The sequence below is a fragment of the Limnohabitans sp. T6-20 genome, assembly GCF_003063505.1.
Lineage (GTDB): Bacteria > Pseudomonadota > Gammaproteobacteria > Burkholderiales > Burkholderiaceae_C > Limnohabitans_A.
Window position 1 is genome coordinate 54,638 of record NZ_NERW01000001.1, and the last position, 111,644, is coordinate 166,281.

The following is a 111,644-nucleotide window of genomic DNA, read 5'->3' on the forward strand; positions in this document are numbered from 1 at the left end:
CGCCCACACCTGCACCAAGAATCACAATATGGGCCATGGCTTTCGCTCCTTTGATTGAACTTCTTTGAAATCAGTTCGCGAGCACCGCATTGACCGTTTGCAGCTGGATCTCACCCAGTTGCCCCGCCATGGCATGCAAACGCAATTGCGCGATCAGCGTGTCGATCTGTCCTTGCAGCAAAGCCAACTCGGCGGCACTGGCATCGTTTTGCGCATTGAGCAAATCCAGCGTGGTTCGGTCACCCACCTGGCGACCCAACTGGGTCGAAGCCAAACGGGCCAAGCTGGCCGTGCGAGCCGCATCGAGCGCTGCCAAACGGGCCTGCCCGCTTTGGACCGCTTGCCATGCGGCGCGGGTCATCTGGCTCACCTGCAGGCGGGCACTTGCCAGTTGGGCGCGTGCCTTGTCATGCCAATGCGTGGCCTCTTGCAGCTTGGCGCTGCGCCAGCCGCCGGTGTACAGCGGCACATTCAGCATCAAGCCAACCATCTGCTGGCTTTGCGTGTTGCTGGCTGAACCAAAGTCGCCAGTGCCACTGATGCGGTCACGCGAAGCCTGTGCCACCAAATCGAGTGTGGGCGATGCCGCGGCTCGGTGTTTTTCTATGTCTTGCTGAGCGGCTTCCGCCTGGGCAAGTTGGAGCTTGAGCATCGGGTTGTTTTGCTCGGCTCTTTGCAGCCAGTCGGCCAAGGGCTCGGTGGCCTTGGTCACCACCGAACGACTAGGTGCTTGCAGCTGCAAAGACTGAACAGGTAAGCCCGTCACATCGACCAGCACCTGAAGCGCCATGTCCAGCTCGTTCCTTGCAGCAATGGCTTGCGCCGCCAAAGCCTGGGCTCTCGCCTGCGCTTCGTGGGTGTCAGTCACCGGCACATCGCCCAGTGCAAAGCGGTCTTTCGCTTCGGTCAGGGCTTTGTCGACGGCTTGCTGCTGTTGCTGCACCAGCGCCAAACGGCGCTCGGCTTGCACCACATCAAAGTAACGCTGTGTGGTCTGCAGCATCCAGTCTTGTTGGGCCAGTTGCCATTCGTGCTCGCTGGCTTGGGCCGCGATGTCCAGCTGCGCACTTTGTGCGCGGCGTTCGGGGTTGTAAAGCGGCTGCTTGGCACTCAAGGTCCACCGAGAGACCGTCCCACCATTGACCGAAGTGCCAAACGATGCGCCACTGACTGGCGCAGCGCCAGGCATGGTGAACTGCGCACCGTTCATTTGAGTTTGAGCACTGCCCCAACCGCTTGTCGCACTCAATCCCACATGGGGCCGCCACAACGCAGAAGCCTGTTCGTGCCGCGTGACCCCTGCCGCACGGCTGGCCTCAGTGACTGCACCTTGCGGGTCGTGCTGGCGAGCAGCCTGCCAGACTTGCAACAGGTCTGTGGCACTGACGGCCGTGGCGCACAGCGCAAAAGCAGCGGTCGCGATCAGCGTGCGTGGGCTCATCTTCATGCTCCAAATGGGCTGACGTGCGATCAGCAACCCGACTCAACACCCAACTTGCGCAAGATGGTTTCCATCATGCACCACTTGGTCAGCGCGCTTTGCAGCAAGTTGGCCCCCACAAAGGCGGTGAAGGCCAGCCACCAAGGGCTCACAAAAATGGGACTGCCCTCAATGCCCAAGGCCAGAGACACGAGGATGAAGGTGCCAGCGACGAGGCGAACGATTTGCCAGGATTTCATGAGATTTCTCCAAAGGTTTCAGGTTAAAAAATCAGACCGCTTCGTACTGTCGGCGGTAAGCCGCGTAGTACAGCGTGGGGATGACGACCAGTGTCAGGATGGTCGAGACAAAGATGCCAAAGATCAGCGAGATGGCCAGACCGTTGAAGATCGGGTCATCGAGGATGAAAAACGCGCCCAGCATGGCCGCACCGCCCGTGAGCATGATGGGCTGGGCACGGGTGATGGCCGACTGCACGATGGCCTGCTTGAAAGGCATGCCCTGCTTGACTTGCAAGTTAATGAAGTCCACCAACAAGATGGAGTTGCGCACGATGATGCCGGCCAGCGCGATCATGCCGATCATGCTGGTGGCCGTGTACTGCGACTGCAGCAGCGCGTGCCCGGGCATCACGCCGATGATGGTGAGCGGAATGGGCGCCATGATGATCAACGGCGTGAGGTACGAACCAAACTGCGCCACCACCAACAAATAGATCAGCACCAGGCCCACCGCATAGGCCGCGCCCATGTCGCGGAAGGTCTCGTAGGTGATCTGCCATTCGCCGTCCCACTTGATGGCGTAGCCGCGCCAAGCGTCAGACGGTTGGCTGATGAAGTACTCATTCAGGGCCGCACCGTCGGGCGTCTTGATTTTCTGGATGGCACTGCGCATCTTGAACATGCCGTACAGCGGGCTGTCGAGTTGGCCCGCCATGTCGGCGGTCACAAAATTCACGGGCAACAGGTCTTTGTGGATCACGGGCTGCTCGCGCTCGCTGTCGCTCACCGTGACCAGCTCGCGGATCGGCACCAGCTTGCCCGAGGCACCGCGCACCGCGAGTTGCATCAGAGCCGACAAATCGCCATGCCGCTCGGCGGGCAACTGGATCAAAGCCGCAGCGGGGTACTTGCTGCCGTCGTGCAGGTAGGTCGTGGCCTCTCCGGCCAAGCCCGCACGCAAAGTGGTCACGATGGCCTGCTGTGGAATGCCCAAAGCCGCGGCTTTACGCCGATCCACCAGCAACAACTTGCGCGGTGCGGCGGCAATGCTGCTGTCGTCCACGTCCACCACGTTGTCGGTCTTCTCAAAGATGGCGCGCACCGCCTTGGCCACGCTGCGGCGACCTTCGGCATCAGGCCCGTAAATCTCGGTCACGATGGGGGCCATCACGGGCGGGCCGGGGGGCATCTCGACCACTTTGACATTCGCGCCAAAGCGCTGGCCAATGGCCTGCAGCTCAGGCCGCAAGCGTGTGGCAATCGCATGGCTCTTGTCTTTGCGCTCGTGTTTGTCCACCAGCTTGACCTGCATGTCGCCCACCTCGCCACCTGCACGCAGGTAGTACTGGCGCACCAGGCCGTTGAAGTTGATGGGCGACGAAGTGCCTGCATAGGCTTGGTAGTCGGTCACCTCGGGCTGCTGAGCCAAGTGCGCGCCCAGCTCGTGCATGACGGCGGCGGTTTCTTCCACGGGCGTGCCCGCAGGCATGTCGACCACCACCTGGAACTCCGACTTGTTGTCAAAGGGCAGCATCTTGAGCAGCACCAGACCCGTGGCGGGCAACACCAAAGACAAGGCGATCAAGCCTACGATGCCCAGGCCCAAGAGCTTGCGGTTGCGTGAGCCCTGCTCCTTGTGCAGCAAGGGCTCGAACACGCGCTCAAACAAGGGGCCCAGCTTGGCGGCCAAGCCCGCAGGCGCAGCGTGTGCACCGTCTGCATGCGATGGCTTCATCCAGATCCGCGCCAACCAGGGCGTGACCACAAAGGCAATGGCCAGCGACAGCACCATGCCCATGCTGGCGTTGATCGGGATCGGGCTCATGTAGGGGCCCATCAAGCCACTCACAAAGGCCATGGGCAAGAGCGCGGCGATCACCGTCAGCGTAGCCAAGATGGTCGGGCCACCGACTTCATCGACCGCACCGGGAATGATCTCGGCGAGCGTCTTGCCCGGGTAGAGCTGCTGGTGGCGGTGGATGTTTTCCACCACCACAATCGCATCGTCCACCAAAATGCCAATCGAAAAAATCAGCGCAAACAGCGACACGCGGTTGAGCGTGAAGCCCCAAGCCCACGAGGCGAACAGCGTCACCGTGAGCGTCAAGATCACGGCCGTGCCCACAATCGCCGCCTCGCGCTTGCCTAAAGCGATGAACACCAGCGCCACCACCGCTGCCGTGGCAAACAGCAGTTTTTGGATCAGCTTTTGTGCCTTGTCGTTGGCCGTGCTGCCGTAGTTGCGGGTTTCGGCCACTTCCACTTCTTCCGGAATCACCGTGCCGCGCAACGCCGCCACGCGGTCCATCACGGCGTTGGCCACGTCGATGGCGTTTTCACCGGGCTTTTTGGTGATGGTCAGCGTCACGGCGGGGTATTCACCACCACCGGCGGCCTTACCCAGGCCGTGCGTCACATAGCGCGTGGCGGGCAAAGGGCCTTCTTCGACCTTGGCCACGTCCTTCAAGAACACCGGGCGGCCGCCCTGCACACCCACCACCAGGTCGGCCACATCGCTGGTTTGTGAGAGGAATGGCCCGACCTCGATGCTCACACTCTTGTTGCCCGCAATCAGTTCACCCACAGGCAAGCCCGAGTTGGCCGACTGCAATGCCATGCGCAGGTCTTGGACAGTGACGCCAAAACCAGACATGCGCTGCGGGTCGATTTGCACCATCACAGCGCGGTCGGGGCCACCCAAGGTCTGCACATCTTGTGTGCCTTTGACGCGCTTGAGGTCGGCTTCCATGCTGTGCGCGACGCGCTCCAGGCTGTAAGCGCTGACATCTTCGCTCTTGCTGAACAAGGTCAGCGTCACGATGGGAACATCGTCCACGCCCTTGGGTTTGATCAACGGGTCCAACACACCCAGTCCCTTGGGCAGCCAATCGGCATTGGCGCGGATCGTGTCGTGCAAGCGCACCAGCGCTTCGGTGCGCGGCACACCCACCTTGAACTGCACCGTCAGCACCGCCACGCCTGGGCGTGAGACCGACATGACGTGTTCAACGCCCGCGATTTTGGACAACACCTGCTCGGCCGGAATGGCCACCATCTGCTCCACATCGCGCACCGCCGCGCCGGGGAAAGGCACCAGCACATTGGCCATGGTCACGTTGATCTGCGGCTCTTCTTCACGCGGCGTGACCAGCACCGCAAAAATGCCCAGCAGCAAAGCCACCAAGGCCAGCAGCGGCGTGATCTGCGCACTCTGGAACATGACCGCAATGCGGCCCGAAATGCTCAGCGCGGTGTCAGGCAAGGGATTCTGGGTTTGAGGCTCGTTCATGTCAGAGCCCTTTCAGCGCACAGCGCCTGCCAGCTGCGGTTCGGCGGCTACTTTGTCGTCCTTGCGCAAACCGCTCAACACCTCCACCCGGTCACCCGAGGTCTGGCCGAGTCGCACCTGGCGCAAGCTGGGCTTGCCTTGGGCGTTGATCACATACACCCCCGTCATTTCGGCGCGGCGCACCACGGCGCTGCTGGGCAGATACACGCGCTCAGCGCCCGCCTGGCCTGTGCTCACCCCTGGCAGCCACACGCGTGCAAACAAGCCCGGGGCCAAGCCCTCGATGCCAGCAGGCAAGCTCAGGCGAATCTGGCCGGTGTGCGTCACCGGGTCGACCGCGGGCAGCACCTGCACCTGTTGGGGGGTTTGCGGCGTGGCGTAACCCGTCACACCCGGCAGCTCATAACGAATTGATTTTTGCTGCGCGTTCACGCTGGCCAGCAAAGCTTGTGGCACCGCTGCACTCACGCGCAAGGCCGACGGGTCGTGCATCGTCACCAAGGCACGCCCGGGCATGGCCATGTCGCCCAGCGTGACCGACACATCGCTCACCACACCGGCATACGGCGCGTTGACGATGAAAAAGCCCGACTGTGTTTGTGCCACCTGCGTCTGCGCCTGCAGCGCTTTGACTTGTGCCTTGGCCGCATCCCACTGGGCTTGGGCACGGTCAAAAGCGGCTTGGCTGATGTATTGCTTTTGCAGCAACTGCTTTTGCCGCTCCAGCTCCTGACCAGCCACCACCAACTGCGACTGCGCCGCCTCGACCTGCGCGGTGGAGCCCACCACGCCCTGCTGTGCGGCACGGGCGTCGACGCGCAGCAGCTCTTGCCCAGCCCTTACCTTGTCGCCCGCCTTGACGTGCAAAGCCACCACCGCCCCTGCGACCTGGGTCGACAACGTGGTCTGGCGCACGGCCTCCACCACCCCGTCCAGGCTACCGGCCGCATGACCGGCGCTGCTTTCCACCGCGATCACTTTGAGCGCGACCGGCTCAGCCGCATGGGCCGCGCCTTGGACACACAGGCCCGCCAGAGCGGTCAAAGTCAGCAGGGTCAAGCGTTTCATCGGTTGGGTCTTTCGTAATTTACTTATTTAACTGATTAGCTAATTGGCAAATGATACAATAAAAAACAACATCAAGGCGAGCAACCCATGGAACAGTTACCCGAAGGCGCATTGACCGAAGTCGCGGCTTATTTCCAAGTACTGGCCGAGCCCACACGGCTGCAGATCCTCAACATACTGCGTTCAGGCGAGCGCAACGTGGGCGAGCTGGCCCAGATGTGCGGCTTCACCGCCGCCAACGTGTCACGCCACCTGGCCTTGATGACACAACAAGGTCTGGTCGAACGCGAAAGCCGAGGCACCAGCGCCTACTACCGCATCGCCGACCCTTCTGTCTTTGCCTTGTGTGACCTGGTCTGCGGCAACATCGCCCGCCAGATGGAAAAGTCCGCCGAGCGCCGGGCTGCGTTCACCTCCATACCCTGAGAAAAGAGGCTAAGCAAATAGGGCTCTGGTGTCGGTTGGCTAGCCCACGTTAAAGCTGCAGATGCCCTTGCTCGATCTCTTGTCAGAGAACACTCAACCCTAGATCATGAAGAGCCAAGAAAGACCCCCAAGCAATTGATCGCCTAAGAGCTTTCACTGGGCGATCAAGGATGAACTTGCTTCTTGAAGACAAATCATTTCTTGGTGTAAATCTGGTCAAAGCTACCGCCGTCGGCAAAGTGGGCTTTGTCGGCTTTTTCCCAGCCACCAAAGGCTTGCTCGATGGTGAACAGATTGAGCTTGGGGAACTGCTTGGCGTATTTGGCCTGGGCCTTGGGCGAGATGGGGCGGTAGAAGTTTTTGCCCGCAATGTCCTGGCCTTCGTCGGTGTAGAGGTATTCCAGATAGGCCTGTGCCACAGCGCGGGTGCCTTTGCGGTCCACATTTTTGTCAACCACGGTCACGGCTGGTTCGGCCAGGATGCTGATGGACGGGTAGACCACGTCGATCTTGCTGCCGAATTCTTTTTCCAGCAGGTTGGCTTCGTTTTCCCAGCTGATGAACACGTCACCCTGCGCACGCTGGGCAAAGGTGATCGACGAGCCACGGGCCCCGGTGTCGAGCACGGGCACGTTTTTGTAGAGTGCGGCCACAAAGTCTTTGGCTTTGGCTTCGTTGCCGTATTTGCGTTTGGCAAATTCCCAGGCAGCCAGGTAGTTCCAGCGCGCACCACCCGATGTTTTGGGGTTGGGCGTGATCACGCTGATGCCGGGCTTGACCAGGTCGTCCCAGTCGCGGATAGCCTTGGGGTTACCCGCACGCACCACCAGCACGATGGTCGAGGTGTAAGGCGAGCTGTTGTGCGGCAGGCGCTTTTGCCAGTCTTTGGGAATCAGGTTGCCGTTTTTGTGCAGGGCATCGGTGCCACCGGCCAGCGCCAGCGTGGCCACATCGGCGTCCAGCCCGTCAATGATGGAGCGGGCTTGCTTGCCCGAGCCGCCGTGCGATTGTTTGAAGGCCACGTCCTGGCCGGTTTTGGCTTTCCAGTGTTTGGCAAAGGCTTGGTTGAATTCGGCGTACAGCTCGCGGGTCGGGTCGTACGACACGTTGAGCAAGGACACGGGGGCTTGCGCTTGCGCACTCAGCGCGGTCAGGCCGATGGCGGCGAGGGCCAGGAAATGGAAGAAGCCGCGATAGATGAAATGGCGATGGGTTTTCATAAGGGTCCAGAAGATTCACATCAAAAGTTGATGGAATGGATTCTGGAAGCCAACCCTTAAAACTCAAACGACTGTTTTTTCATTTTCTAATGAGGCAAACATCTATCAGGTACCCACTCGCGCACCATTCAGCGGGACAACATCACTTCATTAAGGATTTCATAGCGTCGACCTTGCTTGTCACAGGGCTTGAGTGCGCCGTCGCGCACCAAGCTGCTGATCTCGCGGCTGACGGTTTCGAGTTTGATGTCGAGCATGGCGCCCATGTCGTCTCGCGCAAAGAACGAGGTGATGTGGGGCTGATCGGGGTCGCGCATTTTGAGGGCCAAGGCCGCCACACGTTGACGGGCCGATCCGAAGTTCAAATCGGCCAGCCAGTCATCGGCATCCCTGAGGGCCAGTTGCCACTTTTGCATCAAGCGCTTGTGCAAGCGTGGAGAGTTGGCCGACAGGTGGTGCAGCACCGTCAAGGGAATGCGACAGACACTGGCTTCGACCAGGGCGACGGCTTCGGTGTCGTAGCGCTCGGTGGCCAGCGCCTCCAAACCCACCACATCGCCTGGACGCAAGACACGCACAATGCGCTCACGACCATCGGCCGTCACGCGGACCAGTTTGACCATGCCTTTGCGCAAGGTGAACACGCCCAATGCCTTTTGTCCTTCGGTGTAGAGCTGCTCATCGGGTCCGAAAACCATGTCGTCGATGGGCGTGTGGATCTCACCAAAGTCTTGCTCGTTCAAGTCGGCAAACAACACCATGTCGCGAATGCCACAGTTGCGGCAGTCCGAGGTGCCTTGCCACGCCGAATCAATCTGGATGGGAATCATGGCTTTGAATTTAGCACGCCCATACTGCACACCACTGACAGGGGCCAAAGACACCGGCTCGTGGCCTGAGGGCTCAGATCAAACCAACAAAAGATCGTCAGTGCGCATGGCCCCTTTGTTGTCACGCCAGACGACCGAGAGTTTGTCGCCGGCTTTGGCTTTTTTGAGGGTGAACTGCAGATAAGGGTTGCGGGAGACGCCCGGCCCCCAATCGGCCGTGAGCAACGGTTTGCCATTGAGCTGGACAGCCACTTGGTCGATGTGCCAAGCGGGCACCTGTTTGCCTGCGGCATTTTTGCGCTGGCCAGACTCCATTTCGTGCGCCATGCGCATGCGGACCAAGGCCGAGTCACCCTGAATTTGTGCCCGTATGCGGGTGGGTTCGGTGGGGCGTTTGGCATCCACGTTGTCCGGCGTTTCAGAGACCGACCCGCAACTGCCCAACACCACCTTGACTTCTTTTTTGGCAAACAGGGCACGGCCATCGGCTGTGATCACCATCGCAAAGACCGCCGAGGTCTGGGCCATCTTGGTGTGCAAGGTCAGCGCGGCCTCCATCGCATCGCCAAGCTGAAAAACAGCGATCAAGGGCGTGGGATTCTTTTCAACGAACAAGACGATGCGCTCGACGCCGGGCAAAGAGGTGCTGATGTCCACCGGCACGGCTGCGCCGTTTTCGGCGTAGTCGAGGGTGTTCAGGCGCACATCGGCACTGGCTGCGACCGATTTGGCACCCAAGGCTTTGGCCACCTGCGCCAGGGTTTTACCCTCAAAAGCGGGCGATGTCGCCCACGCCAGCTGAGGCCATGCACCGCAGGCCAGCCACACGCCGCTGGCAGCGGCGCGCTCCAGCAGCCGGCGGCGCGTGGTGCTTGCAGGCATGGGCATGTCAGGCAAGGGTGTCGGCCCAGATGTTGCGCGCCCACGCCAGGGCATAGTGCGCTTCCAGCGCATTGGCCGCGCTCGACACACCGCCGGAGCCCGGCACCGTGAGCATGGTTTTCTGGGCGGCATCGTAGCGGTGAACGCTGGCCACGTGCACCACTTCTTCGGCACTCACAAAGCTGTAGCAAGTGTTGTTGTAGATCGGCAGCGTGTTGACCGCTTGGTCGGTGAGCAAAGCCACCACGGCCGCCGCGCAGGTCTTACCATGCTGGTTGGCCATGTGCCCCGACTTGGGCATGCCTGGCGCGATCTGGATCGAGTCGCCCAGCACGTGCACGTTTTTGGCGACTTTGGATTCAAAGGTCAGGAAGTCCACTTCGCACCAGCGTTTGTTGGCCGTGGCCAGACCTGCGTTGGCCGCCACATCACCGGCACGCATGCTGGGAATGACGTTGATCACGTCGGCCTTGATGTCGTCGTTGAACTCGAATTTCAAGGTGTTGGTGGCGGCATCGACATCGGTGACGTTGTGCTTGTTGCGGTATTCGACGATGCCTTTGTAACGCTCGGTCCAGGCCTTTTTGAACAGCGGGCCTTTGGACGTCACGTCGTCGTTGGCATCCAGAATCAGCACCTTGCTCTTGGGCTTGGCTTTGCTGAAGTAATCGGCCACCTGGCACGCACGCTCGTAAGGGCCAGGGGGGCAGCGGTAAGGCGCCAGCGGGATCGACATGGCGAACACACCACCGTCGGGCATGGCTTCGAGCTGCTTGCGCAGCGTCAGGGTCTGGGGCCCGGCCTTCCAGGCGTGCATGACCTTGTCTTTGGCACCGGGCTTGTTCATGCCGGGCAATGTTTCCCACATGAAGTCCACGCCGGGCGAGACGATCAGCCGGTCATAAGGCAACTCGACGCCGCCTGCGAGCTTGACGATGCGTTTGTCGGCATCGATGCTGCTGACACGGTCCTTGACGATCTGCACGCCATGGCGCTTGGTCAGGTTGTCATAGGGTGTGGTGATGTCGGCCATGGTCTTGCTGCCCCCGATGACCAGGTTGGAAATCGGGCAGGAAATGAAGGCGTCGTTGGGCTCGACCAAAGTGACCTGGATTTTTTGTTCAGACCACATGCGGATGTATTTGGCTGCCGTGGCACCCGAGTAACCGCCTCCGATGACCACCACTTTGGGGCCATGGCCCCCGCTTGCAGTGGCACAGCCCGAAACCAGGCCCATGGCCCCCAAAGCGGAGCCGGTTTGCAAAAAATGACGACGTTGCATGGCGGGGTGTCCTTATTTCTTTTGCGCTGCAAAGTAACCAGCGATGGCCGTGATCTGCTCGTCAGAGTAGCCCTTGGCCAACTGGTGCATGACGGTGGCTGCGGGCAAGCGGCCCGCTTTGAAATCGAGCATTTTCTGAACAATCACCTCTTGGGGTGTTCCGGCCAAGGCGATCATGCCCGGCTGGGCATGGCCCTGGGTACCGTGGCATGCGGCGCACGCAGCGGCCCAACTGCGCACTTGCAAGGGGTCGGCAGGCTGCGCTTGCGACAGGCCAGCGGCCGCCAGGGCGGTCACCGCCATCAGTATGTGTTGAAGTTTCATGGTTTCTCCTCGGGAAAAAATCACCGCTGGCAGCATTGTCATGCCAATTCGTCTGCCACCTGGCTGCACATGGCGCGACACAAAGTGACCACGCGCTCATTGACGATGCGGTAGTAGATTTGCACCCCTTCGCGGCGCTTGCCCAGTACACCCGCTTTGAACAGCGTGCTCAGGTGCTGCGACATGTTGGGCTGGGTGGTCTCGATTTCGGCCAGCAACTCGCCCACATTTTTCTCTCCATGGCACAAAGCGCTGATGATGCGCAGCCGCATGGGGGCCGACATGACGCGAAAAATCTCGGCCGTCTTTTCAAAGACCTGGCCAGATTCGGCCAATACGCCGCCTTGAATGGCTTGGGTTTTTTTGAACATGGGTCCTGTTTGAGTGGTTGTCGGTGGGCTGTTTGTTGACGGGGCAAATGGCGCTGGAAGCATTGGGCATGCCGGCGTGCGGGACGCCAATGCACAAAAACAGGGCCATTGGGTGCAGTCAACGCGGATTGTGGCGAGGTTCCCGCACCTTTCAAACCATTGATTTGTTGTTTGCATATGCACAAATCAAGATATGGACCGCCAAGCGGGACACGCCAGGCGAACACACCGAGGCCATTTTGAGGTGTATGTCTGTCCTGGCGCAAAGACACACCGGTGCCAGCGCTGCACACTTGCACGTTCTGTTGATCTGCTGAAACACCCATGCCACTTGCCGCCCGTATCCAGAATGCCGCCTTGCTTGCCAAAGTCATGACCGCCGAACAAGCGGCCGAATTGATCCCAGTCGGTGCCAATGTGGGCATGAGCGGCTTCACCGGCGCAGGCTACCCCAAGGCGGTGCCGCAAGCTTTGGCGGCACGGCTGGCGGCCTTGCATGCATCGGGGCAAACCGATGCCCGCATTGGCCTGTGGACCGGCGCCTCCACCGCCCCCGAGCTGGACGGCGCCTTGGCCAAAGCGCAAGGCATTGAGATGCGGCTGCCCTACCAGTCAGACCCGACTTGCCGCAAACTGATCAACGCCGGGCAAATGCTTTACACCGACATGCACCTCTCGCATGTGGCGCAAGCGGCATGGTTTGGCTTTCTGGGCAAGCTGGATGTGGCCGTGGTGGAGGTGGTGGGCATCTTGCCCGATGGGCGCTTGATCCCGTCCACCTCGGTGGGCAACAACAAGACCTGGCTGGACCAAGCGGACAAGGTCATTCTGGAAGTCAATCTGCACCAGGATCCGGCACTGGAGGGCATGCACGACATTTACTACGGCACGCAATTGCCGCCACACCGCTTGCCAATCCCCTTGGTCAAGGCCAGCGACCGGATAGGTCAAACCCATCTGCAGTGCGACCCCGCCAAAGTGATCGCGGTGGCGGTGACCGACCATGCCGACCGCAACGCTGCTTTTGACCCACCCAGCGAAGTGTCGTCACAGATCGCGGGGCACATCATTGACTTTCTGCAACACGAGGTGAAGTCGGGCCGCTTGCCCAAAGAACTGCTGCCGCTGCAGTCGGGTGTGGGCAACGTGGCCAATGCGGTGTTGGCCGGGCTGAACCAAGGCCCCTTTGAAAACCTGACCGCCTACACCGAGGTGCTGCAAGACGGCATGCTGGACATGCTGCGCTCGGGCAAGCTGGCCTTTGCATCGGCCACGGCCTTGTCGCTCAGCCCTGATGCTGCGGCCGAGTTCAAGGGCAACATCGATTTTTACCGCGAGCGCATCGTGCTGCGCTCACAAGAGATCAGCAACCATCCAGAACTGGTACGTCGCCTGGGCGTGATCGCCATGAACGCCATGATTGAAGCCGACATTTACGGCAACGTGAACTCCACCCACATCATGGGTTCGAGCATCATGAATGGCATTGGTGGCTCGGGCGACTTTGCACGCAATGCCTATTTGTCGATTTTCATGACGCCTTCCGTGGCCAAGGATGGCCAAATTTCGTGCATCGTGCCCATGGTTTCGCACCACGACCACACCGAACACGATGTGCAGGTGATCGTGAGCGAACAAGGCCTGGCCGACCTGCGCGGCCTGGCCCCCACACAACGCGCCCAACTGATCGTGGAGCGTTGCGCTCACCCTTCGTTTCGCCCGCAATTGCTGGACTACATGGCGCGCGCAAGGCACAGCGCTGCAGGGCTGCACACGCCCCACATGCTGGACGAAGCGCTGAGCTGGCACAGCCGTTACCTGAAGACAGGGCGCATGTGACATGGGGCCGGGATTTCTTGTCTAAGATCCCACCATGACCGCATCACACCCCCTCAGACACCGCTTGTTCCTGATTCTGGAACTCAAAGGCAACAAGGACAAAAAGACCGCCATGGTCTTTTCATGGCTGCTGACCTTGATGGTGCTGAGCAATGTGTTGGCCGTGATGCTGGAGTCGGTGCCCTCCATCGAAGCGCAGTACGCGCCTTTTCTAACGGTGTTTGATGCGATTTCTGTGGCCTTTTTCAGCACCGAATACCTGTTGCGAATCTGGACTGCCGCCGAAAAACGCCACCCCGGCAGGCCCACCGCTCTGCGCAGACGCATGGGCTACGTGCTGGGCTTTCATGGCCTGATCGACTTGATTGCCGTCTTGCCCTTTTTCTTGCAATCGTTTTTGCCTGGTCTGGATTTGCGGTTTTTGCGCGTGCTGCGGATCATGCGAATTTTGAAACTCTCGCATTACTCCACGGCGCTTGAAGACCTGATTGCATCGATTTACGCAGAAATCAGCTCCTTCATTTCGGCCCTGTACCTGCTGGCGTTGTCGATCCTGATCACGTCTTGCCTGATGTATTACGCCGAGCACCAGCTGCAACCAGACAAGTTTGGCACCATCCCCGATGCCATGTGGTGGTCGATCATCACCATCACCACGGTGGGCTATGGTGATGTCACGCCCATGTCGGGCTACGGCAAATTGATTGGGGCCTTGACCGCGCTTTCGGGGGTCTTCACGGTGGCTTTGCTGACCGGTATCGTCGCGTCGGCTTTCAGCACGCGGGTTCGCAGGCAAGAAATCGAGTTCACCACCGAGGTCGAAGAATTGATCAAGGATGGCCACATGAGCGCCAAAGAGCAACGGACCATCGAACACTTGCGTCAGGAATTCAGCATCACCGAAGACCATGCCCGGGCCATCATTCGGCAGATTCTGGAGGAACAGTCACTCTACGAGAAAAAGTCCCGCTGAAAACGGGCTTCAGGATTTGGGCTGTCGCAAGGTCCGGCTGAGCAGGATCACGGGAATCAGACCCACCAGCACCAGCGCCAGCGAAGGCAAGGCGGCCTCACCCAGGCGCTCGTCCCGGGCCAATTGGTAGGCCACGACGGCAAGGGTGTCGCTGTTGAAGGGGCGCAGCACCATGGTGGCGGGCAGCTCTTTCATCACGTCCACAAACACCAGCAGCATGGCGGCCAGGGTGGTTCGCTTGAGCAGCGGGGCATGCACACGGCGCATCAGGCCCCAACCGGTCACGCCCAGCATGCGGGCCGAATCGTCCAGGCTGGCCGGAATGCGCGCATAACCACTTTGCACCGACTGCAATGCCACGGCACAAAAGCGCACCAGATAAGCCCAGACCAAACCCAATGACGTGGCCGTGATCCAGGCTCCGGCCGACGATGCGGGCCAAGTCTGCTGAATCCAGCCCACGGGCAAAAGCAAGCCGACCACCACCACCGCACCGGGAATGGCATAACCCAAGCCAACCAGCTGAATGGCCCCCTGGCTGATGCGGTCGGCCCGGGTGCGCACGCTGAAAGCCAGCGCCATCGCCACACCCACCGCCAGCAAGGCGGTCACCGCGCCCAAACGCAAACTGGTCAGGGCCCATTGGGCAAAACGGTCCCAGGGCAAATCGGTCGTCTCAGCCACCAAGGCCCGCAACATGATGAGCACGGGCAACACAAAGCCCAGCAGCACCGGCAAGCTGCACACCCCCCAGGCCATGACGCGACGCGCGCCCTGCAGCGCCACCGGTTGTGCCTCGGCGGAGCCTTGGCGGGAACCACGCCCCTGGTTGAAGCGCATGCGTTTTTGAGCCCGCTGCTCCAGCTGAAGCAACACCACCACCACCGCCAACAGCACCGTGGCCAGTTGCGCTGCGGCAATGCGGTTGTCCATGGACAGCCAGGCTTTGTAGATACCGGCCGTGAAAGTCTGGATGCCGAAGTAACTGGACACGCCGAAGTCGGCCAGGGTTTCCATCAGCGCCAACGCCACCCCGGCCGCCACCGCAGGCCGAGCCAAAGGCAAAGCGATCTCGCGAATGCGACGCGACAAGGGAGCGCCCAGCAAGCGGGCAGCTTCCATCAGGCCCGAGGCGCGTTCCACCAGGGCGGTGCGGGCCAGCAAATACACGTAAGGGTAGAGCGCCAGAGTGAACACCAGCGCCGCCCCCCAGACACTGCGCACATCGGGCCACAGGCTGCCCTTGAGCCCCAACCAGGCCCGCAAGCCCATTTGAAGCGGGCCGCTGTATTGCAAAAAGTCGGTGTAGGCATAAGCCACCACATAAGCGGGCATGGCCAGTGGCAAGAGCAGCAGCCATTCAAAAACACCGCGCCCCGGAAAGTCAAACAGCGTGACCAGGGCCGCCGTGGCCAGGCCCAGGACCGTGACCCCCACGGCTACCATCAGGCAAAGGCCCAAGGTGGTGAGTGCGTAATCGGGCAGCACGGTGCGCCCCATCTCCAGCAAAATGTCGGTGCTTTGCGGGCTCCATTGCAACCAGGAGCCGAGCACGGCCAAAACCGGCAAGGCCAAAGCCAGCGCCAGCAAGGCATAAAGCAGCGAAGAAAGACCCGACAAACGTCGGGCCAGGGTGTGCAGCATCAAAACAGGCCCATCAGAGGAAGGGCTTATTGTAGGAGCCCATACCCAGCAACGAATGGGGGCCGCTGCCCGGACAGGCCAGCGCTTGCAGTCCCCCTCTCCGACAGGGCTCTGTGCAACCTGCCTACAATCAAGCCCATGTTTTTAGAGCTTCGCCAACTGGACATTCAATACCCAGGCAGCCCAACGCCCGCCGTGCGCGGGGTGAACCTGGGCCTGCGTGCGGGCGACATTGGCGTGCTGATCGGTCCCTCGGGCTGCGGAAAGACCACGCTGCTGCGTGCCGTGGCCGGACTGGAGCCCGTTTCGGGCGGCAAAATCCTGCTGTCTGGCCGCGTGGTCAGCGAGGCGGGGCACACCGAGCCTGCAGAAAGCCGCCGCATTGGCATGGTGTTTCAGGATTACGCCCTTTTCCCGCACATGGATGTGGGCCGCAATGTGGGCTTTGGCCTGAACCACCTGCCCAAAGCTCAACGCCAGCAACGCGTCACCGATGTGCTGGAGCTCGTTGGACTGGGCGGCTCAGAAAAACGCTTTCCGCACGAACTGTCGGGTGGCCAGCAGCAACGCGTGGCGCTGGCCCGCGCCCTGGCCCCCAAGCCCGACCTGCTGCTGCTGGACGAGCCGTTTTCCAACCTTGACATCGACCTGCGTGAGCGCCTGGCCCACGAGGTGCGCAACATTCTGAAAGCCGCCAACGCCACCGCCTTGCTGGTCACGCACGACCAGCTCGAAGCCTTTGCCATTGGCGATGTGATCGGTGTGATGAACGAAGGCCAGCTGCACCAGTGGGACGATGCCTACAGCCTCTACCACCGGCCAGCCACCCGCTTTGTGGCGGACTTCATTGGCCATGGTGTGTTCACGCCCGCCACGCTGCGTGAGGTGGACGGGCACATCCTGGTCAGCACCCCTGTGGGCGAGCTGCGCGATGTGGCCGAATGCCCTCTGCCCTGTGCGTTTGAAGGTGGCCTGTGCGATGTGCTGCTGCGCGCCGACGACATCGTGCACGATGACCACGCGCCAGTGAAAGCCGAGATCATCCGCAAGGCGTTCAGGGGTTCCGAATTTTTGTACACCCTGCGTCTGGCCAGCGGCGAGCTGCTGATGGCCCACGTCCCCAGCCACCACGACCACAAGCTGGGCGAGTGGATCGGCATCCGGGCCGAGGTGGACCATGTGGTCACATTCAACCGTGCGTGCCCGCTGCAAAACCGCGAGCTGTGCCAGATGCCCTGCGCACAAAGCGGCGGCAACAGTTGCGGGCAAGTCATGCAAGGCCCCACACCCAAGGCCAGCCACGCCAGCGATTGATCCCGCCGCCGGCTGACGGCTTTCGACTGCCGCATTTACAAACTGGCAAAGGCGGCTCATGATGCGTTTTCAAAAGAAAACAAAATCATTCAGGGGACGCCATGCTGGACAACGCCAACAACCGATCCAAGTTCGGTGCCGTCGATGACGCGCCCGTTGTCAGTTTGGTCCAGCAACTGCTGGAACAGGCCGTGGCGCTCAAAGCCTCTGACCTGCACTTTGAGCCCTACGAACACCACTACCGGGTGCGCATGCGCATTGACGGCGAGTTGCGCGAAATGGCCACCCCGGCCATGGCACTCAAAGACCGGTTATCGTCACGCATCAAGGTGCTTTCACGGCTCGACATCGCAGAAAAACGCCTGCCGCAAGACGGGCGCATGAAGCTGCTGCTGCAAAGCGGGCGCGAGCTGGATTTGCGGGTGAGCACCTTGCCGACCTTGTTTGGCGAAAAACTGGTGATTCGGGTGCTGGACTCGGCGCAGGCCCAACTCGACCTGAACCGGCTGGGTTATGAACCCGAAGACCTGGCACGCCTGGTCGAAGCGATTCATCGACCCCACGGCATGGTGTTGGTGACCGGGCCCACGGGCTCAGGCAAAACGCAATCGCTTTACGCTTGCCTGAACCTGCTCAACACGGCCGAAGTGAACATCGCCACGGTGGAAGACCCTTGCGAAATCCAGCTACAAGGCATCAACCAGGTGAATGTGCAGGACAAACCCGGCCTGACATTTGCCATCGCTTTGCGTGCCTTTTTGCGGCAAGACCCGGACATCCTGATGGTGGGTGAGGTGAGGGATCTGGAAACGGCCAACATCGCTATCCAGGCAGCTCAAACGGGCCATCTGGTGTTGTCCACCCTGCACACCAACGACGCGCCCAGCACCTTGGTTCGTTTGCGCAACATGGGCACGGCCTCCTACAACATTGCGGCCAGCGTGACGCTGATCACGGCCCAGCGGCTGGTGCGCTGTCTGTGCCCTTTGTGCAAAAAGAGCGTGTCTTTGTCGTCAGAGGTTTTGCTGAAAGCCGGACTGCCTGCCGCCTTGCTGACCGCCGACACGGCTCAGGCGTTCTCGCCCGTGGGTTGTGCACATTGCCACAAAGGGTTTGCAGGACGAACGGGCATTTTTCAGGTCATGCCTGTGAGCGCAGAAATGCAAGACCTGATCTTGCGCGATGCAGGCCAACAGGAATTGGCCCAACAGGCACAGCGAGAGGGGGTGGGCACTTTGCGGCTGGCGGGCCTGCGTAAAGTGCTGCAAGGCATCACCTCGCTCGATGAAGTCCTGGCCAACACACGGGTTGGCGCATGAGCCAGCCCCACACCCAGCGCCAGCGTCAGCCGATGGCCTTTGCATGGCAAGGGCGTGACGACCAAGGCCGCCCAGCGCAAGGCCGGCTGAGTGCCCACGATGTCGGCTTGGCTCGCGCCCAGCTGCGCAGGCAAGGCATACAGCAGGTGCGACTACAGCGCCTGTGGTGGGATCACTCAGCCCGTGTGCGACCACGCGATCTGTCGCTCATGACACGCCAGCTGGCGGCACTCCTGCGTGCAGGTGTACCCCTGTTGCAATCGCTGGACATGCTGTTGCGCAGTCTGCCTTCTGCAGCACTGGTGGACATCGTGCATCAGGTGCGAAACGATGTCGTTTCCGGCACGGCTTTGCATGAGGCCTTGGCCCGGCACCCCACCCTCTTCACAGGGCTGTACATCAGCATGGTGCAAGCCGGCGAGTCGGCAGGCATTCTGGACACCATGATGGAGCGCTTGGCACACACCCTTGAAAAAAACGAAACCTTGCGCTCGCGTGTGCGTTCTGCGCTGATCTACCCCTGCGCGGTGATGGCGGTGGCCACCGCGGTCCTGGTGCTGATTCTGGTGTTTGTTGTGCCGGTGTTCGAGGATGTGTTCAAGTCCTTCGGTGCCGATTTGCCCTGGGCCACACAGATGGTGGTGGCCCTGAGCGATGGCTTGAGCGCTTCAGGGCCCATGGCGGTGCTGGGGGTTTTGTTGTGCCTCTGGCTGTGGCAAAGACCTCCAAGTGCGCAAGCCCAACTCCAAGTCACCCGAGACCGCTGGTTGCTCAAGTTGCCCCTGCTGGGATCACTGATCGGCACGGCGGTGGTGGCGCGCTGGGCCCAAACCTTGTCGGCCTTGCTGGCAGCCGGCGTGCCCTTGGCAGAAGCCTTGGGGCCTGTGGCCCAGGCTTGCGATCACGCTGTTTTTGCGCGGGTGACTTTGCAACTGCAACGGCAAGTGGCACAAGGCAGCCGCTTGAGCGAGGCCATGGGCCAAACGGGCCGTTTCCCACCCATGATCGTGCAGCTGTGCGCCACGGGCGAGGAGACCGGTGCCATGGACAATTTGCTGGCACGGGCGGGAGGGCTGATGGAAACCGAGCTGGATGACCGGGTGAACGGTCTGTCGAGTTTGCTGGAACCTTTGATCATTGTGGTGCTGGGCGGCTTGATTGGCGGTATTCTTGTGGCCATGTATTTGCCAATTTTTCGCTTGGGTCAGGTTTTCTAAGATGTTCACCGATGCATTCGCTTGGGGCGGTGTCGCCCTGCTGGGTCTGGTGGTGGGCAGTTTCCTGAACGTGGTCATTCACCGCCTGCCCCGCATGCTGGAGGCCCAATGGGCCGAGGCGCTGCACGAACAAGTGCCCGACAGCCCACCCCACCAGCCAAAACCTCAGCCCTACAACATCGCCACGCCAGGCTCGCACTGCCCCCACTGTGACCATGCCCTGCCGTGGGCCGAAAAAATCCCCGTGCTCAGCTATCTGGTGCTCAAGGGGCGCTGCCGCCAATGCCATGCCCCGATTGGCTGGCGCTACCCGGCGATCGAACTGCTGACCGCCGCCCTTTTTGTCTGGAGTTTTTCAAGGTATGGCCTCAGCGTGCAAGCTTTGGCCTGGGCCGGTTTTGCGGCCGCCTTGGTGACCTTGGCCGCCATCGACGCCGACACCACGCTGCTGCCCGACGCCATCACCCAACCATTGGTGTGGTCGGGTTTGTTGGCGGCGAGCCTGGACCTCAGCGCCGTGGGCTTGTCCACGGCCTTGTGGGGGGCCGTGGTGGGTTACCTCTTTTTGTGGGCTGTTTATTGGTTGTTCAAATGGGTCACCGGCAAAGAGGGCATGGGCCAAGGCGACTTCAAACTGCTGGCGGCACTGGGTGCCTGGCTGGGCTGGCCCGCTTTGTTGTCGGTGGTGCTGATGGCATCCCTGACGGGTGTCGCTGGGGGGTTGTGGCTGCGTGTGCGCCAGCGCCTGGCCGAAGACGGCTATATTCCGTTTGGTCCCTTTTTGGCCTTGGCGGGTTTGTGGGTCATGGCCTTTGGCCCCCTGCCCGTCTTGCCTGTTTAAACCATGAACCATCAGCGTATTTGGCGCATCGGCTTGACCGGTGGCATTGGCAGCGGCAAAAGCACAGTGGCAGGCCTGTTGGCGGCCCGCGGCGCAGCCGTGATCGACGCTGACGCGATTTCGCGCAGCGTGACGGCACCGGGTGGACGCGCCATGGCCAGCATTGCCCAAGTCTTTGGGCCCCAAATGGTCGATGCCGATGGCGCCATGAACCGACAGGCCATGCGCGAGCGGGTCTTTCAAAATCCGGAGACCAAAAAGCAACTGGAGGCCATCATCCATCCCTTGGTGAGCCTCATCACGGCTGAACAGGCACAGGCCGCCTTGCAAAAAGGCCAGCGCTGCCTCGTGTTCGATGTGCCCCTGCTGGTGGAATCGGGCGAGCGCTGGCGTCGACAGGTCGACCGGGTGGTGGTGGTCGATTGCGATGCCGACACGCAGCGCCAACGGGTCATGGCCCGAAGTGGCTTGGCGGCCGAAGAAATTGACCGCATCATCGCCTTGCAAGCCTCCCGAGCGCAACGCCTGGCCTGTGCCGATGTGGTGATCTTCAATCAAGGCCTGAGTCTGGCCGAATTAGAGGGCCAGGTGGCCCAAGTGGCTGCTGACTTCGGGCTATGATGGCGGCACTGGAAGACGCCGCGTGATACTGTACGAATACCCTTTTAACGAACGCATCCGCACTTACCTGCGGCTGCAACAACTGTTCAACCGCCTGGGCCAATTGATGGCCCGCACGGAGGCCTTGGACCACCACTTTGCGCTGACCACTTTGTTTGAAATCATCGAAGTGGCATCGCGTTCAGAGCTCAAATCGGACGTCCTGAAAGATCTGGAACGCCAAAAGCAGCTCTACAACGGCTACCGTGGCAACCCCGCCATTTCGGAAAAAGCCCTCGATGGCCTGATCGCCCAGCTGGACGAGCACTTTGAATCGCTCAACCAGATCAGCGGAAAAATCGGCCAAAGCCTCAACGACAACGATTTCCTGATGGCCTTGCGCAGCCGCGTGGTCATCCCTGGCGGCACCTGCGAGTTCGACTTGCCGGCCTATTACGCATGGCAGCACCACGATGCGCCAAGCCGCACCAGCGATTTGGCGCAATGGGTGGCACCGTTTGCCCCCTTGGCCCAATCCATCCAGTTGCTGTTGCAAATGCTGCGTGAATCCGGCAGCAGCCAAAAAGTCATGGCCACAGCGGGCCAATTGCAGCAAAACCTGCCGCAAGGGCGCGCCTTTCAGTTGCTGCGCCTGAAGATCGATCCGGCGCTCGGCATCACCCCCGAAATCAGCTGCAACCGTTTGCTGGTGGTCATTCGCATGATGCGCCAGCAAAGCGACGGCAAATTGGTGGCCACCACCGATGACGTGCCTTTTGAAATGTCTTTGTGCGCATGAGCGACTCGAACCAGCCTCAACAAGATTTCGCGCCCCGCAAGGTGCGCTGCCCGGCCTGCGCAGGCGTGAGCCTTTACAGCACTGCCAACCCTTATCGCCCGTTTTGCAGCGCCCGCTGCAAGGGTGTCGATTTGGGGGCCTGGGCCAGTGAAGAATTCAAACTGCCCGACGACACGCCACCTGACGAGCCCTTTGGCGACCCGCGCTTGCAATGAGCTTGCAATGAGCTTGCAATGAGCCTCTGCCGCCCAGCTTCAGCCGTGCGTGGCACCCCTGAAGCTGCGCTCTTCGGCCAACCAGCCCAACACCGGCACGGTGCCGGGCAACACAGGCGCCACATCCACCGGCAGCGTTTGCCAGGCGTGTGATTGACCTTCACGCATTTGCAACGCCCCTTGCCACGCCCACACTTTGCAAAAATGCAAGCGCACCAAGGCGTGCGGGTAATCGACCATCTGGGTTTTCCAGGCCTGCGCTTGGCCGATCGTGATGCCCAACTCTTCTTGCAGCTCGCGCCGCAGGGCTTGTTCGACCGACTCACCCGCTTCCAGCTTGCCGCCCGGGAACTCCCAGTAGCCCGCGTACACCTTGCCTTCGGGGCGTGAGGTGAGCAAAAACTGGCCGTCGGCCTGCACCAACACGCCAACCGCCACATCGACCACCGCACGCGCTGACTGACCCGCCGTCAGGTCTTCGCGCGCACGCTCGCCATCGGCCACCAGCAGACCTGTGCTCATGCGCGGTCCGATTGGCGACCCATCATGTCGCGTGCAAACTGGTAGGCCACACGGCCGCTGCGTGAACCACGCTCCAAAGCCCACAGCAGCGCATCGGGGCGTGCTGCCGCGATTTGTGCGGGTGTGGCGCCCAAAGCGCTGAGCCACTGGCCTGCAATGGTCAGGTATTCGTCTTGCGAAAACGGGTAGAAGCTGATCCAGAGGCCAAAGCGCTCTGACAAAGAGATCTTCTCTTCCACACCCTCACCGGGATGGACTTCCCCGTCGTCGGTGTGCTTGTAGGTCAGGTTCTCGCTCATGTATTCGGGCAACAAATGACGCCGGTTGCTGGTGGCATACACCAGCACATTGGGGGTGGACGCTGCCACCGTGCCGTCAAGGATCGACTTGAGCGCCTTGTAACCTGGCTCGCCGTCTTCGAAACTCAGGTCGTCGCAATACACAATGAACTTTTCAGCGCGTCCCGCCACCACCTCGATGATGTCGGGCAAATCGGTCAGGTCTTCCTTGTCTACTTCGATCAGGCGCAAGCCTTGCGCGGCGTAGGTGTTGAGGCAGGCCTTGATGAGGGACGATTTGCCGGTGCCGCGTGCCCCGGTCAGCAACACGTTGTTGGCAGGATGCCCATGCACAAACTGCTCGGTGTTGCGCTGCAGTTTTTCTTTCTGGTCGTCGATTTCCTTGAGGTCATCCAGCGTCATGGCCGCCACATAGCGCACCGGCTCCAGCACGCCATGACCAGACGAGCGCTTGCGGTAGCGCCAGGCAATGGCCTGGCCCCAATCGGGTGCCGACAAAGGCTGGGGCAATACCGACTCGATGCGGTCGACCAGTTGGCTGACTTTGGCCAGCAGTTGCTCAAGGGCTGAATTGGGAGAGGCGTTCATGAACGGTAATCGGCGTTGATGGTGACGTATTCGTGGCTCAGGTCGCAGGTCCAGACGGTGTCGGAGGCTGTGCCGCGGCCCAGGCCCACACGCACGGTGATCTCGCTGCCTTTCATGACGCGCTGACCGTCTTCTTCGCGGTATTCGGCGCGGCGTCCACCCTTGGAGACCACATGCACATCGTCCAGGTGCAGCTCAATCAGGCCCTGGTCCAGATCGGTGATCCCGGCATAGCCCACGGCCGCCAGGATGCGGCCCAGGTTCGGGTCGCTCGCAAAGAAAGCCGTTTTAACCAAGGGCGAGTGCGCAATCGCATAAGCCACCTGGCGGCACTCTTCGCCTGTGCGGCCACCTTCGACCTGCACCGTGATGAACTTGGTGGCGCCTTCGCCATCGCGCACGATGGCATGGGCCAGCTGACGGGCCACTTGCATCAAACCCTGCACCAAGGCCTGGCCGTCGGTGCTGTCGAGCGAGGTGATCTGTGCATGACCGGCCTTGTGCGTGGCGATCAGCATGAACGAGTCGTTGGTTGATGTGTCGCCATCGATGGTGATGCGATTGAACGAGCCATCGGCCAGGCGCTTGGCCAGCGCTGGCAACAAGGCAGGGGCAATGCACGCATCGGTGGCCACAAAGCCCAGCATGGTGGCCATGTTGGGACGGATCATGCCCGCACCTTTGCTGATGCCGGTGATGCTGACGGTTTGCCCACCGACTTTGACCTGCACACTGGCCGCTTTGGGCACAGTGTCGGTGGTCATGATGCCTTCTGCAGCCTTGGCCCAGTGGGCGGCTTGCGCATCGGCCAATGCAGCAGGCAAGCCCGCCACGATGCGGTCCACAGGCAAGGGCTCCATGATCACGCCGGTCGAAAACGGCAAGATCTGCGCAGGCGCGCATTGCAGCAAACTGGCCAAGGCATCACAGGTTTGGCGCGCGTGCGCCAAGCCCGGTGCACCGGTCCCTGCATTGGCATTGCCGGTGTTGATGACCAAGGCACGCACGGCACTGCCAGCCGCCAGATGTTCACGGCAAACTTGCACAGGCGCTGCGCAAAAGCGGTTGCTGGTGAACACACCGGCCACGCTGGCTCCCTCGTCCAGCAAAAACACGGTCAGGTCTTTGCGGTTGGCTTTGCGCACACCGGCTTCGGCAATGCCGATGCGAACACCCGCAATCGGGCTCAGTTGTGCAGGGTCCAGTGGTGGCAAATTCACAGGCATGGTGATCTTTCAGGAAAACAGGAAATGATTTCGGCGGTCCATAAACAAAACGGGCCGAAGCCCGTTTGATCCGTGCGACAAACTCAAGCGAGTTTGCCGTGGCATTGTTTGAACTTCTTGCCACTGCCACAAGGGCAGGGCTCGTTGCGGCCCACAGGGCCCCACTCTTGCTGCAGACCGGCCAGATCAGCAGACACGGTTTGGGGCTGACCCGACTCGTCAGGTGCGCTGTAAGTCACATTGCTGATGTGCTCTGCACGTTCTTCGATGTCGTGGGCTGCTTGCTCAATCTGGTCACCCGAATCGATGCGCACGGTCATCAAGGTGCGGGTGACTTCGTTTTTGACAGCGTCCAGCAACTGGCCAAACAACTCAAACGCTTCGCGCTTGTATTCCTGCTTGGGTTGCTTTTGTGCGTAGCCGCGCAAATGAATGCCTTGGCGCAGATAGTCCAACGCGCTCAGGTGTTCGCGCCAGTGCGTGTCGATGCTTTGCAGCAAAACCATGCGCTCAAAAGAGATGAAGTTTTGAGCGCCCACGCTGTCAAGCTTGGTCTGGAAATGGGCGTTGGCTGCGGCCACCACCGTCTCCAAAATTTCTTCATCGGTGATCGCGTTGGAGGCCTGCACCTTGTCGCGCAAGGGGACTGCGAGCAACCACTCATCGGCCAGCGCTTTTTCGAGGCTGACCAGATCCCACTGTTCTTCGACAGATTCAGCGGGCACATATTGGCGAACCAGATCGCTGAAGCAGCCTTCACGCAACGAAGCGATCTGGCTGTTCAGGTCTTGTGCGTCCAGGATGTCGTTGCGCTGCTGGTAGATGACCTTGCGTTGGTCGTTCGAGACATCGTCGTATTCGAGCAATTGCTTGCGGATGTCGAAGTTGCGCGACTCAACTTTGCGCTGGGCGCTTTCGATGCTGCGCGTGACGATGCCCGCTTCGATGGCTTCGCCTTCAGGCATTTTCAAGCGGTCCATGATGGAGCGCACACGGTCACCCGCAAAAATGCGCATGAGCGGATCGTCCAGACTCAGGTAAAAACGCGAAGAACCTGGATCACCCTGGCGGCCCGAACGGCCACGCAACTGGTTGTCGATGCGGCGTGACTCGTGACGCTCGGTGGCGATGATGCGCAGACCGCCCAAAGCCTTGACCTGTTCGTGCACGATCTTCCACTGCTCGCGCAGTTCGGCCACACGGGCTTGACGGGCCTCTTCTGACAAGCTCTCGTCGGCTTCCACCGCCTGAATGTCTTTTTCGATGTTGCCGCCCAACACGATGTCGGTCCCCCGACCGGCCATGTTGGTGGCAATGGTGATCATGCCGGGGCGACCTGCTTGGGCCACGATGTCGGCCTCGCGTGCGTGCTGCTTGGCATTGAGCACCTGGTGCGGCAAATTGACCTGTGTGAGCAACTGGGCAATCAGCTCGGAGTTTTCAATCGAGGTGGTGCCCACCAGCACGGGTTGGCCGCGCTCGTGGCATTCACGAATGTCGGCAATGGCGGCGGTATAGCGCTCTTGCGATGTCTTGTAGACACGGTCAAGCTGGTCTTCACGCTGGCTCTTGCGGTGCGGCGGAATGACCACAGTCTCTAGACCGTAGATTTCCTGGAACTCATACGCTTCGGTGTCGGCCGTACCGGTCATGCCGCCGATCTTGTTGTACAGGCGGAAATAGTTCTGGAACGTGATGGAGGCCAGTGTCTGGTTCTCGGCCTGGATCTGCACGCCTTCTTTGGCCTCTACAGCTTGGTGCAGACCATCGCTCCAGCGGCGGCCTGTCATCAAGCGGCCGGTGAACTCGTCCACGATGACGATCTCGCCCTCTTGCACCACATAGTGTTGGTCACGGTGGTACAGGTGCTGCGCACGCAAAGCCGCGTTCAGGTGGTGCATCAAGGTGATGTTGGCCGGGTCGTACAGACTCGCGCCTTCAGGTATCAGCCCCATCTGGGCCAACACCGCTTCGGCTTTTTCGTGACCTTGCTCGGTCAGGAAAATCTGGTGCGATTTTTCATCCAGCGTGAAATCGCCGGGGGTGATGATGCCCTCGCCCGTGCGCGGATCGGCTTCGCCTTCCTGACGGGTCAGCAAAGGCACGACCTGCTTCATCGACAAATAAGTCGCTGTGTGGTCTTCGGCCTGACCGCTGATGATCAGTGGCGTGCGGGCCTCGTCGATCAGGATGGAGTCCACCTCGTCGATGATGGCGTAGTTCAGTGGACGCTGCACACGGTCATGGGCTTCATAGACCATGTTGTCGCGCAGGTAGTCAAAACCGTATTCGTTGTTGGTGCCGTAGGTGATGTCCGAGTTGTAAGCCGCTTGCTTTTCTTCACGCGACATCTGGGCAAGGTTGATACCGACCGACAAGCCCAGGAAGTTGAACAGCTTGCCCATCCACTTCGCATCACGGCTGGCGAGGTAATCGTTCACGGTCACCACATGCACGCCCTTGCCGGCCAATGCATTCAGGTAAGCGGGCAGTGTGGAGGTCAGGGTTTTGCCCTCGCCCGTGCGCATTTCAGCGATCTTGCCGTTGTGCAAGGCGATACCACCGGCCAGCTGCACATCGAAGTGGCGCATCTTCATGACGCGCTTGGAGCCTTCGCGTACCACGGCAAACGCTTCTGGCATCAAGGCATCCAGCGTTTCGCCTGCAGCAAAGCGCTCACGGAAGCTTTGGGTCTTGGCGCGCAGTTCATCGTCGCTCAAGGACTCCAGTCCGGTTTCCAGTGCGTTGATGCGCTCCACCGTTTTGCGGTATTGCTTGAGCAGGCGGTCGTTACGGCTGCCGAAAATTTTAGTGAGGAATGGGATGGCCATGTCTACAAGATCCACCTTCAGCCAATGGCTGAGAAACAGACCGTCTATCCTGTCAAGTTAAAGGGTTCAGAGAAACCGGGCCTGCGGGTTGCGAAACCCTGTGCCACCAGCCGGCCGCCACAAGCGCCAGCCTAACTGGATGATTTTAGCCTCTGGGCATGCCTGTTTTTACTGAGTTGGCCGAACCCTTGCCCGCTGCCGGATAATGGCGCATCCGACTGCCCAACATGCAAAGACGCCATCAAGCCATTCCGTTGCAACAAGCCGCGCAAGAGTCCCCCACTTTTGCGCGACTGGCGGGTTTAGTGCGCGAATCATCGGCCAGGCTCACCGCCATTCGAACCTTGTTGCCCGCCCCATTGCGGGCCAGCGTACAGGCCGGCCCCATTGAGGACGGTTGCTGGTGCCTGCTGGTCAGCTCGAACGCGGTGGCGGCCAAATTGCGCCAATTGGTGCCGGCTTTCCAAGCGCACCTGAACCAAAAAGACCTGAGCGTGAGCTCCATCCGAATCAAGGTGCAAAACCGCAACCTTTGAGCGCCGTGGGCGTGGGCGCGTCACGCCTGGCAATGACCTCGAAACCAAAAAAAAGGCCCTGATCGTGGATCAGGGCCTTTTCAGGTTTGTGGTGCCGCTTGTCGGATTCGAACTGACGACCTACCGCTTACAAGGCGGGTGCTCTACCAACTGAGCTAAAGCGGCACGGGCTAGATTCTAACTTGATCCTGAGCCATATCAGGGACTCGCCCCGTTAATTTTTTACTTGATCCGTTTGAGTGCAGGACGTGCAGGCGTTGTCGGTGGTGGCGTGGGCTCGTCGCCCTCATCCGAAGAGGCTTCTGACACACCCACAGCAGACAAGCCCACTGCAGGCGACTCGTCATCGCTCACAGGGAAAGCCATGCCTTGACCATTTTCACGGGCGTAAATGGCCATGACCCGATGGATCGGTACCATGATGTCGCGCGGCTTCCCGCCGAACCGGGCTTTGAATTCAATGAAATCATTGCCCAATTTGAGCGAACTGGTGGCGTCCATGCTGACATTCAGCACGATCTCGCCACCTTGCACGTATTCACGCGGCACCTGCACGGAGTTGTCCACCTTGACGGCCACGTAAGGCGTGAAACCGTTTTCGGAACACCAGTCGTACAGCGCGCGAATCAGGTAAGGGCGCGTAGAAGGCAGTTCGACAGCACTGATCATCGTAGGCTCCAGCCGAACTTACTTGCGCATGACCTTTTCGGACGGCGTCAGTGCCTCGATGTAGGCGGGACGCGAGAAAATGCGTTCAGCGTACTTGAGCAATGGCGCAGCGTTTTTGCTGAGTTCAATGCCGTAATAGTCCAGACGCCAGAGCAGCGGCGCGATCGCCACGTCGAGCATCGAGAAGTTGTCACCCAGCATGAATTTGTTTTTCAGAAACACCGGGGCCAACTGGGTCAAGCGATCGCGGATGTGCGAGCGGGCTTTTTCCAGGGCTTTGTCATTGCCTTTGAGCGCACGGTTTTCAAGCGTCAGCACATGGGCAAAGAGTTCTTTCTCGAAGTTGAGCAAGAACAAGCGCACGCGGGCACGGTCAACCGGGTCACCGGGCATCAGTTGGGGATGCGGAAAGCGCTCGTCGATGTACTCGTTGATGATGTTCGATTCGTACAGGATCAGGTCGCGCTCAACCAGAATCGGAACCTGGCCGTAGGGGTTCATCACATTGATGTCTTCGGGCTTGTTGTACAAGTCCACATCACGGATTTCGAAGTCCATGCCTTTTTCAAACAGCACAAAGCGGCAACGATGGGAAAAAGGACAAGTGGTTCCGGAATAAAGCACCATCATGGCAAGAGGCTCCTCAAAAAATCAAAAAGAGTGGGGGGTCTTTTGGACCCACCACTCCACAGAACCCGGCGCATGGCCGGGTGAAAGATCAATTACTTGATGTCTTTCCAGTACGCTGCATTCAGACGCCAAGCGATAAAGGTAAAGAACGACAAGAAAATCAGAACCCAGACGCCAATGCGAACTCGGGTGTTTTGGGCTGGCTCGGCCATCCACTGCATGTAGTTGACCAAATCACCCACGGCCTGGTCATATTGCAAAGGTGTCATCGTGCCTGGCTTGACTTGCTTCCAGCCCTTGAAGATTTGCACAGTGTGGCCATGCTCTTCTTTTTCTTCGAAGACGGGCTCACGCTCACCTTGCAATTCCCACAACACGTTGGGCATGCCCACGTTCGGGAAAGCCATGTTGTTCCAGCCTGTGGGCTTGGTGGCATCACGGTGGTAGCTGCGCAGATAGGTGTAGAGGTAGTCGGCACCTGTGCCGCCATGGCCCGAACGCGAACGCGTCATCAGGGTCAGGTCGGGTGGGTTCTTGCCGAACCACTCTTTGGCTTGCAGTGGATCAATGGCCGACTTCATGGTGTCACCGACTTTGGTCGTGGCAAACAAGAGGTTGTCCTTGATCTGCTGCTCGGTCAAACCGATGTCCTTCAGGCGGTTGTAACGCATGAAAGCAGCCGAGTGGCAATTCAGGCAATAGTTGACAAACAGCTTGGCACCGTTTTGCAAGGAGGCCAGGTCATTGGTTTTGACGGGCGCTTTGTCCCATGCAATGCCAGCGCCACCAGAGGCCTGGGCACCGGCCATCAGACCGAGGGCCATCACAAAGCCCAGCGCGAGTTTCTTGATGTTTTTCATGTTCTTGAATCTCCGTGATCTCAGTGAGGCGTGAAGGTCACGCGGTCAGGAACCTGCTTGGGCGTACCCAGCTTGCTCCACCAAGGCATCAACAAGAAGAAACCGAAGTAGAACAATGAACCGACTTGAGAGACGCGCTCACCGATAGGCGATGGCGGCTGCACACCGAGGTAGCCCAGGATCAGGAAGTTGATCACGAACACGCCGTAGAGGTACTTGTGCCAGTCAGGACGGTAACGGATCGACTTGACAGGGCTGTTGTCCAGCCATGGCAGGAAGAACAGGATCACAACTGCACCGCCCATGACCACCACACCCCAGAACTTGGCATCGATGGCCAACATCAGGGCAGAGATCACCACGGCTGCGCCGATCACAGCACCCTTGAGCAACTGAGGCAGTTTGCCTTTGGCCACAGCCAAGACAGCACCGATCACCACGCAAGCGATCAAGGCGTACATCATCTCGCTGGTGATGGCACGCAGCATCGAATAGAACGGTGTGAAGTACCACACGGGTGCGATGTGCAAAGGTGTGGTCAGCGGATCGGCCGGAATGAAGTTGTTGTATTCGAGGAAGTAACCACCGAATTCAGGCGCGAAGAACACGATCGCAGTGAAAGCCATCAAGAAGACGCTCACGCCCATGATGTCGTGCACCGAGTAGTAAGGGTGGAAAGGAATGCCGTCCAAAGGGTGCCCTTGAGCATCTTTGGGCGCGTTCGGGCCCTTGATTTCAACGCCGTCAGGGTTGTTGGAGCCGACTTCGTGCAGCGCAATGATGTGCGCCACAACCAGACCCAGCAAGACCAAAGGCACAGCGATCACGTGGAAGCTGAAGAAGCGGTTCAGGGTGGCGTCGCCGACCACGAAATCGCCACGGATCAGCAAAGCCAGATCAGGACCGATGAAAGGAATGGCCGAGAACAAGTTCACGATCACCTGAGCGCCCCAGTAGGACATCTGGCCCCAAGGCAACAGGTAACCCATGAAGGCTTCAGCCATCAGACACAAGAAGATCGCGCAACCGAAGATCCAGACCAGCTCGCGCGGCTTGCGGTAGCTGCCATAAATCAGGCCACGGAACATGTGCAGGTAAACCACTATGAAGAACGCCGAAGCGCCTGTGGAGTGCATGTAACGGATCAACCAGCCCCAAGGCACATCGCGCATGATGTACTCGACAGAGGCGAAAGCCACAGCCGCATCAGGCTTGTAGTGCATGACCAGGAAAATGCCGGTCACGATCTGGATGACCAGAACCAACATCGACAAAACGCCAAAGACGTACCAGATGTTGAAGTTTTTCGGTGCGTAGTACTCGCTCATGTGCTCTTTGTAGAGCTTGGACAGGGGGAAGCGGTTGTCCACCCAGTTGAGGAGTTTTTCGCCAACGGGGGCGTTGGGGGAGATTTCTTTGAATTCAGCCATGTTGTTCTCCATCAAGCCTTCTTGTCTTCACCAATGATCAATTTGGTGTCAGACAGGTACATGTGCGGAGGCACTTCGAGGTTGTCAGGCGCTGGTTTGTTCTTGAACACGCGGCCAGCCAGATCGAATGTCGAGCCATGGCAAGCGCACAAGAAACCACCTTGCCAGTCGTCTGGCAAAGAAGGCTGAGGACCGGCAGCGAATTTATCGCCGGGCGAGCAACCCAAATGGGTGCAAATGCCCACAGCCACCATGATTTCGGGCTTGATGGAACGGTGTCCGTTCTTGGCGTATTCGGGGATGGGGTAAGCGGTGCGAGCCGATGCAGGATCGGCCAGCTGGCCTTCGATCTTTTTGAGGGATTCGAGCTGCTCAGGCGAGCGCTTCATGATCCACACGGGCTTACCGCGCCATTCGACGGTCATTTTTTCGCCCGGGCTCAAAGCGGAAATATCCACTTCAACGGCAGCGCCGGCCGCTTTGGCGCGTTCGGAGGGTTGAAAGCTGCTGACGAAGGGGGTGGCCACAAAGCCAGCGCCTACGGCACCTGCGCAACCGGAGGCAATCAGCCAGGTCCGTTTGCTGCTGTCGACTGGGGTGTCACTCATGGGAATCCTCTAGCGAGTCGTTATCAGGGTCAACCGGGGATTGTAGCGGAGTGAAACAAACAACCGACTTACAAGACCGAACCATCGACCATTCTTGCGTCACAATGCACGGCGTTGCTTTATTTTTTGGAGTTATAGAGATGTCATTTGTTCAGGAATTCAAATCTTTTGCCGTAAAAGGGAACGTCATGGACTTGGCCGTCGGTGTGATCATTGGCGGTGCATTTGGCAAAATTGTCGACTCGGTGGTGGGCGACCTGATCATGCCGTTGGTCAGCAAGGCCTTTGGCGGACTGGATTTTTCCAATTACTACGTCGCCCTCGCCGGACAGGCTGCAGGCCTGTCGCTGATCGAAGCCAAAAAACTGGGGGCGGTGTTCGCTTACGGCAGCTTCATCACCGTGGCACTGAACTTCATCATCCTGGCCTTCATCATCTTCATGATGATCCGACAAATGAACCGCTTGACCGCCTCCAAGCCCGAACCCCTGGCTCCCGCTGCAGCCCCGATCACGCCGGAAGACGTTTTGTTGCTGCGTGAAATCCGCGACAGCCTCAAAAACAAGGGCTGAAGCCCCCCAAAGGTCAGTGCATGCCGCTGACCATTTGGCGAGCCATGCGGATGGCCTCGATCATGCTGCTCGCATGCGCCTGGCCTTTTCCAGCCAAATCCATGGCGGTGCCATGGTCCGGGCTGGTTCGCACCAAGGGCAAGCCCAGCGTGACGTTCACACCCTGCTCCACCCCCAGGTACTTGACCGGAATCAAGCCCTGGTCGTGGTACATCGCAATGACCACGTCAAATTCACGCCGCCCATCGGCCTGTTTGCGCGCCCGCATGAAAACGGTGTCCGGGGCGTAAGGGCCATGCACATCGAGCCCCTCCTGCCTGGCCACAGACAGGCAAGGCTGCAACACCTCAATTTCTTCGCGCCCAAACAAACCACCCTCGCCCGCATGCGGGTTGACGCCGGCCACCGCCATGCGCGGTCTGCGGCCCAAAATTTTCGCCAATGACGCATCGGTGATGCGCAAGGTTTGCAACACACGCTCGACCGTGATGGCCTCCAGCGCATCGCGCAAAGACACATGGATGCTCACCAGCACCGTGCGCAGCTCATCGTTGGCCAGCATCATGCGCACAGGCATCGCATCCAGCGCCACCCCCATGTGACGGGCGGCTTCGGCTTGCAGCAGTTCGGTGTGCCCCGGGTATTGGTTGTAGGGCGCCCCAGCAGCGTGCAAAGCCTCCTTGTGCAAAGGTGCCGTGACCAGGGCCGCAACCTCACCTTGCAAGGCTGCGCGCGTGGCCCACAACACCGCCTCGCCCGCCAATTGGCCTGCACAGGCATCGACCTGCCCCCAAGGCAGCACAGGCGCAACGGGCACCACTTGCAGCACGGGCAAGCATCGCGGTGGCACGAGTAAAGCCTCTGCAGGTGTCTGAATTTCGCAAATGGGATAAGTCGGCACCGCTTGCACCAAAGCCATGGCCCGGCGCATCAAGCCCACATCGCCCGCCACAAAACAAGCTTGGGTCGACTCGGGGGCAAGACACCAGGCACGGGCAATGATTTCAGGGCCAATGCCGCAGGGGTCACCCGGCGTGATGGCGATGGGTTGCCGGATGGGTGAGGCAAACAAGGCGGATTCGGATGTCATGCAGGTGCGCCTCAGGCCGGGTTGTCAATTTCAATGAAGCGGTGCTGCAAACCCAGGTCTTGTGCCACCCGCGCCGCAAGCGCTGGGGCACCATAGCGTTCGCTCGCATGGTGGCCGCAAGCCAAAAAGGCGACGCCGGTTTCTTTGGCCAAATGGGCTTGGGGTTCCGAAATTTCACCGGTGATGAAAGCGTCCACACCCTGGGCAATGGCCGCCTCAAAATAGCCTTGCGCACCGCCCGTGCACCAAGCCACGCGGCGCACGGGTCGGTCGGTGCCGCCAACGCAGGTCACGGGACGCGCAAGCACGGCTGCCACATGGTCGGCCAGGGCCTGAGGCCTTGGCCAGTTGGGTGTGCCAGCCCCTACAAACCCCAAGTCTTGCTCTCCGAATCGCCCCTCAACCTGCAAACCCAACACACGGGCCAATTGGGCGTTGTTGCCCAACTCGGGATGGGCATCGAGTGGCAAGTGGTACGCGAACAGGTGAATGCCGTGGGTCAACAACAAACGCAGCCGCTCCCGCATCCAGCCGGTGACGCGCCCGTCCTGGCCTCGCCAGAACAGCCCGTGGTGGACAAAAATCGCGTCGGCATCGGCTTCAATCGCAGCTTCGATCAAGGCGCGGCTGGCGGTGACACCGCTGACCAGCAGTTTCACGTCACGGTCACCTTCGACCTGCAGGCCATTGGGGCCGTAATCGCGGAACTTGTCTGGCTGGAGCAGGTCATCAAAGGCCTGGCCCAAGATTTTGGCGTTGGTCATTGGAAAGGGGCTTTCTGTCTTGGGTTTGTATTGTGGCGCAAGGCCCACTGGCCTGGCGCAGCAACGGTTGTTAGCGCACCTGACGACAGCACCTGAATCAAGGACAATTCAAACCATGAAACGTTATTGGCTCCTCTTTTCTCAATGGGTGACGGTCTTGCTGGCCGCCTGGTTTGTGGTCGCAACCCTTCAGCCTGAATGGCTGCGCAGCGCACAGCGCTCGGCCGATGGCATGACTTTGCTGCAGGCCCCTGCCAGCTCGCCACTCAGCCGCCCGGCAGGCAGCCTGAGCGCACCGGCCAGACAAGCATCCCCCGCCGTGGTCAGCATCAACACCAGCAAAGCCAACAGCCCGAATGCCCAGAGCCAGGACCCGTGGTTCAAGTTTTTCTACGGTGAACAGGAAGAACAAAATCCGACGGGCTTGGGCAGCGGCGTCATCGTCAGCCCCGAAGGGCACATCCTGACCAACAACCACGTCATCGAAGACGCAGACGACATCGAAGTCGTGCTGGCCGATGGCCGCAAGGCGGCCGCCAAAGTCATTGGCACCGACCCCGACACCGATCTGGCCTTGCTCAAAATCACCCTCGACAAATTGCCGGTGATCGTTTTGGGCCAAACCCAAGAGCTGCAAGTCGGCGATGTGGTGCTGGCCATAGGCAACCCCTTTGGCGTGGGCCAAACCGTGACCTCAGGCATCGTCAGCGCCCTGGGCCGCAGCCAGTTGGGCATCAACACCTTCGAAAACTTCATCCAGACCGATGCCGCCATCAACCCCGGCAACTCGGGTGGCGCATTGGTCGACGTGAACGGCAACCTGATGGGCATCAACACGGCCATTTACTCGCGCTCGGGGGGCAGCATGGGCATTGGCTTTGCCATCCCGATCTCTACGGCCAAGCAGGTCATGCAGGATTTGCTGAAGAACGGCAAGGTCATCCGGGGCTGGATCGGGGTCGAGCCCCAAGACATGTCGCCTGAATTGGCCGAAAGTTTTCAACTGCCCAAATCGGGCAAGACCTTGCCAGCGGGCGTGGTGATCACAGGTGTGCTCAAAAATGGCCCTGCAGCCACCGCCGGCATTCGGCCTGGCGACGTGATCGTCAAAGTGGCGGGGCAGCCCGTGGGCAATGTGGCCGAGTTGTTGACCCAGGTCGCCAGCTTGAAACCCGGCGTGCCCGCTGAAGTCAATGTCTGGCGCCGTCAAGGCGAGGTCAATCTGCGCTTGACCCCTGCCGAGCGGCCAGCGGCCAACAAGTCGCGCAAGTAAAACCCATCTGGGGGCGCTACCCCTCTTCCACGAAAAAGAGGCCTCGCGGCCTCTTTTTTGTGGGTGTTTCAGAAGGCTTCAAGCCGCGTCTTCAGGTTCCTGCGGCGCCTGCGTGTGCTTGATGAACACTTGTGCAGCCCAAATGCCCAACTCGTAGAGCAGACACATGGGAATGGCCAGCGCCAACTGCGACACCACATCAGGCGGCGTGACCACAGCCGCGATCACAAACGCCAGCACCACAAAGTAGCCTCGAAACTCCTTGAGTTTTTGCACGCTGACCACGCCCATGCGGGCCAACACCACCACGGCCACAGGCACCTCAAAAGCCAAACCGAAGGCCAGGAACATGGTCAACACGAAGCTCAAATACGCCTCAATGTCTGGCGCAGCCGTGATGCTTTTAGGGGCAAAGCTTTGAATGAAACTGAACACCTGCCCAAAAACAAAGAAGTAGCAAAACGCCACGCCAATGAAAAACAGCACCGTGCTGGACACGACCAGCGGCATGACCAATTTCTTTTCATGGGCATACAGACCGGGCGCAATGAACGCCCACACCTGGTAGAGCACCACGGGCAAGGCGATCAAAAATGCCGCCATCATCAAAATCTTGAGGGGCACCATGAAAGGTGAAATCACCGATGTGGCGATCAAGGTTGCCCCTTTGGGCAAATGAACGATCAGGGGTGCGGCCAAAATGTCGTACAGATCTCCAGGCCCCGGGTAAATGGCCAATGCCACGGCGGCAAGGCCCACAGCCGCCACGGCCCAAATCAGTCGGTCGCGCAATTCAATCAAATGCGCGACGAACGGTTGCTCTGAACCGGCAAGTTCGTCTTCAGGCTTGGGATGGGAGTCGGACATGGCGAAGTGGGTTGGAAAGCGCGCACCGAGGGTGCAAAGCCATCACAGAGAATTGAAGGACTTGGGACGATAACGTGCAACACGCGCCGCCCCGGAAAGGGCCTTGGTGCGAACACCTGCGCGGGCTTTGTACCACTGAGGCATTGCACCGCGCTTGAGGCGCCAATTCTTGTCCGGGTTTTTATAAGTCGGCGGCGGTGCCTCGTAGGCAGGCAAGTCATGGGTCAAGCCCGCCGTGGTGTCTGCCCAGTCTTTTTCAAACTCCGAGGCGGTCGTCTGGACAGACTGCTCAACATCGCGAGCAGCCGACTCCATCGACTCTTTCATCTTCTTGAGCTCTTCCAGGTCCATGGACCGGTTGACCTCGGCCTTGACATCGGCCACATAGCGCTGCGCTTTGCCCAGCAAAGTGCCCAGGGTTCGGGCCACTTTGGGCAGCTTTTCGGGGCCGATGACGATCAACGCCACGACGCCGATCAGCGCCATCTTGGAAATGCCTAAATCAAGCACAGTGCAGCGTTCGGTTGATCAAGACTTGGTCTTGGCTTCAACGTCGATGGTGGTTTTTTCAGACTGCGCCGAAGAAGCCACCTGACCGGCAGCAGGAGCAGCCTCGTCGGGCTTGCCGCCGTCTTTCATGCCGTCTTTGAAGCCCTTGACCGCGCCACCCAGGTCAGAACCCATGTTCTTGAGCTTTTTGGTGCCAAAAACCATGACCACAATCAACAGCACGATCAGCCAGTGCCAAATGGAAAAGGAACCCATGAATATCTCCTAACGTAGGTGTTGGATTCTAAGCGGAGACGTCCCCCCGAATCGATCTGCCTTGATACAGCAAGGAATTGAGGCTTGCTGTCTTGTTTTCAAGTCGGGTTAGCCCCGAAGCCAGGGGCGTGGACCGCCCATGACGTGCATGTGCAGGTGGTGCACTTCCTGCCCGCCCTCTGTGCCGTTGTTGACCACGATGCGGAAGCCCCCATCGGGATACGGGTTGCAGCCCTCTTGCAAGGCCAGTTTAGGGGCGAGGGTCATCATGTGCCCCATCAAACCTGCATGCTCCGGCGCAAGTTGCGCCATCGACGGGATGTGGAGTTTGGGAATGATCAGAAAGTGGATCGGGGCCCAGGGCGCAATGTCATGAAAGGCGAACACGTGCTCGTCTTCGTGCACTTTGCGCGAGGGAATCTGGCCCGCGATGATTTTGCAAAAAATACAGTTGGCGTCGGTCATGGCTTGCTTGAATTTAAAAAGGGTTCAGTCGGTCACCGGGCGCTGCCCGTTCAGGCGCACCATGCCCAGCACGATGCGGTACAAAAACCAGATGGAAATAGCGACCCAGGCCAACCAGCCGGGGAGCAAAAAGAAAAACCAGAGCGGCACCGTCACCAGATAGAGCAAGGCAGCCCAGATCACGGTGCGGATGCGGTAGCTGAAATGCGTGGCCTCCCAGCCGGCGGTGTCGCCCTTCTTGACCAGGTCGATGATCAGCGCCACCACCAGCAAAGCCGGCCCCATCTGGGCACCCGGAACCACGGCACTGACGGCCACGATCAGGTGCAGGATGTAGCTGACCCAGCTGATGGTGTGGGTGCTGTCATCGATGGGTTGGTCGTTCATGCTTTATTCGCCCAAACGCTCACGCTCTTGCACTTTGCGCAGGGCTTTTTCTTCCAGGCCGCTCAAACCCTCACGGCGGGCCAGCTCGTTGACCACGTCGGCAGGCGTCAATCCATAGTGCGCCAGCGCGATCATGCTGTGGAACCACAAATCGGCCACTTCATAAACCAGCTTAGACGCATCGCCGCCGTGGTCTACGTCTTTGGCAGCCATCACGGTTTCGGTGGCTTCTTCGCCAATCTTCTTCAAAAAGGCGTCTGGGCCTTTGTGCAGCAAGCGGGCCACATAGCTTTTTTCGGGGTCACCGCCGTTGGCTACTTTGCGGGTTTCGATGATGGCGGCCAAACGGGCCAGCGTATCGGATGAATTGAGTGCGCTCATGGGCTTACTTGTAAATGGTTTCAGGGTCCTTCAGGACCGGGTCCACAGCCTGCCAGCCGTCGGGCTGCAAGCTCTGGAAAAAGCAACTGTGACGGCCCGTGTGGCAGGCAATGCCGGGCTCGTGCCCAAGTTGGGTGATTTTGAGCAGCACCACATCGTTGTCGCAATCGATGCGAATATCGTGCACCGTCTGCGCATGGCCCGACTCCTCGCCCTTGAACCACAGCTTGTTGCGCGAACGGCTGAAATACACCGCCCGCTTAAGTTCGGCCGTCTTTTGCAGCGCCTCGCGGTTCATCCAGGCGAACATCATCACGTCGCCAGTGTCTTTTTCTTGGGCGATCACAGGCACCAAGCCTTTGTCGTCCCATTTGATTTGATCGAGCCAGTTCATATTCACAATCTGACGGGTATGCCACGTTCACGCATCCGCTCTTTGGCTTGTTGCACGGTGTACTCACCGTAATGGAAAATGCTGGCGGCCAGCACGGCGTCGGCGCCGCCGATGCTCACGCCGTCGGCTAGGTGGTCGAGGTTGCCCACGCCGCCCGATGCGATCACGGGCACGCTAACTGCGTCGCTCACGGCGCGGGTCAGTTGCAGGTCAAAGCCGCTTTTGGTGCCGTCGCGGTCCATGCTGGTGAGCAGGATTTCGCCCGCGCCGTACTCGGCCATTTGCGTGGCCCAGGCCACCGCGTCCAAGCCCACGTTTTTGCGTCCACCGTGGCTGTACACGTCCCAGCCAGGGCCCATGGGCAGACCGTGGGTGCCGATGCGCTGCTCGTCTTCGGCGCTGCGGCGTTTGGCGTCGATGGCCACCACGATGCATTGCGCACCGTATTTGGCAGACGCTTCGCGGATGACTTGCGGGTTGGCAATGGCGGCCGAGTTGAAGCTGGTTTTGTCAGCCCCGGCGTTGAGCAAGCGGCGCACGTCTTCAACAGTGCGCACACCGCCGCCCACAGTTAGCGGAATGAAGACTTGGCTGGCCACGGCTTCGATGATGTGCAGGATCACGTCGCGGCCGTCGCTGGTGGCGGTGATGTCGAGGAAGGTGAGTTCGTCTGCACCTTGCTCGTTGTAGCGGGCCGCGATTTCGACCGGGTCTCCGGCGTCGCGCAGTTCGACAAAGTTGACGCCCTTGACCACGCGACCGCCGGTCACGTCAAGGCAGGGAATGATGCGTTTGGCCAGCATGGGAAGCTATCTTTTCAAAAAATCAGAGCACGCGCAGGCGCTGTGCGCCCTGCCAGAAATCACCGGGCGCAATGCAAACCGGTTCATACACCTGCGCCGCTTCGACGCACAGCATGTGTTGCCAGCCATCGGCAGGCATGTCGGCCAGTGCGGCACATTTGGCGGCACCCGGGTTCCAGACTACGGTCTGGGACCAGTCCATGTCTTGCTCAATCGACAGGGAGTGTGGGCCATCTTGCAGTTCATAGCCTTGCGGGGCAGCGGAGTAGACACGGTCAAACTCGCCGACAAAGCGCAGCTCAGGCGCTGCGGTGGCATGGCGGTCTTTGACCGCATCCCATTCGGCTTGGCCGCCCAAACCCAACAATTTGGCTTGCGCCACATCGCTGACCGCGAAATAGGTGTGCAGCGCCCCGGTGAAACTGAGCGGCTTGCTGTCGGTGTTGCGCACCGCCAAGTCCACCTGCAGTGCACCGGGCGTCAATTCGATCAGCAACAGCGCTTCAAAGGCCTGGTCCCACCACTGGCGCGTGGCGGCGCTGTCGCTCAGCGCCAGCACCAGATGGGCTTTGTCGCCTTCCAGTCGTGCAGGCTTTGCGGTCCACGAGACATTGCGCGCAAAGCCATGTTTGGGCAGATCACCGCGTTGGTTGAATTGGGGAAAGCACACCGGCATGCCACCCCGGATGGCGGCATGGCCATCGTTGCGGCTTTGGGGACTCAGATAAAGGCGTTCGCGGCCATCGGCCACCCAGGACAGCACATGGGCACCATGGTGCGCGACCACCACACGGTCGCCACCCGGCAGCTGCAATTCGGTGGCAGGCCAACCTGCAAAAACAAGTTCGCGGCAGGTGGCCCCGGTGGTCATGTTCAGCCGTTCAGTTCGTCGGCGCGTTGCTGGGCCAGAGCGAAGTCGAGGTCGCCGGAATACACCGCACGGCCACAGATCACGCCTTCAACGCCTTCGTCTTCGACAGCGCACAACTGCTCGATGTCGGCCATGTTCGACAGGCCGCCCGAGGCGATGACGGGGATGGTGAGGGCTTGGGCCAGTTTGACGGTGGCGTCGATGTTGATGCCGCTCAGCATGCCGTCACGGCCGATGTCGGTGTAGATGATGGACTCAACGCCCCAGTCTTCGAACTTTTTGGCCAGGTCCACCACCTCGTGGCCCGTGAGCTTGCTCCAGCCGTCGGTGGCCACTTTGCCGTCTTTGGCGTCCAGGCCCACGATGATGTGGCCACCAAACGCGGTGCAGGCGTCTTTCAAGAAGCCGGGGTTCTTGACGGCTGCGGTGCCGATGATGACGTAGCGCAGGCCGCTGTCGATGTATTTTTCAATCGTGTCCAGATCGCGGATGCCGCCGCCCAGCTGCACCGGAATGTCGTCGCCCACGGCCTTGAGGATGGACTTGATGGCGTTGAAGTTTTGCGGCTTGCCTGCAAAAGCACCATTCAGATCCACCAGGTGCAGACGGCGTGCGCCTTTTTCGAGCCAGGTGCGGGCCATGGCGGCCGGGTCTTCACCGAAGGTCGTGGCTTGGTCCATATCGCCTTGCTTGAGGCGAACGCAGTGGCCGTCTTTGAGGTCAATGGCGGGGATCAGAATCATGGCGAATTAAAAAGCTGTTGAAAGAACAAACGGCAGTGAAAACCACTCAAGGCTGCCAGTGGAGGAAATTGCGGAACAAGGCCAAGCCCTGGGCCGCGCTTTTTTCAGGGTGAAACTGGGTGGCAAAAATGTTGTCACGGGCAATGGCGCAGGCAAAGCGGCCGCCGTAATCGGTTTCGGCCGCGCTGTGCGCCGGGTTGGCGACCTGCGCATAAAAGCTGTGTACAAAATAATACCAGCTGCCATCGTCAATGCCCTGCCACAGGGCGTGTGCAGGCCGGGCTTGCCAGACTTGGTTCCAGCCCATTTGCGGCACTTTGTAGCGGGTGCCGTCGGGCTGAATTTGCCCAGCCAGCTCGAACTTGACGACACGGCCGGGGATCAAGCCCAAGCCGGGCGTGTCGCCTTCGTCGCTGTGGTCCAGCAGCATTTGCATGCCCACACACACGCCAAACAGAGGCTTGCTGGCGGCGGCTTCGAGCACGGCGTCCATCAGGCCCGACTCGCGCAGCTCGCGCATGCAATCGGGCATGGCGCCCTGCCCTGGCAAGACCACGCGGTGCGCATCGCGCACGACTTGCGGGTCGGATGTGACCGTCACTTCGGCATGGTCCACGCTGGAGGCCGCATGGATCACCGCCTGCGCCACCGAGCGCAGGTTGCCCATGCCGTAGTCCACCACTGCAACGCGATTGACGCTCATGTCAGAGGCTGCCTTTGGTGGAAGGGATCACACCGATCGAGCGAGGATCGAGTTCGAGCGCCGCACGAACAGCCCGTGCAAACGCCTTGAAGATGGTCTCACACTGGTGGTGCGCATTCACGCCCTTGAGGTTGTCGATGTGCAGCGTGCACAGCGCGTGGTTCACAAAGCCTTGGAAGAACTCGTACACCAGCTGGGTGTCGAGCGCGCCCAGCGAGCCCGAAGTGAAGTTCACGTCCATGTGCAGGCCGGGGCGACCCGAAAAGTCCACCACCACGCGGCTCAAGGCTTCGTCGAGCGGTACATAGGCGTGGCCATAACGGCGGATGCCTTTTTTGTCGCCCATGGCCTGCGCAAAGGCCTGGCCCAAGGTGATGCCAATGTCTTCGACCGTGTGGTGGCCGTCGATGTGCAGGTCGCCTTCGCAAGCGATGTCCAGATCGATCAGGCCGTGGCGCGCGATCTGGTCGAGCATGTGGTCCAGAAAACCGATGCCGCTGGCCAGCTTGGCCTGGCCTGTGCCGTCCAGGTTGATGGCGACGCGGATGTTCGTCTCGGCCGTCTTGCGGGTGACGTTTGCTGAGCGGTTCATAAAGAGACTTTCAAAGCGGCGAGGAGTTGGTCGTTTTCTGCGGCGGTGCCCACCGTTAAGCGCAAGCAGTTGGCAAGCAGTGGGTGCATTTTAGAAACGTTCTTAATCAGCACTTTGTGGGCCTTCAGACCGTCAAAGGTTTTGGCCGCATCGGGCACGCGGGCCAGGATCATGTTGGCTTCGCTGGGGAAAGGCTGCACGCCGGGCAAGGCGGCCAGCTCTTTCAAGAGGCGGGCACGCTGCTCGCGCAGGTCTTTTGCTTGCGCGGCAAACACTTCGGCATGCTCCAGCGCGAACAGGGCGCACTCGTAATTGAGCACGCTGATGTTGTAGGGCGGGCGCACTTTGTCGATCTCGGCCACCAAGGCCTTGGGGCCCACCATGTAGCCCAGGCGCACACCGGCCAGGCCAAACTTGCTGAGCGTGCGCATGAGCAAAACGTGCGCATGGCGCGTGATGCGGTCCATGTAGGTCTTGCTGGCAAAGGGCTGGTAGGCCTCGTCCATGACCACCAAACCACCTTGCGCGCCTTGGGCCAGCACGATCTTCTCAATCGTGTCGTCGTTCCAGAGGTTGCCGGTGGGGTTGTTGGGGTAAGCCAGATAGACGATGGACGGCTTGTGCTCGGCAATGGTGGCCAGCATGGCGGCTTCGTCAAGTTCAAAGTCGGCCGTGAGCGGGACGCCGTGAAAGGCCAAGCCTTGCAGTTGGGCGCTCATGGCGTACATCACAAAGCCGGGCAGCGGGGCCAGGATGGACGCACCGGGCACGTCGCAGGCCATGGCCAACAGCGAGATCAACTCGTCTGAGCCATTGCCCAGCATGATGTCGAAGCCTTCGGGCATGCCCGCATGCTCGGCCAGGGCTGTGCGCAGGTCGTTCACGCGGCCATCGGGGTAGCGGTTGAGCGCCAATGCGCCCAGGCGCTCGCCCAAAGCCTTTTGCAAATCGGCGGGCAGACGGTGTGGGTTCTCCATCGCGTCGAGCTTGACCATGCCCACCGAGTCCTGGATGGCGTAGGCGTGCATGGACTGCACGTCTTGGCGGATGCGTTGCATGAGTTGGGGACTGACGTGGCTCATTTCGGGTCTCGCATCGGGGGCACAGGGTTCAAACGGAGTTCAGCGGCGCGGGCGTGGGCTTGCAGGCCTTCGCCATAGGCCAGCTCGGCGGCGATGCGGCCCAAGGGCTGCGCACCTGCTTCGCTCACCTCGATCAGGCTGCTGCGTTTTTGAAAGTCATACACGCCCAGCGGCGACGAAAAGCGCGCTGTGCCGCTGGTGGGCAGCACGTGGTTGGGGCCAGCGCAGTAGTCGCCCAGCGATTCGCTGGTGAACGCGCCCAAAAAGATCGCACCCGCGTGGCGCAGCAGCGGCTCCCAGCGGTGCGGGTCGCGGCTCGACACCTCCAGGTGCTCAGGCGCGATGCGGTTGCTGATGGCGCAGGCTTCTTCCATGTTGCGCGTCAGAATCAAAGCGCCCCGGTCATTCAGGCTCTTGGCGATGATGTCGCGCCGCGGCATCTCGGGCAGCAAGCGGTCAATGGCAGCTTGCACCTCTGCGATGTAAGCCGCATCGGGGCACAGCAAAATGCTTTGCGCCAGTTCGTCGTGTTCGGCCTGGCTGAACAGATCCATCGCCACCCATTCGGCGGGCGTGCTGCCATCGGCCAAGACCAAAATTTCTGAGGGGCCCGCGATCATGTCGATGCCCACGGTGCCGAACACACGCTTTTTGGCGCTGGCTACATAGGCGTTGCCGGGGCCGGTGATCTTGTCCACCTTGGGGATGGTGGCGGTGCCATAGGCCAAAGCCGCAACGGCTTGAGCGCCGCCCACCGTGAAGGCCCGGCTCACGCCGGCCACACAGGCGGCGGCCAGCACCAGCGGGTTGCGCACGCCTTGAGGCGTGGGCACGACCATGATGATCTCTTGCACGCCCGCCACATGGGCGGGCAGAGCGTTCATCAACACCGACGACGGGTAAGCGGCTTTGCCACCGGGCACATAGATGCCCACGCGGTCGAGTGGCGTGACTTTTTGGCCCAGCAAGGTGCCGTCTTCGTCGCGGTAGCTCCAGCTCTCGCCGGAGGCTTTTTTCTGCGCTTCGTGGTACTGGCGCACACGGCTTGCTGCGGCTTGAAGGGCTTCACGCTGCACGGCGGGCAAGCTGCCCAAAGCGGCTTGCAACTCAGCTTGGGTGATCTCCAGTGCCTTCACGTCGGCAGCTTGCAGTCCGTCAAAGCGCTGGGTGTACTCGAGCACCGCCGCATCGCCACGTTGTTGCACATCGGCCAGGATGTCGGCCACGCGCTGCTCGATGGCGGCATCGGTGTCGGCAGACCAATGCAGGCGGGCCGCAAAGGCCGCTTCAAAACCGGCGTCGGCCGTGTTCAGTTGCAATGGTTTGGCTTGGAGGCCCATAGATTCCATGTCTTTCAGTCTTTTTTCACCGCGCCCGCGAAGGCATCGATGATGGCGCGGATCGGCGCTTGTTTGAGCTTGAGCGCAGCCTGGTTGACCACCAAGCGCGAGCTGATGTCCATGATGCGTTCGACTTCGACCAAATGGTTGGCCTTGAGCGTGTTGCCGGTCGACACCAAATCGACGATGGCATCGGCCAAGCCGGTGAGCGGCGCCAGCTCCATGCTGCCGTAGAGCTTGATCAGATCAACGTGCACGCCCTTGGTCGCAAAAAAGTCGCGCGCAATCGCGGTGTATTTGGTCGCCACTTTCAGGCGCGAACCGGTGCGCACCGCGCTGGCGTAGTCGTAGTCAGCGCGCACGGCCACGCTCATGCGGCATTTGGCAATGTTCAGGTCGAGTGGCTGGTACAGGCCCTGGCCGCCGTGCTCGATCAGCGTGTCCAAGCCCGTCACACCCAAATCGGCGCCACCGTATTCCACATAGGTGGGCACGTCGCTGGCGCGCACCAGCACCACGCGCACGTTGGCCTGGTTGGTGGGCAAAATCAGCTTGCGCGATTTTTCGGGGTCTTCAAGCACCTCGATGCCTGCGGCTTGGAGCAGCGGCAGGGTTTCGTCAAAGATGCGTCCTTTGGACAGGGCCAGTGTGATCATGTTCGTTTCAGCCAGGGCTTGCGCCCCGAGGTTCATTGGATGCGTTCGATGTCCGCGCCGACGGCGCGCAATTTGGCTTCCATGCGGTCATAGCCGCGGTCCAGGTGGTAGATGCGGTCGACAATGGTTTCGCCTTCGGCCACCAAACCGGCGATCACCAAGCTGGCAGACGCCCGCAGGTCCGTCGCCATCACGGTCGCCCCCGAGAGTTTTTCCACGCCTTCGATCACCGACACCTTGCCGTCGATCTGGATGTGTGCGCCCAGGCGCACCAGCTCGTTGACGTGCATGAAGCGGTTTTCAAAAATGGTCTCGGTCACCTTACTCGCTCCCTGCGCAATGCAGTTGAGCGCCATGAACTGCGCCTGCATGTCGGTCGGAAAGCCCGGGTATTCGGTGGTGCGAAAGCTCTGGGCCTTCAGGCGCCCTTCGGACTTCACGCGGATGAAGCCTTCACCGGCTTCGATCGTGGCCCCGGCCTCGCGCAGTTTGTCGATGACGGCATCCAAGTGGTCAGCGCGACCGTGGCGCAACACCACGTCGCCACCCGTGGCCGCCACCGCACACAAGAACGTGCCCGCCTCGATGCGGTCGGCCACCACCTGATGCTGGCCGCCGTGCAGGCGCTCCACGCCCTGGATGCGGATCTTGCTGGTGCCATGGCCTTCGATCTTGGCACCCATGGCGATGAGCATTTCGGCCAGATCGGTGATCTCTGGTTCTTGGGCTGCGTTCTCCAGAACGGTCTCGCCCTCGGCCAAAGCAGCAGCCATCATGAAGTTCTCGGTGCCCGTCACCGTGACCATGTCGGTGGTGATGTGTGCGCCCTTCAGGCGGGTGCGGCCGGCTGGCAAACTGGCCAGCATGTAACCGTGGTCCACCGTGATTTCAGCACCCATGGCTTGCAGGCCTTTGATGTGCTGGTCTACAGGTCGGGAACCGATGGCGCATCCACCGGGCAGCGAGACTTTGGCTTGGCCAAAGCGGGCCAGCAAAGGACCCAGTGCCAGCACCGAGGCGCGCATGGTTTTCACCAGCTCATAAGGCGCTTCAGGGTTGTTCAGGCCACCGGCGTCAAGTGTGACGCGGCCGTCTTCGTGGTGCTCGGCCGTCACGCCCATGTTGCGGATCAGCTTGAGCATGGTGGACACGTCTTGTAGACGGGGCACATTGTGCAGGGTCACGGGCTCTGCACTCAGCAAAGCCGCACACAGTTCGGGCAAGGCTGCGTTTTTGGCACCTGCGACATCGAGTGTGCCTTGCAGGCGCTTGCCGCCGCGAATTTTCAGTTTGTCCATGGGTCAGCTCAGTGTGCTTTTTGGCGAAGGCTCAAATGGGGGAAGCGTTCAGTTCGCTTGCGCAGACCATTCGGCAGGCGTGTAGGTTTTCATCGACAAGGCATGCACTTCGTCGGTGTGCATTTTTTGGCCCAGCGTGGCGTACACCCGCTGATGACGCGCAATGGGGCGCATGCCAGCAAAGGCCTCTGACACCACCACGGCGCTCCAGTGGCGGCCATCGCCCTCCACGGTGAGGTGGGTGCAGTCGAGGCCTGCGGCAATGATGGCTTGAAGTTGCTCTGCGTTCATGGGGGTTCAGCTCCGGATTTTGTAGCCGGTGCGCAAAAGATAAAGGGTCAGGCTGCTGATGAGCGCCAAAGCAGTGCCAACCACGGCCAGACTGATCCAGGGAGAGACATCGCTTTGACCAAAGAAGCCGTAGCGGAAACCGTCAATCATGTAGAAAAACGGGTTCAAGTGACTGAGCTTTTGCCAAAACGGCGGCAGCGAATGGATGGAATAAAACACACCTGACAAAAACGTCATGGGCATGATGATGAAATTCTGAAAAGCGGCCATTTGGTCGAACTTTTCAGCCCACAAACCGGCAATCACACCCAGTGCCCCCATCATGGCTGCGCCCATGACAGCAAAGGCCAAAATCCAAAGCGGGTAGACAAAGCTGATGTTGACCATCCAGCCCGTGATGACAAACACGCCCAAACCCACCGCCAAACCTCGCACCACAGACGAGCCCACATAGGCCACAAACCAGCTGCGGTGCGACAAAGGCGTGAGCAGTAAAAACACCAAGCTGCCCATGATCTTGCTTTGCACCAGGCTGGATGAGCTGTTGGCAAACGCGTTTTGCAACACGCCCATCATGATCAAGCCAGGCAACAAAAACGAGGTGTAAGGCACTTGGTCATAGACCTTGACATGGTCTTCGAGCACATGGCCAAAGATGAGCATGTAGAGCACCGATGTGAGCACGGGCGCGGCCACAGTCTGGAAAGCGACTTTCCAGAAACGCAGGACTTCCTTGTAGAGCAATGTTTGCCAACCTGTCATGCTGGAGCTCCAGTCTGGGGTTGCTTGCGGTTCATGACTTCAAGGAAGACATCTTCGAGATCGGCTTGGCGAATTTCAACGTCTTCGGCCACCAGGCCTGCGGTGCGGATGGTGGCCAAGTGGTTTTCGATCTCAACCGCGTTGTGCACAGGTAACTGCACGATGCGGCCTGTGACTCGGGCGATCGCTGCGACCGCAGGCGGCAACTCGCCATCGAGCTTGAAGCGCAACACCTGGCTGGTGGCCGAACGCAGCAGGTCTGAGGTGCGCTCCAAAGCCAACAACTGACCGCGCTTGAGCATGGCGATGCGACCGCACAGGGCTTCAGCTTCTTCGAGGTAATGTGTGGTCAGCAAGACAGTGTGGCCTTGCTTGTTGAGTTTGGCGATGAAGGCCCACAGAGTCTGGCGCAGCTCGACATCGACCCCGGCGGTGGGCTCGTCGAGGACGATCACGCGGGGTTTGTGCACCAAGGCTTGCGCCACCAGTACCCGGCGCTTCATGCCACCCGAGAGCTGTCGCATGTTGGCGTTAGCCTTGTCGGCCAGTCCCAAGCTGTCCAGCAGCTCGTCGATCCAGGCGTCGTTGTTCTTGACACCGAAATAGCCCGACTGAATGCGCAAAGATTCACGCACGGTGAAAAATGGGTCAAACACCAGCTCTTGCGGCACCACGCCCAACAAGCGGCGCGCGGCGGCGTAATCGGTTTGCACATCGTGGCCGTGCACCAGCACACGCCCTTGCGTTGGGCGGGACAGGCCAGCCAAGGTGCTGATCAAGGTGGTTTTGCCAGCGCCATTTGGGCCCAGCAGGCCAAAAAATTCGCCCTCCTGAACGTCAAAGCTCACTTGGTCGAGTGCTTTGAACGCGGCTGCGCCAGCCTGCTTGGCAGGGTAGCTTTTGGAGACGGATTGAAAAGAGAGCGCAGACATGGGAGACGTCTATTTTAAGTGCTGGCCTGCAGACACCCTGCAGAGGCAGGGCAATCAGGGCAAAAAGACCCTGAAATAAGACTTTCAGGATGGCAAAAGCAGTTCAAGCACGCCGTACAAGCTGGCCAATTGGTGCAAACGGGCGGGCATGCCGGTCACCTGCAGTGTGCCCTTTTGCGCCACAACGACGCGTCGCAAACCCAGCAAGACCGCCAAAGCCGAGGAATCAAATTCGACAAGTTCCGAAGCATCTACTTCGACGGCCGAGGTCGTTTCCAGCGCCAATTGGGCCTCCCATTGAGCCAGACAGGCGTTGGCCTGTTCGTGCAACAAGGTATGGGGTAACTTCAGTGCGCTCATGTGGGTGGCGCTCAAGAGGCCTTGGCATTTGTCTTGTTGCGTGCGGCCAAACTGGCGATCAACGCGTCGATGCCGCCAGCATTGATTTCTTTGGTGAACTGCGTGCGGTAGTTTTCGACCAACCAGACGCCGAGGACATTCAGGTCAAAAATCATCCAGCCCGCGCCCTCACCGGGTGTTTTCTCAAGGCGGTAATCCAGCTGGATCGGATCGCCCTTGCCGCGCACTTCGGTGTTGACCACCAGATTTTTGTCTTCTTGGCCTGCGCGCAGGGGCTTGACCACCACCACCTGATCGCTGACCTGGCTGAGCGCCCCCGCATAAGTGCGCACCAGCAAGATCTTGAATTCGTCTTGCAGGCGTTTTTGCTGCTCGGGTGTGGCTTTGCGCCAAGCCGGTCCCGTCGCCAAAGCGGTCATGCGGCGGAAGTTCACATGCGGCATCAGCTTGGTGTCGACCAACTGAATGATTTTGGTCACATCGCCGTTGCGCAAGCTCTTGTCGGCCTTGATGGTGTCCAGCGTCTCGTTGGTGATGCGCTTGATGAATGCCTCGGGGGCCTCGTCAGCAGCCCAGGCAGGCGCCACAGCACCGCACAGTGCCAAAGCACTTGCGGCGGTCAAAAAATGGCGACGGTTCAAGGGCAAGACGGACATGTTTTTCATGGGGTAACTATACGGTCAACACGCCAAGCGCTTGTCAACAACTGTAACGAGCACGCAGCCTGGTTTCATCTGATTCGATTCAAGGCGCTTCGGATTCGGTGTAATCAAAAGTCGATGGCGGATTGCCGTCGTGCACATCGTTTTCACGCTTTTGCAAATACCCATCGCGCACAAATGTGTACGGGTCCAAAGCCGCAGCCTTGATGACATCGATCGATTCGAGCAGCCCCGAACGGACATCCATCACGCGGGTGGCCGACAGGACATTGCGGGTTGCAGGATCATTGAATTGCTGAACCACGTCACCTTTGATGTCCAGCGGCGTAGCCAAGGTGTCACGCAAGGTAGAAGGCCCCAAAATTGGCAACACGATATAAGGGCCGGGCTTGACGCCCCAACGCCCCAAGGTCTGGCCAAAATCTTCTTTGCGCTTTTCAAGTCGCATTTCGGTGGCCACATCCAGCACGCCCCCCAAACCCAAAAACGTGTTCACGGTGATGCGCATGAAGGTTTCAACTGTGGCTTGGCCTTTCAATTGCAAGGCGCTGTTGGCCATAGTCCACACATCGCCCAGGTTGCCCAAGAAGTTGTGGATGCCCGTGCGGACCGGGCTGGGCAGCACCGCCTTGTATGCCTTGGCGGCAGGCTTGATGGCGGCGGTGTCCAGCGCTTCGTTGAAGTTGTAAACGCTTCGGTTCATCGACTCCCAGGGGTCACGCGCATCGGGATGCGGAACACTCGCGCAGCCTTGCAGAACCAGCACCGTCACGCCAACGCACAGCATGCAGATTTTTCGAACAAAGAGACTCATGGTTTTTGACCTTCTGGCGCTGTTTTTTCGGCCTTGCTGTACAAAAATTGACTGATCAGGTTTTCCAGGATCACCGCCGACTGGGTGGAACCGATCTTGTCGCCTGCCACCAGATTTTTCTCATCGGCCCCGGGCGACACGTCCAGGTATTGCTCACCGAGCAATCCACTGGTCAGGATTTTCAGCGAGCTGTCTTGCGGGAAAGCGTGCTGGGACTGCAAAGCCAATGTCACTTTGGCCTGGAACGACTCACCGTCGAACTCGATCTTTTTCACTCGGCCCACCACGACACCGGCGCTTTTGACCGCCGCACCGGGCTTGAGGCCACCGATGTTGTCGAACTTGGCCGTGACGGCGTAGTCTGAACTGAAATTCAGTGTCAACAAATTGGCCGATTTGAGCGCCAGGAAAAGCACCGCGACGGCACCGACCAACACAAACAAACCCACCCACACATCATTTTTTGAACGTTGCATGCCGTCCTCCTCAAATGCTGAACATCATCGCGGTCAGGATGAAATCCAGCCCCAATACCGACAAAGAAGAAACCACCACACTGCGGGTGGTGGCACTGGCCACACCCTCAGGCGTGGGCTTGGCCACATACCCTTGCAGCAAGGCAATGAAAGTCACGGCGACGGCAAACACCACACTTTTGATGATGCCGTTGCCCACGTCTTTGAAGACATCCACACCGCCTTGCATCTGGCTCCAAAACGAGCCTGCATCGACGCCAATGAGCAAAACGCCCACCACATAACCGCCGAAGATGCCCACCGCACTGAACACCGCCGCCAGCAAAGGCAAGGCGATGATGCCCCCCCAAAAACGCGGGGCCAGAATGCGCTGAACCGGATCAACGGCCATCATCTCCAGCGCCGTGAGTTGCTCGCCTGCACGCATGAGACCGATCTCGGCCGTGAGCGATGCCCCGGCCCGACCGGCATAAAGCAAAGCCGCCACCACCGGCCCGAGTTCGCGCACCAGGCTCAGCGCCACCAACAGCCCCAGCGCCTCGGCCGAACCATAACGCTGCAAGGTGTAGTAGCCCTGCAAACTCAGCACAAAGCCGACAAACAGGCCCGACACGGTGATGATGGCCAGCGAGTAGTTGCCCAAAAAGTGCACCTGATCTCGCACCAAGCCAAAGCGCTTGAGCGCTGCACCGGACATGCCCAACAATTTAAAGAACAGGCGGGCACCAAAGCCCCAATCGGCCAGCATCTGGCGGGTAGTGGCCCCCAAAGCGGCCAACAAGTTGATGGGGTTCATGCCGCCCTCCGGTCATAGTCCTGCTCAGCTGCTGGGGCCGGGTAATGGAAGGGCACAGGCCCATCGCTGAGCGCATGCACAAACTGGTGGATCAGCGGGTCAGCGCTGGCACGCAGTTCAGCGGGCGTGCCTTGTGCGGCCACACCGCCATTGGCCAGAATCACCACATGGTCGGCAATCTCGAAGGTTTCGGTCACGTCGTGCGACACCACCACGCTGGTGATGCCCAAGCTGTCGTTCAGGCGGCGAATCAAGCGCGCCGCCGTGCCCAGCGAAATCGGGTCCAAGCCGGCAAATGGCTCGTCGTACATGATCAGGTCAGGGTCAAGGGCAATGGCACGGGCCAAGGCCACGCGGCGGCTCATGCCCCCGGAAATTTCTGATGGGCGCAGATCACGCGCACCGCGCAAACCCACCGCATCCAGCTTCATCAGCACGATGTCTCGGATCAGGTCTTCCGACAAAGCCGTGTGCTCACGCAAAGGGAACGCCACGTTGTCGAACACACTCATGTCGGTGAACAAAGCACCAAACTGGAACAGCATGCCCATGCGGCGGCGGGCGGCGTAAAGCTCGGCCTGGCGCATGGTGGTGATGTCTTTGCCATCCACCAGCAACTGCCCTTGACCGGCACGGATCTGGCCCCCAATCAAGCGCAGCACCGTGGTCTTGCCACCACCCGACACCCCCATCAAGGCCGTGACTTTCCCACGCGGCACATTGAAGCTGAGGTTCTTCAAAATGACACGGTCCCCGTACCCAAAGGTCAGGTCTTTCAGTTCAACGAGTGAGGATGGGATGGATGTGCTCATGAAAGACAAAAGCCGGGCAAACCGGCTTTTGTGATGGTCTATGGCGCAGATTAACGGTTCGTCAATCTGTGCACTTGAGGGATTTTACCTAGAACTTTGGAAATCAACGCGGCAGGTCGCTCGCGCCCATCAGGAACTCGTCCACGGCCCGTGCGGCCTGTCGACCTTCGCGGATCGCCCAGACGACCAGCGACTGGCCACGGCGCATGTCACCGGCGGCAAACACCTTGTTCACGTTGGTGGCATAGCCGCCTGTGAAGTCGGTGCTGGCCTTGGCGTTGCCACGGGCGTCTTTGTCGATGCCAAAGGCGTCGAGCACGGTGGCGACCGGGTTGGTGAAACCCATGGCCAGCAACACCATGTCGGCTTTGTATTCCTTCTCGGTGCCGGGCACTTCGACCATCTTGCCGTCTTTGAACTCGACGTGCACGGTTTTCAGACCCGTGAGCTTGCCCTTTTCACCGATGAACTCTTTGGTGGAAATGGCGAACTCGCGCTGCAACAGGCCTTTTTCGGCGCTCTCGTCGTGGCTGGAGCTGGTGCGCAGCTTCATGGGCCAGTACGGCCAGATCATCGCCTTGTTTTCTTTTTCAGGCGGCTCGGGCATCACCTCGAACTGGGTCACGCTAACCGCGCCGTGACGTGTGCTGGTGCCCACGCAGTCGCTGCCGGTGTCGCCGCCGCCGATCACGATGACGTTTTTGCCGTCAGCGCGCAATTGGCCTTTGAGCTTGTCGCCCGCATTGACCTTGTTTTGCTGGGGCAGGAACTCCATCGCAAAGTGCACACCGTCCAGCTCGCGGCCAGGCACGGGCAGGTCACGCGACTGCTCGGAGCCACCGGTCAGCAGCACCGCGTCAAAGTCTTTCTTGAGCTGTTCGGCGCTGATGGTTTCTTTGGCCCAGTTGGTGACCTTGGAATCCTTGGGCCACTCACCCACCAGCACGCTGGTGCGGATGGTCACGCCTTCGGCTTCGAGCTGCTTGACGCGGCGGTCGATGTGCGTCTTTTCCATCTTGAAGTCAGGAATGCCATAGCGCAGCAGGCCGCCGACGCGGTCGTTCTTTTCGAACAAGGTCACGTCGTGACCTGCGCGGGCCAGCTGCTGTGCCGCGGCCAGACCTGCGGGGCCTGCGCCGATCACCGCAACTTTTTTGCCGGTCTTGACTTTGGCAGGTCGGGGCGTGACCCAGCCCTCGGCCCAAGCGCGGTCGATGATGGCGTGCTCGATCGACTTGATGCCCACGGCATCGTCATTGAAGTTGACCACGCAAGCCGCCTCGCAAGGTGCGGGGCAGATGCGGCCGGTGAACTCGGGGAAGTTGTTGGTGCTGTGCAGCACCTCGATCGCGTTCTTCCAGTCGCCGTGGTACACGAGGTCGTTGAAGTCCGGAATGATGTTGTTGACGGGGCAGCCGTTGTTGCAAAACGGTGTGCCGCAGTCCATGCAACGCGCCGCTTGTGTTTTCGACTGCTCTTCGGTCAGACCGATCACGAATTCGCCGTAATTTTTCAGGCGCTCGTTGACAGGCTTGTAGCCTTCTTCGATGCGCTCAAATTCCATGAAGCCTGTGATTTTTCCCATGATGTTTCCTTCGATTCTTGACGTTGGACTCAGGCAGCAACAGGCTTGGCAGCCTTGGCAGCTTTCTTGGCGTTGATCTCGCCCAGAGCACGCTTGTATTCGTTCGGGAACACCTTCACGAACTTGGCACGGGCTGTGGCCCAGTTGTCCAGCAACTCGCGGGCGCGCTGGCTGCCGGTCCACTTGTGATGGTCTTCCAGCAATTTTTTGAGCTGCACTTCGTCGGCCAAGTCGCGGTGCCACACATTGCGGTCCACTTGCGCTTCTTGCTCGGCGGCCGTGAGCACCTTTTCCATGCTGACCATCGCCGTGTTGCAGCGTGAAGCGAACTCGCCGTCTTCGTCGTAGACATAGGCGATACCGCCGCTCATGCCCGCACCGAAGTTGCGGCCGGTCTTGCCCAGCACAGCCACGGTGCCGCCGGTCATGTATTCACAACCGTGGTCGCCCGTGCCTTCCACCACCGCGGTGGCACCCGACAGGCGCACCGCGAATCGCTCGCCGGCCACACCAGCAAAGAAGGCTTCACCGGTGGTTGCGCCGTACATGACGGTGTTGCCCACGATGATGTTTTGTGCTGCTGCGCCACGGAATTCCAGGCTGGGGCGCACCACCACGCGACCGCCCGACAAACCTTTGCCGGTGTAATCGTTGGCTTCGCCGATCAGGTACAGCGTGATGCCCTTGGCCAGGAACGCACCGAAGGACTGACCGCCCGTTCCTTCCAGTTGGATACGCAGGGTGTCGTCAGGCAAACCCTCGGGGTGCACCTTGGTCACTGCACCGGACAACATGGCACCGACCGAGCGGTTCACGTTGCGGGCCACTTCCATGAACTGCACTTTTTCGCCCTTGTCGATGGCGGCGCGGCTCTTGGCGATCAGCACGTTGTCCAAGGCTTTTTCGAGGCCGTGGTCTTGTGTGTCCACATGGCGCACGGCCACAGTGGAGGCGACCTGAGGCACGGCCAACAGGCGACCAAAGTCAAGACCCTTGGCTTTCCAGTGTTCCACACCGCTCTTCATGTCGAGCAGGTCGGCACGGCCCACCAGATCGTCAAACTTGGCAATGCCCAGCTGGGCCATGATCTGGCGCACTTCTTCGGCGATGAAGAAGAAGTAGTTCACGACATGCTCAGGCTTGCCGGTGAACTTTTTGCGCAGATCGGGGTCTTGTGTGGCCACGCCCACAGGGCAGGTGTTCAGATGGCATTTGCGCATCATGATGCAGCCTTCAACCACCAGCGGTGCGGTGGCGAAGCCGAATTCATCAGCGCCGAGCAATGCGCCGATGGCGACGTCACGGCCGGTCTTCATCTGACCGTCGGCCTGCACGCGGATGCGACCGCGCAAGCCGTTGAGCACCAAGGTTTGCTGGGTTTCGGCCAGACCGATTTCCCATGGCGAGCCTGCGTGCTTGACCGAGGACCAAGGCGAAGCGCCCGTGCCGCCGTCGTGACCGGCGATCACGACGTGGTCGGCCTTGCACTTGGCCACACCGGCAGCGATGGTGCCGACGCCGATTTCAGACACGAGCTTCACGCTGATGTCGCTGTGGGGTGCCACGTTCTTCAGATCGTGGATCAGCTGGGCCAAGTCCTCGATGGAGTAGATGTCGTGGTGCGGCGGTGGCGAGATCAGACCCACACCTGGCACCGAATGGCGCAGCTTGCCGATGTAGTCGGACACTTTGCCGCCGGGCAACTGACCGCCTTCACCAGGCTTGGCACCCTGGGCCATCTTGATCTGGATCTGGTCGGCGCTGGACAGGTATTCGGCGGTGACACCGAAGCGGCCCGAAGCGACTTGCTTGATGCGCGAACGCAGCGAGTCACCGGCTTGCAAAGGCAAGTCGACCTCGACGTTTTCGGCACCGATCACGCTCTTGAGCGAATCGCCAACCTTGATCGGGATGCCCTTGAGTTCGTTGCGGTAACGCGCCGAGTCTTCACCGCCTTCGCCGGTGTTGCTCTTGCCGCCGATGCGGTTCATGGCCACAGCCAGGGTGGCGTGCGCTTCGGTCGAAATGGAGCCCAGCGACATCGCACCGGTGGCGAAACGTTTGACGATGTCAGCCGCAGACTCGACCTGCTCCAGCGGGATGGCTTTGGACGGGTCGATCTTGAACTCGAACAGACCGCGCAGCGTCATGTGGCGCTTGCTCTGGTCGTTGATGATCTGCGCGTATTCCTTGTAGGTGCTGAAGTTGTTGGCACGGGTGGAGTGCTGCAACTTGGCAATCGCGTCAGGGGTCCACATGTGTTCTTCGCCACGGGCGCGCCAGGCGTATTCCCCGCCTGCGTCCAGCATGGTGGCCAGCACCGGGTCGTCGCCAAAGGCAGCGGTGTGCATGCGGAAGGCTTCTTCGGCGATTTCGAACACGCCAATACCGCCCACACGGCTGGAGGTGCCGGTGAAGTACTTGTTGATGGTTTCGGTGTTGATGCCGATGGCTTCGAACAACTGCGCACCGCAATACGACATGTAGGTCGACACACCCATCTTGGACATGATCTTGGACAGGCCCTTGCCGATCGCCTTGATGTAGTTGTAGATGGCTTTCTCGGCCGACAGGTCGCCGGGCAACTCTTTGTGCAGCGCGGCCAGGGTTTCCATCGCCAGGTAGGGGTGCACGGCTTCGGCACCGTAACCGGCCAGCACGGCAAAGTGGTGCACTTCGCGGGCGGTACCGGTTTCAACCACCAGACCCGCGGTGGTGCGCAGGCCTTCGGTCACCAGGTGCTGGTGGATGGCCGACAGCGCCAGCAGCGCGGGCACAGCCACCTGGGTGGCGTTCACGCCACGGTCGCTGATGATCAGGATGTTGTGGCCGCCTTTAATGGCGTCCACGGCTTCAGCGCACAGCGAGGCCAGCTTGGCTTCCACGCCTTCGCGGCCCCACATCGCGGGGTAGGTGATGTCCAGCGTGGCACTCTTGAACTTGCCCTTGGTGGCTTGCTCGATGTTGCGCAGCTTGGCCATGTCGGCGAAGTCCAGGATGGGCTGGCTGACTTCCAGACGCATCGGTGGGTTGACCTGGTTGATGTCCAGCAGGTTCGGCTTGGGGCCGATGAAGGACACCAGCGACATCACGATCGCTTCGCGGATCGGGTCAATCGGGGGGTTGGTCACTTGCGCGAACAACTGCTTGAAGTAGTTGTAGAGCGGCTTGTTCTTGTCAGACAACACGGCCAGCGGGCTGTCGTTGCCCATGGAGCCAATGGCTTCTTCACCGGCAGACGCCATGGGGGCCAGCAAGAACTTGATGTCTTCTTGCGTGGTGCCGAAGGCTTGTTGCAGGTCGAGCAAGGCCACATCGGATGCGGGTGCCACGGTGGCTTCGGCCACGTCATCGAGCTTGATGCGCAGGTTTTCGATCCACTGCTTGTAGGGCTTGGCACTGGCCAGACCGGCTTTCAACTCTTCGTCGTTGATCATGCGGCCTTGTTCCAGATCGATCAGGAACATCTTGCCGGGCTGCAGACGCCACTTGCGCACGATCTTGCTTTCGGGGATCGGCAGCACGCCGGTTTCCGAGCCCATGATGACCATGTCGTCGTCGGTGATGATGTAGCGCGAAGGGCGCAGGCCGTTGCGGTCCAGGGTGGCGCCGATCTGGCGGCCGTCGGTGAACACGATCGAGGCGGGACCATCCCATGGCTCCAGCATCGCAGCGTGGTATTCATAGAAGGCCTTGCGGCGCTCGTCCATCGTGGTGTGCTGTTCCCATGGCTCGGGAATCATCATCATCACGGCCTGGCTGATGGGGTAGCCCGCCATCGTCAGCAGTTCCAGGCAGTTGTCAAAGGTGGCGGTGTCGGACTGACCGGCGAAGCTGATGGGGTAGAGCTTTTGCAGGTCGGCAGCCAGCACGGGCGAAGACATGACGCCTTCGCGGGCCTTCATCCAGTTGTAGTTTCCCTTGACGGTGTTGATCTCGCCGTTGTGGGCCACATAGCGGTAGGGGTGAGCCAGTGGCCACTCGGGGAAGGTGTTGGTGGAGAAACGCTGGTGCACCAGGCCCAGGGCCGAGACGCAACGCTCGTCTTGCAGGTCCAGGTAATAAGTGCCAACCTGGTCGGCCAGCAGCAAGCCCTTGTAGACCGCGGTGCGGCTGGACATGCTGGGGATGTAGTACTCGTTGCTGTGCGTCAGCTGAAGCGCCTGGATGGCGGCGCTGGCGGTCTTGCGGATCACGTACAGCTTGCGCTCCAGAGCGTCTTGCACGATCACATCGGCGCCACGGCCAATGAAGATCTGGCGCATGACCGGCTCTTTTTCGCGCACGGTGGGCGACATGGGCATGTCGCGGTTCACCGGCACATCGCGCCAGCCCAAAACCACCTGGCCTTCGGCCTTGACGGCGCGTTCCAGCTCTTGCTCGCAAGCCATGCGGGAAGCATGTTCTTTGGGCAAGAACACCATGCCCACGCCGTATTCACCAAACGGCGGCAAAGCCACACCCTGCCTGGCCATCTCGTCGCGGTACAGCGCATCGGGCAACTGGATCAGGATACCGGCACCGTCGCCCATGAGCGCGTCCGCACCCACAGCACCCCGGTGGTCCAGGTTTTCAAGAATCTTCAGGGCCTGCGTCACGATGGCGTGGCTCTTTTGACCTTTGATGTGGGCCACGAAGCCCACACCGCAAGCATCGTGCTCGTTGGCCGGGTCATACAGACCGGTCGATTGGAAATGTTCTTTGTCGGATGCCGTGGTCATGGCGCACTCCTAAGGGTTTTTACGCGGATCGAGGAGTGTAGTGCACTGCAGCATCCATGCCAAACTTTTTAATTGGGGTCAGATCCCAATTAATTTCGATTTTTCTCAGGCTTTAAATTAATTGGGGACAGGTTCAATCTGCCGTCTTTTTGAATGGTCGCCCAGCCTTGCCCGGCACGAGCCGTCTCGACGTGGACTGCTGCAAATCATCCACAAAATCGGCCGACCCCAGAGCCCAGCCCGACAGGGCGGTTTGGGTCAGTTGGTCTTTCTCGGACTGCGCCAAACCGGTCTGAACCAGCCCGGCATAAGCGACCTCGCGGGCAAATGGTGTGTTGCCCAGGCCCCAAAACAGGGCGTGAGGCGTCACCAACTTGTCGCTCACCTGCCCAATACAGTGCCTGTGGCTGGACCACTTGAAGTCGGCCGGCTGCGCCACCATGCCTGCCCGCACCGGGTTCAGGTCGATGTAGACCATGCACGCCAAAAGATAGCGCTCACTCTCAATCAGATTACTGCGGTAGCGCCCTTCCCACAAAGTGCCGCTGCGATGGTGCCGCAAATTGAAGTAGCGCACATAGGCCCGACCCACGGCCTGCATCATCTGCGGCAGACCCTCGTCGGTTTCAGGCGTGACCAGCAAATGGAAGTGGTTGTCCATGATCACGTAAGCATGGATGGCCACCTTGAAGGTCTGCGCATGCTCTTGCCACAGCGCCAGCAAACGCTCGCGGTCCACGTCATCGCGCACGATGGGCTGGCGGTCGTTGCCGCGCTGGATGACATGGTGCGGATAACCGGCAACGGTGAGGCGGGGCTGGCGGGCCATGGGAGCTCCTGAGTGAGAGCAGAAGTTTAATTGGGATCTGACCCCAATTAAATTGATGTGCAATCCAAGCTATTAAAACTTTTAGTGTAAAAATAATATTTCCATTCGAGCCTGCAGACCTCAACATAAGGCAACACATGAAAAGCACGTTCACCTCAGTGGCCTTCATTCTGTTCTTTTGGCTTCCGGCACTTTGCCAGGCCATGACCCTTGAACGGGTCAACAACGACCTCTATGCGACGGGTCCAACAGTCGACCAAGACTTTTTGAGCTTCAAAGAGGCATTTGCAAAAGGCGGTGTTCAGCGCTTGATTCTGGTGAACGGTCCAGGCGGCGATCTTTGGACAGGCATGCAAGTGGCCCGAATGGTGCAGGAGGCCAAAGTCAAAACTGTTGTGTCAGGCTCTTGCATGTCGGCGTGCTCACTGATTTTCATGGGAGGACAAGAACGCGCCTTTGGTTCGGGACACCTGCCGCGTGTGACCATGATTGGCATTCATGGTGCGCACGATAAAGATAGCAAGAATGTCCTCTCCCAAGCAATGCCTCAGATGTACGCCTTGTACAAACAGCAAATGGGCGAAAAGTTCGATGCGGCAGTCATCAACCAAGCGCTCTATGGCATCAAAGAGGCGTCTGGTTTTCTGCGTATCCGTGAAATCCAGCGCACACAGGAAACGGACCGGACGCCCTGGTTTTGCCCCACAGGACAAACACCCTTCGACCAGTGCCAACAGCACTCGGGTAAAGATGCCTACACCCTGGGTGTCGTGACACAAACCGAAACGGTTGACCTGCAATTACCAGCCAGCATGAAAATGAAATTAGGGTTTTTTGGCAAACCCCTGGACGCCCCCCCTGTGGACTTCCAAGACCGCGCCGATCAGTTGATTGAAACCTTGTGCTCAGGGCAATTGCTCTGCAAAACCATTGGGGGAAGAACCCTGAAAAATTACCTCAGCGCCAACCAGAACAAAGCCCTGGCCATCGGCAGAGGCAAAACAGGCTACGGCGTCCGATTGGGAGATGATGACCCGGGGCTGGCCATGATGAGGGCTCTTTACTACTGCAACCATGCCAAAAACAACCCCAAACTCTGCCACCTAATCGCAGTCAATGACCATGAACTGCTGCCGCTTTACGATGAAGCGCAAGCCCAAAGCGCTTTATTGCTGGAAAAATTGACAGCCCCATCACCTGCGTTCAGCCAAACAGAGCGCGATGAACCAGGCAGCAGTACCCCCACTCGTTTGCGCACCGGCCATCAGGTGACGGGCATGACCCCCAAAGCGCTGGATGGAATTCAACGCTGGGACACGGCCACGTTGGCCCAAGCGCTGAAACAAAACGAACGCCCTGTCGTCATCGACACCGCTGCCTTTGGTCCGGTGATTCCCGGTGCACTGAATTTCATCAACAGTGGCTTGGCTTTCGAAAATGATCAAACAGAGTCCGCCTATGCAGAACGTTTTCGCCAAATGCTGCTAGCCGCAGCACCCAACCTGAACCAAGCTGTGGTTTTCTACTGCGCCAGCTCAGAATGCTGGCTTTCAGTGAATGCTGCGATGCGTGCACGGCAGCTGGGTTACACCCAGGTCATCTGGTACCGGGGCGGCATCAATGCATGGATGCAAGCAGGCTTACCGACCGTTGGGCGAGTACCCGTGGCTGTACTGAACTGACCCGAACCCGGATTCATCGATTAAAGGGGTAGCTGCCCTTGCACTGGTACCAGTCAATCCATCGGCTGGTGGATCACCACGGGATTGATCTTCAAGCATCAAGTGGCAATGCCACCAATGGGTACCGCTCCGCCATCAGCCCTTCCACCCCAAACTCCTTGAGCAGCGCCAGCAGGCGCTCGCCGGCTGCGCGTTTTTTCTGGCCAGTGTATTTGGCCAAAATCAGTTCGTTTTTCATGGAGTGCTCCCAGCCCACCAGCTCGGTCACGGTGACTGCATAGCCCTGCGACTCCAAATAGAGGCAACGCAGCACGTTGGTGAGCTGGCTGCCCACTTCGCGGGTGTGCAGGGGATGACGCCAGAGTTCTGCCAAAGGGGTGCGCTGCAGGTTCAGCGCCTTGTTCTGATTCAAAGCACGGGCCAACTCGGCCTGGCAGCAGGGCACCAGCACCATGAATTTGGCTTTCTTTTGCAGGCCAAAGGCGATGGCGTCGTCGGTGGCGGTGTCGCAGGCGTGCAACCCGGTGACCACGTCGATCTGCGCGGGCAACGCGTCGCTTTGCGCCGATTCGGCCACGCTCAGGTTGAGGAACTGCATGCGCGCAAAGCCCAACTTTTGGGCCAGCGCCTGGGACGACGCCACCAACTCGCTGCGGGTCTCGATACCGTAAATCGTGCCCCGACCCAGTGCTTTGAAAAACAGGTCGTAAATGATGAAGCCCAGATACGACTTGCCCGCACCGTGGTCGGCCAGCGTGGGGCCGGTGTCGCTGGCGGGCAGCTCGAGCAGCAATTTTTCGATGAACTGGAACAGGTGATAGACCTGCTTGAGCTTGCGGCGCGAGTCCTGATTGAGCTTGCCGTCGCGGGTCAGGATGTGCAGTTGTTTGAGCAACTCCACCGACTGGCCAGGGCGCACTTCGGGGGGCAACTCTGGCGTGGCAGCCACTGTGGGGGCACGTTTTTTCATGGGCAACATTCTTCGCCCGCAGGGGCGGGCTCCTACAAAAGATCAGGGACGCGGACCGACATCCAGGGCACGCCAGCCATCTGCACCCAGCTTTTCCAAGGTGGCGATGTTGGTTTCGTAAATCATCTCGGCTTCAGGAAAAGCCTCGACCGCCCGGTCAATGCTCTCCTCGCGCAACAGGTGCAGCGTGGGGTAAGGCGAGCGGTTGGTGAAGTTGCTGATGTCGTCGGGCTCGGTGTCGGCAAACTGGAACTCGGGGTGAAAGCTCGCCACCTGAAACTCACCTTCCAGGTCCAGCTCTTGCAGCACGGCATCGGCTTCGTCCAGAAAGTCGTTGAACTCCAGAAAGTCGCGCAGCATCTGCGGAATGACCAACAGCACCGTCTCGCGCTCTTCGGCGGGGGTTGCAGCCAGCGCTTGCAGCTGCTCGATCAGCTCATCACGCAGGCCTTCTAAGCCCTTGGCTTCGCTCAACACGTAATGAATCTGCCCCTTCACATGCGGGGCTTTGGCAAAGGGGCACAGGTTCAGGCCGATCACGGCGCGCTCAAGCCAGCGCACGGTGTCAGCAATTTCGGGGGTGTTCATATCGGTCATGGGCGAGATTGTGCCTGCGTCGTCTGGCGTTGCAGCTCACGCCCAGCCCCCCAGGCCAACACCGCCCCCACCGCACAACACCCCATCGTGACCAGCGGCGTGAGCTGCCAGCCGCCGGCACGCGCCGCCACAGCAGCCACCACAGGCGGCCCCACAAACTGGCCCAGGGCCGAGAGTTGCTGCATCCAGCCCACGGTGGTGGCCACCTGTTGCTCGCCGGGGGCCAGGCGCACCGCCAGACTGAACAAGGTGCCCGGCACCAGTCCGCCCATGCCCGAAAACACCAGCACGCCGGCATAGCGCAGCCAAGGCAAGCCGTCGGTGAACGCCGCAAAAGCCAGCGTGCTGCCCAGCGCCATGGCAGCAAAACCCAGCCACAAGGTTGAGCGTGGTGCCCAGCCGCGCTGCAACAAGCGGCCAGAGGCCATGTTGCCCGCCATGTTGACGGCTGCGGCCAGCGCCGTGAGCACGCCCAGCAACGCACCGCTCACGCCCGCCGCCGCGTAGATGGACGGCAGAAAACCCACGACCGCCAGCCACTGCCCCGAATACATGCCAAACGTCAGCGCCACCAGCCACGGGCCGGGCGCGCTCAAGGTCTGCCGCAAACGCGACCCCGCGCCCTGTCCTGCATGGGCCACATGGACAGCGGGGTCTGCAGGCACAGCGCGGTGCAAGCCCAACGCCATCGCCAACGCCACCGCTGCAAACAGCCACCACCACACCCCCCAACCCCAGGCCGGGATGAAGAGCGGCCCCAGCAACAAGGCCAGCGCGGTGCCCGTGGGCATGTAAGCGCCCCACACGCCCAGCATGCCGGGCAGCTGCGCAGGCGGCACCAGTCGGCGGATCAAGGCGGGTGCAGGCAGGGCCACCAGCAAAAAGCCCAGTCCTTCGATGGCCCGCAGGGCGAGCAGTGCCGTGACCGAAGTGGCGAAGCCGCCCAGGCCGCTGGCCAGCGCCAGCAAGCACAGGCCGCGCACCATGCTGCGCTTGAGCCCCATGCCATCGGCCAGCAGGCCCATGAACACCGCCAGGCTCAGGCCCGCCAGTTGCACGATGGACAGCAAAAAGCCCGACTGCACCAGCGTGAGGCACAGTTCAGCCTGCAAAGCGGGCAAGGCCGGGGGCAGCTTGCCGACTTGCAGGGCTGCGACGACACCGGCCAGCACCACCAGCCAGGCGGCGCGCTCAGAACTTGAGGCGGTCATGACACCCCCCTGCAACGCACACATTCGCGAGCAGGGGCTCGCTCCCACACCAAGCACAGTAACGCTGTGGGAGGCTGCCCCTGCGGCCGAATGTCGGATCTTTGGACGCCCCAAGGGAACATGCGGGCATTCGCGCGCAGGGGCAGCCTCCCACAAAGACTGCCGCCGCGCCAAAACACACGACTCACAACACCTTGCGCCCGGTCAGGCGTTCGTGTTCACGCAGGGCAAAGCGGTCCGTCATGCCCGCGATGTAATCGGCCACCGAGCGGTGCAAGTCGGCGTTGGCCGCAAAGTCAGCCGACATTTCGGCCGGTTGCGCCACATAAGCCGCAAACAACTCGCGCACAGCGTCTTTGGCGCGACCGGTGGTGTCGGTCACTTGCGGGTGGCGGTACAGCTGCGCGAACAAAAACTTTTTCAGCTCCGCCGTGCGGGCTTTCATCTGTGGGCTGAAACCCACCAGCGGCCCGGCCAGGCGGGCTTCGTCAGCGGTTTGCACGCCCGCTCGCGCCACCGCTTCGCGGGTGGTGTCGATCACGTCATAGACCTGATCGCTCAGCATGCGGCGGATGGTTTCATACAGCAGGCGGCGCGGCTTTTGCGCCAGCGCGGGGTGCTCGCCCAGCGCTTGCTGGTGGTAGTGGGCAAACAGCTCCACCCCCAGCAACTGTTCGGTGCTGATCAGCCCCGAGCGCACGCCGTCGTCGATGTCGTGCGCGTTGTAGGCGATCGCGTCGGCCAGGTTGCACAGTTGCGCTTCCAGGCTGGGCTGGGTGCGGTCAATGAAGCGCCGCGCCACCCCGCCCGGCTCGGCCCGCTCCAGGTGCTCGGCGTTGGCGCGTGAGCAATGTTTGAGCACGCCTTCGCGGGTTTCAAAGCTCAGGTTCAGTCCGTCAAACGCGGGGTAGCGCTCTTCAAGTTTGTCCACCACGCGCAGGCTTTGCAGGTTGTGCTCAAAACCGCCGTGCTCGGTCATGCATTCGTCCAGCGCATCTTGTCCGGCGTGGCCAAAGGGCGTGTGGCCCAGGTCGTGGGCCAGCGCCACGGCTTCGACCAAATCTTCATTGAGCCCCAGCGCCCGGGCAATCGAACGGCCCAGCTGCGCGACTTCGAGCGAATGCGTCAGCCGCGTGCGAAACAAATCGCCTTCGTGGTTCAGAAAGACTTGCGTTTTGTAAACCAGCCGCCGAAACGCGGTCGAATGCACGATGCGGTCGCGGTCTCTTTGGTACGCATTGCGCGTGGGTGCGGCGGGTTCGGCAAATCGGCGGCCCCGGGTTTGGGCGGGGTCGCAGGCCAAAGTTGACAAGCTGGCCGACAAAGTGCCGGAGGCCTGCACGGGAAGATCGGACAGGTCACCAGACAGCAGCATGGGCGGGACCTTTCAGGCGCAGCAGGCGTTGATCACGTCGCGCACCATGGCGTCGGGCGAGCCGCAAACCGACGCTTTGCCGGGCCCGTCGATGATCACAAACTGGATGTCGCCGCCCACGGCTTTCTTGTCCAGACGCATGTGTTCGATGTAATGGCCCGCGTTGTCGGCCGCGTCAATCACGGGGCCGCGCACCGGCAAGCCAGCGCGTTCGATCAGGGCACGCAAACGCGCCACAAAGGCGGCATCCACTTTGCCCAGCCGCTGCGAGAGTTCGGCCGCCATGACCATGCCGCAGCCCACGGCCTCGCCGTGCAACCACACGCCAAAACCCAGACCCGCCTCAATGGCATGGCCAAAGGTGTGGCCAAAATTCAGGATGGCGCGCAGGCCCGCTTCGCGCTCGTCTTGCCCGACCACCCAGGCCTTGATCTCGCAGCTGCGCTTGACGGCGTGCGCCAAGGCCTCCGGGTTTTGCGCCATCAAGGCGTCGATGTTCGCCTCAATCCAGCCCAAGAAATCCATGTCGGCAATCGGGCCATATTTGATGACTTCGGCCAAGCCCGCGCTCAGCTCGCGCGGGGGCAAGGTGGTCAGGGTGTTCAGATCGCACACCACGCGCACGGGCTGGTAAAACGCGCCGATCATGTTTTTACCCAGAGGGTGGTTGATGGCGGTTTTGCCGCCCACCGACGAATCGACCTGCGACAGCAGGGTGGTGGGCACCTGCACAAAGGGCACGCCGCGCATGTAGCTGGCCGCGGCAAAGCCGGTCATATCACCGATCACGCCACCGCCTAAAGCAAACAGCACCGTCTTGCGGTCGCAGCCTTTGGACAGCAGCGCGTCAAAAATCAGGTTCAGGGTCTGCCAGTCTTTGTGGGCCTCGCCATCGGGCAACACCACGGTGTGGACCTGCTTGTAATGCGGGGCGATGGCGGCGCGCAAGGCGGCTTCGTACAGCGGCGCGATGGTGGCATTGGTCACGATCATGGCCGCCTGCGCTTTGGGCAAACCGGCCCAGGTGTCGGCGCGGCCGATCAGGCCCTGGCCAATGTGGATGTCGTAACTGCGGTCGTCCAGCGAAATGGCGACTTTTTGAATGAGGGATGTAGAGGACTCGGACATAGGCCCCGAGTGTAGGGGCTTTGGGGCGTATTTCAGGGATTGGCGACTGGGCCGACCACCGCTGTCGCCGATGCCTGGGCTGGGGGGTTGGCAGGCAAATGCCCGGCCAGTTCCAGCTGCATGACGATCATGTTGACCAGCGTGGCCACCGACGGCCGCCCGGTTTCGATGACAAAGTGGGCCGCCTCGCGGTACAGCGGGTCGCGCGCCTCAAACAGCGCACGCAGCCGGGCCAGCGGGTCGTCCACCTGCAGCAAAGGCCGCGCCGTGTCATGGCGGACGCGACGAAACACGTCTTCAGGTGTGGAGCGCAGATAGATCACATGGCCCCGCTCGCGCAAATGGCGGCGGTTGGCTTCGCGCAAGACAGAGCCCCCACCGGTCGCGATCACACCTTCGTGCGATTGGGTCAGGTCGTCGAGCACTTGCTGCTCCACATCGCGGAAGCTGTCTTCGCCTTCGCGGGCAAAGAATTCCCGGATCGAGCAACCCAGGCGGTGCTCAATCACATGGTCGGAATCGACAAAGGGCACCCCCAAGCGGCGCGCCAGCTGCCGACCGATGGTGGTTTTGCCCGAGCCCGGAAGGCCCACGAAGATGATGCTCAAGAAAGTCTCACACTGAAAATGTCGGCTTGGCCACACCCCAAAGTGGCCTGCAGCGCGGAGGCACCAAGTGTATTCGACCGCTTGGGGGGCATTTCGGGCGCTTCAGCCCAGCCCCAAGCACAGCCCCTCAGGGCGGCAGTGTGGTCGGGGCATCGGCCACCACCCGGGGCGTCAGGAAGATCAGCAACTCGCTTTTGCGCCGGGTCTGGTCGCGGTTTTTGAACAACCAGCCCAAACCTGGCACATCACCCAGCCCCGGGACTTTGGCTTCGTCGTTGCGGTTGGTTTCTTCGTAAATGCCACCCAGCACCACGGTGCCGCCATCTTCCACGCGCACCTGGGTTTTCACATGCTTGGTGTTGATGGCATAGCCCGCAGGGGTGATTTGCCCCACGCTGTCGCGGTTCACATCCACATCCAGCACGACCGAGCCGTCAGGCGTGATTTGGGGCGTCACTTCCAGCTTGAGGTTGGCTTTGCGAAACGAAATCGCGGTCACGCCGTTGCCCACGGCGGTTTGGTAGGGCAGCTCGGTACCCTGCTCAATGAGGGCTTTGGTCTGGTCGGCCGTCACCACGCGGGGGCGCGAGACCACCTTGCCCAAGCCCGCAGCCTCCAGGGCCGAAATTTCCACATTGATGAAGCGGTCCGCGGCGGCATTGAAGAGCGAGACAGCAAAGGTGGCCGGGGTGTTGAGCGTTTGCCCTGCCGACCCCGCCGGCAAGTTGACCTGGTTGCCCGCCACCGTCCCGGCAGCCGCAGGCTGGTTGCCAGCGCCCACGCTCAGCGTGTTCGAGCGGCCTTGCACCTTCAGCGGAATCGCCAGCCCCGCCCCCAAACGCACGCCCAGTGACTGGCCAAACTGGTCATCGGCCTCCACAATGCGCGCCTCGATCAGGATTTGCCGCACCGGCACATCCAGCTGGGCCAGCATTTTTTCCAGGTCCAACAAACGCGCGGGCAAGTCTGAAATAAAAAGTTGGTTGGTACGGGGCTCGGCCAACACACTGCCACGCGCACTCAACCAACGCCCGCCTGTGCTGCCAGCCGCACCGCCTTGCAAACGCTGGGCGACCTCGGTGGCGCGGGCATATTGCAAACGCAAGGACAGCATGTGCAGCGGGCTCACCGCGTCCAAAGCGGCTTGGGCATCGAGCTGTTTTTTCTCGCGCAAAGCCCATTCGCCTTGCGGTGCCACCCAGAGCACACGCCCCTCCAAGCGCGAGACCAGGCCTTTGGACTGCAAAACGATGTTCAAGGCTTGTTGCCACGGCACCTCGGTCAGACGCACGCTCACTTGCCCCACCACACCCTCGGTGGGCACCACATTCAAGCCCGAAAAATCGGCAAACACCTGCAACAAGGCTTTCAGCTCGATGTTCTGAAAGTTCAAGCTGATCGGCTTGTTGTCTGGCGTTGGAACACCCAAGCCTGCACGCGGGTCTGCACTTGGCCCTGCGCTGACTGCGGTCTCGCCCACCAGCAACGGGGCTTGCGGCGAAGGGGTTTCGGCAGATTGCGCCCATGACGAGAGCGCAAGGCTGAAGCCCAACACACCACCACAGCCGTACACACCCCATTTTTGGAAGCTCATCATCGCTTGGTCCCGTCCTTTGGTTCGTCACGCCGTTCGCCCCATCCCAGCATCAACATCGGCCCCTGCGCCAAGCGCAAGCTGACGCCCGCATCGGTGATGGCAGCGACCCGATGCCCTTCTTGTGTGACCCGCTGTCCCTGGCTCACCCTGACCCAATGCGGCCCCGCTGACAAGATCGCTTGTCGATCAGCCCCTTGCTGCCAGAGCCCCGCCAAACGCACACGGGCCAAAGGCCAATGACGAGGGTCCTCGGGCAAAGGATCAGGGCCGGCAACTGCGACGGCGACGGCGGCCCCCGAAGCCCCGGAAACACCTGAGGCACCTGACGCACTGGCGCTGGCATCGGCCGATTCGGCCAAACGCACAGCATCTCCACCCGAAGGCAAGCCCTTGGCCTGTGCAAACACAACAGCCTCTGAACGCCCCAACGAACGCGGCTCCAGCAGGGTCAGCTGATCCCAAGCCCCATCAGGCTCTGGCTGTGCGTGCACGCCAGCATCGCTAGGGCGCAGCCAGACCCGCAGCACCGCATCGATCTGGACTTCTTCAGGATGGGCCGTTGCGGCCACGCTGATCCGGTCGATCGAACACACCGGCCCGGCTTGGGTGAAGGCGGCCCAAACATGTGACCAATCCTCAAAACGTCCCAGCAAACGCACCGCCACCGCCTGGCTGGGCAAGCCTGCCGTGCTTCCAGCAGCCAAGCTGGGCGGCAAGGGGCGCAAAGACTGCAGGCTCAATCCGCCCCCCGTCAAGGCCTGTTGCAAATCGACCCAAATTTGCCCTTGCCGCGCCTGCACCGGCAAACTCATGAGCATGTTCTGCTGATCAGCGGGTAATGGCTTGTCAGGGTTGCCCGACAAGCCCGCAGGCAAGGTCGCCAATTGTTGGTGCAATTGCGCGACCGCTTGCGCAACGTTTGCATGGTCTTCGCTGACCTGCGCCTGCGCCAGCCAAACACCCGACAAACCCACCACCCAACCCGTGATCGCAAAACCCCACCGGCGCAGCCACCGCTCAAGCAAGCGTTGCAGGTGGGGCCAGCGCCATGCGTCCCCCGACAGTTCGCGCACCGGGTATCCCGGCTGGTGATCCGGGTTCATGGTTTGGGTCCTGGTGCGCGCGGCAACGGAACAAGCGAAGCACCGTGCACTGCGGGCCACACAGCCTGCCAAACGAAGCTCACCCCCTCATGGGGCGCCGTCGTGATGCTCGCCAGCGCCAAGGGGTGGTCCAGCTGATCGGACAGTCTTTGCTGGGCATGGGTTATCGCGTCAATGTGTGCGCTTGTGCCTTGGAACTCGATTTTTTCGGCCTCGGCCTGCAAACGCTCCAGCCTCAAGCCACTTTGCCGGGCTTCTGTTTGCAAGCTTTCATGCAAAGCCGCCCAAGCCTGCTGATGTTGTGCAACCTGTTTCAAATGCGCCATCTGCTCGGTTTGCAAACGCGATTGGGTTTGGCGTCGCACGGCTTCTTTGGCCAGTTGCGTTCGCGTGGCCACACTCGCTTGCAACAGGCTTTGCTCTTGCTGGAGCCGCACGGTCTGCAGCGCTTGCCATTGCAGCCATCCCCACGCGATGGCCCCGCCCAAGAGCAGTCCTGCCAAGCTGCTCCACCACCGATGAAAAATCTTTTGTTGCCGAGCCAAGCTCGGGTAATGGAGCACATTGAGCGCACGCATCACTGCCAAGCCTTCAGCGCCAGGCCGCTTGCCACCAAGCGCGGGCCTGTCGGCGTGCTCAGGACTTGCCGGATGGCCTCATCGATCGCCTCATTCGAATCGGACGGCTCACCTTCGTCCGTCAAACCGGTCGGCTGCGTCAAGCGAAATTGCCAGTCTTGCGGTGCCTGGGTCAGCAAACTGGCCACGCCCCCTTGCAATGCACGAACGCCACGCTCGGCGGCTTGGGCTTCAGACTCGACCGCAGCCAAACGCCAACCCGCCGCCCTTGTGCAGTCCTTGAATTCGACCATGTGCGCCTGCGCGCAACCCATCCAGTGCACACGCTGCACGAGGCCATCGGTCAAGGGGGCCGGTTCAAAGTCAAAATTCACTTCATCGGGTGACAACTGAAGCGCCTGAGACACCTCCAGCTGCACCTCATAAAGCCAATCTTCTTCTGGCAAGTGCGCCGGGAAATCGATGACCCCCTCCTGCAAATGGGCAGCAGGCAAGGCCATGTTCAAACGGTGCCGAGCACCACCGCGCAAGCGTCCGTTGTGACGCAAGGCCTGGCTCAACCAAGCCAGATCCGTCAAACCCGAACCGGCGGGCGCCTGCAAAGAGACCGTGGTGTGCACCTTGGCCAAGCCACGGCTTTGTCGGGTCAATCCCACCAAAGCCCAAGCCATTCCGTGTGGGGCCAAACCCCAGGCCTGGCGGGCCGACCGGGAAGTCAACCGCCGCCACCAATGCGCCAATGCCTGCATGCCGTGCCTCCCTGGGAAGGGACCTGAATGGCCTTCCGAGAGGTTTTGTAACATGAATCAGCGTTCATGACAATTTTTTGAAAACCAAATAATTCAAAAAGTATTTTGAAACACCTGTTGGCTCAGTCCAGGATTTTTATAATGTGCGGCAGCCTGCGCCTTGTTGGCTGCACCACCAGCCCACCTATGCCATCCAAAGACACCCCCTCTCCAGAAAAGCAACGCCCCAGAGAGGTTGCCCCAGCGTCCACCCCCACCGCATGGTTTGTGAAAGTGGCTTTGTGGGCACTGGGTCTCATGGCCGCTGGACTGCTGTCCATCCTCTTGGTGGTGGGTGTGGCCATGGTCATCGCCTATCCCAACTTGCCCGACATTTCTGACTTGGCAGATTACAAGCCCAAGCTGCCTTTGCGGGTGTACACCGCCGACGGCCAGTTGATGGGCGAATTCGGCGAAGAACGGCGCAACCTCACCCCCATCAAAGACATCCCGAAAGTGATGAAAGACGCGGTGCTGTCCATCGAAGACAACCGCTTTTACCAACACGGCGGCGTGGATTACCTGGGCATCTTGCGTGCGGGCATTGCCAACGTGGGCCGTGTGAAAAGCCAGGGCGCTTCAACCATCACCATGCAGGTGGCGCGCAACGTTTACCTGTCCTCCGAGAAAACCTACACCCGCAAAATTTATGAAATTTTGCTGACCTACAAACTCGAGCACATGTTGAGCAAGGACCAGATCCTTGAAATCTACATGAACCAGATTTTCCTGGGCAACCGTGCCTATGGTTTTGCATCCGCCTGTGAAATCTACTTTGGCAAACCGCTCAAGGAAATCACCGTCGCCGAAGCCGCCATGCTGGCTGGCTTGCCCAAAGCGCCGTCGGCCTACAACCCGATCAGCAACCCCAAACGCGCCCGGTCACGTCAGCTCTACATCATCGAGCGGATGGAAGAAAACGGCTACATCACCACGGCCCAAGCCAAAGAAGCCAAAGCCGAGCCGCTCAAACTGAGGTCTGCGGCCGACAAAAAAATCCTGCACGCCGAATACGTGGCCGAAACCGTCAGGCAGATGGTCTTCGCCCAATATGGTCAAGAAACCTACACGCGCGGCCTGAACGTTTACACCACCGTCCAATCGACCGAACAAATGGCCGCCTACAAGGCCTTGCGACAGGGCATCATGGATTTTGAGCGCCGCCAGATTTACCGGGGCCCCGAAAAATTCATCGACCTGCCCGCCGACGCCAAAAAGATGGAAGACGCGATCGACGATGCACTGGAAGACCATCCGGACAACGGCGATGTGCTCTCAGCCGTGGTTCTGGAAGCCTCGCCCCGCAAAGTGGTGGTCGTTCGTCAAAACGGTGAGCAAATCAGCATCACAGGCGACGGACTCAAGCCCGCCCAATCGGGTCTGTCTGACAAGACACCACCGGCCAAGCAGATTCGCAAAGGCGCCCTGATCCGCGTTACCCAGACCCCCAAGGGCGCATGGGAAATCACCCAACTGCCGGAAGTGGAAGGTGCCTTTGTCGCGCTCACCCCTCAAACAGGGGCCATTCGGGCCTTGGTCGGGGGTTTTGACTTTGCCAAAAACAAATTCAACCACGTGACGCAGGCCTGGCGTCAACCGGGCTCCAGTTTCAAACCGTTCATTTATTCAGCGGCGCTGGAAAAGGGCTTCACACCGGCCACCGTGGTCAACGACGCGCCTTTGTTCTTTGACAGTGGCGTCACGGGCGGGCAACCTTGGGAGCCCAAAAACTACGACGGCAAGTTTGACGGCCCGATGAGCCTGCGCACCGGTTTGGCCAAATCGAAAAACATGATCTCGATCCGAATCTTGCAAGCGGTCGGCGCGCGCCCTGCACAGGAGTGGATTACCCGGTTTGGTTTTGACGAAGACAAGCACCCCGCTTACCTGACGATGGCGCTGGGTGCCGGATCGGTCACCCCCATGCAAATGGCCACCGGCTACTCGGTGTTCGCGAATGGCGGCTACCGCGTTCAGCCCCACTTGATCACCCGAATCACCGACTTCAAGGAGCGCGTGTTGGTTGAGAGTCCAGAGCCCACCCAACTCGGCGAGGCGAACTCAGCCATCCCGGCCCGAAATGCTTTTGTCATGACCAGTCTGCTGCAAGAAGTCACGCGTTCGGGCACCGCCGCACGCGCCCAAGCCACGCTTCGCCGTCCGGACATTTACGGCAAAACAGGCACCACCAACGATGCGATGGACGCCTGGTTTGCAGGCTACCAGCACCATTTGGCTGCGGTGGTCTGGATTGGCTACGACGCTCCACGCAAGCTGGGTGACCGCGAAACAGGCGGCGGCTTGAGCCTGCCGGTGTGGATCAGCTTCATGGAAACAGCTTTGCGCGGCGTGCCTGTTTCAGAACCGCCCGTACCAGAAGGCCTGGTGAACGTGGGCGGTGACTGGATGTACGAGGAATACGCCAAAGGCGGCGGCGTGAGCACATTGGGCACGGGCAACGAGGCTTCAGGCAAAGCCCCACATGCAACGCCCCCAGCTGAAGAGCGCAATCGGATTCTGGATCTGTTCCGAAACTGAAGGCCACCCAACGGCCAACTGCTGGCACTGGGCAGGCGCCCCTTGCCAGCGCTCCCACTCAGGGCTTGAACAACAGGCTTTGACCGGCCTGCTCTGACGCGTAACGCGACAGGCTTTCCCAAAACTCCCCCTGTCCCTTGGTGTCCACCCAGTGTGTGCCGTCAAACTTGTAATGAAAACCACCGCAGCGGGCCGCCAACCACACCTCGTGCAAGGGCTTTTGCAGATTGATCACGATCTGGCTGCGGTTGGGAAAGGTCAGCGTGACCATGCCACCCGTGCGCTGGTTGTCGATGTCGGCATCGGTGTCGTCGTTCAGGCGATCGCTGCTGATCTCCACGCCGGCGAGCAGGCGTTCAGCTTGGTCCAGAAATTCAAGGTCGGTCATTACAATCGCTGCATGTTGAAGGTATTGAAGATTCTAGTCACGGCGCATGCCCTTGTCGGCAGTGCGGCGATGTTGGCCGCATGCGGCCAAAAAGGCCCGCTGGTTTTGCCCAGCACACCCGAGTCTGCCGGGCGAGCCACCCTGCCTCAAACCTTGAGCCCATGGCGAGTCCAGCCCGCGCCTGGCACCCCAGCTGCACAGCCCAGCTCCCAAACCGAAACCCCTGCTCCCGTGGCTGCACCGTCTGGTGCACCCGCCACAGCCCCCCTGACCGCACCTGAGGCACCCGCTGCCGCCCCACGATGAACGCCATTGCCACACCCCAAGGCCTGCCAGGCCAGCCCCACATCGCCTACGCTGGCGATCAACTCATGGTCGAGGGCGTTCGCCTGTCTGACCTGGCCCGCGAACACGGCACACCACTTTTTGTTTATTCCAAAGCGGCCATGTTGTCGGCGCTGGCCGCCTACCAGCGCGGCTTTGCCGGGCGCAAGGCCCAAATTTGCTATGCCATGAAAGCCAACTCCACCCTGGCGGTGCTGCAGGTTTTTGCCGATGCCGGTTGTGGGTTTGACACCGTCTCGGGCGGCGAACTGGCCCGTGTGCTGGCCGCAGGTGCCGACCCAGCCAAAGTGATTTTTTCGGGCGTGGGCAAGACCCGCGCAGAGATGAAGCAAGCCTTGCAAGTGGGCATCGGCTGCTTCAATGTGGAAAGCGAAGCCGAACTCGATGTGCTGAGCGAGGTGGCCGTGAGCCTGGACAAACAAGCCCCGGTCAGCTTGCGCGTGAACCCCAACGTGGATGCCAAAACCCACCCCTACATCTCGACCGGACTCAAAGGCAACAAATTCGGCATTGCGCACGAAGACGCCCTGCGCGCCTACCGCCATGCGGCCAGCCTGCCAGGCCTGAAGGTGGTGGGCATCGACTGCCACATCGGCTCGCAAATCACCGAAGCCACGCCGTATCTGGACGCCATGGACCGCGTGCTGGACCTGGTGACCGAGATCGAAGCCGCAGGCATCGCCATCCACCACATCGACTTTGGTGGCGGCTTGGGCATCAACTACAACGGCGACACGCCACCCGAAGCCGATGCGCTTTGGGCGCAATTGCTCGCCAAACTCGACGCGCGCGGCTACGGCCAGCGCCAGATCATGATCGAGCCCGGTCGCTCCCTCGTGGGCAATGCGGGCGTGTGCCTGACCGAGGTGCTGTACCTCAAGCCCGGTGAACAAAAGAACTTCTGCATCGTCGACGCGGCCATGAACGACCTGCCCCGCCCGGCCATGTACCAGGCCTTTCACCAGATCGTGCCGGTGACCCCGCGCACGGACACAGGTGCAGGTGCTGGCGAGGTGTACGACATCGTGGGCCCCGTGTGCGAAAGCGGCGACTGGATTGGCCGCGACCGCCAGTTGCAGGTAGCCGCCGGTGACACACTGGCCGTGTTGTCGGCAGGCGCGTATTGCATGAGCATGTCGAGCAACTACAACACCCGAGGCCGCGCCGCCGAAATTTTGGTGGACGGCACCAAGGCCCACCTGATTCGCCAACGCGAATCGGCGTTTGACACCTTTGCGTTGGAACAGCTGGTCTGATCTGCGCACGCAAGGTGCATCGCACCTTGCAGACCCTGCCTATGACCTGAATTGGCGAGCTTTGCGCCAGACACGCCAAGCCAAAAGCAGCGCCAGCACCACGGCATAAACCCAGACTTCGGCCAAGTTGTTTTTGCCGGCGCGCATCCAGAAAAAATGCAGCACGGCCAACACCGCCACGGCATACACACTGCGGTGCAGCTGTTGCCAACGTGCAGCGCCCAGCCAACGGATGGCCCGGTTGAAGGACGTCAGCGCCATCGCCGTCAACAGCAGCCAAGCGGCAAACCCCACCAAAATGAAGGTCCGTTTGGGAATGTCGGCCAGGATATCGGCCAGGTCGAGCCCCATGTCAAACAGGGCATAACAAGCCAGGTGCAGCACCGCATAAAAATAAGTAAGCAAGCCCAGCATGCGGCGAAACCGCTGCCACTCGGGCCAGCCTGACCACACCCGCAAAGGTGTCACGGCCAACACCACGCACAGGCTGCGCAACGTCCAGTCACCGGTGGCGCGGGTCAAATACTCGGTGGGGTTGGGGCCCAACTGGTCTTGCAAGGTCAGCCCCAACAGCCAGGCAAACGGCAGCAGCCCGATCAGCAGCAGCCCCCACCAAGCGCCGGGGTGCCTCAAGGCCTGTCGCATCAAAAGAACTTCTTCAGGTCCATGCCCGCATACAGCTGACCCACTTGCGCTTCATAGCCGTTGAACATCAGCGTCTTGCGCTTTTTGGCCAACAAACCGTCTTCGCCAATGCGCCGCTCGGTGGCCTGGCTCCAGCGGGGGTGGTCCACCAAGGGGTTCACGTTGGAATAAAAACCGTACTCCTGAGGGGCAGCTTTTTCCCAGGAGGAGACGGGTTGCTTGTCGGTGAAGCGGATCTTCACCAGGCTTTTGCCACTCTTGAAGCCGTATTTCCACGGCACCACCAGGCGCAAAGGCGCGCCGTTTTGCTTGGGCATGACTTCGCCGTACATGCCAAAGGCCAGCAAGGTCAGCGGGTGCATGGCTTCGTCCATGCGCAGGGCCTCGACATAAGGCCAGTCCAAAGCACCACCGCGCACACCCGGCATGGTCTTGGGATCGGCCTGGGTGATGAACTCGACGAACTTGGCACCGGGCTGAGGCTCCACGCGCCGGATCAAATCGGCCAGCGAATAACCGATCCACGGAATCACCATCGACCAGCCTTCCACACAGCGCAAGCGGTAAATCCGCTCTTCCATCGCGCCCCACTTCATGAGGTCTTCCAGGTTCACGCGCCCGGGCTTTTTGACCAGGCCTTCGATCTCCACCGTCCAGGGTTGGGTCACCAGGGTGTGGGCCCGTTTGGCCGGATCGGATTTGTCGGTGCCGAACTCGTAAAAGTTGTTGTAAGTGGTGGCGTCTTTGTAAGCGGTGAGTTTGTCCATGGTCAGCGCACCCGCCACCGCCGATGGCACCGAGGCCAGCGGTGCCAGTTGTCCCGCACGCGGGGTTTGTGCATAGGCTTCGCGCATGCCCCACGCTGCCAAGGCCAGCCCGGCTGAGCCGGTGGCCAGCTGGCGGATGATGTCGCGCCGCGACTGGTAGACCGATTCAGGGGTGATTTCGCTGGGGATGGCGTGCTGAAAACCTGACTTGTTGGGCTGAATGATCATGAACGGTCCTGGTTTGGGCTGAAAATAGCTGTGTATTCTGAACTTTTTCAGACACCTTTGCGCAAGCAGTGTCTGCCCTCCAAGGAGCCCCCATGCATCCTGCGATCGGTTTGCTGATCCATGTGGTGATCGCCATCCACATTGCACTGCCCTTGGGCACCTGGCTGCTGCTGACGGGGCGTCGCAATGACATCACACGTTTGTGGTTCATCAGCATCTCGGTCTACAGCCTCTCTGTTTGCTCCATCGCTTTGCGGCCTTTCGTCTCGGAATACGTCTCCTACATCCTGGCTTGGTCAGGGGCCTGTGCTTCGTGGCTGTTGATGATCGAAACGTTGCGCCGTGAACTGAACAAAACCCCTTGGCGCTGGCCCTACATGGCCATCCCCGTGACCGTCTGGGCGCTCTTGTTGGTCTGGCTGTATGAATCGGGCAATGTGACCACCACAGGCGTTTTGGTCTATTCCACCGTCTTTGTCTGCCTGAACCTGACGCTGTCTTATTTGGTGTGGCAACTCAGGCGCACGTTTCCAAGCCGCAGCTTGCTAATGATTCAGGTGGCTTTTGCGATCCACGCATCGGCTTACCTCAACCGTCTTTACCAATATGCCCTGTCCGGAAATTTGGATTACCTGAATGTTTTCTCTTTTTCGTGGGTCGGCAACCTCGTCACCTTGTCCACCATCCTCGCCATGGTGTTGATTTGCTTCGGTTACTGGGGTTTTTCACTCGAAAAGTCGAATGCAGAAAAAAAGCACGCGCAAAAAGGGCAGCTGCAGGCGCAAGCCGAAAGCGATGCCATGCGCGCACTGGTCAAAGAGCGTGACCAATTGCTGATGCTCAATGCCCGGGTGTCCGCCTTGAGCAATTTGTCTTCTTTTTCAGCCATGTTGGTGCACGACATCAGCCAACCTCTGCAGGCTTTGGAATTGGGCTTGTACGACCTGCAAGGCCGACTTTTGCCCGTGCAGGAAGCGCCTCAACTCAAACCCCGCATTGACGAGTTGATGGTCTTGTCGGGCAAAGCCAGCGAGATGGTCAGCAGCTTGCGGCACCTCATGATCCGGGGGCAAGACCAAATGGACGATGTGGATTTGCACAAAGCCATCCAGGCTGTTTTTCCGATTTTGCAAGGTGAAGCCACTCAGCGAAACATCGACATTCGTCTGTCCAACCACTTGCCCCCAAGCATTTTGGTGCAAGCCAACGAGGTGATGCTGCAACGGATCGTCTTCAACCTAGTTGCCAATGCCATGGATGCGCTGAGCAAACAGACACCGGCACACCCCGGCATCGTTATCGAACTTCAACAACGGGACAAAGATGGCAATAACTGGGTGGTTTTACAAATCCGGGACAACGGCCCCGGCCTGCCCGACGAACTGCTGCAACAACTCACCGGCCCCGTGGTTTCCAGCAAAACACAAGGCTCCGGGCTGGGTTTGTTGCTCACGCAAAGCATGATCCGGCTTTGGGGCGGGCACACGGCCATGCAAAATTCATCGCCCAACACAGAGACTGGCGCATGCATTCAGCTGTGGTTGAGACCCACCGAACCAGCGGCCTGAAATTCAAAGCCCGCTTGCAGCACGCGTGCAAAGCTGCACTGCAAAAATTACAATCGGCCGTTTACACCGTTTCACACATGCACAAATCAGGTCTGGTCCATGTTGTTGATGACAACGCGGACATCCGTCGGATGCTGGCTTTGGTCCTCGAGAGCCAGGGTTACACAGTTCGCGTCCACGACGGTGGTGAAGCCTATTTGAATGCCGATCCTTCACAAGCGCCGCATGTGATGCTGCTTGATGTGCGCATGCCGGGCATGAGCGGGCTTGAGCTGCACGCCAAGCTCAAGGCCAGTGGCAACGACATCCCTGTCATCTTCATGAGCGGAGAAAGCCAAGCCCACGAAACACAGGCCGCCAACAGCTTAGGGGCCGTGCACTTTTTGTGGAAGCCCTTCAACACCCAGGAGATGCTGACGGTGATCGACAAAGTCCTGACAGGCAAGCCAGTGCCCTGACCCGTCAGGGCGCCGCGCCCATCGGGCGCTTTAGAGCGTGCCGTAGCTGTGCAAACCGCTCAGGAACATGTTGACGCCCAGGAACGCAAAGGTTGTCACAGCCAAGCCCATCAGTGCCCACCAAGCGGCCACGGTGCCGCGCAGGCCCTTCATCAGCCGCATGTGCAACCAGGCTGCATAGTTGAGCCAAACGATGAGGGCCCAGGTTTCTTTCGGGTCCCAGCTCCAGTAACCACCCCAAGCCTCGGCGGCCCAAAGCGCGCCCAGCACGGTGGCGATGGTGAAGAAGGCAAAACCGACAGCGATCGATTTGTACATCACGTCATCGAGCACCTCCAGCGAGGGCAGACGCTCGGCAATGCGACGACGTCCCCAAAGAATGCCCGCCACGATCAAGGCCGACAGGCCGAAATAAATCACCCAATAACTGCTGCCACCTTCCACTGCGGACTTGCGAAACACCAGCGGCTCAAAGCACAACACGATACCGAGCAACCACAGCGGAGCCAGTTTGTACCATCGTGCTTCACCTGCGGTCTGCTTGATCAGATAAGCAAAAGCCACCATGGCAGCCAATGCAAAAGTGCCATAGCCAATGAAGTTGGCCGGTACATGCAGCTTCATCCACCAGCTCTTGAGAGCGGGCACCAAGGGTTGGATGGCATGCGCCTCACGCACCAGGGTGTACCAGAGCAAAAAGCCCACCGCTGCACTGACGACCAGCATCACAAACGCGCCCATCGTGCGGGTGCGGTAGTGGTCTTCGTAGTACAGGTAAAAGCCTGCTGTCATCCAGCAAAACATCACGAAGACTTCATAAAGGTTGCTGACCGGAATGTGCCCCACGTCGGCACCGATGAGGTAGCTCTCGTACCAGCGCACCATGGTGCCGATCAAGGCCAGCGCCACGCCGACCCAGGCCATGCGGCTGCCCAGAGTTTCCAGGTTGTCGCCCTGACCGCGAATGAACATGCCCGCCCAGTAAAAGGCGGTGCTGATGAAAAACACCATGCTCATCCACAAAATGGCAGATTGGCTGGACAAGAAATACTTGAGCCAGAACACCTGCTCGGCACGGGCCAAATCACCCTGGTAGGCATTGATGGCAAACAAGGACAACCCGGCAACCACCAGCATCAGGGTGCGCATCGGGCGCCAAAACCAGGCCAAAGCCACGGCTGCAGGCACGCTGGCCACCAAAATGCCTTGCTCATAAACATCCATCGCTTGGCTGTAGCGGCTGAAGGCAAACACCATACCCAAGAGCGCCAGCACAGCAAAGCCCCAATCGAGCGCACTGCGGCGAGAGAAGTAACCGGGGTTCAAAGTCACAGTTGTAGTCATTGGTTTTTCTCGGGGCGACCCAGCAAACGGGCACTCAGTTGGTCAAATTCACGGTCCACATCCAAGGTCTTGCGATTAGACGACAAGGCCAGGGTGACCTGCGAGCCGTCGCTGGGGTTGCCCGCTTGTGGTGCCAGCCACACCCACAGGCGCCGCTCACGCACATAGAGCATCGCAAAAACACCCAGGATCAGGAAAAAGCAGCCCAGATAAACCACATTTTTGCCCGGGGCTCTGGCCACCTGGAACACGCTGGCCTGCACCTGCTTGAAGTCTTTCAGCAAAAAGGCCATGGGCGCGGGATAGAAAGGCGCATCGGACAGCGCCAGCACCGATTGCGACATGAAGCCTTGCACCTTGTCTGCGGGCAAGGGCTTGACCCCTGCTTGCTCACGGGCCACAGCGTCCAGTTCCAACAAGGCACCATTCAAAATGCGCACAAACATTTCGCCCGCACGGCCACGCTCTGCCTCGGGCACATTGGCCTCTAAAAAGTCAGCCAAGGCTTGCAAGCCCGCCACTTTTTTGCCTTTGACTTCTTCCTGTCCTGCAAACAGACCCAAAGCACGGGCGGCCGAACCGGCCAATTGCTGCGTCAACTCTGGCCGCTGGGGGTCTACCGCTTTGCGCGCGTACCGTTGCACCGCCCGCTCGCGCAGCATGGGGTCTGCCAAGGCGGCGCGCAAACGCACAAAGCCGTCCAGCTTTTCGTTTTCATCGGCCGGGGGGCGCAGGTAACGGTAAGGCTCGGCCGGGTTCTCTCGCATGCCCAGCAAGAACACGGACACCCCATCGCCCGCATCCACGGGCAGCATGTAGTTGTTGTATTCACGGGCCTGGCCTGCGGCGTCGCGCAACTTATAGCTCACGCTCGGGCCCACATTGCGCAGCTCTTTGGTTTGGGTGGTTTTGTGACCCGCGCCCATGCGCTGGTCGATGGCGCTGCGCAAGTCGACTTTGCGCACATCCACGCCCTGCCCTTGTGCGCCGTTGCCCGACATGTTTTCCACGTTGATGACGCGAAGCCCGGTGAACTCCAGGTTCATCTTTTCGGGTCCATTGCTCAGCTCGGTGATGCCGCCGATCGTGCCATCCACCTCAAAAGAGCGGGTAGCGGCGGTCATGGGCACGGCCTGCAACTTGACGCTGGAGCCGCCGTCGTCAAAGCTGGATTGGTAAATCTCGATGCCCTTGTAGCTGACCGGGTGGTTGACCTCGACGCGCGCCTCTTTTTTCTCGCCTGTGGCTTTGTCGTGGATCACGATGTCGCTGGCAAACAACTTGGGCATGCCGGTCGAGTAGTACTCCACAATGAACTTCTTGAGTTCAATCGCAAAAGGCAGTTCCTGCAACAAGATGCCACTGGACTGGCTCAGGATGGCGGTGCTGGAGGCGGTGTCCTCGGCCACCATCAGGTTGCCCCGAAACGCCGGGTTGCGCTCAGACAAGCGGTGTTTCTCGGGCACATCGGCAATCAGGCCGCCACCGCTGTAGATGGCTTTGCCGCCAAACCACATCTGGGCGCGCACGATCAAGTCGCCGTCAAGCAAACCGCCCACGCACACCAGCACGATGGCCGAGTGCGCAGCGATGTAACCGATCTTGTTGGCCGCACCCGCCTTGGCCGCCAGCATCCAGCCCGTGCCTTGCGGGGTCTCGCGCGATTGCAACTTCACCTTCCAGCCGCCCGTGACCAGCAAAGCCCCCAGGCGCTTGGCTGCCGCTTCAGGCAATTCGTTCAAATGACCTTCTGCCTTGTGGTGAAAAGCCTTGAGGCTTTGCTCGCGGATGTTTTCTTTGTAGGTCTTGAGATCGGCCAGGATTTTGGGCGTGTTGCGGGCAATGCACAAACTGGTGCTGAGCACCAGGAAAGCCAGAATCAACAAGAACCACCAAGCGCTGTACACCGCATTGAGCTTCAGGGCCGTGAAGAATTCAGCCCAGAACGGTCCGAATTGGTTGACGTAGTTCGTGGCGGGTTCGTTTTGTTTGAGCACCGTGCCGATGACCGAGGCAATGCAAATGATGGTCAACAGCGAGATCGCAAACCGCATGGACGACAACAGTTCCAGCAGTGCTTGCCAGCGGGGTGAGCCACGTTCGGATTCGGGGCTGGAGGCAACAGACGTCATGGTGCAGCGGTGTCCACAGGCAAACAAAAGCGGGCCAAAGCCCGCCACAAACAAAAAAGGCCGGATAACCGGCCTTGATGGGTCACGTCACAGCCGGGGACCCGATTGTGGCTCAGCCAGCTGATGGCTGAATGAAGACCCCATGCGCCCAAGGGATAGCCCCCAGGGCGAGGTCTCGGCCGCGCTCAGCGCAGACCGGCCATGTAGTCGGACACAGCCTTGATTTCGCGGTCGTTCATCTTGGCGGCGACCTGGGTCATCTGAATGCTGTTCTTGCGAACGCCGTCACGGAAGGCCACCAGCTGGGCGGTGGTGTAGTCAGCGTGCTGACCCGACACACGGGGGTATTGAGCAGGCATGCCCGCGCCGTTGGGCGAGTGGCAGCTGGCGCAAGCGGCGATCTGGCGGTCTGGAATGCCACCACGATAGATGCGCTCACCCAGGGCCACGGTGTCTTTGTCTTTGGCAAAACCGGGCTTGGCTTGCTTGGAGGCGAGCCAGTAGGCGATGTTGCGCATGTCGTCATCGCTCAGGCCAGCGACCATGCCGCTCATCACGGCGTTGGCGCGCTTGCCCGATTTGAACTCTTGCAATTGCTTGACCAGGTATTCGGGGTGTTGCTGCGACAGCTTGGGGTTCACCGGAGTGGTCGAGTTGCCGTCAGCGGCGTGGCAGGCCACGCACATGGCGAATGCGGCTTCGCCTTTGGCCAGATCAGGCTTGGCGGCTGCAGGGGCAGCGGCGGGGTTGGCCAATGCAGAACCCGCCACAAAAGCGGACAGGGTGGCAGAGATCAGAAAAGAGGCAAGAGACTTCATGGTCGTCGTCCAAAAGTTGGAAGAATGGGCGCAAAACCCAAGGATTCTACAATGAGGCCTTCGTCAGTTTCCTGACGACCCAAGGTCCCCCTGATTTATGAGCTCCAGCCCCCGCGTTTCCACCCCTTCGCCCAAACCCGCGCCCGCCACCCCACCGGTGGTCACGCCCATGGGCTGGATGCACACCGCACGTTTTTTGACCACCGCCGCGCAACTGCACCATTTGCCCGCGATGGACACCCCCGAAATCGCTTTTGTGGGCCGCTCCAACGCGGGCAAGTCCACCTGCATCAACACCCTGACGCAGAAAAAGCAGCTGGCCTTTGCCTCCAAAAAACCCGGCCGCACCCAGCACATCAACCTGTTTGCGCTGGGCAAGCAAGGCATCACCGACGCCGTGCTGGCCGATTTGCCCGGCTACGGCTATGCCGCCGTGGCCAAAATGGACAAGCTGCGCTGGCAGCAGGTGATGGCCAATTACCTGGTCAGCCGCGAAAACCTCAAGGGCATCGTGATGATGTGCGACCCGCGCCACGGCCTGACCGAGCTCGACGACATCCTGCTCGAAGTGATCCGCCCCCGGGTCGAAGAAGGCCTGAAATTTTTGATCATCCTGACCAAAGCCGACAAGCTGACCCGCGCCGAGCAGGCCAAAGCCCTGTCGATTGCGCGACTGCAAGCCGGTGGCGGCGAGGTGAAACTCTTTTCTGCCTTGAAAAAGCAAGGTGTGGACGAAGTCGCCAAACTGCTGTGGGACTGGACCCACCCGGCCGAAGGCGCAGCCCCGGCCCCGTTGCCAACCCAGCCGCCCGAAGAAGAACCCGAAGCCCTGGACGAGTGAGCCCCAGCCTTTGACAGCGCCGGATCACCGCCCCCCACAAGGAGTGATCCCCCCGTGCCCACATCCCTGCCCAAAATTCAGACCTGGCAGCAAGACCTGCCGCACGGCATCACCCTGAGCTGCCGCGCCTGCGGCGAGCCCGGCCGCCCGGTGCTGATGTTTTTGCATGGCTTTCCTGAGGCCGCCTGGGTGTGGGACCCTTTGCTGGCCCACTTCTCCCAGCCCGAAAACGGCGGCTACCGCTGCGTGGCCCCCAACTTGCGCGGCTACGAACGCTCCAGCGCCCCGGAAGACATCAAGGCCTACCGGGCCAAACACCTGGTGCAAGACATCGTGGCCCTGATCGGCCTCGAATCGGGCGATGCCCCGCTGGCCGCTTTGGTGGCCCACGACTGGGGCGGCGCGGTAGCCTGGAGCCTGGCGAATCAGCACCCCGAACGCCTGCGCCAGCTGGTCATCATCAATTCGCCCCACCCTGGCCCTTTCCTCAAAGCACTGCAAAGCAACCCGGCACAGCAAGCGGCCAGCGCCTACATGAACTTTCTGGTGCAGCCCGATGCCGCCGCGCAACTGGCGGCGAACGACTTTGAACGGCTGCTGGGTTTTCTGGACGGGCACGACAGCGAATTGCCCTCGCTCACGCAAGCCACGGGTGCGCACCCTGGCGAGCCTGCCCGCTGGCTCACGCCGGAAGTCAAAGAACGCTACCGCCAGACCTGGCGGCACGGATTACAAGGCGGGCTCAACTATTACCGGGCCTCGCCCCTGCGCCCCGCCACAGCGCAAGACCCGGGCGCATCGGCGGTTCAGATCCCGCCGGAAGCCTTGCAGATCGGCATGCCCACGCTGGTGCTGTGGGCGCAAGACGACATCGCCTTGTTGCCCTGCCTGACCGAAGGCCTGGCGCAGCATGTGCCTGATTTGAAGCTGGTGCCGATTCCCAAAGCCACGCATTGGGTGGTGCATGAAAAACCCGGGCGGGTGATCCGCGAAATCACCGCTTTTCTGAGGCCCGCGCCGCTTCAGTAAACGCCGGGCTCGCCCTCGGGCCGCGTCTTGAAGCGCTTGTGCACCCAGTAATACTGCTCGGGCATGGTGCGCACCCAGTCGGCCAGCAAGGCGTTCATGCGAACGGTGTCTTGCGCCAAGTCGGCGGTCGGAAAATCCAGCAAGGGCGCGTGGACTTCGATGTCATAACCCTGTGGCGTCATGCGCGTGACCACCGGCACGACACGCGCCCCGCCCACTCTTGAAAACCGCGACAAAGAAGGCACGGTGGCGGCTTTTTCGACCCCCATGAAGGGCACAAAAATCGACTCCCCTCGGCCAAAGTCCATGTCAGGGGACAAATGCAAAGGCTCGCCCTTCTTGAGTCCCGCCAAAATCTGCCGCACCCCCTCGTGCCTGAAATAAGGCCTTGCATTGCCCGAACGCTCGCGGCCATGCCGGACCCATGCTTCCACCTTGGGGTTGGACTGTTTGACAAAAATAAACGCCACGTTGCGGGGCACACACCAGCCCACCGCCAAGCCACCGGCATCAAGCCCCACAAAATGCGGGGCAAAAACCACCAGCGGACCCGGGGCGGTCAAGGCGTCCAGCTCGCCCACATACCTCAGTCGGCCACGCGCAACCGCCTCTGGTGCATCCCACAACCATGAACGGTCCAGCACCGATTGTCCAAAGGCCAGAAAGTGGCGGTAAGCCAGGGCCTCACGCTCGGCCTCGGTCAACTCGGGCATGCACAAGCGCAAATTGACACGGACAATGTGCCTGCGTTTGCGCGCCAAGTGCCACAACAACCAGCCCAGCCCGGCCCCCAGCGCCCGCACCCAAGGCAAGGGCAGCCGCGCGATCAAGCGCATGACAGCAATCAGCAAATTCACCATGTGTGCAACAGATCAGACCGACGCAGGTCGGGGGTGTTTGTAACGGGCATAGCCCCAGATGTACTGCGATGGGCACTGCAGGATCAGCGACTCCATGGCCTGGTTGATCTGCACCACGGCGGTGTCCAGATCGTCTGAAAGGGCATGGCCCAGCGCTTGGGTGTGCAAACGGTAACCGCGCCCCCAAGACAAACGCTCACCCCAGATCAGCACCACCCGGGCACCGGTTTGCAAAGCCAGCCGAGCCGCCAAGGTCATGGTGTATGCCGGTTGGCCAAAAAACGGAGCCCACTGCCCCATGCCCTCTGGCGGAACCTGGTCAGGCAGCAAGCCCACAGCGCGGCCCGAGCGCAAGGCCTTGATCATTTGCCGAACCCCCGCCAAGGTGGTGGGCACCGCTTCCAGGCCCGGCCGTTGGCGCGCCAAGCTCATGACCTCCCCCAAACCGGCATGGCGGGCAGGACGGTAGAGCACCGTCAAGGGGCCATGCTGTGCAGAAAAGCGCAGCGCCAGCGCCTGCGCCGTGATCTCGAAGCAGCCCATGTGCGGCGTCAAAAACAACACGCCTTGACCGCTGGCATAAGCCTCCACGGCAGCGCGGTCATCGGCCCAAGTCAGAGGTGGCGTGCGGCCCAGCCACAAGCGCGGCAGCTCGGCCGACATGCGCCCGGCCTGCCCCACAGCACGCCACACCGTGCTCCAGCCCAAGCCCGCCTGGCGCGCATTGTCCAGAAATCGGCGTCGGTACTGGCCCGAAAAACACCAGGCCAGCCAGCCCCCCACGCTGCCCAGCGCGTGCAGGGCCCACAAAGGCCAACGGGAAAAAAAGCGGAACCAACTCAACATGGGGGGTGATTTTGCCCTGAACTGACGCAAGCACCGGCAAGCCGGCACAAAGCAAGAACTGGCGCACTGGACAAATGCCGCCCCACCCCTCAACCCATCGGGTGTGGCTACCTGTTTTTGTTCACCGCGCTACCGGTTCGCGCCCCGCCATGGCGGCCAAACGGGTCATAACATTCAAACAGCCCAATCAATTCAAACCCGCCCTTCTGTGGTCACCTTGAGAAATTCCCAATGAAAAACAGCAACATCAACCAAGCCTACTTCAGCACCAGCCAAGCCGCCAAAATGTTGGGCCTGTCGGTGGGTACCATCCAGCGCATGGTGGAAAACGGCATCTTCAAGGCCTATGTCACCCAAGGTGGGCACCGCAGAATCTTGTCGTCGTCCCTCACCCAATATTGCAAACAGCAGGGCTTTTCGAGCCCACAGACCGCCCCCGAAAAGCCGCTGATCTGCATCCTGCACGACAGCACGCACCTGCCGCCAGCCTTGGGCCAGTTGGGGCAATGGGACCATGTGAAGGTCATCACCCACCCCCTGGATTTGATGGGCATTGACCAGCATGTGGGGACTTTTTTCATCGATGCCCGGATTCCATGGCTGCACGACGCCCCGATTCACCTGCAAGACTCCTTGATGCAAAACGCCCACATCGTGGTCTACAACAGCGCTCACTTGCCCTCGGGCAGCCCCCTGCATCTGGCCAAAAAAATCAACTTGTTTGACGGCGACATCAGCACCGATCTGGTTTATGGTTACCTGCTGGGCAGTGCCCACGAGAGCGACACCGCGACACACCGCCCGACCAGCCAGTAAAAAGCACCGGGCACTTGAAATCAGCTCAAATGCCCTTATCATTAGCACTCGAAGGCAGCGAGTGCTAACAACACCCTCCTCAGATTTCAGCAGCACCCCTTCAGGTGCTTTTGTTTTTCAACCCTTGTTTCAAATCCAGGAGATTCCATGAAACTGCGTCCTTTGGGCGATCGCGTGATCGTCAAGCGTATCGAAAGCGAAACCAAAACAGCTTCGGGCATCGTGATCCCCGATTCCGCTGCAGAAAAGCCCGATCAAGGTGAAGTCCTGGCCGTCGGCCCTGGCAAAACCAACGACAAAGGCGAGACCAAGGCCCTGAGCGTCAAAGTCGGCGACCGCGTGTTGTTCGGCAAGTACAGCGGCCAGACCGTCAAGGTCGAAGGCGACGAGCTGTTGGTCATGAAAGAAGAAGACCTGTTCGCCGTCGTCGAATAAGTCTCTCACCCCCCATTTTTTAAATACATTCAGGAGCTACTCACATGGCAGCAAAAGACGTCATTTTCGGCGGCGAAGCCCGCGCACGCATGGTTGAAGGCGTGAACATTTTGGCCAACGCGGTCAAAGTCACCCTGGGCCCTAAAGGCCGTAACGTGGTTCTGGAGCGTTCCTTCGGCGCCCCCACCGTGACCAAGGACGGTGTGTCCGTGGCCAAGGAAATCGAACTCAAAGACAAGTTGCAAAACATGGGCGCACAGATGGTCAAGGAAGTCGCTTCCAAGACGTCTGACAACGCTGGTGACGGCACAACAACCGCTACCGTGTTGGCCCAAGCCATCGTGCGCGAAGGCATGAAGTACGTGGCCGCCGGCATGAACCCGATGGACCTGAAGCGCGGCATCGACAAAGCAGTGACTGCTTTGATCGAAGAGCTGAAGAAGGCCACCAAAGCCACCACCACCAGCAAAGAAATCGCCCAAGTCGGTTCGATCTCTGCCAACTCTGACACCAGCATCGGCGAAATCATCGCCAACGCCATGGACAAAGTGGGCAAAGAAGGCGTGATCACTGTGGAAGACGGCAAGTCTTTGAACAACGAACTCGACGTCGTTGAAGGCATGCAATTCGACCGCGGCTACCTGTCGCCTTACTTCATCAACAACCCCGAAAAGCAAGCCGCTTTGTTGGACAACCCCTTTGTGTTGTTGTTCGACAAGAAGATCAGCAACATCCGCGATCTGCTGCCCACACTGGAAGCCGTTGCCAAAGCTGGCCGTCCTTTGTTGATCATTGCCGAAGAAGTCGAAGGCGAAGCCTTGGCAACTCTGGTTGTGAACACCATCCGTGGCATCTTGAAGGTTGTGGCCGTCAAGGCTCCAGGCTTCGGCGACCGTCGCAAAGCCATGTTGGAAGACATCGCCATCTTGACCGGCGGCAAAGTGATCGCTGAAGAAGTGGGCCTGACCCTCGAAAAAGTGACTTTGGCCGATCTGGGCCAAGCCAAGCGCATCGAAGTGGGCAAAGAAAACACCATCATCATCGACGGCGCTGGTGCAGCTGGCGACATCGAAGCCCGCGTCAAACAAGTGCGCGTGCAAATTGAAGAAGCCACTTCCGACTACGACCGCGAGAAGCTGCAAGAGCGCGTGGCCAAGTTGGCTGGCGGTGTGGCCGTGATCAAGGTCGGCGCTGCCACCGAAGTCGAAATGAAAGAGAAGAAAGCCCGCGTGGAAGACGCCCTGCACGCGACTCGCGCTGCTGTGGAAGAAGGCATCGTGGCTGGCGGCGGTGTGGCTCTGTTGCGCGCACGTCAAACGGCTGGCGTCATCAAAGGCGACAACGCTGACCAAGACGCCGGCATCAAGCTGGTGTTGAAAGCCATCGAAGCGCCTCTGCGCGAGATCGTGTACAACGCCGGTGGCGAGCCATCGGTGGTGGTGAACGCTGTGTTGGCTGGCAAAGGCAACTACGGCTTCAACGCTGCCAACGACACCTACGGCGACATGATCGAAATGGGCATCTTGGACCCCACCAAAGTGACACGCACTGCCTTGCAAAACGCAGCGTCTGTGGCCTCTTTGATGTTGACCACCGAGTGCATGGTTTCCGAAGCACCGAAAGAAGAATCCGGCGCTGGCGGCATGCCTGACATGGGCGGCATGGGTGGTATGGGCGGCATGGGCATGTAATTGCCCCGCCGCTTTGCCTGAGCACTTCGGTGCTCTTGCCCAAAGTCAAAAGCCCCGTGAGAAATCACGGGGCTTTTTTTCGTCCAGCCCGCACACCACGGTGAGCACTTAAGATCAGGGGATGCGGCGCATTTCATGGTTTTGGGTTCTGGTGATTCTGCTCAAACTGGGTGTGGGCCCGGTCATGGCCATGCCTGCTGCCACGCAGTCGCATCCAACGCTCCCTGAACAACACACTGCGGTCTTGCCCGCGTGTCATGGCCATGGGGTCACCAGCACTTCGACGACCTCGACAGATGGTCCGTCGTTGGCCCAACCTTCCCATGACCCCACGTCCAAGGATCCCGCTTCACATGCCCACGGCACTGCGGACAGCGACTGTCATCATTGCTGCGCCGTAGGTCTGGGCTGCTTGATGACCATCTGCTCGCACACGGCACCTGCGGCACACGCTGGGTGCATCACGCACGACTGGGAAAGCGCGAGCCTGCGACCCGATTTACGTCCACCCATCGCCTGAGACGAGCCCCGTTCACAACACGCTCCGCGCAGGCCTTGTCTGGCCTGGGCGGCAAATTGGTATGTAGGCGCTGGCACAAGCCAGCGCATGGATCGCACTCATGACTGTTTCTTTTCAACTTCATCACGGGGCCATGCTCCTCAAATACTCGGGCATCAGCTTCATTTCTGGTGCCGTGAACCACGGCTTTTTCAGCGGCACACGGTCCTTGTGGACGGCCGCCATTGGCATCGTGCTGTTCGTGCTCGGCGCTTGGCTGGAACACCGCCAGACCGACAACGCCACCGCACCTCGAACCAGCCTGTTGCAAACATTGGTGCTGGGCTCGCTGCTGTCCATTGGTTTGGGCTTCTTCACGGGCGGCCTGCAGCACTTTCCTGACTCGCCAGCGCGCAGCGCCTGGGTGGTGCCGCTGGGCTTTTCCGTCTCGGTATTGGCCTTGGCACTCAGCACGTCGCGCGCATGGCAACGTGCAGCCACGGTCTATGTGCTGGTGCTGGGCTGCGCGGTGAGCGCCAGCAGCTGGGCGGCTTGGCAATGGCTGAGCAGCCACCCGGAATGGGCCGCGACCGGCCATGCGCACGGCGACAACGCGGCCCCTGCCGATCACCACACGCCCGCAACCGGCAACAGCGCCGGACCGGTAGCGCTGGTGCTCAACCGCAGCATCGCCGTGCAAATGGACGATCAGATGCGTTTCACCCCCTCCAACATCCAGGTGCAGGCGGGTGAAACCATTCGCTTTGTGGTGCACAACGCAGGCCGCTCTGCCCATGAAATGGTGCTGGGCAGCGAAGAGGCCATTGGCCAGCACGCCGAGGCCATGCGCCAAGGTGCCGGGCACGAGGCCGGGCACAGCCACGGCACGGGCGCAGCCATCACCGTGGCAGCTGGGCAAACGGGTGAACTGCTTGTGCACTTTCCGCAAGCCACCACTTTGCAGATGGCCTGCCTGATCCCGGGTCACTACGAGGCCGGTATGCGCGGAACTGTGACGGTGGGCAAGGGCTCGGCAGATGCACCGCCCTCCTCTGCACCGGCACCGGCACCGGCACCGGCACCGGCACACGACCATGGGGCACACAAGCACTGAAAGGCTGCGGAGCTTCAGTTCCCAGGGCTTGGCAAACCTGGCCCCTTGCCGGTAAATGGGGGCTCAGACCATGGCGACGGCCACAAACCATTGGCCATGCGCCGTTCACCATGCTGTGGCCTCCAACAAAAAACCGCGAGTGATCGCGGTTTTTTTGTGGATGCAGAGGATGGCCCTTGAGGACCAGGCTCAAACAAAAGCGTGCAAGCGTCCGCGCTGATCGTAAGTGGTCAAAAAAGGCTGAACGCTGCGGGCCAACGACCGGCAAGAGGTGACGTGAATCTGGGGGGCGACAAAACGGGGGCGGGGGGCGCGCTGGCTTTCGTCATAGGCGCGGCGGCTTTCGGGCTTGCTCAACACGTTGTAGGCGTGGTTGATGCGGGCCATCTTCGCGGCCATCAGGGAAGAGGCGCCGACCTGGCGATCCGGGTGGTAGCGAAGCGCCAGCGCACGGTAAGCGGCGCGGATGACTTCGGGCTCCGCCTGAGGGGTGACGCCGAGTTCGCTGTAGAGGTCCATGTTCGAGTGCATGGCCAAATCATAAAATATGAACACCTTTAAATTAAATAAAAATGTAATTTAAACGTATCAATTTGTGAAATGCAAACTTTAGAACCCGCATTCACAACGGGTCCAACAGACACGAATCCTCCACCAACATGCCCGATTTTGCGCAAGCAAACCGCGTCAAGCCAGCACGCGTTGCAACAAAGCCGCGCTGGAGGCGTCCAGACCGCTCACATCGCCCGACGTCATGCGCGCATGGATGTCTTTGGCCAGCACCTTGCCCAGCTCCACGCCCCATTGGTCAAAACTGTTGATGCCCCAGACCGAGCCGCTGACGAACACGCGGTGTTCCTGCAGCGCGATCAGCGCACCCAGGCTGGCGGGCGTGAGTTCATCGAGCAGCAAGAAGGTGCTGGGCCGGTTGCCGGTGAAGTGCTTGTGCCCGCCTTCGTCGACTTGGCCCAGCATCAGGGCCTGCGCTTGCGCAATCACATTGGCCAGCAGCAGCTCGTGGTGGTCTTTCAGGCTGTGCGTGGGCTTTTTGACGGCGACGAACTCCATCGGCACCACGTCGGTGCCCTGGTGCAGCATCTGGAAATACGCGTGCTGGCCGTTGGTGCCCGGCTCGCCCCAGAGCACAGGCGATGTGCCATAAGGCAGCGCATGGCCGTTGCGGTCCACCCGCTTGCCATTGCTTTCCATTTCAAGCTGCTGCAAATACGCAGGCACCCGGCGCAAGGCGCTGTGGTACGGCGCAATCGAGCGGCTGGTGTAGTTCAAAAAGTTGCGGTACCAGACATCGAGCAGGCCCAGGCGCACGGGCAGGTTTTCTTCCAACGGCGCGGTCTGAAAGTGCTGGTCCATGGCATGCGCCCCGGCCAGCAAATCCCTGAAGCCCTGTGCGCCAATGGCGATCGCCACGGGAAGCCCGATGGCCGACCAGACCGAATAACGGCCGCCTACCCAGTCCCAAAACCCGAAGGTGGTGCGGATGCCAAACTCGGCTGCGGCGGCCACGTTGGTGGTGAGCGCCGCAAAGTGGCGGGCCACATCGGTGCCGCCTTGCGCCTGAAACCAAGCCTGCGCCGAGCGGGCATTGGTCATGGTCTCTGTTGTCGTGAAGGTTTTGGAGGCAATCAAGAACAGCGTGTTCTGAGCCTTCAAGCCCTTGAGTACACCGGCCAGCTCATGGCCATCCACATTCGACACGAAATGGAAGCGCTTGCCCGGCATCACGAAATCTTGCAAGGCCAGTACCGCCATCTGCGGGCCCAGATCGGAACCACCGATGCCGATGTTCACCACGTCGGTGATCTGCGCGTCGGCTCGGATGGTTTCGGCATAGTCCAACATGGGCCCCAGCGTGCCGTGAACCTGCGCCAAGGGCTCGGCCAGTTCACCGCCCAAAGAGCCCTCAGGCTGGCGCAGCAGCCAGTGCATCACGGCGCGGTCTTCGGTGCTGTTGATGTGCTCACCCCGGAACATGGCATCGCGGTGCGCCGCCAAGCCGGTCTGGCGGCCCAGCTCTTGCAGCAAGGCTTCGGTGGCGGCGTCCACATGGTTTTTAGACAGGTCGGCAAACACATGAGGAGCCGTCTGGCTCAACGCATCAGCACGGTGCGCATCGGTCGCAAAAGCAGTGCGCAAGTCAAATGCAGTGTTCTGGGCCGCATGGGCCGACAAGGCCTTCCAGGCCGGGGTTTGGTCACAACGCATAAGGGCTTTCAATGGGTTTGATCTAAAACAGGCTTCTGGTGGTTTTGGCATTCGCGAGCAGGGGCTCGCTCCCACAAGCACCAGGACACGGGGAAGGACTTGCACCCTGTGGCAGCGAGCCCCTGCTCGCGAATTTCCGCTTTGGCCCCTGCACGCATTCGGGCACAGATGGCCTACTGCCTCAAACTTTTTTCATCAAGTCTTCAAGCTTCACGGCATCGGCGCAAAACGCGCGGATGCCTTCGGCCAGTTTTTCGGTGGCCATGGCGTCTTCGTTGAGTGCCAGGCGGAACGAGGCTTCGTCATAGGCCACGGCAGGCAAGTCCATGGATTTGGCCGCTTGCGCGTCCAACGCCAAGCTCAGCGGTGCATCGCTGGCGGCCAGCTGGGCCAGCAACTCCGGGCTGATGGTCAGCAAATCGCAACCCGCCAGCGCCGTGATCTGCCCGATGTTGCGAAATGACGCGCCCATGACTTCGGTGGCGATGCCGTGCTTTTTGTAGTGGTTGAAGATGGCCCGCACCGACTGCACGCCGGGGTCATTGGCCCCGGCCCTGGCGGCTTCGTCCCACGCTGCGCCGGCGGTCTTTTTGTACCAGTCGTAAATGCGGCCCACAAAAGGCGAGATGAGTTGCACTTTGGCCTGGCCACAGGCCACCGCCTGGCAAAACGCAAACAGCAGCGTCAGGTTGCAGCGGATGCCTTCTCGCTCCAGCTCGGCGGCAGCCTGGATGCCTTCCCAGGTCGAGGCGATCTTGATCAGCACACGTTCACGGGCGATGCCCTGCGCTTCGTACAAGGCCATGATGCGGCGGGCCCGCGCCACGGTGGCGGCGGTGTCAAAACTCAGGCGGGCGTCCACTTCGGTGGACACACGGCCGGGGATGGTCTTCAAAATCTCGCAGCCAAAACGCACCAACAGGTGGTCCATCACCACGTCCAGCGGCTGGCCCCGGTGGGCAGCCACGGTTTCGGCCAGCAAGGGCGCGTATTCGGGCTTTTGCACGGCCTTGAGGATCAAAGACGGGTTGGTGGTCGCGTCTTGCGGCTGAAATTGGGCCAGTTGCTTGAAATCACCGGTGTCTGCGACCACGGTGGTGAATTGCTTAAGGGCGTCGAGTTGGTTCATGGAAGGTCAGGGTCAAAGCGCGCCAACTGGCTCAGCGCGAACAGGTTGAGTGGGATTTCAAAGGCCCATCGGGTGTTTTTTGAAAGCTGGCTTGAATTATCAGTGAAACAAAGTTACATTACAAATCAATTTTTCATGTAACTCAAGAACATCATGGCCTTTGATTTGGTTTTCTTCGGCGGCACGGGCGATCTGGTCTGGCGCAAACTCATGCCCGCACTGTTTCAGGCCTACCGCCACGACACCTTGCCCGAGGGCGGGCGCATCATCGGTGTGGGCCGCGATGACCTGACGGATGAGCAATACCGCCAGCAAATCCAGTCGCGCTTTGAGCAAGTCGAAGGCGACAAGCGCCCCAAACCCGAAGAATTCGCCCGCTTTGCCAGCTTGCTGTGCTACGTGCGCATGGACCTGTCCAAGCCCGAAGCCTATGCCGCGTTGTCTGCCCGCTTGGCCGAGCGCGAGACCAACAACGTGGTGATGTATTTGTCCACCGCGCCCAGCCTGTTCACCACCGTGTGCGAACAACTGGCGGCCAACGGACTGAACACCCCCAAAACCCGCATCGTGCTCGAAAAACCGCTGGGCCACGATCTGGCCTCCAACCGCTCGATCAACGAAGCGGTGGGCAAGGTCTTCAAAGAGCAGCAGATCTTCCGCATTGACCACTACCTGGGCAAGCCTGCGGTGCAAAACCTGTTTGCGCTGCGTTTTGGCAATGCCCTGTTTGAGCCCCTGTGGCGGCGCGAACACATCGCCAACATCCAGATCACCATGGCCGAAGAGCTGGGTGTAGAAAAACGCGGTGGCTTTTACGAAACCACCGGCGCGCTGCGCGACATGGTGCAAAACCACGCGCTGCAACTGCTGTGCGCCATCGCGATGGAGCCGCCCATCAACGCCCACGCCGACGCGATCCGCGACGAAAAACTCAAGGTGCTGCGCGCCCTGAAACGCTGGACCCCCGAGACCCTGAGCCAGCATGTGATTCGCGGCCAGTACAGTGCGGGCAATGTCGAAGGCAAAGCCGTGCCGGGTTACCGCGACGAACAGGGCGTGAGCCCCAGCAGCAGCACCGAGACCTTTGTCGCGCTGCGCACCGAGATCGCCAACTGGCGCTGGGCGGGCGTGCCGTTTTACATCCGCACCGGCAAGCGCATGGCCTCGCGTGAAGCGCACATTGAGATCAATTTCCGCCAGACACCGCACGAAATTTTCAGGAGCCCGGTGGGCCACGCCAACAAACTGGTGATTCACCTGCAACCCAAAGACGGGCTGGAGCTGCACCTGTTTGCCCAGGGCCAGAGCAAGCGCGGCGAAGGCAGCGGCGGGGCCACCCTGAGCCCGGTGCACCTGGACCTGGACTTTGACAAACGATTTGGCAGCCAGCGCGTGGGCGCTTACGAGCGCTTGTTGCTCGACGTGCTGGACGGCCGCCTGAACCTGTTCGTGCGCAGCGACGAGCAAGAAGAAGCCTGGCGCTGGGTCGAGCCGATCCTGCAGCACTGGAAAAACGACACCATCGGCCCACGCCCCTACGCCGCAGGCACCTGGGGGCCGAGCGCCTCCAGCGCCATGATTGCGCGCGACGGCTTTTGCTGGTCCGAAGAAATTTAAACCGGAGACACTCCATGCTCGATCGAATCAAAGCCTCCCTGCCCTCCCTGGCCCCGGCCGAGCAACGTGTGGGCAAGCTCGTGCTGGCCGACCCCCGGGCCTTTGCCAATTTGCCCGTCACCGAGTTGGCCGACCGCTCGCATGTGAGCAAACCGACCGTGGTGCGCTTTTGCCGCAGCATGGGCTATGACGGCCTGTCCGACTTCAAACTCAAACTGGCGGGCAGCGTGAGCGAGGGCGTGCCTTTCATCCACCGCAGCGTGGACGCCGACGACAAGACCAGCGACATCGCGGTCAAGGTGATTGACAACACGGTGGCCGCTTTTCTGAAGTACCGCAACGACGCCAGCTCCTTCGCTTTGGAACATGCCGCCCAGGCCTTGGCCGCCACCCAAAAAACCGGGCGACGCATCGAGTTTTATGGCGTGGGCAACTCCGGCATCGTGGCGCAGGACGCACAGCACAAATTTTTCCGGCTGGGTGTGAACGCCATCGCCTATAGCGATGGCCATATGCAAGTCATGAGCGCCTCCATGCTCCAGCCCGGCGACTGCGCGGTGATCATCTCCAACTCGGGCCGCACCCGCGACCTGATGGACGCCTGTGACATTGCAAAAAAACAAGGCGCCACAACAATAGTCATCACCGCCAGCGGCTCACCGCTGGCCAGCGCCGGACACATCCACCTGACAGCCGACCACCCTGAAGGCTATGACAAATACAGCCCCATGGTCTCGCGCCTGCTGCACCTGCTGATCATCGACATCCTGGCCACCACCGTGGCCCTGCGCATCGGCGAAGAACTGCAGCCCACCCTGCGCGACATGAAGAACAACCTGCGCAGCAAGCGCTACACCTGAGCACACATTCGGCCCCAGGGACGACCTCCTACAAGTGGCAGATTGATGTGGGGAGGTTGTCGGGCGCTTGTGGGAGCGAGCCCCTGCTCGCGAATCTGCGCCTGAGCCCATCCAAGCATTCGGCCGCAGGGGCGGCCTCCCACAGAGAAGAATCCGGCTCTAGACAGTTGGCACCTCGGGCCAGCACATGCGGATGGCGGTGCCGCGCCCACCACCCACCGGGCTGCGCACACTGACTTGTGCGCCATGCTGGCTGGCGATCTCTTTCACGATGGCCAGGCCCAAGCCACTGCCCGTCACACCCGAAGGCGCTGCCCGGTAAAAGCGCTCAAACACATGGGCTTGGTGTTCCGGCGCAATGCCGGGTCCATCGTCTTCCACCTCCATCCAGGTCTGGCCCACGCGCACCGTGATGTGCGCGCCAGAGGTGCCATGGTGAGTGGCGTTGTCGATCAGGTTACTCAGGGCTTCATGCAGCAACAAATCAACCCCCTGCACTTCACAACGGGCCACTTGAGCCTCCAGCCCCAAATCGTCGCCCAACTGGTGGGCACGCATCAAATGCTCTTGCGTGACCCGCTTGGCCAGCGCCACCAGATCGACCGTTTGAGGGCTGTGCATTTCGCGGGCATGTTCGACGCGGGTCATGGCCAGAAGTTGCTCCGTCAAGCGCACCGCATCGTCGGTGGTTTGACGCGCCGCCGAAATCAAGGCCCCCGCCTGCTCCGGTTCAGCGTTGCGCTGCGCCAACGTGAGCTGGGTCTTGAGCACGGTGAGCGGCGTACGCAGTTGGTGCGCAGCGTTGTCCAAAAAGCGTTTTCGAATGTCAATCAATCGCCCCAAACGCTCCAGGTAACTGTTCAAGGTGTCAATCAAGGGCCGCAATTCGCGTGGCAAATCTGGCGGCTGAATCGGTGAAAAGTCATCGTCCGCCTTGTGCGCCAACTGCTGGCGAAAAGCCTCCAGCGGCCGGATGCCGCGCTGCACGCCCAAGACCACCAAACACGCTGCGGCCAGCAACAGCAAGCCTTGGCTGCCCAGGGTGTCCCACAAAATGTGCTGAATCAACTGCTGACGTGCTTCCATGGTTTCGGCCACGGTGATTTTAATCAGTGCGTCATCCAGGCCCGACTCCTCCATGACGTGGGTGAGTTCGGCCAAGCGCACGGGCTGGTCCAAATAAACCCCATCGTCAAACTGCACCAAGGCAAAGTATTTGACCGCCGCTTTTTCGCGCAAAGGGGCGCTGGGCAATGCCGCATCGCCCGCCAGCCATTGCCCACCAAGAGCCGTCACTTTGTAAAAAAGACGCGAGCCCGTGTGGTTCTCAAACAAATACCCTGCGGCCTTGAGCACATCCAGTTGCAAGCGACCATCGCGCCACTCCAGCTCTTCGGCCAAGGTGCGCGCGGCCAGATACAAGGAACGGTCATAGGCTTCGTTGGCAGCCTGCACAGCGTTGCCATAACCCACCCAAGCATTGATGCCGATCAGGCCCGCCAAAGGCAACAAGATCCAGCTGAGCAAGCGCCTGCGCAAAGAAGCGCTTGCCTTGGCCAAACTCTTGGACGGCACGGCCATGTCAGTGGGGCTGTGCAGCAGGCAAAGTCAGCATATAGCCCATGCCGCGAAACGTGGTGATCGCCACGTCGGGTTTCCCGCTCGCCCCCCCGGACGCCCCCTCCAGCTTCTTGCGCAAGCGGTAGATCAGCACTTCCACAGCATCCAGCCCGGTGGCCTCATCGGCAAACACCTCGGCATGAAGCTGCTCTTTGCTGACCGTGCGCTGCGGCGACTCCAGCAACACCCGCAACGCTGCGGTTTCGCGTTTGGTCAAGGGGAACGGCTGGCCATGCAGTTGCACCGCCCCGGACTCCAAGTCCAAGGCCAAAGGCCCACACCGCAGCACGGCGGTTTTGACCCGCCCGGGACGCCGCAGCAAGGCCTGCAAGCGGGCCTCCAGCTCACTCAAATCAAACGGTTTGGGCAAATAATCGTCTGCACCCATGTTCAAACCCAGCACCCGGTCGGGCACGCTGGCCCTGGCTGTCAAGATCAACACCGGCATGGCGTCGCCGCGCTCACGCAAGGCCTGCAACACGCTCAAGCCATCGCGACCGGGCAACTGCAAATCCAGCAAAACCGCATCAAAACCATGGCCAGGTTGTAGACAACGGTCGGCCTGCACGCCATCGGTGGCAAAACTGACCGCCATGCCGCCCTGGCGCAAAGCGGTACCGAGCCACAGCGAAATGTCCGGCGTGTCTTCAACCAACAGGATCTGGGGCGCTAGGGTATTCACTGAACAGAATTGACAGGTGATTGACAGTTTGGGGCCATGCCCCGCATCAGAATGACGGCTTGTGCCTGAAATACAGGCCACCGTGTTTTCATTTTTACACAGGAGACTGAAATGCAAATGTCCAAACGCGACTTCCTCGCCCTCGGCGCTGCCGCTGGTGCGTCGTTCACCCTGCCCGCCTGGGCCGAAACCAAGCCTTTGATCGCCTCCATCAGCATGTTTGTGCCTGCAGCCCCTGGCGGAGGTTGGGACAGCACGGCCCGCGCCATTGAACGCGCAGCCAAAGCCGCAGGCTTGGTCGGCAACATGCAATTTGAGAACGTCGGCGGTGCTGGCGGCATGGTCGGTCTGCCCCGTTACGTGAACCAACGCAAAGGCCAGGGCAACAGCCTGATGGTCGGTGGCTCGGTCATGATTGGTGCCGGCATTGCCAACAAGAGCCCGGTGACCATCAAAGACGTGACCCCGATTGCCCGTCTGACCGAAGAAGCCGGCGTGATCGTGGTGCCCGCCAACGGCAAGATCAAGACCTGGAAAGAGCTGGAAGCCGCCATCAAGGCCAACCCGAAAGCCGTGTCGGTCGCTGGCGGCAGCGCAGGCGGCACCGACCACCTGATCTTGGGCATGCTGATCAAAGCGCTGGGCAAAAACCCCCGCGAAGCCGCTTACGTGGCGTTTGCTGGCGGCGGTCCCGCCAACGCGGCGATTTTGGGTGGCCAAGTGACCGCAGGCATTTCGGGCTGGTCAGAGTTTGAAGAACAGATCAAAACCGGCCGCATGATTCCTCTGGCGGTCTCCGGCAAACGCCGCATCCCCGGCGTGAGCGTGCCCACGCTGACCGAGCTGGGCGTCAACGTCAGCGAATCCAACTGGCGTGGTGTGTTTGCGCCTCCGGGCATCACCGCAGCACAACGCGATGCCATGGTCGACTTCATCACCAAGCTCAATGCATCGGCACCATGGCGTCAAGAGCTGGAAACACGCAAGTGGACCGACGCCTTCATGACCGAGCGTCCATTTGAACGCGATCTGGCCAAGGACATCGAAGAAAAAGTGGTCCTGATGAAAGAGCTGGGTCTGGCATGACCCCGGTTCACGTTGCCATCTTGTTGATCTCGCTGTGCGGCCTGGCCGCATGGCAGGTCACGGCCATCCCCGAGTCCTTGATGCAGATGACGGTGGGCCCCGTGCTCGCACCGGGTGTGATTGTGGGCACCTTGTGCGTTCTGGGCGTGCTCTACGGCATCAGTGCTTTGCGGGGCCGACAAACCGATGAAAGTCACGCACCGGACCAATCGCCGCTGCCGGGCTCCAACACCCGCATGCTCAGCCTGCTGGCTGGCGGTGTCGCTTTCATTGCGTTGGTCACGCCACTGGGTTTTGTCATCCCCGGCACGCTCTGTGGCATGGGCGTCGCCCGTGCGTTTGATGCCCCGCTGAACATCAAATCAGCCCTGATGTGCGGTGCCATTGCCAGCACATTCTGGGTGGTGTTTGCGCAACTTCTGGGCGTGGGCCTTGGCCCTGCGCTGCCCTGGCTGATCTGAGCCTCAAGGCTCAGATCGGTTTTTTGACTTTTCCGGATTCACCATGCAATCTTTTAACGCCCTGATGGAGGGCTTTGGCAACGCCCTGCAACCCGTCACATTGATGTGGGGCTTCGTCGGCTGCTTCATTGGCACTTTGGTGGGCGTATTGCCCGGCATTGGCCCTGCGCTGACCATCGCCTTGCTGCTGCCACTGACCTACCATGTCCCCGCCACCAGCATGTTCGTGATGTTCGCGGGCATTTACTACGGCGCGGCCTACGGCGGCTCCACCACCTCCATCTTGCTCAACACACCCGGCGAATCGTCGGCGGTGGTCACCGCGCTCGAAGGCAACAAAATGGCCCGACGCGGCCGTGCAGGCCAAGCCCTGGCCACTGCGGCCATCGGCAGCTTTGTCGCGGGCACCATCGGCACACTGGCCCTGACTTTTGTGGCCCCTTGGGTGGTCGAAGCCGCACTGGCCTTTGGCCCCGCCGAATACTTCAGCCTCATGGTGTTGTCTGTGGTCGCCGTCTCGGCTGTACTGGGCAACTCCATGCTGCGCGGCCTGCTCGCCCTGAGCCTTGGCCTGTTGCTGGGCATGGTGGGTGTGGACTTGCAAACAGGCCAAGCCCGCTTCACTTTTGGCCGCCCCGAATTGCTGGATGGCATCGAAGTGACCGTGGCTGCAGTGGGTTTGTTTGCCGTGGGCGAGGCTTTGTACCTGGCCTGGCAAGGCCGCGAAACCAAAACAGGCGAAGTCATGAAAATGTCGGGCAGCCTGTGGCTCAGCAAAGAAGACTGGGCCCGCTCATGGAAAGCCTGGCTGCGTGGTGCCTTCTTTGGCTTCCCCATTGGCGCCATGCCCGCGGGCGGTGCCGAATTGCCCACACTGCTGTCTTATTACACCGAGAAAAAACTCTCCAAGCACCCTGAAGAGTTTGGCCACGGTGCCATTGAAGGCGTGGCAGGCCCGGAGGCCGCCAACAACGCCGCCGCTGCGGGTGTGCTCATGCCCTTGTTGACCCTGGGCATCCCCACCTCGGCCACCGCCGCCATCATGCTCTCGGCCTTTGAAGGCTACGGCATCCAGACCGGACCCCAGCTGTTCAGCCAACAAGGCAGCTTGGTGTGGACACTGATCGCCAGCCTTTACATTGGCAACGTGATCTTGCTGGTGCTCAACCTGCCGCTGGTGAGCCTGTGGGTCAAACTGCTCAAGATCCCACCCCCTTGGCTCTATGCCGGCATCATCGTCATCTCGACGGCGGGCGTGTACGGCGCAGGCAACTCGGTGTTCAACGTGGGCTTGCTGTTCGTGTTCGGCTTGCTGGGTTACATCATGCGCCGCTTTGACTTCCCAGCTGCGCCCCTGATCGTCGGCTTGATCCTCGCGCCACTGGGCGAACAATCCATGCGTCAGGCCCTGACCATCAGCCAAGGCGAATGGTCCACCTTCTTCACAAGGCCGCTGTCGGGCAGCTTGATGGCTGTGGCAGCGCTGCTGTTGATCGTGCCACCGCTCTACAAAATGCTCAAACGGCCTTGAGCGCGGGCTTTCAAAAAGCAAAAAAAGGCCTGTCCATCGGACAGGCCTTTTTTATGCTTTGCGAACCTTCCCAGGACGGCGGCTTTGAATCATGGCGACGTTCATTTCCCCATCGAGCGATGAAGCATAGAAGCGTTCAATCATTTGTACAGAGGTTCGGGCATTGCGGGCAAGCGTCAGCATGTCGATGCCTTGCCCATACAGCAGACGGAACATGATGGAGGTGTGGCGCAAGCAGTAAAGCGTTCGTGGACGGTTCATCTCATCCGTTGTGGACAAACCGGCCTCACGCATCACCCATTTGAACCAGAACCCCAGCACCGCCAAAGCGTAATTGCGGTCCTTTTCTGCAGGCAAAAAAACAAAATCCTCCGGGCCACCATAACCTTGCGCCTGGGCATGGCGCAAAGCCGACTCATACACATGCACGGCCGCTTGCATCGATACCATGGGTTTGTCGTGCTTCTTGGTTTCAGGCAAATTCAATCGCAAATAAACGGATTCACCCCGCACAACAGTCACGTGTTTATTTTTGAGTTGCCGCAAGTCACCTGGCCGCACAAACGCATTGACCATGAAACGGATGACCCAAAACATGTCCGGTGCCAGCAACATGTTTCTCGGCGCAACCCAAAATCGGTCGCGATGACCCTCGGTTGATTTGAGTGGCGGTGCCTGAACGCCTGACCGTGACATTTTCAAGGCTGTACGTGCCAACTTGCGGTATTCGTCCAAAGACAACATCGACCGTGGTTGTGTGGCTACTTTGATGCGAGGAAATTCGGGGACTTCTTTCAACAAGCCACTGCGCACCGCCACCTTGAGCAGTTTCCGGACCAGCACCAAGTATTGAGAGACTGTGGTTGAACTCAGTTGGTGCTGAGTCAAACGAGAAACGAACCCATCCAAATCCACATGGGTCACCTGTGTCGGCGCGACGTACCTGAAAAAGGGCAGGATGTGGGCCTCGAGCCTGTTCTTTTGTATGCCGACCGATCCGGCACTCAACTCGCCCCGCTCAACACGCTCCCACTCCAAATCCAATAATTTTTCAGCGATGAATTGGAAGTTGTTCTTTTTTTCAAACGCTTGGTTGGTATCAAGCTGCTTTTTGAGAGGTGCAACGCGAACCTGCTGCGGCTCGCTTGCTTCAATTGGCTCTGGACTGCCAGCCAGCAAAGCCGAATTAAAGACTGGCAAATTGCCGTATCCAAATTGGGCGCAAATGAGATCCCAACAATCAGCTGGCAAAACGTAAAAAGCGGGTTTGTTGTCGTGCAGAACTAAAAGTGGCGAATCACCACACTGATCCACCAAATTCATCGAATCAGTCAGAAATTCCCTCAAACCAATCATTTGGTTTGCATTTATAGATTTGGCAATCATGAAGCTACGTTACGACAGACTGATAAATTTGTCTGTAATGGATGCCACGCACTTCACCATTTCATTGTAGCTGCTCTGGGCTACATTGGCAGCCGCAACTGGCTCTTTCGCTCAGTCCACCGTGACTTTGTTCGGTGGCGCTGACCTGAACTACCGTTCCGTGACCACTGGCGCTAACAAGTTCAGCGGCATGGCTCAAGACGGCATCTACTCCAGCCGTTTCGGCGTGAACGGTACCGAAGACCTGGGTGGCGGCTTGTCTGCTAACTTCCACTTCGAAGGCGGCATGAACCCTGACGTTGGCACTGCTGCTGGCTTCAACTTCACACGCAAGTCGACCATCGGCTTGGCTGGTGGTTTCGGTGAAGTCCGCTTCGGCCGTGACTACACCCCATTGTTCACGGTCTCCGGCATTGCTGATCCGTTCGGCACCAACGGTGTGGGCTCTTCTTACAACATGGCCAATGCTGTGACCGCAGTTGAGGCATCGATCGGCGCGCAGGCTGCTGCTAACGCAGCAGGTACTTTTGTGACTGCTAACCGTGGCAACATTGCAACAACAGCGCCTTCGGCTGTGTCTGCTGCTGCAGTTCCAGCTTCTTACACTTATGCTGATGTCAACGCAGTTCGTGCCAACAACAGCATCGCTTACTACAGCCCAGCTTTCAACGGCTTCAGCGCTGGCCTGATGTACAGCTTCGGTGCAGAAAACACCAACACACAGAAAAAAGCTGGCACCATGACCAGCTTGAAGTTGGCATATGCTAACGGTCCTCTGAGCGTTGCTTTCGCAAACCAAGTCACCAAAGGCGGCAACGCTGGTGCATTGGCTACTCCCGCTGCTGCATCACTCCAGCCTTTGGGTGCGACATGCGCAACCGGTGCTGTGAATGCCACAGCAACAACCCAACAATGCTTGGCAGCTGCAACTGCTGGCACATTGGCTACCGAAGATCAAAAGTGGACCACCAACTTCTTGGTTGGCTCCTACGATCTGGGCGTTGCCAAGCTGAGCGCAGGTTACAAGACCGACAAAATCAGCATGGGCGATGCAACAACTCTGAAGACAATGATCTACGGTGTGACTGCTCCTGTGGGTGCCGTGACTCTGAAGGCTTCTTACGTGACACGTAAGGCCGACGAGAAGTTGGGCAACCAGTTCGCCGTTGGCGCTGTGTATGACCTGAGCAAGCGCACTTCTGCTTACGCTACGTACGCCATCTTGAAGAACGAAGAAGGTTTGGGCAACACCGTTGGCTCCACAGTGGCCAGCGCCGGTGGCTTGAAGTCCAAAGGCTTCGAAGTTGGCATGAAGCACTCCTTCTAATTCAACGCTGGCGCAAGCCAGCTGAGAGTTAAAAGATCAAAAAAACCCACCGTGGCAACACGGTGGGTTTTTTCATGGGCAAACAGCATCTGATGATTCAGTTAATTTCTGAACTCATAACGCTCTGACGTTCCAAGGTCACAGCGCAAGTTCAGCCATCTGTACCCCTGAGGTTTGTGAACTTGCCTCAGCGCATCAATGCCTCGCGTTGACGGATGACGACCTCATGCATTCTTTGGCGTGTCGCTCGCCGAATATCAAATGACTCGATCAGCGTGGTCCACTGATCCACCACTTCGAGCATGGCATCCAGCCTTTGAGCTGCCCACCTTGCATCGAGCCCGCCTTGCTGCGCCAATTTCGTCAAATGACTGCGGGTGATGTTCAGCCCTTCTCCGCAGACGTCCATTTGGTGCTCACCACCGGGACCTTCGCTGTAGGTGAGGTCAAAACACGGGGCCAGCTTCCAGTGTCGTTGCGCATCCATGCGGTAGGCCAGGTTTTTGGCATGGTCATCTCGGTTGTGAAACAGCACATTGAAGACCGCACGCTCAAACGCCTTTTGCACCTCACGCTCATCGCGCGTGATCATGCGCGTAGCGCGCCAACAATGCCTTAGAAAATCTTACATGGCCAGTTTTCGCCCCAGCCTTCATAACGGACATACACTTTTTTCACGGCGTTGCCTTCGGGATACGGCGCGTGCGAGAGACACGCTGGCGAGCCGGTTTTTGTTGCTGCGCCATGTCCGCAATGGATGCGACAACGGGTTTGAACAAGGGCTGCAACTGCCCCTCCTGGCCAAGGCACTGGACCAGTTTGATCCAGGCGATCACCGAAGCTTTGCCGGTGTTTTCGAGCGTGTTGAGTGTGCTGCGAGACACACCCATGCGCTCGGCCATGTCGGCTTGGGCAATCTCTTTTTGAATACGCAAGCGTTTCAATCGCTGTGCCAAGGCCAGTGATATCTCCTCAGCCGAAGAGAAATTAAAGTCTGAGAATTCCATCATTGTTCGATTTTATTCGAACAATGATGGATATTTCAATCTTTAAAGCACCCTATGGCATCAGATCACCACGTGACAAGCGATCTTGATGCCTTTGAAGTCGCGCAGCGGCGGGCGTTCGGCCCGGCAGATGTCGGTCGCCTGAGGGCAACGCGGATGGAAAGTGCAGCCGCTCGGTGGGTTGAGCGGGTTGGGCACTTCGCCTTGCACGGGGGTACGGGCGCGGCCCGTGTCGTGCATTTTGGGAATCGCATCCAGCAGCATCTTGGTGTAAGGGTGCTGCGGGTTGCCAAACAGGGTGTGTTTGTCGGCCAACTCGACCAGTCGACCCAAATACATCACGCCCACTTGGTCGCTCACGTGGCGCACCACGGCCAGGTTGTGGCTGATGAACAGATAGGTCAGGCCCCGCTCGCGCTGCAGGTCTTTCATGATGTTGAGCACCTGTGCCTGTACGCTCACGTCGAGCGCCGAGGTCGGCTCGTCACACACCAAAAACTCGGGCGCAGTGGCCAGTGCGCGGGCAATCGAGATGCGCTGGCGCTGACCGCCTGAGAACTGGTGTGGGTACTTGACCATGTCGAGCGGCGACAGGCCCACCGATTGGAGCAACTCGGCCACGCGGGCTTTGAGTTCGTCGGCGTCGCTGATCAGGCCGTGCTCTTTGAGCGGCTCGCCGATGATGTTGTCCACCGTCCATCGCGGGTTCAAGCTGGCATACGGGTCCTGAAAAATCATCTGGATGCGCTGGCGCATCTTTTGTGAATCGGATGACTTGAAGGCCGCGTGGGCGTCTTGCCCGTCAAAGGTCAAGCCACCGCGTGTGGGTTCGTACAGACCCACCAGCAAACGGGCTACGGTGCTTTTGCCGCAGCCAGACTCGCCCACCAGAGCCAGGGTTTTGCCTCGCTCGATTTCAAAGCTCACACCATCCACAGCATTCAGCAGCTGCCGGGGTTTGCCCTCGAGCACTCGGTTCAGCCACGGAGCCGACACATCGAAAGTTTTGGCCAGGTCGTGGGCAACGACCAAGGCTTGGGGTTTGGTGTCGCTCATGCAGCGCTCCCATCATGCAGCCAGCAGGCAGCGCGGTTGGCCCCTGCATTGACCAACTCGGGCCTTTCTTGCCTGCAGCGGTCGAAGGCTTTGGGGCAGCGCGGGTTGAAGGCGCATCCTTGCGGGATGGCGTTCAGGCGCGGCATGGCGCCGTCAATCTGGTTCAAGCGTTCGCGGTCACTGTCCATGTCGGGGATGGAGGCCATCAGGCCTGCGGTGTAAGGGTGGGCCGGGTGGTTGATGACCTGGTGCACCGGGCCGATTTCGGCCACGCGTCCGGCATACAGCACGGCCACGCGGTCACAGGTTTCGGCAATGACGCCCATGTCGTGCGTGATCAGCATGACGGCAGCGCCCCGGTCCTTGCAGACTTTTTTGAGCAAGCTGATGATCTGCGCCTGGATCGACACATCGAGCGCGGTGGTCGGCTCGTCGGCCACGATAAGCTGCGGCTCGGCAGCCAAGGCCAGCGCAATCACCACACGCTGGCGCATGCCACCCGAAAATTGGTGCGGGTAATGGTCGATGCGCTCTTCTGCGGCCGAAATGCCGGTGTCTTTGAGCAAATCAATAGCGCGTTGGCGGGCCTCTTGGGGCGTCACCGGCAGGTGCGCCAAAATGGTTTCGGTCAGTTGCCGACCAATGGTGTACAGCGGGTTGAGCGAGGTCAACGGGTCCTGAAAAATCGCCCCGATTTTGCGGCCCCGAATGTGGCGCATCTGATCGGCATTCAAGTCATCGATGCGCTGGCCTTCCAGCACGATTTGTCCGCTGGCCACACGGCCCGGTGGCTCCAGCAGGCCAATGATGGCCGCGCCCGTGAGCGATTTGCCTGCACCCGATTCACCCACCACACCGAGAATTTCTCCAGGGGCGATGTCGAATGAAATATCGTCCAGCGCACGCAAAGTGCCGTGGCGGCTGGGGAATTCCACCACCAGGTTTTTGACTTGTAAAAGACTCATCGCAATCTCGGATTCAGCGCGTCGCGCAACCAGTCACCTAACAAGTTGACCGACAGGGCAATCAACACCAGCATCAGCCCCGGAAAAATCGTGATCCACCACTCGCCCGAGAACAAATAGTCATTGCCCACGCGAATGAGCGTGCCCAGCGATGGCGAAGTGGGCGGCGCCCCCACGCCCAAAAACGACAACGTGGCCTCGGTGATGATGGCCGTGGCCACCTGAATGGTGGCCAGCACCATGACCGGCCCCATCACGTTGGGCAACACGTGCTTGACCATGATGCGCAAAGGTGCAACACCGGTCACACGGGCCGCTTGCACGTATTCTTTGTTGCGCTCGACCAAGGTGGTGCCGCGCACCGTGCGGGCATATTGCACCCAACCCGTGAGCGAGATCGAAATGATCAGCACCCCAAAGGCCAGAGATTCGTTGGCGTTGGGGAACAAGGCACGCCCCACTCCCGCGATCAACAAAGCCACGAGGATGGCAGGAAAAGACAGCATCACATCGCACAAGCGCATGAGCAAGGCGTCGACCCAGCCCCCTCGAAAGCCAGCCAACAGCCCCATGGCCACACCAAAAGCCACCGACAAAAGCACAGAGGCCAAACCCACCACCAAGGAAATGCGCGAGCCGTAAATCAAGGCCGACAAAATGTCGCGCCCCTGATCGTCGGTGCCGAGCAAAAATTTGGTGGTGCCACCCTCCAGCCACGAAGGCGGCAAGCGGGCATCGCTCAACTCCAGCGTGGTCAGATCAAATGGGTTGGTGGGAGAAACCCACCCGGCAAAGACCGAACAAAAAAGGCACACCAAGGCGATGGCAGCCGCCACCATCGCCGTGGGCGATTGGCGGAAGCTGTAACCAACATCGCTGTGCCACCATCGTTGCCAAGTGGATTGCATGTTCAGCCCTTAAGGTTTGACGGTGATGAATTTCCAGGCCATGCCGTTGTCTGGAAACTGCACAAGCTGAACGTTTTTCTTGGCTGCCCAATTCAGCGCTTGCTGGTGCAAAGGCAGGTGACCGACGTCATCCTGGTGGATCTTCATGGCTTCACGGATCATCTCGTTGCGCTTTTTCTGGTCGGTTTCAGAAGCCACTTTGTCGGTCAACTCGTCCACCTTGGGGTTGCTGTAAGCGCCCAAGTTGAACTGACCACGGCCGCCGTCACCCGGGGTCGACAAGATGGGGTACATCACGTTGTGTGCGTCCACGGTGCTGGCCGTCCAGCCCAGCATGTAAAAGCTGGTGTTGCGGCTCAGAATTTTGGGGAAATACGTGCCTTTGGTTTCGGCTTCCAGGTTGATCTTGACGCCCACCTTGGCCAAGTTGGCGGCCACGGCCTGGCAAATTTCTGCATCGTTGACGTAACGGTCATTCGGGCAGTTCATCTTGACCTCAAACCCGTTGGGGTAACCCGCTTCGGCCAGCAATTTCTTGGAAGCCTCCACGTCGTAAGGCAAACGCTTGGCCAGATCGGCCGGGAAGCCGTTGACCTGTGGGGGGTACATCAGCGCCAAAGGTGTGGCCGCACCGCGCATCACACGGCTCTTGATGGTTTCGATGTCAATGGCCTGGTAAAACGCTTTGCGGACACGGATGTCCTTGAAGGGGTTTTTGCCTTTGACGTTGGAGTAAAGCAATTCATCGCGCTTTTGGTCCATGCCCAAGAAAATGGCGCGCAGCTCAGGGCCTTGCATCACCTTGAGCTTGTCGTTGGCCTTCAGGCGCTCGACGTCTTGTACCGGCACGGGCTCCATCACATCCAGCTCGCCCGACATCATGGCCGCCACACGGGTGGCATCGTTGCCAATGACCGAGAAGATGACTTCATCGACATTGCCGTCGATCTTGCCCCAGTAATTGTTGTTGCGCACAAAACGGGTTTGCACGTTGGGCTGGCGCTCTTTGACAATGAACGGGCCTGTGCCGTTGGCGCGGAAAGAAGCCGCGTTTTCAATGCCTTTGCGGCGATCCACGGGCTTGGTGGCTTGGTTCTCTTCGCACCACTTCTTGCTCATGATGTGCCAGTG

General features: G+C 60.1%; 111 protein-coding genes, 1 tRNA gene and 2 pseudogenes (2 of these 114 running past the window's edge). 31 read left to right on the plus strand and 83 right to left on the minus strand.

The genetic code is table 11. The features are described from left to right. The 5 genes in view from B9Z33_RS00310 to B9Z33_RS00330 are tightly spaced (at most 33 nt apart) and all read right to left on the minus strand, a layout consistent with a single transcriptional unit that may run on beyond the window. A protein-coding gene (locus tag B9Z33_RS00310; RefSeq protein WP_108285071.1) for an NAD(P)/FAD-dependent oxidoreductase crosses the window boundary here: on the minus strand, positions 1-37 show its 5' end (the start). Its footprint begins 1,238 nt before the window's first position; only the first 37 of its 1,275 coding nucleotides appear in the window; the start codon lies at positions 35-37; the stop codon falls past the left edge of the window. A 33-nt stretch (positions 38-70) separates the two neighbouring features. Continuing rightward, positions 71-1,441 (minus strand): TolC family outer membrane protein, encoded by a 1,371-nt coding sequence (locus B9Z33_RS00315; protein WP_233252678.1) that lies wholly within the window; start codon positions 1,439-1,441, stop codon positions 71-73. Positions 1,442-1,470: 29 nt separating this feature from the next. Then, on the minus strand, positions 1,471-1,680 hold the full coding sequence (locus tag B9Z33_RS00320) for a DUF2892 domain-containing protein (RefSeq protein WP_108285072.1): 210 nt from the start codon (positions 1,678-1,680) through the stop codon (positions 1,471-1,473). A gap of 31 nt (positions 1,681-1,711) precedes the next feature. After that, complete coding sequence (locus B9Z33_RS00325; RefSeq protein WP_108285073.1) at positions 1,712-4,951, minus strand: efflux RND transporter permease subunit; 3,240 nt, start codon at positions 4,949-4,951, stop codon at positions 1,712-1,714. 12 nt (positions 4,952-4,963) lie between these two features. After that, positions 4,964-6,019 carry an efflux RND transporter periplasmic adaptor subunit gene (locus tag B9Z33_RS00330; RefSeq protein ID WP_108285074.1) on the minus strand — a complete coding sequence of 352 codons (1,056 nt, stop codon included), beginning with the start codon at positions 6,017-6,019 and terminating at the stop codon, positions 4,964-4,966. 87 nt (positions 6,020-6,106) lie between these two features. On the opposite strand from B9Z33_RS00330, the gene B9Z33_RS00335 reads away from it, so the two are divergent. Then, on the plus strand, positions 6,107-6,445 hold the full coding sequence (locus B9Z33_RS00335; protein ID WP_108285075.1) for a metalloregulator ArsR/SmtB family transcription factor: 339 nt from the start codon (positions 6,107-6,109) through the stop codon (positions 6,443-6,445). Between the two features lie 194 nt (positions 6,446-6,639). On the opposite strand, the gene B9Z33_RS00340 is transcribed toward B9Z33_RS00335, so the two are convergent. The 7 genes and pseudogenes from B9Z33_RS00340 to B9Z33_RS00365 form a co-directional block, all read right to left on the minus strand. Next, positions 6,640-7,665: a sulfate ABC transporter substrate-binding protein gene (locus B9Z33_RS00340; protein ID WP_108285076.1), complete on the minus strand. Its 1,026-nt coding sequence runs from the start codon at positions 7,663-7,665 to the stop codon at positions 6,640-6,642. Positions 7,666-7,793: 128 nt separating this feature from the next. Beyond that, positions 7,794-8,495, minus strand: a complete 702-nt coding sequence (locus B9Z33_RS00345) for a Crp/Fnr family transcriptional regulator (protein ID WP_108286047.1) — start codon at positions 8,493-8,495, stop codon at positions 7,794-7,796. Positions 8,496-8,573: 78 nt separating this feature from the next. After that, positions 8,574-8,900, minus strand: a complete 327-nt coding sequence (gene soxZ / locus B9Z33_RS15655) for a thiosulfate oxidation carrier complex protein SoxZ (RefSeq protein ID WP_255418201.1) — start codon at positions 8,898-8,900, stop codon at positions 8,574-8,576. 39 nt (positions 8,901-8,939) lie between these two features. Beyond that, positions 8,940-9,449 (minus strand): annotated as a pseudogene (locus B9Z33_RS00350) (thiosulfate oxidation carrier protein SoxY); the annotation flags it as partial. After that, positions 9,385-10,659 (minus strand): FCSD flavin-binding domain-containing protein, encoded by a 1,275-nt coding sequence (locus B9Z33_RS00355; RefSeq protein ID WP_108285077.1) that lies wholly within the window; start codon positions 10,657-10,659, stop codon positions 9,385-9,387. The gene B9Z33_RS00355 and the pseudogene B9Z33_RS00350, both read right to left, overlap by 65 nt. Before the next feature lie 12 nt (positions 10,660-10,671). Further along, complete coding sequence (locus tag B9Z33_RS00360; protein WP_108286048.1) at positions 10,672-10,983, minus strand: class I cytochrome c; 312 nt, start codon at positions 10,981-10,983, stop codon at positions 10,672-10,674. 38 nt (positions 10,984-11,021) lie between these two features. Continuing rightward, positions 11,022-11,354, minus strand: a complete 333-nt coding sequence (locus B9Z33_RS00365; RefSeq protein ID WP_108285078.1) for a metalloregulator ArsR/SmtB family transcription factor — start codon at positions 11,352-11,354, stop codon at positions 11,022-11,024. 324 nt (positions 11,355-11,678) lie between these two features. Here B9Z33_RS00365 and B9Z33_RS00375 point away from each other — a divergent pair, with 324 nt between their 5' ends. Both B9Z33_RS00375 and B9Z33_RS00380 read left to right on the plus strand, forming a co-directional pair. Then, the gene (locus B9Z33_RS00375) at positions 11,679-13,193 is read left to right on the plus strand and encodes an acetyl-CoA hydrolase/transferase family protein (RefSeq protein WP_108285080.1); all 1,515 of its coding nucleotides are present in this window, start codon (positions 11,679-11,681) and stop codon (positions 13,191-13,193) included. 34 nt (positions 13,194-13,227) lie between these two features. Then, positions 13,228-14,166: an ion transporter gene (locus tag B9Z33_RS00380; RefSeq protein WP_108285081.1), complete on the plus strand. Its 939-nt coding sequence runs from the start codon at positions 13,228-13,230 to the stop codon at positions 14,164-14,166. Positions 14,167-14,175: 9 nt separating this feature from the next. Here the strand turns inward: B9Z33_RS00380 and B9Z33_RS00385 are convergent, their stop codons facing one another. Beyond that, positions 14,176-15,810 carry an iron ABC transporter permease gene (locus B9Z33_RS00385; RefSeq protein WP_108285082.1) on the minus strand — a complete coding sequence of 545 codons (1,635 nt, stop codon included), beginning with the start codon at positions 15,808-15,810 and terminating at the stop codon, positions 14,176-14,178. A gap of 138 nt (positions 15,811-15,948) precedes the next feature. On the opposite strand from B9Z33_RS00385, the gene B9Z33_RS00390 reads away from it, so the two are divergent. The 7 genes and pseudogenes from B9Z33_RS00390 to B9Z33_RS00420 all read left to right on the plus strand — a co-directional run bounded on the left by B9Z33_RS00390 (position 15,949) and on the right by B9Z33_RS00420 (position 22,115). Then, positions 15,949-17,124, plus strand: coding sequence for an ABC transporter ATP-binding protein (locus B9Z33_RS00390; RefSeq protein ID WP_233252679.1), 1,176 nt, complete (start codon positions 15,949-15,951; stop codon positions 17,122-17,124). A 116-nt stretch (positions 17,125-17,240) separates the two neighbouring features. Then, positions 17,241-18,443: pseudogene (locus B9Z33_RS00395) on the plus strand (GspE/PulE family protein); the annotation flags it as partial. Continuing rightward, positions 18,440-19,660, plus strand: a complete 1,221-nt coding sequence (locus B9Z33_RS00400; RefSeq protein WP_108285084.1) for a type II secretion system F family protein — start codon at positions 18,440-18,442, stop codon at positions 19,658-19,660. The pseudogene B9Z33_RS00395 and the gene B9Z33_RS00400, both read left to right, overlap by 4 nt. A gap of 1 nt (position 19,661) precedes the next feature. Then, complete coding sequence (locus B9Z33_RS00405; RefSeq protein WP_108285085.1) at positions 19,662-20,501, plus strand: A24 family peptidase; 840 nt, start codon at positions 19,662-19,664, stop codon at positions 20,499-20,501. 3 nt (positions 20,502-20,504) lie between these two features. Then, a complete protein-coding gene (gene coaE / locus B9Z33_RS00410; protein ID WP_108285086.1) occupies positions 20,505-21,122 on the plus strand; it encodes a dephospho-CoA kinase in 618 nt (205 codons plus the stop codon). A gap of 22 nt (positions 21,123-21,144) precedes the next feature. Further along, positions 21,145-21,900: a cell division protein ZapD gene (zapD, locus tag B9Z33_RS00415; protein WP_108285087.1), complete on the plus strand. Its 756-nt coding sequence runs from the start codon at positions 21,145-21,147 to the stop codon at positions 21,898-21,900. After that, on the plus strand, positions 21,897-22,115 hold the full coding sequence (locus tag B9Z33_RS00420; protein WP_108285088.1) for a DNA gyrase inhibitor YacG: 219 nt from the start codon (positions 21,897-21,899) through the stop codon (positions 22,113-22,115). Before zapD ends, B9Z33_RS00420 begins: the two co-directional genes overlap by 4 nt. A gap of 39 nt (positions 22,116-22,154) precedes the next feature. On the opposite strand, the gene B9Z33_RS00425 is transcribed toward B9Z33_RS00420, so the two are convergent. The 4 genes from B9Z33_RS00425 to secA all read right to left on the minus strand — a co-directional run bounded on the left by B9Z33_RS00425 (position 22,155) and on the right by secA (position 27,581). Next, entirely contained in the window at positions 22,155-22,637 is a 483-nt protein-coding gene (locus B9Z33_RS00425) for an NUDIX domain-containing protein (RefSeq protein WP_108285089.1), read from the minus strand. Then, entirely contained in the window at positions 22,634-23,524 is an 891-nt protein-coding gene (locus tag B9Z33_RS00430) for an ATP-binding protein (protein WP_108285090.1), read from the minus strand. Before B9Z33_RS00430 ends, B9Z33_RS00425 begins: the two co-directional genes overlap by 4 nt. Then, the gene (argJ, locus tag B9Z33_RS00435; protein WP_108285091.1) at positions 23,521-24,750 is read right to left on the minus strand and encodes a bifunctional glutamate N-acetyltransferase/amino-acid acetyltransferase ArgJ; all 1,230 of its coding nucleotides are present in this window, start codon (positions 24,748-24,750) and stop codon (positions 23,521-23,523) included. The genes B9Z33_RS00430 and argJ overlap by 4 nt, the downstream gene beginning before the upstream one ends. Positions 24,751-24,833: 83 nt before the next feature. Beyond that, positions 24,834-27,581 (minus strand): preprotein translocase subunit SecA, encoded by a 2,748-nt coding sequence (gene secA, locus B9Z33_RS00440; protein ID WP_108285092.1) that lies wholly within the window; start codon positions 27,579-27,581, stop codon positions 24,834-24,836. A gap of 227 nt (positions 27,582-27,808) precedes the next feature. Between secA and B9Z33_RS00445 the strand changes: the two genes are divergently transcribed. After that, positions 27,809-28,117, plus strand: a complete 309-nt coding sequence (locus B9Z33_RS00445) for a DciA family protein (protein ID WP_108285093.1) — start codon at positions 27,809-27,811, stop codon at positions 28,115-28,117. 89 nt (positions 28,118-28,206) lie between these two features. On the opposite strand, the gene B9Z33_RS00450 is transcribed toward B9Z33_RS00445, so the two are convergent. The 6 genes from B9Z33_RS00450 to petA form a co-directional block, all read right to left on the minus strand. After that, positions 28,207-28,282, minus strand: a tRNA-Thr gene (locus tag B9Z33_RS00450). Positions 28,283-28,339: 57 nt separating this feature from the next. Beyond that, positions 28,340-28,786 carry a ClpXP protease specificity-enhancing factor gene (locus B9Z33_RS00455; protein WP_108285094.1) on the minus strand — a complete coding sequence of 149 codons (447 nt, stop codon included), beginning with the start codon at positions 28,784-28,786 and terminating at the stop codon, positions 28,340-28,342. A gap of 18 nt (positions 28,787-28,804) precedes the next feature. Next, positions 28,805-29,416 (minus strand): glutathione S-transferase N-terminal domain-containing protein, encoded by a 612-nt coding sequence (locus B9Z33_RS00460; RefSeq protein ID WP_019429763.1) that lies wholly within the window; start codon positions 29,414-29,416, stop codon positions 28,805-28,807. Positions 29,417-29,508: 92 nt separating this feature from the next. Beyond that, on the minus strand, positions 29,509-30,267 hold the full coding sequence (locus tag B9Z33_RS00465; RefSeq protein ID WP_108286049.1) for a cytochrome c1: 759 nt from the start codon (positions 30,265-30,267) through the stop codon (positions 29,509-29,511). 29 nt (positions 30,268-30,296) lie between these two features. Continuing rightward, positions 30,297-31,706 (minus strand): cytochrome bc complex cytochrome b subunit, encoded by a 1,410-nt coding sequence (locus tag B9Z33_RS00470; protein WP_199220255.1) that lies wholly within the window; start codon positions 31,704-31,706, stop codon positions 30,297-30,299. Between the two features lie 11 nt (positions 31,707-31,717). Continuing rightward, positions 31,718-32,314, minus strand: a complete 597-nt coding sequence (petA, locus tag B9Z33_RS00475) for a ubiquinol-cytochrome c reductase iron-sulfur subunit (protein WP_108285096.1) — start codon at positions 32,312-32,314, stop codon at positions 31,718-31,720. Between the two features lie 140 nt (positions 32,315-32,454). On the opposite strand from petA, the gene mscL reads away from it, so the two are divergent. Continuing rightward, positions 32,455-32,886 carry a large conductance mechanosensitive channel protein MscL gene (gene mscL / locus B9Z33_RS00480; protein WP_108285097.1) on the plus strand — a complete coding sequence of 144 codons (432 nt, stop codon included), beginning with the start codon at positions 32,455-32,457 and terminating at the stop codon, positions 32,884-32,886. A gap of 13 nt (positions 32,887-32,899) precedes the next feature. Here mscL and pdxA read toward each other — a convergent pair whose 3' ends face one another. Continuing rightward, on the minus strand, positions 32,900-33,976 hold the full coding sequence (pdxA, locus tag B9Z33_RS00485; protein WP_108285098.1) for a 4-hydroxythreonine-4-phosphate dehydrogenase PdxA: 1,077 nt from the start codon (positions 33,974-33,976) through the stop codon (positions 32,900-32,902). An 11-nt stretch (positions 33,977-33,987) separates the two neighbouring features. Beyond that, entirely contained in the window at positions 33,988-34,740 is a 753-nt protein-coding gene (locus B9Z33_RS00490) for a Nif3-like dinuclear metal center hexameric protein (protein ID WP_108285099.1), read from the minus strand. A 115-nt stretch (positions 34,741-34,855) separates the two neighbouring features. Here B9Z33_RS00490 and B9Z33_RS00495 point away from each other — a divergent pair, with 115 nt between their 5' ends. Then, complete coding sequence (locus B9Z33_RS00495) at positions 34,856-36,013, plus strand: S1C family serine protease (protein WP_108285100.1); 1,158 nt, start codon at positions 34,856-34,858, stop codon at positions 36,011-36,013. A 78-nt stretch (positions 36,014-36,091) separates the two neighbouring features. Here B9Z33_RS00495 and tatC read toward each other — a convergent pair whose 3' ends face one another. The 28 genes from tatC to B9Z33_RS00635 all read right to left on the minus strand — a co-directional run bounded on the left by tatC (position 36,092) and on the right by B9Z33_RS00635 (position 60,400). Next, positions 36,092-36,880, minus strand: coding sequence for a twin-arginine translocase subunit TatC (gene tatC, locus B9Z33_RS00500; protein ID WP_108285101.1), 789 nt, complete (start codon positions 36,878-36,880; stop codon positions 36,092-36,094). Between the two features lie 42 nt (positions 36,881-36,922). Then, positions 36,923-37,390, minus strand: a complete 468-nt coding sequence (tatB, locus tag B9Z33_RS00505) for a Sec-independent protein translocase protein TatB (RefSeq protein ID WP_108285102.1) — start codon at positions 37,388-37,390, stop codon at positions 36,923-36,925. 18 nt (positions 37,391-37,408) lie between these two features. Next, on the minus strand, positions 37,409-37,645 hold the full coding sequence (gene tatA / locus B9Z33_RS00510) for a Sec-independent protein translocase subunit TatA (protein ID WP_108285103.1): 237 nt from the start codon (positions 37,643-37,645) through the stop codon (positions 37,409-37,411). Positions 37,646-37,753: 108 nt separating this feature from the next. Further along, positions 37,754-38,110 (minus strand): histidine triad nucleotide-binding protein, encoded by a 357-nt coding sequence (locus B9Z33_RS00515; RefSeq protein WP_108285104.1) that lies wholly within the window; start codon positions 38,108-38,110, stop codon positions 37,754-37,756. Positions 38,111-38,134: 24 nt separating this feature from the next. Continuing rightward, a complete protein-coding gene (locus B9Z33_RS00520) occupies positions 38,135-38,497 on the minus strand; it encodes a hypothetical protein (protein WP_108285105.1) in 363 nt (120 codons plus the stop codon). A 3-nt stretch (positions 38,498-38,500) separates the two neighbouring features. Continuing rightward, on the minus strand, positions 38,501-38,878 hold the full coding sequence (locus B9Z33_RS00525) for a phosphoribosyl-ATP diphosphatase (protein WP_108285106.1): 378 nt from the start codon (positions 38,876-38,878) through the stop codon (positions 38,501-38,503). A gap of 4 nt (positions 38,879-38,882) precedes the next feature. After that, positions 38,883-39,281, minus strand: coding sequence for a phosphoribosyl-AMP cyclohydrolase (hisI, locus tag B9Z33_RS00530; RefSeq protein ID WP_199220287.1), 399 nt, complete (start codon positions 39,279-39,281; stop codon positions 38,883-38,885). Beyond that, positions 39,275-40,075: an imidazole glycerol phosphate synthase subunit HisF gene (hisF, locus tag B9Z33_RS00535; RefSeq protein WP_090141676.1), complete on the minus strand. Its 801-nt coding sequence runs from the start codon at positions 40,073-40,075 to the stop codon at positions 39,275-39,277. Before hisF ends, hisI begins: the two co-directional genes overlap by 7 nt. Positions 40,076-40,097: 22 nt before the next feature. Next, complete coding sequence (locus B9Z33_RS00540; protein WP_108285108.1) at positions 40,098-40,946, minus strand: D-hexose-6-phosphate mutarotase; 849 nt, start codon at positions 40,944-40,946, stop codon at positions 40,098-40,100. A 2-nt stretch (positions 40,947-40,948) separates the two neighbouring features. Further along, complete coding sequence (gene hisA, locus B9Z33_RS00545) at positions 40,949-41,689, minus strand: 1-(5-phosphoribosyl)-5-[(5-phosphoribosylamino)methylideneamino]imidazole-4-carboxamide isomerase (protein ID WP_108285109.1); 741 nt, start codon at positions 41,687-41,689, stop codon at positions 40,949-40,951. A gap of 46 nt (positions 41,690-41,735) precedes the next feature. After that, a complete protein-coding gene (gene hisH / locus B9Z33_RS00550) occupies positions 41,736-42,392 on the minus strand; it encodes an imidazole glycerol phosphate synthase subunit HisH (RefSeq protein ID WP_108285110.1) in 657 nt (218 codons plus the stop codon). A 1-nt stretch (position 42,393) separates the two neighbouring features. After that, positions 42,394-42,984 (minus strand): imidazoleglycerol-phosphate dehydratase HisB, encoded by a 591-nt coding sequence (gene hisB / locus B9Z33_RS00555; RefSeq protein WP_108285111.1) that lies wholly within the window; start codon positions 42,982-42,984, stop codon positions 42,394-42,396. After that, the gene (gene hisC, locus B9Z33_RS00560; protein ID WP_108285112.1) at positions 42,981-44,066 is read right to left on the minus strand and encodes a histidinol-phosphate transaminase; all 1,086 of its coding nucleotides are present in this window, start codon (positions 44,064-44,066) and stop codon (positions 42,981-42,983) included. The genes hisB and hisC overlap by 4 nt, the downstream gene beginning before the upstream one ends. Beyond that, positions 44,063-45,406: a histidinol dehydrogenase gene (hisD, locus tag B9Z33_RS00565; protein ID WP_108285113.1), complete on the minus strand. Its 1,344-nt coding sequence runs from the start codon at positions 45,404-45,406 to the stop codon at positions 44,063-44,065. The genes hisC and hisD overlap by 4 nt, the downstream gene beginning before the upstream one ends. Before the next feature lie 14 nt (positions 45,407-45,420). Further along, positions 45,421-46,062 carry an ATP phosphoribosyltransferase gene (gene hisG / locus B9Z33_RS00570; protein ID WP_108286050.1) on the minus strand — a complete coding sequence of 214 codons (642 nt, stop codon included), beginning with the start codon at positions 46,060-46,062 and terminating at the stop codon, positions 45,421-45,423. 32 nt (positions 46,063-46,094) lie between these two features. Continuing rightward, positions 46,095-47,360 carry a UDP-N-acetylglucosamine 1-carboxyvinyltransferase gene (gene murA, locus B9Z33_RS00575; protein ID WP_108285114.1) on the minus strand — a complete coding sequence of 422 codons (1,266 nt, stop codon included), beginning with the start codon at positions 47,358-47,360 and terminating at the stop codon, positions 46,095-46,097. 48 nt (positions 47,361-47,408) lie between these two features. Next, positions 47,409-47,651, minus strand: a complete 243-nt coding sequence (locus tag B9Z33_RS00580) for a BolA family protein (protein WP_108285115.1) — start codon at positions 47,649-47,651, stop codon at positions 47,409-47,411. Between the two features lie 6 nt (positions 47,652-47,657). Next, positions 47,658-48,413: an ABC transporter permease gene (locus B9Z33_RS00585; protein ID WP_108285116.1), complete on the minus strand. Its 756-nt coding sequence runs from the start codon at positions 48,411-48,413 to the stop codon at positions 47,658-47,660. Next, positions 48,410-49,345, minus strand: coding sequence for an ABC transporter ATP-binding protein (locus B9Z33_RS00590; RefSeq protein WP_108285117.1), 936 nt, complete (start codon positions 49,343-49,345; stop codon positions 48,410-48,412). The genes B9Z33_RS00585 and B9Z33_RS00590 overlap by 4 nt, the downstream gene beginning before the upstream one ends. Positions 49,346-49,429: 84 nt before the next feature. Beyond that, positions 49,430-49,705, minus strand: a complete 276-nt coding sequence (locus B9Z33_RS00595; RefSeq protein WP_108285118.1) for a lipid asymmetry maintenance protein MlaB — start codon at positions 49,703-49,705, stop codon at positions 49,430-49,432. Positions 49,706-49,716: 11 nt separating this feature from the next. Beyond that, complete coding sequence (locus B9Z33_RS00600; RefSeq protein WP_199220256.1) at positions 49,717-50,370, minus strand: phospholipid-binding protein MlaC; 654 nt, start codon at positions 50,368-50,370, stop codon at positions 49,717-49,719. A gap of 79 nt (positions 50,371-50,449) precedes the next feature. Continuing rightward, positions 50,450-51,181, minus strand: a complete 732-nt coding sequence (locus B9Z33_RS00605) for a VacJ family lipoprotein (RefSeq protein ID WP_108285119.1) — start codon at positions 51,179-51,181, stop codon at positions 50,450-50,452. Continuing rightward, positions 51,178-51,657: an outer membrane lipid asymmetry maintenance protein MlaD gene (gene mlaD, locus B9Z33_RS00610; protein WP_108285120.1), complete on the minus strand. Its 480-nt coding sequence runs from the start codon at positions 51,655-51,657 to the stop codon at positions 51,178-51,180. Before mlaD ends, B9Z33_RS00605 begins: the two co-directional genes overlap by 4 nt. Before the next feature lie 10 nt (positions 51,658-51,667). After that, the gene (gene mlaE, locus B9Z33_RS00615; RefSeq protein WP_108285121.1) at positions 51,668-52,453 is read right to left on the minus strand and encodes a lipid asymmetry maintenance ABC transporter permease subunit MlaE; all 786 of its coding nucleotides are present in this window, start codon (positions 52,451-52,453) and stop codon (positions 51,668-51,670) included. After that, the gene (locus B9Z33_RS00620) at positions 52,450-53,265 is read right to left on the minus strand and encodes an ABC transporter ATP-binding protein (protein WP_108285122.1); all 816 of its coding nucleotides are present in this window, start codon (positions 53,263-53,265) and stop codon (positions 52,450-52,452) included. The genes mlaE and B9Z33_RS00620 overlap by 4 nt, the downstream gene beginning before the upstream one ends. A 103-nt stretch (positions 53,266-53,368) precedes the next feature. Then, on the minus strand, positions 53,369-54,850 hold the full coding sequence (locus tag B9Z33_RS00625; RefSeq protein ID WP_108285123.1) for a glutamate synthase subunit beta: 1,482 nt from the start codon (positions 54,848-54,850) through the stop codon (positions 53,369-53,371). 29 nt (positions 54,851-54,879) lie between these two features. Continuing rightward, positions 54,880-59,571, minus strand: coding sequence for a glutamate synthase-related protein (locus tag B9Z33_RS00630; RefSeq protein WP_108285124.1), 4,692 nt, complete (start codon positions 59,569-59,571; stop codon positions 54,880-54,882). A 133-nt stretch (positions 59,572-59,704) separates the two neighbouring features. Next, positions 59,705-60,400 (minus strand): transposase, encoded by a 696-nt coding sequence (locus tag B9Z33_RS00635; protein WP_108285125.1) that lies wholly within the window; start codon positions 60,398-60,400, stop codon positions 59,705-59,707. Positions 60,401-60,537: 137 nt separating this feature from the next. On the opposite strand from B9Z33_RS00635, the gene B9Z33_RS00640 reads away from it, so the two are divergent. Next, entirely contained in the window at positions 60,538-62,082 is a 1,545-nt protein-coding gene (locus B9Z33_RS00640; RefSeq protein ID WP_108285126.1) for a rhodanese-like domain-containing protein, read from the plus strand. A gap of 91 nt (positions 62,083-62,173) precedes the next feature. Here B9Z33_RS00640 and B9Z33_RS00645 read toward each other — a convergent pair whose 3' ends face one another. From B9Z33_RS00645 to B9Z33_RS00690, 10 genes are all read right to left on the minus strand, one after another. Further along, positions 62,174-63,052, minus strand: coding sequence for an SAM-dependent methyltransferase (locus B9Z33_RS00645; RefSeq protein ID WP_108286052.1), 879 nt, complete (start codon positions 63,050-63,052; stop codon positions 62,174-62,176). 42 nt (positions 63,053-63,094) lie between these two features. Further along, the gene (locus B9Z33_RS00650) at positions 63,095-63,649 is read right to left on the minus strand and encodes a DUF1415 domain-containing protein (RefSeq protein WP_108285127.1); all 555 of its coding nucleotides are present in this window, start codon (positions 63,647-63,649) and stop codon (positions 63,095-63,097) included. Then, a complete protein-coding gene (locus B9Z33_RS00655) occupies positions 63,646-64,860 on the minus strand; it encodes a CynX/NimT family MFS transporter (protein WP_108286053.1) in 1,215 nt (404 codons plus the stop codon). The genes B9Z33_RS00650 and B9Z33_RS00655 overlap by 4 nt, the downstream gene beginning before the upstream one ends. Positions 64,861-65,044: 184 nt before the next feature. Further along, positions 65,045-66,235 carry a deoxyguanosinetriphosphate triphosphohydrolase gene (locus B9Z33_RS00660; protein ID WP_108285128.1) on the minus strand — a complete coding sequence of 397 codons (1,191 nt, stop codon included), beginning with the start codon at positions 66,233-66,235 and terminating at the stop codon, positions 65,045-65,047. 12 nt (positions 66,236-66,247) lie between these two features. Beyond that, entirely contained in the window at positions 66,248-67,363 is a 1,116-nt protein-coding gene (gene aroB / locus B9Z33_RS00665; protein ID WP_108285129.1) for a 3-dehydroquinate synthase, read from the minus strand. 32 nt (positions 67,364-67,395) lie between these two features. Beyond that, positions 67,396-67,971, minus strand: coding sequence for a shikimate kinase (locus B9Z33_RS00670; protein WP_108285130.1), 576 nt, complete (start codon positions 67,969-67,971; stop codon positions 67,396-67,398). Positions 67,972-68,098: 127 nt separating this feature from the next. Continuing rightward, positions 68,099-69,568: a type IV pilus secretin PilQ gene (locus tag B9Z33_RS00675; protein ID WP_108285131.1), complete on the minus strand. Its 1,470-nt coding sequence runs from the start codon at positions 69,566-69,568 to the stop codon at positions 68,099-68,101. Beyond that, the gene (locus tag B9Z33_RS00680) at positions 69,565-70,671 is read right to left on the minus strand and encodes a hypothetical protein (protein WP_108285132.1); all 1,107 of its coding nucleotides are present in this window, start codon (positions 70,669-70,671) and stop codon (positions 69,565-69,567) included. The genes B9Z33_RS00675 and B9Z33_RS00680 overlap by 4 nt, the downstream gene beginning before the upstream one ends. Beyond that, the gene (locus tag B9Z33_RS00685) at positions 70,668-71,174 is read right to left on the minus strand and encodes a hypothetical protein (protein WP_146183803.1); all 507 of its coding nucleotides are present in this window, start codon (positions 71,172-71,174) and stop codon (positions 70,668-70,670) included. The genes B9Z33_RS00680 and B9Z33_RS00685 overlap by 4 nt, the downstream gene beginning before the upstream one ends. 74 nt (positions 71,175-71,248) lie before the next feature. Next, positions 71,249-71,998 carry a hypothetical protein gene (locus B9Z33_RS00690; protein WP_146183804.1) on the minus strand — a complete coding sequence of 250 codons (750 nt, stop codon included), beginning with the start codon at positions 71,996-71,998 and terminating at the stop codon, positions 71,249-71,251. Between the two features lie 186 nt (positions 71,999-72,184). Between B9Z33_RS00690 and B9Z33_RS00695 the strand changes: the two genes are divergently transcribed. After that, complete coding sequence (locus B9Z33_RS00695) at positions 72,185-74,575, plus strand: penicillin-binding protein 1A (protein WP_369916044.1); 2,391 nt, start codon at positions 72,185-72,187, stop codon at positions 74,573-74,575. A gap of 58 nt (positions 74,576-74,633) precedes the next feature. Here B9Z33_RS00695 and cyaY read toward each other — a convergent pair whose 3' ends face one another. Further along, positions 74,634-74,963, minus strand: a complete 330-nt coding sequence (gene cyaY, locus B9Z33_RS00700) for an iron donor protein CyaY (RefSeq protein WP_108285135.1) — start codon at positions 74,961-74,963, stop codon at positions 74,634-74,636. 12 nt (positions 74,964-74,975) lie between these two features. Between cyaY and B9Z33_RS00705 the strand changes: the two genes are divergently transcribed. Both B9Z33_RS00705 and lysA read left to right on the plus strand, forming a co-directional pair. After that, positions 74,976-75,269: a lipoprotein gene (locus B9Z33_RS00705; RefSeq protein ID WP_108285136.1), complete on the plus strand. Its 294-nt coding sequence runs from the start codon at positions 74,976-74,978 to the stop codon at positions 75,267-75,269. After that, positions 75,266-76,564 carry a diaminopimelate decarboxylase gene (lysA, locus tag B9Z33_RS00710; RefSeq protein ID WP_108285137.1) on the plus strand — a complete coding sequence of 433 codons (1,299 nt, stop codon included), beginning with the start codon at positions 75,266-75,268 and terminating at the stop codon, positions 76,562-76,564. The genes B9Z33_RS00705 and lysA overlap by 4 nt, the downstream gene beginning before the upstream one ends. 39 nt (positions 76,565-76,603) lie before the next feature. Here the strand turns inward: lysA and B9Z33_RS00715 are convergent, their stop codons facing one another. Then, positions 76,604-77,209, minus strand: coding sequence for a sulfite oxidase heme-binding subunit YedZ (locus B9Z33_RS00715; RefSeq protein WP_108285138.1), 606 nt, complete (start codon positions 77,207-77,209; stop codon positions 76,604-76,606). Then, positions 77,209-78,204 (minus strand): protein-methionine-sulfoxide reductase catalytic subunit MsrP, encoded by a 996-nt coding sequence (gene msrP, locus B9Z33_RS00720; protein ID WP_108285139.1) that lies wholly within the window; start codon positions 78,202-78,204, stop codon positions 77,209-77,211. The genes B9Z33_RS00715 and msrP overlap by 1 nt, the downstream gene beginning before the upstream one ends. A gap of 92 nt (positions 78,205-78,296) precedes the next feature. Between msrP and B9Z33_RS00725 the strand changes: the two genes are divergently transcribed. After that, positions 78,297-79,772 carry a sensor histidine kinase gene (locus B9Z33_RS00725; RefSeq protein WP_108285140.1) on the plus strand — a complete coding sequence of 492 codons (1,476 nt, stop codon included), beginning with the start codon at positions 78,297-78,299 and terminating at the stop codon, positions 79,770-79,772. A 77-nt stretch (positions 79,773-79,849) separates the two neighbouring features. Further along, on the plus strand, positions 79,850-80,230 hold the full coding sequence (locus tag B9Z33_RS00730; protein WP_158270149.1) for a response regulator transcription factor: 381 nt from the start codon (positions 79,850-79,852) through the stop codon (positions 80,228-80,230). Between the two features lie 30 nt (positions 80,231-80,260). On the opposite strand, the gene ccsB is transcribed toward B9Z33_RS00730, so the two are convergent. From ccsB to B9Z33_RS00745, 3 genes are all read right to left on the minus strand, one after another. Continuing rightward, complete coding sequence (gene ccsB, locus B9Z33_RS00735; protein ID WP_108285142.1) at positions 80,261-81,574, minus strand: c-type cytochrome biogenesis protein CcsB; 1,314 nt, start codon at positions 81,572-81,574, stop codon at positions 80,261-80,263. After that, positions 81,571-83,706 (minus strand): cytochrome c biogenesis protein ResB, encoded by a 2,136-nt coding sequence (locus tag B9Z33_RS00740; RefSeq protein ID WP_108285143.1) that lies wholly within the window; start codon positions 83,704-83,706, stop codon positions 81,571-81,573. Before B9Z33_RS00740 ends, ccsB begins: the two co-directional genes overlap by 4 nt. Positions 83,707-83,891: 185 nt before the next feature. Next, entirely contained in the window at positions 83,892-84,524 is a 633-nt protein-coding gene (locus B9Z33_RS00745; protein WP_108285144.1) for a cytochrome c, read from the minus strand. A gap of 169 nt (positions 84,525-84,693) precedes the next feature. On the opposite strand from B9Z33_RS00745, the gene yihA reads away from it, so the two are divergent. Beyond that, entirely contained in the window at positions 84,694-85,365 is a 672-nt protein-coding gene (yihA, locus tag B9Z33_RS00750) for a ribosome biogenesis GTP-binding protein YihA/YsxC (RefSeq protein WP_108286055.1), read from the plus strand. Positions 85,366-85,419: 54 nt separating this feature from the next. Next, positions 85,420-86,394, plus strand: a complete 975-nt coding sequence (locus tag B9Z33_RS00755) for an alpha/beta fold hydrolase (RefSeq protein ID WP_369916052.1) — start codon at positions 85,420-85,422, stop codon at positions 86,392-86,394. On the opposite strand, the gene B9Z33_RS00760 is transcribed toward B9Z33_RS00755, so the two are convergent. Both B9Z33_RS00760 and B9Z33_RS00765 read right to left on the minus strand, forming a co-directional pair. Next, positions 86,388-87,254 (minus strand): lipid A biosynthesis acyltransferase, encoded by an 867-nt coding sequence (locus B9Z33_RS00760; RefSeq protein WP_108285145.1) that lies wholly within the window; start codon positions 87,252-87,254, stop codon positions 86,388-86,390. The genes B9Z33_RS00755 and B9Z33_RS00760 overlap by 7 nt on opposite strands. A gap of 12 nt (positions 87,255-87,266) precedes the next feature. Beyond that, positions 87,267-88,100 (minus strand): lysophospholipid acyltransferase family protein, encoded by an 834-nt coding sequence (locus B9Z33_RS00765; RefSeq protein WP_108285146.1) that lies wholly within the window; start codon positions 88,098-88,100, stop codon positions 87,267-87,269. A gap of 231 nt (positions 88,101-88,331) precedes the next feature. Between B9Z33_RS00765 and B9Z33_RS00770 the strand changes: the two genes are divergently transcribed. The 4 genes from B9Z33_RS00770 (at position 88,332) to B9Z33_RS00785 (ending at position 92,655) form a co-directional block, all read left to right on the plus strand. Next, on the plus strand, positions 88,332-88,916 hold the full coding sequence (locus B9Z33_RS00770; protein ID WP_108285147.1) for a helix-turn-helix domain-containing protein: 585 nt from the start codon (positions 88,332-88,334) through the stop codon (positions 88,914-88,916). A gap of 147 nt (positions 88,917-89,063) precedes the next feature. Continuing rightward, a complete protein-coding gene (gene groES / locus B9Z33_RS00775; protein ID WP_108285148.1) occupies positions 89,064-89,351 on the plus strand; it encodes a co-chaperone GroES in 288 nt (95 codons plus the stop codon). Between the two features lie 44 nt (positions 89,352-89,395). Continuing rightward, positions 89,396-91,042 (plus strand): chaperonin GroEL, encoded by a 1,647-nt coding sequence (gene groL / locus B9Z33_RS00780; RefSeq protein WP_108285149.1) that lies wholly within the window; start codon positions 89,396-89,398, stop codon positions 91,040-91,042. A 620-nt stretch (positions 91,043-91,662) separates the two neighbouring features. Next, entirely contained in the window at positions 91,663-92,655 is a 993-nt protein-coding gene (locus B9Z33_RS00785) for a cupredoxin family protein (RefSeq protein WP_108285150.1), read from the plus strand. A gap of 189 nt (positions 92,656-92,844) precedes the next feature. Here B9Z33_RS00785 and B9Z33_RS00790 read toward each other — a convergent pair whose 3' ends face one another. The 3 genes from B9Z33_RS00790 to tal all read right to left on the minus strand — a co-directional run bounded on the left by B9Z33_RS00790 (position 92,845) and on the right by tal (position 96,007). Further along, positions 92,845-93,186 (minus strand): J domain-containing protein, encoded by a 342-nt coding sequence (locus B9Z33_RS00790; protein WP_146183805.1) that lies wholly within the window; start codon positions 93,184-93,186, stop codon positions 92,845-92,847. Positions 93,187-93,342: 156 nt separating this feature from the next. Next, complete coding sequence (gene pgi / locus B9Z33_RS00795) at positions 93,343-94,878, minus strand: glucose-6-phosphate isomerase (protein ID WP_108285152.1); 1,536 nt, start codon at positions 94,876-94,878, stop codon at positions 93,343-93,345. A gap of 181 nt (positions 94,879-95,059) precedes the next feature. Then, a complete protein-coding gene (gene tal, locus B9Z33_RS00800; RefSeq protein ID WP_108285153.1) occupies positions 95,060-96,007 on the minus strand; it encodes a transaldolase in 948 nt (315 codons plus the stop codon). Positions 96,008-96,160: 153 nt separating this feature from the next. Between tal and zwf the strand changes: the two genes are divergently transcribed. Further along, a complete protein-coding gene (gene zwf / locus B9Z33_RS00805; protein WP_108285154.1) occupies positions 96,161-97,624 on the plus strand; it encodes a glucose-6-phosphate dehydrogenase in 1,464 nt (487 codons plus the stop codon). 14 nt (positions 97,625-97,638) lie between these two features. After that, positions 97,639-98,484, plus strand: a complete 846-nt coding sequence (locus B9Z33_RS00810; RefSeq protein WP_108285155.1) for a MurR/RpiR family transcriptional regulator — start codon at positions 97,639-97,641, stop codon at positions 98,482-98,484. A 159-nt stretch (positions 98,485-98,643) separates the two neighbouring features. Here B9Z33_RS00810 and B9Z33_RS00815 read toward each other — a convergent pair whose 3' ends face one another. Then, positions 98,644-100,065 (minus strand): sensor histidine kinase, encoded by a 1,422-nt coding sequence (locus B9Z33_RS00815; RefSeq protein ID WP_233252680.1) that lies wholly within the window; start codon positions 100,063-100,065, stop codon positions 98,644-98,646. A gap of 1 nt (position 100,066) precedes the next feature. Further along, positions 100,067-100,786 (minus strand): response regulator transcription factor, encoded by a 720-nt coding sequence (locus B9Z33_RS00820; RefSeq protein ID WP_233252681.1) that lies wholly within the window; start codon positions 100,784-100,786, stop codon positions 100,067-100,069. Positions 100,787-100,897: 111 nt separating this feature from the next. On the opposite strand from B9Z33_RS00820, the gene B9Z33_RS00825 reads away from it, so the two are divergent. The 3 genes from B9Z33_RS00825 to B9Z33_RS00835 are packed head-to-tail and all read left to right on the plus strand — an operon-like array spanning position 100,898 to position 103,864. Beyond that, positions 100,898-101,872, plus strand: coding sequence for a tripartite tricarboxylate transporter substrate binding protein (locus B9Z33_RS00825; protein WP_108285156.1), 975 nt, complete (start codon positions 100,898-100,900; stop codon positions 101,870-101,872). After that, complete coding sequence (locus B9Z33_RS00830; RefSeq protein ID WP_108285157.1) at positions 101,869-102,333, plus strand: tripartite tricarboxylate transporter TctB family protein; 465 nt, start codon at positions 101,869-101,871, stop codon at positions 102,331-102,333. The genes B9Z33_RS00825 and B9Z33_RS00830 overlap by 4 nt, the downstream gene beginning before the upstream one ends. Positions 102,334-102,376: 43 nt before the next feature. Next, the gene (locus B9Z33_RS00835; RefSeq protein WP_108285158.1) at positions 102,377-103,864 is read left to right on the plus strand and encodes a tripartite tricarboxylate transporter permease; all 1,488 of its coding nucleotides are present in this window, start codon (positions 102,377-102,379) and stop codon (positions 103,862-103,864) included. 51 nt (positions 103,865-103,915) lie between these two features. Here B9Z33_RS00835 and B9Z33_RS00840 read toward each other — a convergent pair whose 3' ends face one another. After that, complete coding sequence (locus B9Z33_RS00840) at positions 103,916-105,250, minus strand: hypothetical protein (RefSeq protein WP_233252682.1); 1,335 nt, start codon at positions 105,248-105,250, stop codon at positions 103,916-103,918. Between the two features lie 85 nt (positions 105,251-105,335). Here B9Z33_RS00840 and B9Z33_RS00845 point away from each other — a divergent pair, with 85 nt between their 5' ends. Continuing rightward, a complete protein-coding gene (locus B9Z33_RS00845) occupies positions 105,336-106,577 on the plus strand; it encodes a porin (protein ID WP_158270150.1) in 1,242 nt (413 codons plus the stop codon). Between the two features lie 187 nt (positions 106,578-106,764). Here B9Z33_RS00845 and B9Z33_RS00850 read toward each other — a convergent pair whose 3' ends face one another. From B9Z33_RS00850 to B9Z33_RS00875, 6 genes are all read right to left on the minus strand, one after another. Next, entirely contained in the window at positions 106,765-107,169 is a 405-nt protein-coding gene (locus B9Z33_RS00850; RefSeq protein ID WP_233252684.1) for a HipA domain-containing protein, read from the minus strand. Between the two features lie 82 nt (positions 107,170-107,251). Continuing rightward, the gene (locus tag B9Z33_RS00855) at positions 107,252-107,533 is read right to left on the minus strand and encodes a helix-turn-helix transcriptional regulator (protein ID WP_233252685.1); all 282 of its coding nucleotides are present in this window, start codon (positions 107,531-107,533) and stop codon (positions 107,252-107,254) included. Positions 107,534-107,644: 111 nt separating this feature from the next. After that, positions 107,645-108,640, minus strand: a complete 996-nt coding sequence (locus tag B9Z33_RS00860) for an ABC transporter ATP-binding protein (RefSeq protein WP_108285161.1) — start codon at positions 108,638-108,640, stop codon at positions 107,645-107,647. Then, a complete protein-coding gene (locus tag B9Z33_RS00865; RefSeq protein WP_108285162.1) occupies positions 108,637-109,605 on the minus strand; it encodes an ABC transporter ATP-binding protein in 969 nt (322 codons plus the stop codon). Before B9Z33_RS00865 ends, B9Z33_RS00860 begins: the two co-directional genes overlap by 4 nt. Then, positions 109,602-110,513 carry an ABC transporter permease gene (locus B9Z33_RS00870; protein ID WP_108285163.1) on the minus strand — a complete coding sequence of 304 codons (912 nt, stop codon included), beginning with the start codon at positions 110,511-110,513 and terminating at the stop codon, positions 109,602-109,604. Before B9Z33_RS00870 ends, B9Z33_RS00865 begins: the two co-directional genes overlap by 4 nt. 9 nt (positions 110,514-110,522) lie before the next feature. Beyond that, positions 110,523-111,644, minus strand: partial view of an ABC transporter substrate-binding protein gene (locus B9Z33_RS00875; RefSeq protein WP_108285164.1) — the 3' portion only. The gene runs 462 nt beyond the window's last position; the window shows 1,122 of its 1,584 coding nt (coding positions 463-1,584); its start codon lies beyond the right edge, outside the window; its stop codon occupies positions 110,523-110,525.

Excerpts from the sequence above, each read along its gene's own strand:
- B9Z33_RS00315 (WP_233252678.1), bottom strand. The coding sequence starts at position 1,441 with ATGAGCCCACGCACGCTGATCGCGACCGCTGCTTTTGCGCTGTGCGCC.
- B9Z33_RS00320 (WP_108285072.1), bottom strand. The coding sequence starts at position 1,680 with ATGAAATCCTGGCAAATCGTTCGCCTCGTCGCTGGCACCTTCATCCTC.
- B9Z33_RS00325 (WP_108285073.1), bottom strand. The coding sequence starts at position 4,951 with ATGAACGAGCCTCAAACCCAGAATCCCTTGCCTGACACCGCGCTGAGC.
- B9Z33_RS00330 (WP_108285074.1), bottom strand. The coding sequence starts at position 6,019 with ATGAAACGCTTGACCCTGCTGACTTTGACCGCTCTGGCGGGCCTGTGT.
- B9Z33_RS00335 (WP_108285075.1), top strand. The coding sequence starts at position 6,107 with ATGGAACAGTTACCCGAAGGCGCATTGACCGAAGTCGCGGCTTATTTC.
- B9Z33_RS00340 (WP_108285076.1), bottom strand. The coding sequence starts at position 7,665 with ATGAAAACCCATCGCCATTTCATCTATCGCGGCTTCTTCCATTTCCTG.
- B9Z33_RS00345 (WP_108286047.1), bottom strand. The coding sequence starts at position 8,495 with ATGATTCCCATCCAGATTGATTCGGCGTGGCAAGGCACCTCGGACTGC.
- B9Z33_RS00355 (WP_108285077.1), bottom strand. The coding sequence starts at position 10,659 with ATGCAACGTCGTCATTTTTTGCAAACCGGCTCCGCTTTGGGGGCCATG.
- B9Z33_RS00360 (WP_108286048.1), bottom strand. The coding sequence starts at position 10,983 with ATGAAACTTCAACACATACTGATGGCGGTGACCGCCCTGGCGGCCGCT.
- B9Z33_RS00365 (WP_108285078.1), bottom strand. The coding sequence starts at position 11,354 with ATGTTCAAAAAAACCCAAGCCATTCAAGGCGGCGTATTGGCCGAATCT.
- B9Z33_RS00375 (WP_108285080.1), top strand. The coding sequence starts at position 11,679 with ATGCCACTTGCCGCCCGTATCCAGAATGCCGCCTTGCTTGCCAAAGTC.
- B9Z33_RS00380 (WP_108285081.1), top strand. The coding sequence starts at position 13,228 with ATGACCGCATCACACCCCCTCAGACACCGCTTGTTCCTGATTCTGGAA.
- B9Z33_RS00385 (WP_108285082.1), bottom strand. The coding sequence starts at position 15,810 with ATGCTGCACACCCTGGCCCGACGTTTGTCGGGTCTTTCTTCGCTGCTT.
- B9Z33_RS00390 (WP_233252679.1), top strand. The coding sequence starts at position 15,949 with ATGTTTTTAGAGCTTCGCCAACTGGACATTCAATACCCAGGCAGCCCA.
- B9Z33_RS00400 (WP_108285084.1), top strand. The coding sequence starts at position 18,440 with ATGAGCCAGCCCCACACCCAGCGCCAGCGTCAGCCGATGGCCTTTGCA.
- B9Z33_RS00405 (WP_108285085.1), top strand. The coding sequence starts at position 19,662 with ATGTTCACCGATGCATTCGCTTGGGGCGGTGTCGCCCTGCTGGGTCTG.
- coaE (WP_108285086.1), top strand. The coding sequence starts at position 20,505 with ATGAACCATCAGCGTATTTGGCGCATCGGCTTGACCGGTGGCATTGGC.
- B9Z33_RS00420 (WP_108285088.1), top strand. The coding sequence starts at position 21,897 with ATGAGCGACTCGAACCAGCCTCAACAAGATTTCGCGCCCCGCAAGGTG.
- B9Z33_RS00425 (WP_108285089.1), bottom strand. The coding sequence starts at position 22,637 with ATGAGCACAGGTCTGCTGGTGGCCGATGGCGAGCGTGCGCGCGAAGAC.
- B9Z33_RS00430 (WP_108285090.1), bottom strand. The coding sequence starts at position 23,524 with ATGAACGCCTCTCCCAATTCAGCCCTTGAGCAACTGCTGGCCAAAGTC.
- argJ (WP_108285091.1), bottom strand. The coding sequence starts at position 24,750 with ATGCCTGTGAATTTGCCACCACTGGACCCTGCACAACTGAGCCCGATT.
- secA (WP_108285092.1), bottom strand. The coding sequence starts at position 27,581 with ATGGCCATCCCATTCCTCACTAAAATTTTCGGCAGCCGTAACGACCGC.
- B9Z33_RS00445 (WP_108285093.1), top strand. The coding sequence starts at position 27,809 with ATGCAAAGACGCCATCAAGCCATTCCGTTGCAACAAGCCGCGCAAGAG.
- B9Z33_RS00455 (WP_108285094.1), bottom strand. The coding sequence starts at position 28,786 with ATGATCAGTGCTGTCGAACTGCCTTCTACGCGCCCTTACCTGATTCGC.
- B9Z33_RS00460 (WP_019429763.1), bottom strand. The coding sequence starts at position 29,416 with ATGATGGTGCTTTATTCCGGAACCACTTGTCCTTTTTCCCATCGTTGC.
- B9Z33_RS00470 (WP_199220255.1), bottom strand. The coding sequence starts at position 31,706 with ATGGCTGAATTCAAAGAAATCTCCCCCAACGCCCCCGTTGGCGAAAAA.
- petA (WP_108285096.1), bottom strand. The coding sequence starts at position 32,314 with ATGAGTGACACCCCAGTCGACAGCAGCAAACGGACCTGGCTGATTGCC.
- mscL (WP_108285097.1), top strand. The coding sequence starts at position 32,455 with ATGTCATTTGTTCAGGAATTCAAATCTTTTGCCGTAAAAGGGAACGTC.
- pdxA (WP_108285098.1), bottom strand. The coding sequence starts at position 33,976 with ATGACATCCGAATCCGCCTTGTTTGCCTCACCCATCCGGCAACCCATC.
- B9Z33_RS00490 (WP_108285099.1), bottom strand. The coding sequence starts at position 34,740 with ATGACCAACGCCAAAATCTTGGGCCAGGCCTTTGATGACCTGCTCCAG.
- B9Z33_RS00495 (WP_108285100.1), top strand. The coding sequence starts at position 34,856 with ATGAAACGTTATTGGCTCCTCTTTTCTCAATGGGTGACGGTCTTGCTG.
- tatC (WP_108285101.1), bottom strand. The coding sequence starts at position 36,880 with ATGTCCGACTCCCATCCCAAGCCTGAAGACGAACTTGCCGGTTCAGAG.
- tatA (WP_108285103.1), bottom strand. The coding sequence starts at position 37,645 with ATGGGTTCCTTTTCCATTTGGCACTGGCTGATCGTGCTGTTGATTGTG.
- B9Z33_RS00515 (WP_108285104.1), bottom strand. The coding sequence starts at position 38,110 with ATGACCGACGCCAACTGTATTTTTTGCAAAATCATCGCGGGCCAGATT.
- B9Z33_RS00520 (WP_108285105.1), bottom strand. The coding sequence starts at position 38,497 with ATGAACGACCAACCCATCGATGACAGCACCCACACCATCAGCTGGGTC.
- B9Z33_RS00525 (WP_108285106.1), bottom strand. The coding sequence starts at position 38,878 with ATGAGCGCACTCAATTCATCCGATACGCTGGCCCGTTTGGCCGCCATC.
- hisF (WP_090141676.1), bottom strand. The coding sequence starts at position 40,075 with ATGCTGGCCAAACGCATCATTCCCTGCCTTGACGTGACCGGCGGTCGC.
- B9Z33_RS00540 (WP_108285108.1), bottom strand. The coding sequence starts at position 40,946 with ATGACCACCGGGGCCACCTGCCGCGAACTTGTTTTTGCAGGTTGGCCT.
- hisA (WP_108285109.1), bottom strand. The coding sequence starts at position 41,689 with ATGATTCTGATCCCCGCCATTGACCTCAAAGACGGCCACTGCGTTCGC.
- hisH (WP_108285110.1), bottom strand. The coding sequence starts at position 42,392 with ATGAGCGTCAATCGCGTTGCAGTGGTGGACTACGGCATGGGCAACCTG.
- hisB (WP_108285111.1), bottom strand. The coding sequence starts at position 42,984 with ATGAACCGCTCAGCAAACGTCACCCGCAAGACGGCCGAGACGAACATC.
- hisC (WP_108285112.1), bottom strand. The coding sequence starts at position 44,066 with ATGAGCCACGTCAGTCCCCAACTCATGCAACGCATCCGCCAAGACGTG.
- hisD (WP_108285113.1), bottom strand. The coding sequence starts at position 45,406 with ATGGGCCTCCAAGCCAAACCATTGCAACTGAACACGGCCGACGCCGGT.
- hisG (WP_108286050.1), bottom strand. The coding sequence starts at position 46,062 with ATGATCACACTGGCCCTGTCCAAAGGACGCATCTTTGACGAAACCCTG.
- murA (WP_108285114.1), bottom strand. The coding sequence starts at position 47,360 with ATGGACAAACTGAAAATTCGCGGCGGCAAGCGCCTGCAAGGCACACTC.
- B9Z33_RS00580 (WP_108285115.1), bottom strand. The coding sequence starts at position 47,651 with ATGAACGCAGAGCAACTTCAAGCCATCATTGCCGCAGGCCTCGACTGC.
- B9Z33_RS00585 (WP_108285116.1), bottom strand. The coding sequence starts at position 48,413 with ATGACAGGTTGGCAAACATTGCTCTACAAGGAAGTCCTGCGTTTCTGG.
- B9Z33_RS00590 (WP_108285117.1), bottom strand. The coding sequence starts at position 49,345 with ATGTCTGCGCTCTCTTTTCAATCCGTCTCCAAAAGCTACCCTGCCAAG.
- B9Z33_RS00595 (WP_108285118.1), bottom strand. The coding sequence starts at position 49,705 with ATGAGCGCACTGAAGTTACCCCATACCTTGTTGCACGAACAGGCCAAC.
- B9Z33_RS00600 (WP_199220256.1), bottom strand. The coding sequence starts at position 50,370 with ATGAAAAACATGTCCGTCTTGCCCTTGAACCGTCGCCATTTTTTGACC.
- B9Z33_RS00605 (WP_108285119.1), bottom strand. The coding sequence starts at position 51,181 with ATGAGTCTCTTTGTTCGAAAAATCTGCATGCTGTGCGTTGGCGTGACG.
- mlaD (WP_108285120.1), bottom strand. The coding sequence starts at position 51,657 with ATGCAACGTTCAAAAAATGATGTGTGGGTGGGTTTGTTTGTGTTGGTC.
- mlaE (WP_108285121.1), bottom strand. The coding sequence starts at position 52,453 with ATGAACCCCATCAACTTGTTGGCCGCTTTGGGGGCCACTACCCGCCAG.
- B9Z33_RS00620 (WP_108285122.1), bottom strand. The coding sequence starts at position 53,265 with ATGAGCACATCCATCCCATCCTCACTCGTTGAACTGAAAGACCTGACC.
- B9Z33_RS00625 (WP_108285123.1), bottom strand. The coding sequence starts at position 54,850 with ATGGGAAAAATCACAGGCTTCATGGAATTTGAGCGCATCGAAGAAGGC.
- B9Z33_RS00630 (WP_108285124.1), bottom strand. The coding sequence starts at position 59,571 with ATGACCACGGCATCCGACAAAGAACATTTCCAATCGACCGGTCTGTAT.
- B9Z33_RS00635 (WP_108285125.1), bottom strand. The coding sequence starts at position 60,400 with ATGGCCCGCCAGCCCCGCCTCACCGTTGCCGGTTATCCGCACCATGTC.
- B9Z33_RS00640 (WP_108285126.1), top strand. The coding sequence starts at position 60,538 with ATGAAAAGCACGTTCACCTCAGTGGCCTTCATTCTGTTCTTTTGGCTT.
- B9Z33_RS00645 (WP_108286052.1), bottom strand. The coding sequence starts at position 63,052 with ATGAAAAAACGTGCCCCCACAGTGGCTGCCACGCCAGAGTTGCCCCCC.
- B9Z33_RS00650 (WP_108285127.1), bottom strand. The coding sequence starts at position 63,649 with ATGACCGATATGAACACCCCCGAAATTGCTGACACCGTGCGCTGGCTT.
- B9Z33_RS00655 (WP_108286053.1), bottom strand. The coding sequence starts at position 64,860 with ATGACCGCCTCAAGTTCTGAGCGCGCCGCCTGGCTGGTGGTGCTGGCC.
- B9Z33_RS00660 (WP_108285128.1), bottom strand. The coding sequence starts at position 66,235 with ATGCTGCTGTCTGGTGACCTGTCCGATCTTCCCGTGCAGGCCTCCGGC.
- aroB (WP_108285129.1), bottom strand. The coding sequence starts at position 67,363 with ATGTCCGAGTCCTCTACATCCCTCATTCAAAAAGTCGCCATTTCGCTG.
- B9Z33_RS00675 (WP_108285131.1), bottom strand. The coding sequence starts at position 69,568 with ATGATGAGCTTCCAAAAATGGGGTGTGTACGGCTGTGGTGGTGTGTTG.
- B9Z33_RS00680 (WP_108285132.1), bottom strand. The coding sequence starts at position 70,671 with ATGAACCCGGATCACCAGCCGGGATACCCGGTGCGCGAACTGTCGGGG.
- B9Z33_RS00690 (WP_146183804.1), bottom strand. The coding sequence starts at position 71,998 with ATGCAGGCATTGGCGCATTGGTGGCGGCGGTTGACTTCCCGGTCGGCC.
- B9Z33_RS00695 (WP_369916044.1), top strand. The coding sequence starts at position 72,185 with ATGCCATCCAAAGACACCCCCTCTCCAGAAAAGCAACGCCCCAGAGAG.
- cyaY (WP_108285135.1), bottom strand. The coding sequence starts at position 74,963 with ATGACCGACCTTGAATTTCTGGACCAAGCTGAACGCCTGCTCGCCGGC.
- B9Z33_RS00705 (WP_108285136.1), top strand. The coding sequence starts at position 74,976 with ATGTTGAAGGTATTGAAGATTCTAGTCACGGCGCATGCCCTTGTCGGC.
- lysA (WP_108285137.1), top strand. The coding sequence starts at position 75,266 with ATGAACGCCATTGCCACACCCCAAGGCCTGCCAGGCCAGCCCCACATC.
- B9Z33_RS00715 (WP_108285138.1), bottom strand. The coding sequence starts at position 77,209 with ATGCGACAGGCCTTGAGGCACCCCGGCGCTTGGTGGGGGCTGCTGCTG.
- msrP (WP_108285139.1), bottom strand. The coding sequence starts at position 78,204 with ATGATCATTCAGCCCAACAAGTCAGGTTTTCAGCACGCCATCCCCAGC.
- B9Z33_RS00725 (WP_108285140.1), top strand. The coding sequence starts at position 78,297 with ATGCATCCTGCGATCGGTTTGCTGATCCATGTGGTGATCGCCATCCAC.
- B9Z33_RS00730 (WP_158270149.1), top strand. The coding sequence starts at position 79,850 with ATGCACAAATCAGGTCTGGTCCATGTTGTTGATGACAACGCGGACATC.
- ccsB (WP_108285142.1), bottom strand. The coding sequence starts at position 81,574 with ATGACTACAACTGTGACTTTGAACCCCGGTTACTTCTCTCGCCGCAGT.
- B9Z33_RS00740 (WP_108285143.1), bottom strand. The coding sequence starts at position 83,706 with ATGACGTCTGTTGCCTCCAGCCCCGAATCCGAACGTGGCTCACCCCGC.
- B9Z33_RS00745 (WP_108285144.1), bottom strand. The coding sequence starts at position 84,524 with ATGAAGTCTCTTGCCTCTTTTCTGATCTCTGCCACCCTGTCCGCTTTT.
- yihA (WP_108286055.1), top strand. The coding sequence starts at position 84,694 with ATGGGCTGGATGCACACCGCACGTTTTTTGACCACCGCCGCGCAACTG.
- B9Z33_RS00760 (WP_108285145.1), bottom strand. The coding sequence starts at position 87,254 with ATGGTGAATTTGCTGATTGCTGTCATGCGCTTGATCGCGCGGCTGCCC.
- B9Z33_RS00765 (WP_108285146.1), bottom strand. The coding sequence starts at position 88,100 with ATGTTGAGTTGGTTCCGCTTTTTTTCCCGTTGGCCTTTGTGGGCCCTG.
- B9Z33_RS00770 (WP_108285147.1), top strand. The coding sequence starts at position 88,332 with ATGAAAAACAGCAACATCAACCAAGCCTACTTCAGCACCAGCCAAGCC.
- groES (WP_108285148.1), top strand. The coding sequence starts at position 89,064 with ATGAAACTGCGTCCTTTGGGCGATCGCGTGATCGTCAAGCGTATCGAA.
- groL (WP_108285149.1), top strand. The coding sequence starts at position 89,396 with ATGGCAGCAAAAGACGTCATTTTCGGCGGCGAAGCCCGCGCACGCATG.
- B9Z33_RS00785 (WP_108285150.1), top strand. The coding sequence starts at position 91,663 with ATGACTGTTTCTTTTCAACTTCATCACGGGGCCATGCTCCTCAAATAC.
- B9Z33_RS00790 (WP_146183805.1), bottom strand. The coding sequence starts at position 93,186 with ATGCACTCGAACATGGACCTCTACAGCGAACTCGGCGTCACCCCTCAG.
- pgi (WP_108285152.1), bottom strand. The coding sequence starts at position 94,878 with ATGCGTTGTGACCAAACCCCGGCCTGGAAGGCCTTGTCGGCCCATGCG.
- tal (WP_108285153.1), bottom strand. The coding sequence starts at position 96,007 with ATGAACCAACTCGACGCCCTTAAGCAATTCACCACCGTGGTCGCAGAC.
- zwf (WP_108285154.1), top strand. The coding sequence starts at position 96,161 with ATGGCCTTTGATTTGGTTTTCTTCGGCGGCACGGGCGATCTGGTCTGG.
- B9Z33_RS00810 (WP_108285155.1), top strand. The coding sequence starts at position 97,639 with ATGCTCGATCGAATCAAAGCCTCCCTGCCCTCCCTGGCCCCGGCCGAG.
- B9Z33_RS00815 (WP_233252680.1), bottom strand. The coding sequence starts at position 100,065 with ATGGCCGTGCCGTCCAAGAGTTTGGCCAAGGCAAGCGCTTCTTTGCGC.
- B9Z33_RS00825 (WP_108285156.1), top strand. The coding sequence starts at position 100,898 with ATGCAAATGTCCAAACGCGACTTCCTCGCCCTCGGCGCTGCCGCTGGT.
- B9Z33_RS00830 (WP_108285157.1), top strand. The coding sequence starts at position 101,869 with ATGACCCCGGTTCACGTTGCCATCTTGTTGATCTCGCTGTGCGGCCTG.
- B9Z33_RS00835 (WP_108285158.1), top strand. The coding sequence starts at position 102,377 with ATGCAATCTTTTAACGCCCTGATGGAGGGCTTTGGCAACGCCCTGCAA.
- B9Z33_RS00840 (WP_233252682.1), bottom strand. The coding sequence starts at position 105,250 with ATGATTGCCAAATCTATAAATGCAAACCAAATGATTGGTTTGAGGGAA.
- B9Z33_RS00850 (WP_233252684.1), bottom strand. The coding sequence starts at position 107,169 with ATGATCACGCGCGATGAGCGTGAGGTGCAAAAGGCGTTTGAGCGTGCG.
- B9Z33_RS00860 (WP_108285161.1), bottom strand. The coding sequence starts at position 108,640 with ATGAGCGACACCAAACCCCAAGCCTTGGTCGTTGCCCACGACCTGGCC.
- B9Z33_RS00865 (WP_108285162.1), bottom strand. The coding sequence starts at position 109,605 with ATGAGTCTTTTACAAGTCAAAAACCTGGTGGTGGAATTCCCCAGCCGC.
- B9Z33_RS00870 (WP_108285163.1), bottom strand. The coding sequence starts at position 110,513 with ATGCAATCCACTTGGCAACGATGGTGGCACAGCGATGTTGGTTACAGC.